Source organism: Phycisphaeraceae bacterium, assembly GCA_019636675.1.
In the GTDB taxonomy this organism is placed as follows: domain Bacteria; phylum Planctomycetota; class Phycisphaerae; order Phycisphaerales; family UBA1924; genus JAHBXC01.
In genome coordinates this window covers 1-84,082 of sequence record JAHBXC010000007.1, presented here as the reverse complement: position 1 = coordinate 84,082, position 84,082 = coordinate 1, and the positions used below count along the sequence as shown (strand labels likewise).

At 68.8% G+C, this 84,082-nt stretch carries 74 protein-coding genes and 3 tRNA genes; 45 read left to right on the top strand and 32 right to left on the bottom strand.

What is annotated here, in order from left to right:
• Nucleotides 1-161 precede the first annotated feature (161 nt).
• Nucleotides 162-905 (bottom strand): leucyl/phenylalanyl-tRNA--protein transferase, encoded by a 744-nt coding sequence (aat, locus tag KF684_14100; protein MBX3354056.1) that lies wholly within the window; start codon nt 903-905, stop codon nt 162-164.
• A gap of 198 nt (nt 906-1,103) precedes the next feature.
• Here aat and KF684_14095 point away from each other — a divergent pair.
• The 12 genes from KF684_14095 to rplI all read left to right on the top strand — a co-directional run bounded on the left by KF684_14095 (nt 1,104) and on the right by rplI (nt 12,408).
• Nucleotides 1,104-1,175: transfer RNA gene (locus tag KF684_14095), tRNA-Lys, on the top strand.
• 56 nt (nt 1,176-1,231) lie between these two features.
• Entirely contained in the window at nt 1,232-4,537 is a 3,306-nt protein-coding gene (locus tag KF684_14090; protein MBX3354055.1) for a DEAD/DEAH box helicase, read from the top strand.
• A gap of 20 nt (nt 4,538-4,557) precedes the next feature.
• A complete protein-coding gene (locus tag KF684_14085; GenBank protein MBX3354054.1) occupies nt 4,558-5,559 on the top strand; it encodes a hypothetical protein in 1,002 nt (333 codons plus the stop codon).
• Between the two features lie 97 nt (nt 5,560-5,656).
• Nucleotides 5,657-6,850 (top strand): ATP-binding protein, encoded by a 1,194-nt coding sequence (locus KF684_14080; protein MBX3354053.1) that lies wholly within the window; start codon nt 5,657-5,659, stop codon nt 6,848-6,850.
• A 355-nt stretch (nt 6,851-7,205) separates the two neighbouring features.
• Nucleotides 7,206-7,276: transfer RNA gene (locus tag KF684_14075), tRNA-Gln, on the top strand.
• A gap of 52 nt (nt 7,277-7,328) precedes the next feature.
• Entirely contained in the window at nt 7,329-8,141 is an 813-nt protein-coding gene (locus KF684_14070) for an NTP transferase domain-containing protein (GenBank protein ID MBX3354052.1), read from the top strand.
• Entirely contained in the window at nt 8,138-9,121 is a 984-nt protein-coding gene (locus KF684_14065; GenBank protein ID MBX3354051.1) for a ribose-phosphate pyrophosphokinase, read from the top strand. Before KF684_14070 ends, KF684_14065 begins: the two co-directional genes overlap by 4 nt.
• 54 nt (nt 9,122-9,175) lie before the next feature.
• Nucleotides 9,176-9,835, top strand: a complete 660-nt coding sequence (locus tag KF684_14060; GenBank protein MBX3354050.1) for a 50S ribosomal protein L25 — start codon at nt 9,176-9,178, stop codon at nt 9,833-9,835.
• Nucleotides 9,832-10,497, top strand: a complete 666-nt coding sequence (pth, locus tag KF684_14055) for an aminoacyl-tRNA hydrolase (protein MBX3354049.1) — start codon at nt 9,832-9,834, stop codon at nt 10,495-10,497. The genes KF684_14060 and pth overlap by 4 nt, the downstream gene beginning before the upstream one ends.
• Before the next feature lie 105 nt (nt 10,498-10,602).
• Nucleotides 10,603-11,058 (top strand): 30S ribosomal protein S6, encoded by a 456-nt coding sequence (gene rpsF, locus KF684_14050; GenBank protein ID MBX3354048.1) that lies wholly within the window; start codon nt 10,603-10,605, stop codon nt 11,056-11,058.
• A gap of 129 nt (nt 11,059-11,187) precedes the next feature.
• Nucleotides 11,188-11,679 carry a single-stranded DNA-binding protein gene (gene ssb / locus KF684_14045; GenBank protein MBX3354047.1) on the top strand — a complete coding sequence of 164 codons (492 nt, stop codon included), beginning with the start codon at nt 11,188-11,190 and terminating at the stop codon, nt 11,677-11,679.
• 120 nt (nt 11,680-11,799) lie between these two features.
• Nucleotides 11,800-12,408, top strand: coding sequence for a 50S ribosomal protein L9 (gene rplI / locus KF684_14040; GenBank protein ID MBX3354046.1), 609 nt, complete (start codon nt 11,800-11,802; stop codon nt 12,406-12,408).
• Between the two features lie 96 nt (nt 12,409-12,504).
• Here rplI and KF684_14035 read toward each other — a convergent pair whose 3' ends face one another.
• The 11 genes from KF684_14035 to KF684_13985 all read right to left on the bottom strand — a co-directional run bounded on the left by KF684_14035 (nt 12,505) and on the right by KF684_13985 (nt 24,145).
• Complete coding sequence (locus KF684_14035; protein MBX3354045.1) at nt 12,505-14,286, bottom strand: CvpA family protein; 1,782 nt, start codon at nt 14,284-14,286, stop codon at nt 12,505-12,507.
• 78 nt (nt 14,287-14,364) lie between these two features.
• Entirely contained in the window at nt 14,365-16,065 is a 1,701-nt protein-coding gene (gene tadA, locus KF684_14030) for a Flp pilus assembly complex ATPase component TadA (protein MBX3354044.1), read from the bottom strand.
• 127 nt (nt 16,066-16,192) lie between these two features.
• On the bottom strand, nt 16,193-17,380 hold the full coding sequence (locus KF684_14025; GenBank protein ID MBX3354043.1) for a PilT/PilU family type 4a pilus ATPase: 1,188 nt from the start codon (nt 17,378-17,380) through the stop codon (nt 16,193-16,195).
• Nucleotides 17,381-17,595: 215 nt separating this feature from the next.
• Nucleotides 17,596-17,868, bottom strand: a complete 273-nt coding sequence (locus tag KF684_14020) for a DUF3303 family protein (GenBank protein MBX3354042.1) — start codon at nt 17,866-17,868, stop codon at nt 17,596-17,598.
• A gap of 50 nt (nt 17,869-17,918) precedes the next feature.
• Nucleotides 17,919-18,398, bottom strand: a complete 480-nt coding sequence (locus KF684_14015) for a hypothetical protein (protein MBX3354041.1) — start codon at nt 18,396-18,398, stop codon at nt 17,919-17,921.
• A 266-nt stretch (nt 18,399-18,664) separates the two neighbouring features.
• Nucleotides 18,665-19,030 carry an ATP-dependent Clp protease adaptor ClpS gene (locus KF684_14010; protein MBX3354040.1) on the bottom strand — a complete coding sequence of 122 codons (366 nt, stop codon included), beginning with the start codon at nt 19,028-19,030 and terminating at the stop codon, nt 18,665-18,667.
• Between the two features lie 276 nt (nt 19,031-19,306).
• Nucleotides 19,307-21,196, bottom strand: coding sequence for a hypothetical protein (locus tag KF684_14005; GenBank protein MBX3354039.1), 1,890 nt, complete (start codon nt 21,194-21,196; stop codon nt 19,307-19,309).
• Nucleotides 21,197-21,415: 219 nt separating this feature from the next.
• A complete protein-coding gene (locus KF684_14000) occupies nt 21,416-21,802 on the bottom strand; it encodes a hypothetical protein (GenBank protein ID MBX3354038.1) in 387 nt (128 codons plus the stop codon).
• A 52-nt stretch (nt 21,803-21,854) separates the two neighbouring features.
• On the bottom strand, nt 21,855-22,616 hold the full coding sequence (gene trmB, locus KF684_13995) for a tRNA (guanosine(46)-N7)-methyltransferase TrmB (protein MBX3354037.1): 762 nt from the start codon (nt 22,614-22,616) through the stop codon (nt 21,855-21,857).
• Between the two features lie 96 nt (nt 22,617-22,712).
• A complete protein-coding gene (locus tag KF684_13990; protein ID MBX3354036.1) occupies nt 22,713-23,342 on the bottom strand; it encodes a hypothetical protein in 630 nt (209 codons plus the stop codon).
• Between the two features lie 227 nt (nt 23,343-23,569).
• Entirely contained in the window at nt 23,570-24,145 is a 576-nt protein-coding gene (locus KF684_13985; protein ID MBX3354035.1) for an NAD(P)H-dependent oxidoreductase, read from the bottom strand.
• Between the two features lie 261 nt (nt 24,146-24,406).
• Between KF684_13985 and KF684_13980 the strand changes: the two genes are divergently transcribed.
• Nucleotides 24,407-26,545, top strand: coding sequence for a hypothetical protein (locus KF684_13980; GenBank protein ID MBX3354034.1), 2,139 nt, complete (start codon nt 24,407-24,409; stop codon nt 26,543-26,545).
• 94 nt (nt 26,546-26,639) lie between these two features.
• On the opposite strand, the gene KF684_13975 is transcribed toward KF684_13980, so the two are convergent.
• On the bottom strand, nt 26,640-27,911 hold the full coding sequence (locus KF684_13975) for a hypothetical protein (protein ID MBX3354033.1): 1,272 nt from the start codon (nt 27,909-27,911) through the stop codon (nt 26,640-26,642).
• Between the two features lie 66 nt (nt 27,912-27,977).
• On the opposite strand from KF684_13975, the gene KF684_13970 reads away from it, so the two are divergent.
• Complete coding sequence (locus KF684_13970; protein MBX3354032.1) at nt 27,978-28,463, top strand: acyl-CoA thioesterase; 486 nt, start codon at nt 27,978-27,980, stop codon at nt 28,461-28,463.
• Between the two features lie 3 nt (nt 28,464-28,466).
• Here KF684_13970 and KF684_13965 read toward each other — a convergent pair whose 3' ends face one another.
• The 3 genes from KF684_13965 to KF684_13955 all read right to left on the bottom strand — a co-directional run bounded on the left by KF684_13965 (nt 28,467) and on the right by KF684_13955 (nt 30,369).
• Nucleotides 28,467-28,886, bottom strand: coding sequence for a cupin domain-containing protein (locus KF684_13965; GenBank protein ID MBX3354031.1), 420 nt, complete (start codon nt 28,884-28,886; stop codon nt 28,467-28,469).
• Nucleotides 28,887-29,069: 183 nt separating this feature from the next.
• Nucleotides 29,070-29,555 carry a cupin domain-containing protein gene (locus KF684_13960; GenBank protein ID MBX3354030.1) on the bottom strand — a complete coding sequence of 162 codons (486 nt, stop codon included), beginning with the start codon at nt 29,553-29,555 and terminating at the stop codon, nt 29,070-29,072.
• Nucleotides 29,556-29,640: 85 nt separating this feature from the next.
• Nucleotides 29,641-30,369, bottom strand: coding sequence for a nitroreductase family protein (locus KF684_13955; protein ID MBX3354029.1), 729 nt, complete (start codon nt 30,367-30,369; stop codon nt 29,641-29,643).
• A 337-nt stretch (nt 30,370-30,706) separates the two neighbouring features.
• On the opposite strand from KF684_13955, the gene KF684_13950 reads away from it, so the two are divergent.
• Genes KF684_13950 through KF684_13940 form a run of 3 tightly spaced genes read left to right on the top strand, consistent with a single transcriptional unit; the run spans nt 30,707 to nt 32,677 of the window.
• On the top strand, nt 30,707-31,687 hold the full coding sequence (locus KF684_13950) for a hypothetical protein (GenBank protein MBX3354028.1): 981 nt from the start codon (nt 30,707-30,709) through the stop codon (nt 31,685-31,687).
• A complete protein-coding gene (locus tag KF684_13945) occupies nt 31,684-32,265 on the top strand; it encodes an RNA polymerase sigma factor (protein ID MBX3354027.1) in 582 nt (193 codons plus the stop codon). The genes KF684_13950 and KF684_13945 overlap by 4 nt, the downstream gene beginning before the upstream one ends.
• On the top strand, nt 32,258-32,677 hold the full coding sequence (locus KF684_13940; protein MBX3354026.1) for a hypothetical protein: 420 nt from the start codon (nt 32,258-32,260) through the stop codon (nt 32,675-32,677). Before KF684_13945 ends, KF684_13940 begins: the two co-directional genes overlap by 8 nt.
• A 195-nt stretch (nt 32,678-32,872) precedes the next feature.
• Here the strand turns inward: KF684_13940 and KF684_13935 are convergent, their stop codons facing one another.
• Complete coding sequence (locus tag KF684_13935; protein ID MBX3354025.1) at nt 32,873-34,330, bottom strand: sigma 54-interacting transcriptional regulator; 1,458 nt, start codon at nt 34,328-34,330, stop codon at nt 32,873-32,875.
• A gap of 293 nt (nt 34,331-34,623) precedes the next feature.
• Between KF684_13935 and KF684_13930 the strand changes: the two genes are divergently transcribed.
• The 12 genes from KF684_13930 (at nt 34,624) to KF684_13875 (ending at nt 46,305) form a co-directional block, all read left to right on the top strand.
• Nucleotides 34,624-34,926, top strand: coding sequence for a hypothetical protein (locus KF684_13930; protein MBX3354024.1), 303 nt, complete (start codon nt 34,624-34,626; stop codon nt 34,924-34,926).
• Nucleotides 34,927-35,065: 139 nt separating this feature from the next.
• Nucleotides 35,066-35,140: transfer RNA gene (locus KF684_13925), tRNA-Glu, on the top strand.
• 243 nt (nt 35,141-35,383) lie between these two features.
• The gene (locus KF684_13920) at nt 35,384-35,935 is read left to right on the top strand and encodes a hypothetical protein (protein ID MBX3354023.1); all 552 of its coding nucleotides are present in this window, start codon (nt 35,384-35,386) and stop codon (nt 35,933-35,935) included.
• A 22-nt stretch (nt 35,936-35,957) separates the two neighbouring features.
• Nucleotides 35,958-36,134 (top strand): hypothetical protein, encoded by a 177-nt coding sequence (locus tag KF684_13915; protein ID MBX3354022.1) that lies wholly within the window; start codon nt 35,958-35,960, stop codon nt 36,132-36,134.
• A 94-nt stretch (nt 36,135-36,228) separates the two neighbouring features.
• The gene (locus KF684_13910) at nt 36,229-38,829 is read left to right on the top strand and encodes a hypothetical protein (protein ID MBX3354021.1); all 2,601 of its coding nucleotides are present in this window, start codon (nt 36,229-36,231) and stop codon (nt 38,827-38,829) included.
• Between the two features lie 370 nt (nt 38,830-39,199).
• On the top strand, nt 39,200-39,952 hold the full coding sequence (locus KF684_13905; protein ID MBX3354020.1) for a c-type cytochrome: 753 nt from the start codon (nt 39,200-39,202) through the stop codon (nt 39,950-39,952).
• A gap of 37 nt (nt 39,953-39,989) precedes the next feature.
• Complete coding sequence (gene nosZ / locus KF684_13900) at nt 39,990-41,963, top strand: Sec-dependent nitrous-oxide reductase (protein MBX3354019.1); 1,974 nt, start codon at nt 39,990-39,992, stop codon at nt 41,961-41,963.
• On the top strand, nt 41,960-42,715 hold the full coding sequence (locus KF684_13895; protein MBX3354018.1) for a hypothetical protein: 756 nt from the start codon (nt 41,960-41,962) through the stop codon (nt 42,713-42,715). Before nosZ ends, KF684_13895 begins: the two co-directional genes overlap by 4 nt.
• Nucleotides 42,712-44,097, top strand: coding sequence for a nitrous oxide reductase family maturation protein NosD (nosD, locus tag KF684_13890; protein MBX3354017.1), 1,386 nt, complete (start codon nt 42,712-42,714; stop codon nt 44,095-44,097). The genes KF684_13895 and nosD overlap by 4 nt, the downstream gene beginning before the upstream one ends.
• Entirely contained in the window at nt 44,094-44,975 is an 882-nt protein-coding gene (locus tag KF684_13885) for an ABC transporter ATP-binding protein (GenBank protein MBX3354016.1), read from the top strand. The genes nosD and KF684_13885 overlap by 4 nt, the downstream gene beginning before the upstream one ends.
• On the top strand, nt 44,972-45,850 hold the full coding sequence (locus KF684_13880; protein MBX3354015.1) for an ABC transporter permease: 879 nt from the start codon (nt 44,972-44,974) through the stop codon (nt 45,848-45,850). Before KF684_13885 ends, KF684_13880 begins: the two co-directional genes overlap by 4 nt.
• Entirely contained in the window at nt 45,847-46,305 is a 459-nt protein-coding gene (locus tag KF684_13875) for a nitrous oxide reductase accessory protein NosL (GenBank protein MBX3354014.1), read from the top strand. The genes KF684_13880 and KF684_13875 overlap by 4 nt, the downstream gene beginning before the upstream one ends.
• Here the strand turns inward: KF684_13875 and KF684_13870 are convergent.
• Both KF684_13870 and ric read right to left on the bottom strand, forming a co-directional pair.
• Nucleotides 46,294-47,304, bottom strand: a complete 1,011-nt coding sequence (locus tag KF684_13870) for a ketopantoate reductase family protein (GenBank protein ID MBX3354013.1) — start codon at nt 47,302-47,304, stop codon at nt 46,294-46,296. The two genes, KF684_13875 and KF684_13870, sit on opposite strands and share 12 nt — an antisense overlap.
• A 28-nt stretch (nt 47,305-47,332) precedes the next feature.
• Entirely contained in the window at nt 47,333-48,079 is a 747-nt protein-coding gene (gene ric / locus KF684_13865) for an iron-sulfur cluster repair di-iron protein (GenBank protein ID MBX3354012.1), read from the bottom strand.
• A gap of 128 nt (nt 48,080-48,207) precedes the next feature.
• Here ric and KF684_13860 point away from each other — a divergent pair, with 128 nt between their 5' ends.
• Genes KF684_13860 through KF684_13830 form a run of 7 tightly spaced genes read left to right on the top strand, consistent with a single transcriptional unit; the run spans nt 48,208 to nt 55,909 of the window.
• Nucleotides 48,208-48,573 carry a group 1 truncated hemoglobin gene (locus KF684_13860; GenBank protein ID MBX3354011.1) on the top strand — a complete coding sequence of 122 codons (366 nt, stop codon included), beginning with the start codon at nt 48,208-48,210 and terminating at the stop codon, nt 48,571-48,573.
• Between the two features lie 28 nt (nt 48,574-48,601).
• Entirely contained in the window at nt 48,602-49,573 is a 972-nt protein-coding gene (locus KF684_13855) for a 2Fe-2S iron-sulfur cluster binding domain-containing protein (protein MBX3354010.1), read from the top strand.
• 58 nt (nt 49,574-49,631) lie between these two features.
• Nucleotides 49,632-50,111, top strand: a complete 480-nt coding sequence (locus KF684_13850; GenBank protein ID MBX3354009.1) for an Rrf2 family transcriptional regulator — start codon at nt 49,632-49,634, stop codon at nt 50,109-50,111.
• 24 nt (nt 50,112-50,135) lie between these two features.
• Nucleotides 50,136-50,759: a hypothetical protein gene (locus KF684_13845; GenBank protein MBX3354008.1), complete on the top strand. Its 624-nt coding sequence runs from the start codon at nt 50,136-50,138 to the stop codon at nt 50,757-50,759.
• On the top strand, nt 50,759-53,692 hold the full coding sequence (ccsA, locus tag KF684_13840; GenBank protein ID MBX3354007.1) for a cytochrome c biogenesis protein CcsA: 2,934 nt from the start codon (nt 50,759-50,761) through the stop codon (nt 53,690-53,692). Before KF684_13845 ends, ccsA begins: the two co-directional genes overlap by 1 nt.
• Complete coding sequence (gene nrfH / locus KF684_13835) at nt 53,689-54,237, top strand: cytochrome c nitrite reductase small subunit (protein ID MBX3354006.1); 549 nt, start codon at nt 53,689-53,691, stop codon at nt 54,235-54,237. The genes ccsA and nrfH overlap by 4 nt, the downstream gene beginning before the upstream one ends.
• Nucleotides 54,230-55,909 (top strand): ammonia-forming cytochrome c nitrite reductase subunit c552, encoded by a 1,680-nt coding sequence (locus KF684_13830; protein MBX3354005.1) that lies wholly within the window; start codon nt 54,230-54,232, stop codon nt 55,907-55,909. The genes nrfH and KF684_13830 overlap by 8 nt, the downstream gene beginning before the upstream one ends.
• Before the next feature lie 34 nt (nt 55,910-55,943).
• Here KF684_13830 and KF684_13825 read toward each other — a convergent pair whose 3' ends face one another.
• The 4 genes from KF684_13825 to KF684_13810 form a co-directional block, all read right to left on the bottom strand.
• Nucleotides 55,944-59,006, bottom strand: a complete 3,063-nt coding sequence (locus KF684_13825; protein MBX3354004.1) for an efflux RND transporter permease subunit — start codon at nt 59,004-59,006, stop codon at nt 55,944-55,946.
• Nucleotides 59,003-60,127, bottom strand: a complete 1,125-nt coding sequence (locus KF684_13820; GenBank protein MBX3354003.1) for an efflux RND transporter periplasmic adaptor subunit — start codon at nt 60,125-60,127, stop codon at nt 59,003-59,005. The genes KF684_13825 and KF684_13820 overlap by 4 nt, the downstream gene beginning before the upstream one ends.
• A 260-nt stretch (nt 60,128-60,387) precedes the next feature.
• Nucleotides 60,388-61,950 (bottom strand): DEAD/DEAH box helicase, encoded by a 1,563-nt coding sequence (locus KF684_13815; GenBank protein MBX3354002.1) that lies wholly within the window; start codon nt 61,948-61,950, stop codon nt 60,388-60,390.
• Nucleotides 61,951-62,159: 209 nt separating this feature from the next.
• Nucleotides 62,160-62,462: an RNA-binding protein gene (locus KF684_13810; GenBank protein ID MBX3354001.1), complete on the bottom strand. Its 303-nt coding sequence runs from the start codon at nt 62,460-62,462 to the stop codon at nt 62,160-62,162.
• A 271-nt stretch (nt 62,463-62,733) separates the two neighbouring features.
• On the opposite strand from KF684_13810, the gene KF684_13805 reads away from it, so the two are divergent.
• From KF684_13805 to KF684_13775, 7 genes are all read left to right on the top strand, one after another.
• Nucleotides 62,734-63,543: an isoprenylcysteine carboxylmethyltransferase family protein gene (locus KF684_13805; protein MBX3354000.1), complete on the top strand. Its 810-nt coding sequence runs from the start codon at nt 62,734-62,736 to the stop codon at nt 63,541-63,543.
• Between the two features lie 119 nt (nt 63,544-63,662).
• Nucleotides 63,663-64,247, top strand: coding sequence for a sigma-70 family RNA polymerase sigma factor (locus tag KF684_13800; protein MBX3353999.1), 585 nt, complete (start codon nt 63,663-63,665; stop codon nt 64,245-64,247).
• Nucleotides 64,248-64,353: 106 nt separating this feature from the next.
• Complete coding sequence (locus KF684_13795; GenBank protein ID MBX3353998.1) at nt 64,354-65,496, top strand: MlaE family lipid ABC transporter permease subunit; 1,143 nt, start codon at nt 64,354-64,356, stop codon at nt 65,494-65,496.
• 19 nt (nt 65,497-65,515) lie between these two features.
• Entirely contained in the window at nt 65,516-66,319 is an 804-nt protein-coding gene (locus KF684_13790; GenBank protein ID MBX3353997.1) for an ATP-binding cassette domain-containing protein, read from the top strand.
• On the top strand, nt 66,316-67,455 hold the full coding sequence (locus KF684_13785; protein ID MBX3353996.1) for an MCE family protein: 1,140 nt from the start codon (nt 66,316-66,318) through the stop codon (nt 67,453-67,455). Before KF684_13790 ends, KF684_13785 begins: the two co-directional genes overlap by 4 nt.
• Nucleotides 67,452-68,096: a membrane integrity-associated transporter subunit PqiC gene (locus tag KF684_13780; protein ID MBX3353995.1), complete on the top strand. Its 645-nt coding sequence runs from the start codon at nt 67,452-67,454 to the stop codon at nt 68,094-68,096. The genes KF684_13785 and KF684_13780 overlap by 4 nt, the downstream gene beginning before the upstream one ends.
• Nucleotides 68,097-68,192: 96 nt before the next feature.
• Nucleotides 68,193-70,844 carry a serine/threonine protein kinase gene (locus KF684_13775; GenBank protein MBX3353994.1) on the top strand — a complete coding sequence of 884 codons (2,652 nt, stop codon included), beginning with the start codon at nt 68,193-68,195 and terminating at the stop codon, nt 70,842-70,844.
• Here KF684_13775 and murJ read toward each other — a convergent pair whose 3' ends face one another.
• The 3 genes from murJ to KF684_13760 are packed head-to-tail and all read right to left on the bottom strand — an operon-like array spanning nt 70,845 to nt 73,815.
• Nucleotides 70,845-72,473: a murein biosynthesis integral membrane protein MurJ gene (gene murJ, locus KF684_13770; protein MBX3353993.1), complete on the bottom strand. Its 1,629-nt coding sequence runs from the start codon at nt 72,471-72,473 to the stop codon at nt 70,845-70,847.
• A complete protein-coding gene (locus tag KF684_13765; protein ID MBX3353992.1) occupies nt 72,470-72,886 on the bottom strand; it encodes a hypothetical protein in 417 nt (138 codons plus the stop codon). Before KF684_13765 ends, murJ begins: the two co-directional genes overlap by 4 nt.
• Nucleotides 72,883-73,815 carry an AAA family ATPase gene (locus tag KF684_13760; GenBank protein ID MBX3353991.1) on the bottom strand — a complete coding sequence of 311 codons (933 nt, stop codon included), beginning with the start codon at nt 73,813-73,815 and terminating at the stop codon, nt 72,883-72,885. Before KF684_13760 ends, KF684_13765 begins: the two co-directional genes overlap by 4 nt.
• A 50-nt stretch (nt 73,816-73,865) precedes the next feature.
• On the opposite strand from KF684_13760, the gene recO reads away from it, so the two are divergent.
• Both recO and KF684_13750 read left to right on the top strand, forming a co-directional pair.
• Nucleotides 73,866-74,663 (top strand): DNA repair protein RecO, encoded by a 798-nt coding sequence (gene recO / locus KF684_13755; GenBank protein MBX3353990.1) that lies wholly within the window; start codon nt 73,866-73,868, stop codon nt 74,661-74,663.
• Nucleotides 74,664-74,839: 176 nt separating this feature from the next.
• Nucleotides 74,840-76,312 (top strand): GGDEF domain-containing protein, encoded by a 1,473-nt coding sequence (locus tag KF684_13750; protein ID MBX3353989.1) that lies wholly within the window; start codon nt 74,840-74,842, stop codon nt 76,310-76,312.
• Between the two features lie 8 nt (nt 76,313-76,320).
• On the opposite strand, the gene thiE is transcribed toward KF684_13750, so the two are convergent.
• The 6 genes from thiE to atpG form a co-directional block, all read right to left on the bottom strand.
• Complete coding sequence (thiE, locus tag KF684_13745) at nt 76,321-77,478, bottom strand: thiamine phosphate synthase (GenBank protein ID MBX3353988.1); 1,158 nt, start codon at nt 77,476-77,478, stop codon at nt 76,321-76,323.
• Between the two features lie 362 nt (nt 77,479-77,840).
• On the bottom strand, nt 77,841-79,055 hold the full coding sequence (locus tag KF684_13740) for a PLP-dependent transferase (protein ID MBX3353987.1): 1,215 nt from the start codon (nt 79,053-79,055) through the stop codon (nt 77,841-77,843).
• Between the two features lie 140 nt (nt 79,056-79,195).
• Entirely contained in the window at nt 79,196-80,737 is a 1,542-nt protein-coding gene (locus KF684_13735; protein MBX3353986.1) for a pyridoxal-phosphate dependent enzyme, read from the bottom strand.
• A gap of 86 nt (nt 80,738-80,823) precedes the next feature.
• The gene (locus KF684_13730) at nt 80,824-81,516 is read right to left on the bottom strand and encodes a hypothetical protein (protein MBX3353985.1); all 693 of its coding nucleotides are present in this window, start codon (nt 81,514-81,516) and stop codon (nt 80,824-80,826) included.
• 391 nt (nt 81,517-81,907) lie between these two features.
• Nucleotides 81,908-82,669, bottom strand: a complete 762-nt coding sequence (locus KF684_13725) for a type II secretion system protein (protein ID MBX3353984.1) — start codon at nt 82,667-82,669, stop codon at nt 81,908-81,910.
• Between the two features lie 43 nt (nt 82,670-82,712).
• Nucleotides 82,713-83,588 carry an ATP synthase F1 subunit gamma gene (gene atpG / locus KF684_13720; protein ID MBX3353983.1) on the bottom strand — a complete coding sequence of 292 codons (876 nt, stop codon included), beginning with the start codon at nt 83,586-83,588 and terminating at the stop codon, nt 82,713-82,715.
• Nucleotides 83,589-84,082 lie beyond the last annotated feature (494 nt).

Genomic DNA, 84,082 nt, shown 5'->3' with positions numbered 1-84,082 from the left:
GGCGGCGGCGGCGGCGGTGGCCGCAGCGGCGGCGGCGATCGCGGCGGTCGCGGCGAGAAGCGCGAGCGCTACAGCAACGACTGGTAAATCAGTCGTTCTCGCTCACTGATCTGAATCCCAATAGACGCCGGCGAGTCTCTCGCCGGCGTTTTCTTTTTTCCTCACGCCGCGTCGTCTTCGCGCTCGACGCCGGGCAGCGCGCGCCGGGGCGTGATCGCGTCGGAGTCCGAAGGCAGGAACACGCCCCACGAGACCGAGCGATCGGTCACCGCCGGGGTCAGCGCGCGAAGGAAGTCCGGCCGGTCGACCTCGACGCAGCCGAACTGCGCCAGATGCGGCGACCACATCTGGGTGTCGAGCAGGCGATAGCCGCGCCGGCGCAGGTGCGCGACGAGATGGACGAGCGCGACCTTGGACGCGTCGGTTCCGCCGATCGCAGGCAGGGAGAACATCGACTCTCCGAAGAAGGCGGCGCCGATCGCGAGCCCGTAGAGCCCGCCCACGAGGATGAGCTCGCCGGTGTTCTCGTTGCGCCGCCAGACCTCGATGGAGTGGGCGAAGCCGGCGTCGTGGAGGAGTCGGTACGCGCCCACGATGGTCTCGTCGATCCATGCGCCGGGCCGGTCGGGGTTGGCGCAGGAGACGATGGTCTGGGTGAAGGCCCTGTCGGCGGTGACGACGAACTTTCCTGAGCGGACCTTCTGGCGGAGCGTTTTGGGGATCGTGAAGGTCGAGTTTGGGGCGAGGGGGTCGTCTGCGTGGAGGGGGATGACGCCCCGTCGCTCCGGGCTGCACCAGAAGAGTTCTCCGGCGCGGATGTCGGCCATGGGGAAGTAGCCGCGCCGGTAGGCGCTGACGATCTGTCGGACGAGGGAGTCGGCGATGGTGGCGTGACGGGGGGGCATGTCGTGAGACAAACGATACGGGCGCGACGCCGGGGGTGATGCGTGGGCGGCGCGAGAGGAGATTGCGTGGCCGGCGACCGAGCACGCGAAAGTGGCTGGGCGCCCCTCTAGACTTTCGGCCCGACGCAGTTCGGGCTTGTGCGCGTGGAGGGCGGAACCTCGCGCGCACCCCCTGTCGGAGCGCCGATCGCGAACGAGGGGGGCGTAGCTCAGCGGTAGAGCAGCGGACTTTTAATCCGTTGGTCGTGGGTTCGAATCCCACCGCCCCCATTCCCCTGACTGATCCCTGCCGCGATCGCGGCGTCCACGGACGGAGAGCGAGCGAGTTGATGCTGATCGTGCTGCACGCGAACTGGTCGGGCGGTCGGCTCTGGCTGTGGAGCGAGCGCGAGGTCGCGCCGCCGCCCGTTGCGTCGGATCAAGGGCCCGGGGCGGAGGGCGCCGACGCGCGCGAGCACCCGATGGCGTCGCCGACCGATGTGGTGCGCGAGGCGCTCTCGCTGGCTGGAGCCGCGGGCGTGGCGCAGGGCGCGCAGGCCGGGTCGCTGACGCTGTTCCTGCCCACGGTCGAGGGCGCGCCGGTGATGAGCCCGCGCCTGGCGCACGCGATGGGGCGCCGGGCCGAGGTGGACGGGCTGACCGAGCACGGCGCGATGCTGTCGCGCTGGCGCGTGCCGGCGCTGGGCATCGACGCGATCGACGCCGAAGAGGCGCTGAGCGCGCTGGAGATGCTCGAGGAAAACCAGCAGGGCTCGCTCGCGAGCGACGAGGGCGAGGGCGACGCCATGCGTGTCGTCATCGGCCCCGGCGCGCGCTGGTTCTCGGCGGCGGCGGGCTTCGCACGACTGGTCGTCGCGCAGCAGCGCTATGTCCCCACGGTCATCCAGGAAGCCGACGGCGTGCTGCGCGGCAGCTGGCAGCCCTGGCTGGTCGACGAGCCGATCGCCCAGACCACCGCGGCGCTGGTGCGCGCGATGCCCCCCAGCGCGCGCGCCGTCGAGGACGATCTGGGCCACGAGGCATGGCCCATCCTCGAAGACTTCCTGTGGGCGGTCGTGGACGCGCACACGCGCGCCGCGTTCGCCGCCGAGACGCTCGAGGACGCGATCGACGGTCGCGACCCGAGCGATGACCCGCACGTGTCGTGGCTCTCCGGCCTGCTGCGAACCGACGAACGCGCCTCGCCCGGCGACGCCGAGCGGCGAACCGAGGTGCTGCGCAGCGTGCGCCGATGGCTGGGCGGGCTCGACGATCGCGGCGAGGCGAGCGAGTGGCGCCTGCTGCTCGAGCTGCGCGAGCCGAGCGGGGCCGAGCGCCTCGCCGACCTTCGCGCGCCGGGCGACGACGTGCGATGGACGCTGGGCTTCGCGCTCCAGAACGCGTCGGACGACCGCCTGGTGATCGGCAGCGACGAGATCTGGTCGGCCAGCGGCGGAGAGATCGCGATCGTGCGAGGAAAGCGCGCCGAGTCGCCGCAGGAATTGCTTCTGGCCGAACTCTCTCGCGCCGCGAGGATCTATCGCAAGCTCGAGAAGGCGCTGAACGATCAGGAGCCGACGGGCCTGACGCTCAAGACGGTCGAGGCCTACGAGTTCCTGCGCGAGGTGCGCCCGCTCTTGCAGGAGCAGGGCTTCGGGGTGCGTTCGCCCGACTGGTGGGAGTCGCCGCACGGGCGCCTTGGCGCGAGACTGGTGATCGAGAGCGAGCCGATCGACGAGGAGCTCGAGGGGCTCGGTCGCTCGGAGAGCAGCGCCGCCGGGTCGCGCATCGGGCTGCGTGCGCTGGTGAATTACTCGTGGCAGATCGCGGTCGGCGACGCGACGCTGACGCTCAAGGAGTTCGAGTCGCTGGCGCAGGAGCGCTCGCCGCTGGTGCGCGTGAACGGGCTGTGGGTCGAGGTGCGCCCGGAGGATGTCGACGCCGCGATGCGGTTCATCCGCGAGAACCCGGGCGGGCAGATGACGGCGGCGGAGGCGCTGCGCATCGCGTACGGCGCCGACGAGGAGGCGCGCAAGGGCGCGCCCATCCTGGGCATGCGCGCCACCGGCTGGATGAGCGCGATCTTCGGCGACGAGGCCGAGGAGCAGAAGCTCCCGATGATCGAGCAGCCCGCGGGCTTCCACGGCGAGTTGCGTCCCTACCAGAAGCGAGGCCTCTCGTGGCTCGCGTTCCTCGACCGCTTCGGCCTGGGCGGCTGTCTGGCCGACGACATGGGTCTGGGCAAGACCATCCAGCTCCTGGCGCTGCTGGCGCTGGAGCGCGAGGAGATGACGCGGGTCGGGCGCGACCCGCTGAGCGTCAAGCCTACGCTGCTGGTCGCGCCGACCTCGGTCGTACGCAACTGGATGCGCGAGGCCTCGCGCTTCGCGCCGTCGCTGCGCGTCGTGGCGCACCACGGCATCGAGCGCAAGATCGGGGAGGCGTTCGCGCACCAGGCCGGCGAGCACGACCTGATCATCACCACCTACGCGCTCGCCCACCGCGACCGCGAGTCGCTCGAGCTGGTGGAGTGGGGGCGCGTCGCGCTCGACGAGGCGCAGAACATCAAGAACCCGGTCGCGAAGCAGGCGCAGTCGGTGCGCGGGCTCAAGGCCGAGCGGCGAGTGGCGCTCACCGGCACGCCGGTCGAGAACCGCCTGACCGAGCTGTGGTCGGTGATGGACTTCTGCAACCCCGGGTACCTGGGATCGCAGCACGAGTTCCGGCGCAACTTCGCGATCCCCATCGAGCGCCGTCACAGCAAGAACCGGCGTCGCCAGCTGCGCGGGCTCGTCCAGCCGTTCATCCTGCGCCGGCTCAAGACCGACCCCAACGTCGTGAGCGACCTGCCCGCCAAGCTCGAGAGCAAGGAGATGTGCCAGCTCACCAGCGAGCAGGCGACGATGTACGAGCAGGCGGTCAAGCGCATGCTCACCGAGGTCGACAAGGCCGAGGGCATGCAGCGGCGCGGCATCGTGCTCTCGACGCTCATCAAGCTCAAGCAGATCTGCAACCACCCGGCCCAGGCCATCAAGGAAGGCGACGAGGACGAGGGCGCCGACGACTCGCTGCCCGTCGGGCTCGTGCAGCCATCGCGTTCGGGCAAGTGCGCGCGCCTCCTCGAGTTGCTCGACGAGGTCCTCGCCGAGGGCGATCAGGCGCTCGTGTTCACCCAGTTCCGACGCATGGGCAAGATGCTCACCGCCATGCTGCGCCACGAACTCGACCGGGAGGTGCTCTTCCTCCACGGCGGCACGCCGCAGCACACCCGCCAGGAGATGGTCGACCGTTTCCAGAAGGCCGACGGGACCTCGCCCATCTTCGTGCTCTCGCTCAAGGCCGGCGGCGTCGGCCTCAACCTCACCGCGGCCAGCCACGTGTTCCACTTCGACCGCTGGTGGAACCCGGCGGTCGAGAACCAGGCCACCGACCGCGCGCACCGCATCGGGCAGACGCGCACCGTGCACGTGCACAAGTTCGTCGTGGGCGGCACGCTCGAAGAGAAGATCGACGAGATGATTGAAGCGAAGACCGAGCTCGCCGAGCAGATCATCGGCTCGGGCGAGCAGTGGCTCACCGAGATGACCACCGACCAGCTCCGCGAGATCCTCACCCTCCGCCCCGAGGCGGTCATCGACGACGAGCGCATCTGACGCCAAGGATCAAGGCACGCATGACCCAGCAAGGCGCCCAGGCCGGAAACACCTACAACGCGGCGAACAACACGCCGGGCGGTCCTCCGCAGAGGCCCCTGCCCACGGTCCCTCGCACGGTTCGCGGCGGGGTGAAGCTGCACGGCAAGGAGGCGCCGCGGGTCGATCACTGGGCAGGGCGGCGCGTGCTCGGGTTCATGCACGCCAGCGCCGAGTCGGAGACGACGATCAAGGCGCTCGCCTGGGCGATCCGGGGTCAGACGCGCTCGCTGACCTTCGAAGCGGGAGAGATCGTCGCGAGCATCCAGGGTCTGGAGGTCCGTCCCCATCGCGTGTCGATCCCCCTGACGCGGTTCACGCCCGAGCAGTGGGAGCGCATCGTCTCGGCGGTCAACGACTCGGCGACGCACTCGGCGCGCCTGATGGCGCGCGAGATGCCCGAAGAGATCGAAGAGGTGTTCGGGCAGGTCGGCGTGTCGCTGTTCCCGAAGACGAGCGAGGACTTCTCGCCGCGCTGCTCGTGCAAGGACCCGGCCTCGTCGGCGACGGGGTGGTGCATCCATTCCTGCGTGGCGGGGTTCATCGCGGCCGAGCGCCTGAGCGAGGACCCGTTCCTGATCTTCACGCTGCGCGGGCTGCCCTCGGGCGAGTTCATCGAGCGCCTGCGCCAGCGCCGGGCGGCGACGCGCGCGGCCCGCGGGTTCGCGCCGGCGTACGCCCCTCGCACGCCCCCGGGCGTCCCGGCCAACGCGCCGTCGCTCGATTCGGACCTCGACCAGTTCTGGGCCGAGCCCGACGGGCTCGACGAGATCGACATGACCCCTCGCAAGGCCGAGGTGACCCACCCGCTGCTGCGCCGCCTTGGCCCGACCCCCTTCGCGAAGGGGAAGTTCCCTCTGGTGGGGCTGCTGGCGACCTGCTACGACATCGCGTCGGAGGCGGCGGTGCGGGAGGGAGACCCCGTGCTGCCGGATCATTGTCTCGATTCCGATGACGATGACGCGACGAGCGATGGGGCCTAAGCGGCCCTGTCGCGTCCGATAACTTCCGGCGAGTTAGGCAAAGTTTCGCAAACTTATGGCGTATTGCTAAATCTCCTAAGGTCGCCATAATAGATCGATGGATCCCATCCTCAATCCCTATGCCCCAGGGGCTGGTTCGCCTCCACCCGAGCTTGCCGGGCGTGACGACCTCCTGCGTGAGATGTCCACGGCGCTTCAGCGGGTCCAGGCCCGCCGGCAGACGAAGAGCGTGCTGCTGATCGGTCTCAGGGGCGTGGGCAAGACGGTGTTGCTGGATCGGATCCGGAGAACGGCAGAAGGGTTACGGCTCCAGACCATCTGGATCGAGGCTCCGGAAAGCAGATCGCTGCCTGCGATCCTTGCGCCACAACTGCGGCTTGCGCTCCTGCAACTTTCAAGGAATGAACACGCGAAAGAGCTCGCGGTTCGGGCGCTGAGAGCGTTGGCGGGCTTTGCTCGCGCCCTGAAGGTGAAGTACGGCGATATCGAGGTAGGGATCGATTTCGAGCCGGAGCTCGGTCTCGCGGATAATGGAGATCTCGAACTCGACCTGCAGGCGCTGCTCGAGGTTGTTGGACAGGCCGCGAGCAAGGCCGGCACTGCGCTCGCGATCTTTATCGACGAGTTGCAGTACGTGGAAGAGGACGAGCTGGCCGCGCTCATTACGGCCCTGCACCGTGTCGCGCAGCGTCAACTGCCCATAGTGCTCGTCGGGGCCGGTTTGCCGCAGCTGCGAGGGAGGATGGGTCGAGCCAAGTCATACGCCGAGCGCCTCTTCAACTTTCCTGAGATTGGTCCGCTCCCACCAGACGCGGCGCGGGAAGCAATCGAGAAGCCGGCGGCGCAACACGATGTTCGATTCGAGCGAGAGGCCCTCGCACGAATTATCCGCGAGACCCATGGTTACCCGTACTTTCTGCAGGAGTGGGGCAAGCATGTCTGGGACACGGCGCCCAGGTCGCCCATCACCGACCGCGACGTGACAACGGCGTCCGCGTTTGCGATAGCCGCCCTCGACGAGAGTTTCTTCCGCGTGCGCTTCGATCGCCTGACTCCCTCGGAGAAGCGGTATCTCCGCGCGATGGCGGAGCTCGGACCCGGACCGCATCGGTCCGGTGAGATCGCGGAAGCAGTGAAGAGAGATGTCACTTCGCTTGCGCCGACCCGCAGTAAGCTCATCGAGAAGGGCATGGTGTGGAGCCCGAGCCACGGCGACACCGCGTTTACCGTACCGCTGTTCGACGAGTTCATGAAACGGATCATGCCGGGAGAGGACTGGAAGAACGAGTGATCCCAAGGGTCGCCCGGCTTCCCCCGTGCCCCGTTGACTCCCCCATCCCCCCCTCTACACTCCCCGGCCTTCCCACGAAAGGAAGCCGCCCGCGACGACTTGAGGCGCGGGCACGGGCCACACACCCCCAGCGGCAGCGAGGGTGGTCCGGCTTCGGGACAGGCGGCCGCGGCCCGATTGGGCGGGGATGGTCTTCGGACCCACTCGTTCGACGCTCGCCGCGCGACTGACGCCGATGGCTGGCACGCAAGTGCCTGTCCTGAAGCGAGTTGAGTGGTCCTGCGTCGGACGGCGTCCTCGCTCGGAGCGAAGGGCAACGGCCGGCCAACAGCGAGAGGAGTCCTCCCGCACGCTTTGGCCCGTGGTGTAACGGTAGCACATCGGGTTTTGGTCCTGACAGTCTAGGTTCGAATCCTAGCGGGCCAGTTTCTTCGCCTTCGCTCACGCAGCGAGGGCGACGCGTGCGGGCGTCCGAACGATGCCCAGCCCCTCTTCGACATCCGGTCCGTCCTCCCCCGGCGCTCGCGTGCGAGGCCCGGTCGCCGTCGTCCTCGCCGCCGGCAAGGGCACGCGCATGAAGTCCGACCTGCCCAAGGTCGTGCACCCGGTCGCGTCGCGCCCGATGGTCGCCTGGGTGGTCGACGCCTGCCGCGACGCTGGCTTCACGCGCGTCGTGCTGGTCGTGGGGCACAAGCAGGAGGTCGTGCGCGAGGTCTTCGAGGGCCAGGACGACATCCTGTATTCCGAACAACTCGAGCAGCACGGCACGGGCCACGCTGTTCAGTGCGCGCTCGACCATCTGCGCCTGGTCGACGGCGAGGTCGTCGTCCTCGCCGGGGACGGCCCGCTGGTGCGCGCCTCGACGCTCGCCAAGGTGCTCGAGAAGCACCGCGCGACGCGCGCCGCCGCCACCATCGCCACCAGCGTCGTCGAGGACCCGGCCGGCTACGGGCGCATCGTTCGCGACGCGAGCGGTCGGTTCGCGGCGATCGTCGAGGACAAGGACGCGACGGACGCGCAGCGCGCGATCCGCGAGATCAACCCGAGCATCTACTGCTTCGACGCGCACCTGCTGGTCGCGTCGCTGCCGCGCCTGCGCAACGACAACGCGAAGGGCGAGTACTACCTGACCGACATCCCCGGGATGCTGCGCGACGAGGGGCGCGTCGTCGAGGTCGTCGACGCGATGCCCCCCCAGGACGTGCTGAGCATCAACACCCCCGAGCAGCTGGCGGAGGTCGACGCGATCCTCCGCACGCGACTCGCGAAGCCGGAGGGCGCACGCGCGTGAGCAAGAGCGACGCCAACAGTCTCAAGATCTTCGCCGGGCGCAACAGCAAAGAACTCGCGCAGCGCGTGTGCGAGGCGATCGACCTGCCCCTCGGGCACGCGTCGACCGAGGCGTTCCCCGACGGCGAGCTGATCGTGCGCGTCGAGGAGGACGTGCGAGGGCGCGACTGCTTCGTCGTGCTCAGCACCTGCGCGCCGGTCAACGAGAACCTCGTCGAACTGCTCATCTTCATGGACTCGCTGAAGCGCGCCAGCGCGTCGCGCATCACCGCGGTCATCCCGTACTTCGGCTACGCGCGCCAGGACCGCAAGGACGAGGGGCGCACGCCCATCACCGCCAAGCTCGTCGCCAACCTCATCACCAAGGCCGGCGCCGACCGCGTTCTCGCGATCGAGCTGCACGCGGCCCAGATCCAGGGCTTCTTCGACCTGCCCGTCGACCACCTCTCCGCGTCGCCCGTCTTCGTCGAGTACTTCGACTCGGTGCGCGAGGAGCTGGGCGACCTCGTGCTCGTCAGCCCCGACGTCGGCAATGTCAAGGTCGCCAATACCTACGCGAACCTGCTCAACGGCGACCTCGCCATCGTCGACAAGCGGCGGACCAGCGGGTCGACCGTCTCGATCAAGAACCTCATCGGCAGCGTCGAGGGCAAGACCGTCCTGATGATGGACGACATGATCTCCACCGGCGGGACCGTCTGCGAGGCGGCGCGTCTCGTGCGCGAGCGCGGCGCCGCCAAGGTCTGGGTCGGCGCGACGCACGGCGTGCTCGCCGGCCTCGCGACGCAGCGCCTCGCCGAAGCGCCGATCGATCGCGTCATCGTCAGCAACACCATCCCCGGCGCCGCCCGGCTCGACCCCATCCGTCCCAAGCTCGTCGAGCTCTGCGTCGGCAAGCTGCTGGGCGAAGCCATACACCGCATCCACCACAACATGTCCGTCAGCGCCCTGTTCCGACGCAGCGGCGGCACGAAGCGCTGACCCGACGCCCACGAACACACCGCACCCAAGAACCACCCCGAGAGGATCATCACCATGCAGAAGTCATACACGCTCGACGCGAAGCGTCGCGAGAAGGTCGGATCGAAGTACGCCCAGCGCGTGCGCAGCGCCGGCGGCCTGCCCGTCGTCGTCTACGGGCACGGGCACGAGCCCCTCGCGCTCTACGTCGACGCCAAGGAGACCATCAAGCACCTCGAGAAGGGCGAGAAGGTCTTCGGCATCAACATCGAGGGCGAGAAGGGCGAGCAGACCGTGCTCGTGCGCGACCTGCAGTTCGACTACCTCGGCACGCGCATCATCCACGCCGACTTCGCGCTGGTCGACCTCAACGAGCAGGTCGAGGTCTCGGTCCATGTCCGCCTCGTGGGCGACGCGGTCGGCCTCAGCCGCGGCAACGCGGTCCTGCTGCACCCCCACACCGAGGTCGAGGTCCGCTGCACGGTCGCGACGCTGCCCGACGAGCTCCGCCTCGATGTGTCGTCGCTGGACGTTGGCCACTCGCTCCACGCCGGCGACATCGCGCTGCCCTCGGGCGTCGAGCTGCTGAGCGACAAGGACATGGTCCTCGCGACGATCCACGAGACCAAGGAAGAGGAAGTCGCCGTCGGCGAGGCGGCCGGCGCCGGCGCCGGCGAGGCCGGCGCGCCCGAGCGCATCGGCGAGAAGAAGGGCGAGGAGGCGGACAAGGCGTGAAACTGATCGTGGGCCTGGGCAACCCGGGTCGGGAGTACGAGCAGACGCGCCACAACGCGGGCTGGCTCGCTCTCGACCGGCTGATCACGAGGCACGCGCCGGCGACGACGATGAAGGCGCGGTTCCAGGCCATGACCTGGGACGCGCAGGTGTCGGGCGAGAAGGCGCTGCTCATGAAGCCCACGACCTACATGAACCTGTCGGGCCAGTCCGTCGCGGAAGCGGTTCGCTTCTTCAAGATGGACCCGTGGAGCGACGTGTTCGTGCTCACCGACGACGTCGCGATCCCGTGCGGGACGATCCGCATCCGGGCGTCGGGCTCGGCGGGCGGGCACAACGGGCTCGCGGACATCGAGCGACGCCTGGGCGGGAACGCCTACGCGAGATGCCGCATCGGGATCGATCCGGCCCCCGCGTTCATCGCGCAGCACGACTGGGTGCTGGGCAGGTTCACGCCGGAGCAGCTCGCGACGCTGGCCCCGGCGCTCGAGCAGGCGGCCGACTCCGCGGAGCTGTGGGCCAGGGAAGGCCCAGTCGCGGCGATGAACAGGTTCAACGGCAAAGCGGGCGAGAAAGCCCGCGAGAAGCCGGACAGGAAGAAGGGCCCCGGCGCGAACGCCGGGGCGGAGAGCGAGGCCCGCGACGAGACGCGCGGGTCGTGAACGAGACAGATCCACGCGGCGAGGGCGTCTCCCTCGCGACGCGTTCGACGAACGAGCAGACCACCACACATCGCGCACCACGCGCGAGAAGATCGAGGTAGAGCCATGACGCAGATCAAGCGCCACTACGAGGGAATGTTCCTCATCAGCCAGCAGGTCGCGGCGAACTTCGCCGAGGCCGTCCAGCACATCCGCGAGACGATGGAGAACGCCGGCGCGACCATCATCGCGATGAAGAAGTGGGACGAGCGCCGTCTCGCCTACGAGATCGACAAGCAGAAGCGCGGCGTGTACATCCTCGCCTACTTCGAGGCGCCGACCTCCGCCCTCATCAAGATCGAGAACACCTGCAACCTCTCCGAGCAGATCCTCCGCGCCATGTTCCTGCGCGCCGATCACCTCACCCTCGAAGAGATGCAGAGCGCCGACGAGCGACAGGCCCTCGCCGACGAGGCGCGCCTGCGCGCCACCCGCGCCGCCCAGATCGACGAGGACGAGGACGAGGACGACACCGTCCCGGCCGGCGTCGCGGACGACGAGGACTTCGACGAGGAAGATTGACCCCGGGGCGACCCCTCGTCATCCCCCCTCCGGCCCCCGACGCCCTGTTCGGGCAATGGTCGGATTTGTCGTGTAGACTTGCGCGGCACGAACTGTCACACGCGCACCCTTTAGTCGGAGCCCTGCGCCATGGCCGGGAATTTCAACAAGGTCCTCCTGATGGGCAACCTCACGCGAGACGTGGAGGTCCGCCAGCTCCCCGGAGGGGGGTCGGTCGCCAACATCGGGCTCGCCGTCAACCGACGCTTCAAGACCCAGGACGGGCAGCAGCGCGAAGAAGTCACCTTCGTCGACTGCGAGGCGTGGGGGCGCACCGCCGAGGTGATGGCCCAGTACCTCGCCAAGGGGCGTCCCGTGTTCATCGAGGGGCGCCTTCGCCTCGACCAGTGGCAGGACAAGGACGGCGGGAACCGCTCCAAGCTCAAGGTCATCATCGAGAACTTCCAGTTCGTCGACTCCCGAGGGGGAGACGAGGGCGGCGGGGGAGGCACGGGAGGGGGCCAGGTCTACTCCCGCTCGGGCGGCGGGCGCGCCCCGGCGTCGGGCCAAGGCGGCGGTGGCGGCCACTCCGGGTCGTCGGGCGGCTACGAGCCCATCGACGAGGACGACATCCCCTTCTGACGCGCCAAAGATCACGCTCGCCCCGCTCGGGGCACGACTCAGACATCCCGGGGGTTCACACGCTGGGGCGCGACCGTCGCGCTCCTCACTTTCCTGACTGACGAAAGGACAACGGGTCACATGGCCAAAGACATCCAGCTCCTCCTGACCGAATCGGTCGACAACCTCGGCATCGTGGGCGACGTCGTGAAGGTCCGCGCCGGGTACGCGCGCAACTATCTCCTTCCGATGGGCCTGGCCACCGAGCCCAGCGACGACAAGGTGAAGGCCCTCGCCGCCAAGCGCGCCGACGCCGAGCGCATGCAGCGCGAGATGCGCCTGCAGCGCGAGCAGACGATCGAGAAGCTCGAGGGCATCGAGGTCGAGCTCAAGCGCTCCTGCAACGACCAGGGCCTGCTGTACGGCTCGGTCACGCAGCAGGACATCGCCGAGGCGCTCGTCGCCAAGGGCTTCGCGGTCAAGGCGCGCGACATCCGCCTCTCGCAGACCATCAAGCGCATCGAGTCGCACCACGTCCTGGTCAAGCTCGACCGCGACCTCGAGGCCGAGGTCATCGTCAAGGTCGTCGCCGACCGCGACATCGCCGTCGACGACAAGGTTGAGGTCGAGGTCGACGACGAGGGCAACATGATCATGCCCGGCGAGCAGGGTCGTCGCGGTCGCGGCGGTCGTGGGCGTCGCGAGGATCGCGCCCCCGCCGGCGCCGAGGCGGCGCCCGCCGCCGAGTGATCGGTCGGCCGGTCGCGTCACGCAGAACTGAAACGCCCCCGCGAGGACATCCTCGCGGGGGCGTTGTCGTTGGCGACGTCTATGCCAGCGGGCGGATCAGCGGCCGACGGTGATCGGGGGATCGAAGTCGCCGATGATCTTGCTGCCCAGCGCGAAGTGTCGGATCTCGGCGTTGGAGTTCACGCGGAAGATGAGCATGAGGCGCTGGTCGGTGCGCGCGCGGCTGAGGGTGGGGATCTCGCTCACGCCGCGGACGGGGTTGCCGGGCGTGAAGCGGATGTCGACGTTGCTGCCGTCGTCGAAGACCCAGCCGATCGCGGTGTACTGACGCCCGAGGGAGTCGACGAGCATGGGGGGCACGACGCCGGTCGCGGTCTGGAAAGCGCGCCCGAGCACGCTCAGGCGGCTCTGCAGGCCGACATCGACCTGCACGATGCGCGAGTCGGGCGTGCGCGCGAAGGAGTCGACGCGCAGGTTCTCGAGCAGGCCGACCTCGAAGAAGCTGCTCTTGGGGATGGTGGCGCGCCCGTCGAAGATGCGGTTGCGATCGTCGACGTCCAGCCCGCCTCGCAGGGAGCGGTTGAACTGCCCGTTGAAGGGCAGCAGCTCGCGCACCGCGACGCCGCCGGCCCCGCCTCGACCCTCTTCGACCAACACGCGCACGACTTCTTCGTCGCGCTCGAGTTCGACGCCTCGGACATTGACCCCGACCGCGTCGAGAAGGGCGAAGGTGCGCAGGCCCTGGTCGCGGGCCGCCGGGTTGGCGAACGCGAGGGCCGGGTTCTGGCGCGGCGTGACCTGGAGGCCCGCGAGCGGCGCGCGCAGGTTGCGGAACTGCAGGTCAACAGGCGTGTGGTTGGGGGGAAGCACGAACTCGAACCCGAAGACGGCTTCGGCGGCGGCGCCGGCGGAAACGGCGTAGACGCCCTCGCCGTCGAAACGCCAGCGCTTGTAGTCCAGCGTGCGCGGGTCGCTCTGGTTGATGAAGGCGACCGGGACGAGCGGCTTCACCTCGCCGCCGGGGCCTCGCGCGAGCAGGCGGATCTGGCCGGGGCCGACGATGAACTGCCCCTGCTTCTCCTTGGCGCCGGCGTTGAAACGCAGCATGTACCCGACGATCGTCGAGCCCGCCGGGAAGGGGTTGCCGTCGAGATCGGCGACGCGCTGCGGCAGGGTGTTGCCCTGCGCGTCGACCGAGAAGGAATCGGTGAGCAGTTCCGACAGGTTGGCGCCGGCGACCTCGTACTGGCCCAGGACCTCGAAATCGGACGGGCTGGCGGTCGTGCGCCCGGAGCCCTCGAAGGTCGAGCGGACGAGGCCCGCCTGCGTGGCGACATCGGGCGCGCGCTGCGCCATGGGCGTGGAGGTGGCGAGCGCCCCGGTGCTCGTCATGCCGTAGAAGCTCGCGACGAGCCGGTCGGTGGGCGCCCACAGCGACGCGCCGCGCACGAGCTGGCCGGGGGCGTCCTTGCTGTAGACGACCGGGGCGTAGCCCATGAAGTTGGGCGGCACGCGCAGGAAGCCGATGCTGAGCACGAGGATGCCGGTGGCGATCGCGCCCGACGCGGCGCCGAAGACGAGCCCGCCGACGAAGTTGGTCGCGTCGTCGAACTGCAGGTTGGTCTTGATGGCCTTATCGACGATGAGGCGCAGCGCGACCAGCGACGCCGCGAAGGGCAGGGCCAGGCCGACGCCCCACGCGATGTCGTCGCGCACGCCAAGGAGCACGCCATAGACCAGCGGCTCCCATATCGCGAAGGCGATCGCCCCGGCGACGATCGTGCAGACGAGGTGGAGGAAGGCAGAGAACACGCCGCGCGACGCCCAGATGTACGCGGTGAGGCCGATGATGGCGATGACGAGGATGTTGACGATCATGATGGGGAATCCTCGGGAACCGGCGGAGGCGTCGAGCGCTCCGTGCGCGGCGGTGGAGTCGATGAAGAACGGGGCTGGTCAGGCGGGCTGGCGCTTGGGGGCGGCGGTCTGCTGCTGGTCGGACGAGATGACGCGCACGACCTCGTCGATCGAGGTGACGCCCTCGACGACCTTGCGCATCGCGGCTTCCTGGATGCTGGGGAGGCGCTTCTCGCGCAGCGAGGCCTTGAGCGCCGCGAGGTCGCCCTTGGAGATGAGCGAGCGCTGGCTGGCGTCGATGGGGTAGATCTCAAGCACCGCTTCCTGCCCGATATAGCCGACGCCCTGGCACATGGGGCAGATCTCGGGCTTGTCCTTGACGAGCACCTGCCCGCCCTTGCGGAAGAGCTGCTTGACGGTGGGGGGCAGGCCCAGCTTCTTCAGCACATCGGGGGAGGGCTGGAAGGGCGCCTTGCAGTTGGGGCACAGCCGGCGCACGAGGCGCTGGCCGACGGCGCCGTGGAGCGACTCGCCGGCGAGCTGGTTGTCGCCAACGGCCTTCATGTAGAGCTGGATCGCCTGGAGCGCGCCGGTCGCCTTGAGCGACAGGTAGCAGCGCGTGCGCCCGTGGTCGGCCTTGGCGAGTTCCTTGCAGGTCGCGGCGTCGGTCTCGGCGCAGGCGAAGACATCGGGGTCGCGCCGCAGGATGGAGCGGGCGGTGGTGCTGAACTCGGCGCCGTCGACCGAAGGATCGAACACGTTCTGGCGCACGCCCTCGATGACCGCTTCGGCCTCGAGCTCGAGCGTCTGCACGTTGAGGGTGTAGGCGTCGTGGCTCTTGACGAAGGCGTACATGGTGCTGGTGCGTCCCTGGCCCGAGGGCGCGGCCAGCAGGACAACGCCCTTGTGCTCCCCGACGAGCGCGTCGAAGGCGGGCTTCTGGGCCTCGAGGACGCCGAGCTCCTCGGGCTTGCGCGCGACCTGCTTGGTCGCGTCGAGCACGCCTGTCAGGCGCAGGCCCGACGAGCCGCCCATCGTGATGAGCTTGAGCTTGCGCGGCGCGCCGACCTGCTCGATCGTGATCTCTTTGGACTGCTTGCGCCGACGGTCGGCGACGTCGAGCCCGGCGGCGCCCTTCCAGAAATCGATGATCGCGACCGCCTTGGCGGCCGGGATGGCCTCGGGCTGGCTGCGCACGCCGTCGACGATGAAGGAATAGGCGAACGCGTCGGGCGAGGCCTGGATGAGCTCGAACCGAGAGGCGCGTGCGTCGCTGGCGCGCACGACGATGTCCTCGGCGGCGGCGCGGATCTCGTACTCGGGCGTCTCCTTCTCCGGGGCGGGCAGCGCCCCGGCGGGCCCGATGATCTTGAGCGTGACGCCCTGCTGGCGCTTGGCCAGCTCCTTGTCCTCGCCAGAGCCCTTGCGCGACGCGAGGATCTTCTTGAGGTCCCACTTGGCCGGCTCGGGGACGCGCTCGTCGGCGTTGCGCTTGGTGTAGTAGATGGCGAGGTCGGCGAAGAGGATCACGACCATGACCGGCAGCCCGATCCAGAAGATCGGGATGAGCAGCCCCGCCGCCAGCGCCGCGACGCCGAAGGCCAGATGGACGATGTTCCAGGTCTTCTGCCCGAGGTAGAAGCGCTTGGCGTCCTTGTCGTAGATCGCCGAGACGACCCAGCCCCACCCGACGAGGGGGAGCAGCAGGATGACCGCCTTCCACCAGGAGACCAGCCACATGGGCTGGGCCTCGACGGCGAGGAGGGCGAGCGAGGTGTCGGAGAGCGTGCTGGTCAGCATGAAGGCGACTTCTCTCGAAGACGCCCCGGCCTTCTGCGCGGGGCGCAGGTGTCGCGGCCCGCGGGCCGATGAAAGTCTGCAGCTCGGATGGACGACGCGCTGGGGCGGTGGCCCCGCCCCCGACAGCTCAGCCGATGCCCTTCAGGCGCATCTTGAGCTCGTCGGCGTTGGGGGTCGCCTCCATCGCGGTGCGAACATGAATGTATTCCTGCTCGACCAACTTCACAAGCGACCCGTTGAAGTCGATCATGCCGGCCTTCTGGGCCTCGATCGACTTGATCACCTCGTGGAGCTCGCCCTCGCGACCCTCGAGGATGTACTTGCGCGCGACCGCGTTGTTGATCAGGATCTCGAGCGCCGGGATGCGATGGATGTTCTCGTGGAGCGTCGGGAGCAGCTTCTGGTACACGATCGCGCGCATCTGGTACGCCAGGATCTTGCGGACCTGCTCGCGCTCCTCGGCCGGGAACAGGTCGTAGATGCGGCTGAAGGTTTCCGAGGCCGACGACGCGTGGATCGTCCCGAACACCAGGTGGCCCGTCTCCGCCGCGTGCAGCGCCGCCTCGAAAGTCTCCGAGTCGCGCATCTCGCCGACGAGCACGATGTCGGGGTTCTCTCGCACCAGGGCGCGCAGGGCGATCTTGAAGTCCGACACGTCGATGCCGATCTCACGCTGGTGGATCGTGGCCTTTTTGTCGGTGAAAATGTACTCGATCGGGTCTTCGATCGTGATGATGTGCACGGGCTTGCGCTCGTTCACGTAGTCGAGCATCGACGCGATCGTCGTCGACTTGCCGGACCCCGTCACGCCCGCCAGCAGCACGATGCCCTGGGGCTGCATCGCGATGTCCGACATGACCGCCGGCAGGTGCAGCTTCTCGAAGGGAAGGATCTTGCTCGTGATCAGACGAGCCGCCATGCTCAGGCGCCCGCGCGACTGGAACAGGTTCACGCGGAAACGGTTCTGCTCGTCGTAGTCGTACGCCAGGTCCACCGAGCCGGTCTTCTTCAGCGTTTCGATCTGCTCCTCGTTGAGCATGTTGAACGCGATCTGCTCGTACTCCTCGGGCGTCACCGGGTCGGTGTCGAGGGGCTGCAGCTTGCCGCGAAGCCGGATCACCGGGGGCCGGCCGGTCTTCACGAGAAGGTCGGAACCGCCGAACTTGATGCACGCCTGGAGGAACTTGCCCAGCCGCGTCGCGTGGGGGTCGGTCTTGCGTTTCTGGGCGATCGAAAACTGGCTCGAACGGTCGCCAGACCCTCCGGTGTTGTCCTGAGGGGTGGACGCGGCGTGTCGGGTGTCCATGGTCGTCATGGGGAAGGGGGCTCCGGGGACGGTTCGGACAGCGGGCGGCGTCTGGCCGCGAATCAATGAGGGAACGGCGAAAAAACAACATCGCCGGCGCGGGCCGCGATCCGGACGACGATTCGTCGCAGGGGGGAGCTCGGTTCCGCTCGGGCGATGCTAGGCGAAGTGGCCGACTCCCAGCCCCCTGCCCCCCCGGCCCCCTTGGCACTCGCATGCGCTCATCAGCCCCCGGCCGAGGCCCAGAACTCCTGCGAGGGGATCACCGGCCAGACCTCGAACTCGACGAGGTCCTGCCAGTGCGCGATCCACCCGTCGAGGGCTTCCTTGCTCCCGGCTTCCATCAGCTGACAGCAGCCCGAGCCGTCGGCGAACATCCAGCTTGTGACGAAGGTCGCCCCGGAACCCTCGGGGATCATGCGCCCTCGGGCGCGGAACCGCTCGCCCACCTCGTCGGCCCTTCCCGACCGGAATCGCTCGATGACCATGAACAGCATCCGACGGGTACTCGCCGCCCGAGGCGCCGGTTCATCGCCGCTCGACGCGCTCACGCCGCCGGGATGAACGGGGAGGACCACGATTCGGCCGACTGACCCGTCATGGGGTAGTGCTTCTGCAATGCCTCGGCGAGGGCGTTCTGATCGCACAGCATGAACGACGCCGGGCGCTCGAGACGCCGGTACACGAACCGAAGCGCACGCGGCAGGTTGTCCTGCGTGGTGCACACCACCAGCTCGCGACCCTCGATCCGCAGGGGCAACAAGGAGAACTGCCACGCCTGGCGACGCGAGACGAGCGAGATCGCCGCCTGCTCCACCGGCTCGGTCCGGGGGTCGATGCGCGTGGCGCCGGCGGCGTACTGCTCCGCCCACACGCGTTCCACGTCCTGGGGGTGCAGGTCGTACATCTCCTCCGCCAGCTCACCGAAGGGGCGCCCGGTGCTCGTCTGCACCTCCAGGACGCGCTCGACCTGTCGCTCCGAGAGCAGCCCGCGGCGGACCATCAGTTCACCGAGTCGAAGGATCATGCGTTCCGGCTCCCGACGCGTCCGACCCGCCCCCACGAGGGGCGATGCATCAGCGCGACACCGGATGAATCGGCGTTCATCGCCCTCGCCCCAAGCCCATGCTCCGAATGGGCTTGCGCGCGCGTCGCCCGGCGACGGTCCGGGGGGGCGGGGAAAGATCAACGCCCGTCGCGTCTCGTCCGGACGCGCCGGCGCCTTCCAACAAAAAACCCCTCGCTGGCTTGCAAGGGGTCCTGAGGGACAACAAAGGGGCTTGTGAGCCGGGGTCAGCCGCCGGCTTCGATCGAGACCACAAGGTTCTTGGACTGGAACTGCTCTCGATACAGCTCGGCGCGCTCCTTGTGGGTCGTGAGCAGCAGCGACACGCCGTGGGAGTGTGCTTCGAGCATCCGCTGGATCGCGGCGTCCTTGCGCAGCGGGGTCAGTTCGACGATGGTCTGGACCACGTCGAGCATGTCGTTGACCTCGTCGTTATGCAGCAGAACCTTGAACGGGGGGAGTTCGTCGATCTTCGGCGGGGCGGGCGACGGCTTCGTGGCCGTGGCAGTGCGGGTTCGCGACTTCTCCTCCGGGCTGGTCGGGGCCTGAGCCCCTCCCTCACCGGCGAGCTCATGCGTCTCCTTCTCAGGCATGGTTCGCGGTCCTTTCTCTGAAGAGTCCTGGCCCGTTCCGTGGGCCCGCTCCAATGTACGGGGAAATTGTCCGGTCGGCTGCGACCCTCGCAAAGACCCGATGAAATCCCGCCTCGCGTACGGATTCGTCCGGCACGATCCGGTGGATTGAACGCATGGTTCGGAAAGCAAAGACGGCGCCCGCCCGCGAGACGCGTTACGCGTCGCACAGGCGGGGCCGGTTGGTGTCTCGGGGTCTCGCTCGATCCGGGTTCGGGACCGGGTCGGGTCGAACGCTTACCAGTCGTCGCCCATGCGCCAGGTCTCCTCGGCGACGACGCGCCGGTCGATCTGCAGCGGCGGCACGACCACCGGCACGAAGCCCTTCTCCACGATCCGGAAGATCTCGTCGCGGATGCCGTCGTCGTGCGGCGAGCCGAGCCGGTCCACGCGGATCAGGCCCCAGGTCTCGTGCCCGGGGACGAGGTAATCCGCGAGGAAGAAGCGGGTGTCGACGCCCGTGGAGGGGCTGGACGAGGGGGCGTTGGCGACGAGCATCGCCGGCGCGAGCGTGTGGATCAGGTCGCCGCAGGCAGGCGAGGTGATGTAGGTCACGCCCGGGTTCGCCTGCCGAAGCTCGCGCAGCCAGCCATAGGCCTGCCATGCCGGCAGCTTGTTGAAGTCGTTGAGCCCGACCATCTCAGCGCCGAGCCCGGTCGCGCGAGTGGCTTCGCGCAGCGCGTCCTCGCGATCACGCGCCGAGTCGAGGTTGAGGCGCGGGCCGCGGCGCGACCCTTCCGCCTTCAGGGGGTCGCCCCACCAGACGCCCAGGTCGCGCGCCCGGTTGTTGAAGCGGGGCAGCTCGGTGAACGCGTCGCGCAGGCGCTCGTTCGAGTCGAGCGACGACACGAAGTCGAACATGCCGCAACCGGTGTTCTTCACGCTGCGCGTGCCGCTGTAGGGGAGCCCGCTCGGACGCCAGATCATGACGCGGTCCCACCCAAGCTCGGCGCGATCGCGCAGCTCGCTCAGCCACGGGCCGAAGCCGTGGACATCGGGACGCAGATCGTTGAACAGGAACCCGCGCGGGTTGTCGGGGGTCTGCTCGCCCGGGCTCGCCATGACGGCGGCGTGCACGGGGCGCGGGTCGCGCACATAGCTCGTGTCGCCGTACGCGCTCGTGAAGTACTCGCGATACGGCTGCAGCGTGTCGGTCCAGCGCGCGGAGTTCCGCGGCTGCGCGCGCAGCGAGACGACGTACTGGCGCGTCTCGCCCGGCTTGATCTCGCCGTCCTTCGAGTAGCCCACGCCGCCCTGCGCCGGGTTGAACTCGATGAACATCCGGTAGAACGACCCGGAAGGCGCCATCCCGAACTTCACCTCGTGCTTGTACTCGAGCACCGGGTACTGCAGCGAGACACCCAGCGTGTACACCTCGTCGTGCGCGACGAACACCGGCGAGTACCACCCGCTCGGGTAGGTCACGCCCGATCGCATCGCGCCGGCGCCCTCGTCCGAGAGCGCGATCTCGGCGCCCGCGCCGCGGAAGTCACGCGCCGTCACCGCCTGGCCCAGACGGAACCCGTCGAGGACCACGCTGCCCACGCGCTGGGGGCGGCGCGTCGTGTTGGTCACGCGCACCACCAGATCGAAGCCGTTGCTCGCCTGAACAACGCTCACCTGGCCGGGCGCGCCGTTCTGGGGGTGCGGCATATACACCGGCCCGGTGTGCGACAGGATCTCGCGCTGTCCCTGCGCGAAACGCAGCGAGTTCGATGCGAACTCGGTGCGATATTCTCCCGTCGGGGCGGGCGCCGCGCCGCCCGCTTTGGAATCGCCCGCCGGCGGCGCGCTCGAGGGGGGCGCCGGGGCGGCAGGGGGCGCAGGGGGAGTCGGGGTCGAGGACAGGCGCATGCCCATCACGCTCATGAAGAGCTTGGTGTCGATGTCGTCGATGCGCCCGTTGCCGTCGATGTCCGCGCGTCGATCTCTCGCCGCGAAGGCAGTGAGGAAGGTGTTGAGATCCTGCCAGTCGATCTGCCCGTCGGCGTTCATATCGGCCCGCGCCAGGTGCGCCGTGTTCGCGCTCTGCGCGATGCCCGCCGAGGAGGCCAGCAGCGTCGACGCGAGAAGGGCCGCGGCTCCGGTGGTTGTCGTCCGAGTTCGTTCGATGCGGTTGCGACGCATGGCGTGTCCTCCCGTAGGGCGTGACGGCACTCCGCCGCCGATGTCTGCGAAGGGCCGACATCGTCCATCCCGCCTCCCCGGTGCGCCGTTCACCCGGTTCCGCAGTCGCGCGTCAACGCCTCACGCCGGTCGCGAAAGACTTCTCGCGCACGACGGACCGAACCGCGCGAAAATCCCGCGAGACCCTTGCACGACGCCCGACTGTTTCGTAGACGCCCCTCAGCCCCCGGCGTCGGACCGCTTCTCGGGCCTTCGCCACGCGTGCCCGGGGTCCTTCTCGATCGCCTGCGACGCGAGTCTCGCGCAGCGCCGGCAGAGCCACGCGTCCTCGAACATGGGGGAGACCCACATCGGCTCGCGCTCGCTCCGATATTCCAGGCACAGCGCGCACTTCGGACCGTGCGGGTCTTCACCGTGGTATTCGGGCGTCGGCTCCTCGTCCAGCACGACCGAGGTGTAGGCGAGCCGCAGACAGTTGCCGCACACGATCGAGCCCTGGTGCCCCTCGACCATCGGGACCGAGTCGTCGACCCAGGGCCGGTGGCAGTAGTCACACCAGAAGTCCGCCTGCGTCAGGTTGTTCTCGTCGGCGTTGGGGTTGCGCATGGTCTGAAGAAGGGAGCAGGGAGTGGGGAGTGGGCAGCAGGAAGAAGATGTGTCAGGAGACTGTACCGCGAACTCGACTCAGCCCCGCTGCCTGCTCCCCGCTCCCTATTCCCTTCTTCCTCAATACCCCCGCGTTGAACGGCCTGCCCTCGACGCGGTACTTGCGCTCGAAGTTCGTGCCCACGATCTCGCCCTCGCGCGCCGACGCCGGGCGCTCGAACGCCAGTCGCGTGAAACGCTTCGACGCGTCGGGCGCGCCCGGGGTGTCGGCCCAGCGCGCGAAGTGCTCCTCCATCCACGCCCAGTAGTCCGCGTGGTCGGTCACGACGCGCAGCTCGCCCCCTTCGACGAGGACGCGATGCGCCTGCTCGAGGAACGCGTCCTGGATCATGCGCCGCCTGTTGTGCTTCGCTTTGGGCCACGGGTCGGGGAAGTACAGGTGGATCACGCGCACGATCGCGTCGGGCATGCGCCAGCGCACGAACTCGCCGGCGTCCGCGTTGAGGAGCTTCACGTTCGTCAGCCCGCTGCGCCGGAGACGGTCCGCCGCGTACAGCCAGAACTCGTGCGCCCACTCGATGCCCAGATAGTTCGTCCCACGGTCCTGCTCGGCCTGCTGCACGAGGAAGGTGCCCTTGCCCGAGCCGATCTCGAGCTCGAAGGGCAGCGAGGGGGCGGCGAACCACTCGCGCGGGTCGAGCCACGCGCCGCGCGGGTTGGTCAGCAGGTCGTCGGGGAGCGGGGGCAGCTCCTCCCCTCGCAGGCCGACCTCGCCCTTGTCCAGTTCCTTGCCGCGTGAGAGTCCGAAACTCATGGGGCGGACTGTAGCCGCCGCAGGCGAGCGTGCGCGCAAAAAAGGCCCCGCTCGCGCGGGGCCCGAGTGCGCTCCTCCGTGTCGGACCGGGTCCGGTCAGCGACGACGGCGCGTCGCGAAGAGCCCGAACACGCCCATCGCCGCGGCGGCGCCGGGGGCGGGCACCGGGGTGTACAGGAAGTTCGGCCCGAACCGCCCGATGCCCGTCGAGGTGGAGGTCGGGAACACGAAGCCCAGATCACCCGCCAGCGGCGAACGCCCGTTGATCCAGTTGACATCGGCGCTGGTCGTGAAGTTCGTCACGCCGCCCGAGATGTAGCTGTCGCCGTCGGTCGCGGTGTACATCGCGCCGATGACATACTGCTGCCCGGTCAGGAGCGTGATGTTCGGCAACGCGCGATAGGTGAAGTCGCCCACCACCATGTCGCCCGGGTTCACGGTCGTCGAGCCGAGCAGCGTCTGCGTCGTCGCGTTCCAGATGCCCACCTGGTGAGGCGAGCTCAGGCCCTCCATCCCGATCTGCGTGTCGCGGTTCCACACGCCAAGGTGCGTCGCGAAGATGTCCTGATTCACCGAGAAGGTCCAGCCCACGACATCCCCGGTGCTGGCGCCGAAGAAGATGCCGAACTGACTCCCTCCCGTGAAACCGGTCACCGCCTGGCCGGACGCCATCGTCGCGAGCGCAACCATCGCGCCTGCGCCAAGCACAGATGCACACTTGTTCATTGGATTCTTCCTCCCAATCGTGTTTCTGCGCGGCAACCCGACGCAACACATGCGGCGGGCGCCGCATCGACATGTTTCCCGAGAGCAATCTACCGGAATTCCCCCTCGATTCGGAGGGAAATCCCGGGTCTGCGCGGCCTGGCTGCGCAAGATCCGAGCACGGAGGAATTTACTTATGAAAGTTTTTTTCGTGCGAACATGAAAGACGGGACTTGCGCACGCTCACTTCAGCCGGCGACGCGCCCCAGCGCCGTCGCCTCGACGAGCCAGCGCTCTCGCTTCCGGGGCGACGATGATCGCACCGGGCCGAAGGCCTTGTGTCGCACGGGCCTGAACCCGCAGTACCGCAGCACCGCCCGCTTCACGACGCGCCGCCCACCGTAGAACAGCCCGTCGTACAGCGCCGGCGCGTCCATCGTCACCAGAAGCCGCGCCGAACGCCCCTTCAGCAGCCGGTCCCACCAGCGCGAGCCCTCGCGATACTTGAACGCGAACCCCGGCAGCAGCGCGCGATCGAAGAACCCCTTCAGCAGCGCCGGGGGCATGCCCCACCAGGTGGGGTACGCGATCACCAGATGCTCGCACCACGCCAGGTCCTGCTGCGCCGCGACAAGGTCCGGTTCGAGCTCCTGTCGCTCCCGATACCCCTCGTGAAGCACGGGGTCGAACGACATCTCGCGCAGCGCGCGCCGTCGCGTCTCGTGCCCGCCGGCCGTCGCCCCCGCCGCGTACGCGTCGGCGAGCGCCCCGACCAGCGTGCCGTCCGCCGGGTGCGCATCGATGATCAGCACTCGTCGTCCCATGCGCGAAGCGTACCAGCCGCGCAGCGGGTGCGCTTTCCCGGCTTCACCACTCCGCATCACCCTCACCGGGGGCGAACCCGCGTCATTTTGGTCCGTAAAGACTCTCAGGCGGCATACACGCGGCGGCCGATATCGAAGGGTTCGATGTCAGCGTCGCGTGGTCGATCCCCTTCCCGGGACGACCGGCGCCGCCACGATCCCGGCGTTCGCCCCCCGGCGCGCCAACGCGCCGGCGGCGTTGCGCCAAGGAGGCCGACCGCCATGGACGAGCGCCACGCCCCGACCAGCCCCACAGACCACGACGCCGCCAGCGCGCGCCCCTCCGGCAACGCCGCCGACGCGCTCGCGTCGCTCATCGAGCGCCGCCTCGACCGCCAGCGATTCGAGGAACTCCACTGGGAGGGGACCTTCTGGGACTACCTCGCGCTCGTCTCCGAACGCCCGCACCTCGCGCGCAACGCCTGGCAACGCGTCCACGACATGATCCTGTCCTACGGGCAGGAACGCTACACCGAGTTCAAGCAGCCACGCGTGCGCTACCACTTCTTCTCCGACCCCATCGGCCAGGGCGCCGACGCGATCTTCGGCCTCGACGGCTCGCTCATGCAGCTCGTCGATGTCTTCCGCTCCGCCGCCGAGGGCTACGGCACCGACAAGCGCATCCTGCTCCTCCACGGGCCCGTCGGCTCGTCCAAGTCCACCATCGCGCGACTCCTCAAGAAAGGCCTCGAGCACTACTCGCGCACCGACGAGGGCGCGCTCTATTCCTTCTCCTGGCTCCTCGACGAGCACGCCGGCCCCACCGCCAAGGACACCGAGTTCCCCTGCCCGATGCACGAGGAACCGCTCCTCCTCATCCCGCGCGAGGCCCGCGCCGATGTCCTCGCGTCCCTCAACCATCGATACGCCGAACTCAAGGGATCGGGCAAGATCCGGCTCGAGGGCGAGCTCGACCCCTTCTGCCGCAAGGTCATGGCCGACCTCATGAAGCACTACAGCGGCGACTGGCGCCAGGCCATGAGCCACATCAGGGTCCGGCGCATCGTCCTCTCCGAGAAGGACCGCGTGGGCGTGGGAACCTTCCAGCCCAAGGACGAGAAAAACCAGGACTCCACCGAGCTCACCGGCGACATCAACTACCGCAAGATCGCCCTCTACGGCAGCGACTCCGACCCGCGCGCCTTCAACTTCGACGGCGAGCTCAACATCGGCAACCGCGGCATCTGCGAGTTCATCGAGGTGCTCAAGCTCGATGTCGCCTTCCTCTACGACCTGCTCGGCGCGTCGCAGGAGCACACGATCAAGCCCAAGAAGTTCGCGCAGACCTACATCGACGAGGTCATCATCGGGCACACCAACGAGCCCGAATACAAGAAGCTCCAGAACAACGAACTCATGGAGGCGTTCCGCGACCGCACCATCAAGATCGATGTGCCCTACAACATCCGCCTCGACGACGAGATCCGCATCTACCGCAAGGACTTCGGCCCCGAGAAGGTCGGGCGCATGCACGTCGCGCCCCACACGCTCGAGGTGGCCGCCATGTGGGCGGTGCTCACGCGCCTGGCGGAGCCCAAGAAGGCCGGGCTCTCGCTCGTGCAGAAGATGAAACTCTACAACGGGAAGGCGATCCCCGGCTTCACCGAGGACTCGATCAAGGAACTGCGCGAAGAGGCGCCCCGCGAGGGCATGACCGGCATCTCGCCCCGGTACGTGCAGGACAAGATCTCCAACGCGCTCGTCTCGCACCAGGCGATCGAGGAGCAGTCGGTCAACCCCTTCATGGTGATGAACGAGCTCGAGCAGGGGCTGTTCCACCACTCGCTGATCTCCGACGAGGAAACGAAGAAGCGCTACCGCGAGATGCTGGCGGTGGTGAAGGACGAGTACGAGGACCTGATCAAGGCCGAGGTCCAGCGCGCCATCAGCGCCGACGAGGACGCGATCAAACGCCTCTGCGCCAACTACATCGAGAGCGTGCGCGCCTACACCCAGAAAGAGCGCGTGCACAACCGCTACACCGGGCGCGAGGAAGAGCCCGACGAGCGCCTCATGCGCTCGATCGAGGAGAAGATCGACATCCCCGAGAGCCGCAAGGATGACTTCCGCCAGGAGATCATGAACTACATCGGCGCCCTCGCCCTCGACGGGAAGAAGTTCGAGTACAACACCAACGCCCGGCTCTACAAGGCCCTCGAACTCAAGCTCTTCGAGGACCAGCGCGACACCATCAAACTCAAGAACCTCGTCTCCAGCGTCGTCGACGACGAGACGCAGGCCAAGATCGATGTGGTGAAGCAGCGCATGATCAAGCAGTTCGGCTACAACGAGCGCAGCGCGACCGATGTGCTGAACTATGTCGCGTCCATCTTCGCCCGCGGCGACGCGAAGCCGAGGTAAGAGTTCACGCGGAGGGCACGGAGTGGGAAAGGTGGGGTGGTGTGGTACGGCGCAGCCGTGCCACGACCGGGGGCCGCGCCCACGCGCGTCGTCGTTATCTCCTCGTTCTCGCCTCGTCCTCCGCCAGCGAATCGTGGAAGGTCCGGTCGGGCACGCAGTGGAACGCGATGCCCCCGGGCGCCGCGTCCCTCGCCGTGTGCACCGACGCCGGGTACAGCGTGTTGCGCCCGTGCTTCGTGTTGATCAGGTGCATCGCGTGCGTCAGGTCCGATCCCTTCCGCTCTTCCTCGAAAAGCGGGCGCGTCGCGCTCGACAGCGCCACCAGGTCGCTCAGCGTCACGCTCACCTGCTTCGGTGTGCCCGGGTCGCGCGTCGCCCACAGCGCCGTCGCCGCCGTCACCGCGTTGACCAGGTCCGCGCTCGCGTCGCCCAGGGGCGTCCACGCCGACCACCGGCGCACGGGCATGTCGTACGCGCCCTCGTAGCGCACGCCGATGGTCAGCCGGCTCGGCGCGTACCCCTGGTGGCGCGCGCGCAGCATCGCCTTGGTGAGCATGCGCAGCACGACGGCGCGCGCTCCCTCGTCGCTGCGCAGCGCCGGGGGCAGCACATGCTGGTGCCCGATCGTGCGATGCACGACGCCGGGCAGTTCCACCTCGCGCCCTCGCAGCCACATCCACATCCGGCGACCGACGATCCCGCCCCAGTGCGCCGACATCTGCGCCTCGCTCTGCGCGTACAGCGCCTCCATCGTGCCCACGCCCCTCGCGCGCAGTCGCGGCCCCATGCGCGGGCCGATCCCCGGGATGTCCTCGATCGGCAGGTGCAGGATCTTCGAGGGAAGGTCCGCCAGCGTGAGCACCGTCAGCCCGTCGGGCTTCTGCATGTCCGCCGCCAGTTTCGCCAGCAGCCCGTTGGGCGCCACGCCCACCGAACTCTTCATGCACTCGCCCACGCGCGCCAGCACCTCGCGCTTCACGAGGCGACCCAGTTCTTCGACGCGCTCGGGCGTGCGCATGCTCAGGGGCAGGTCGCACGCCACTTCATCGATCGAGCACACCCGGCGCACACGCACGCACTCGCCCACCGCATCAAGCACGCGATGGTGATACTCCAGATACACCCTCGGGCGCGCGCACACGAGGCGGATCCCCGGGCACAGCCGTCGCGCGTCGTGCACGCTCGTGCCCGTTTTCACGCCGAATGCCCTGGCCTCGTAACTCGCCGCGATGCAGCTGGTGCCCTCCGCCTCCACCGGGATCACGCCCACCGGGCGCCCTCGCAGTTCCGGTCGCTCCTGCTGCTCGACCGAGGCGAAAAACGAGTTGAGGTCGAGGAACAGCGTGGTCAGCCCGTACCCATCCATAAACCTAACATATATGCGCCCCCGGCCCGAGACAAGCCGGCCGGCCCTCGCCCGTACGATCAGCCCGTGCCCGACCCCACCAGCAGCTCCCCAACACCCCCGGCGCCCTCCGCACGCCCTCTCCTCGAGGGCGCGGTCCGCGTGCGCGCCCGCTACAGCGAGTGCGACCCCATGGGCTTCGTCCACCACGCGGTGTACCCCGTGTGGCTGGAGATGGCGCGCACCGAACTCCTGCGCGCCAGCGGCGTTACCTACCGCGACCTCGAAGACGCCGACATCCTCCTCGTCATCGTGAAACTCGAGTGCCGCTACCGAAGACCCGCGCGCTACGACGACGAACTGCTCGTCAGCGCCAAAGTCATCGGCGGCGGGCGCGCGAAACTCGTCCACGCCTACGAGGTCCGGCGCGTCGCGCAGGACGGCGTCTCGCCCGGCGAACTCCTCATCGAAGCGGAAACCACGCTCGGCTGCATCGACCGCGAGGGTCGCCCGCGCGCGCTGCCCGACTGGCTCATGTGGGGCGGCTCGGGCAAAGGCGCGATCCGCGCGTGAGCGTCAGAACACGAAGCGAAGCCCGAACTTCTCGTTCGCGGCGCGCATCCGTTCCAGATCCTCGTCGGTGATCTGCGTATCGATCGTGGAACCCGGCAGCACCTGACGACCCGCTTCGGGAAGGATCTTGTCCAGCACGCCGGGCGTCGTCAGGACGAGCATCTTCGCCTCGCGATCAGTGCGGTTCATGTAGGCGTGGGGCACGCCTCGCGGCGCGAACACGAAGTCGCCGGGCTTCGTCAGCCGACGGTCGCTCCCCAGCAGGAAATCGATCTCGCCCTGCACGACGAAGTAGTACTGGTCCTCGTGGTCGTGGATGTGCGCCGGCGGGCCCATGTCCGGCGGGACCGTGAGCATCCCGGCGCTCAGGCGCCCGGCGCACTCATCGCCGCGAAGCAGCAGGGCGCACGCGACGCCCGTCACAACGAAAGTCTGCGAATCCGCAGAGTTGCGAACCAACGGAGCAGACGCCATAAGGGTTGACCATGCGCCGAAGAGGCCGGTTGGGGCGGGGCGCGCCGTCAAACAATGACGAGCGGCTCGCGGCTTTCGACTCCGTCATCATACCAGAGATCGATCGTCAACGCGTCCAATCGCCCGCTGGGCTCACATCAGCAACCGGATCCCGTGCGGCTCGCACGCCCCGATCAGACGGGCGATCGCCTGGTCGTCGGGCCTGCCCGACTCGCGCGTGCCGGGCGGGACCTCGATCCCCCCGTCGCGCGCGAACGCGTCGAAGTTGCCGGGGGTGCTCATCACCAGCATCCGCGCCCGCGCCGTTCCCTCGTTGCAGAAGCGATGGGGCAGGTTCCGCGGCGCGAAGACAGCCGTCCCCTCGCGCGCCGTGATGCGCCGGTCGCCCACATAAAAAGTCACCTCGCCCTCGAGCACGAAGAACTGCTCGTCCTCGCGCGTGTGCACATGGGGGGGCGGGCCGATCCCGGGGGCGATCGTGACTTCCGTCAGGCACATCTGCCCGCCCGTCTCGGCGCCGCTGAGCAGCACCGCCGTCGGATGGCCGCCAAGGTTGTAGTTCTTGGCTTCGTCCGTGTGGCGCACCACCGGCGCGAGAGTTGTGTTCGTCGTTGTCATGGTCGCTCGTCTCCCTGACCTGCGCGCGCCCCCTTGCAGGGCGCGTCGCGAGGGAGCGTATCCGTGGGAAACGGGGCGTCCAGTTTCACCCCCCGGCGCGGTTCACCACCATCACCCGCTCCAGCGCCTTGCGCGAGATGTCGGGCACCACGCAGTCGTCCGACGCGTATCCGACCGGGATCAGCAGGAAGGGGCGCTCGTGCGCCGGGCGCCCCAGCACCTCGGCGAGGAACTTCATCGGGCTGGGCGTGTGCGTGAGCGTCGCGAGCCCCGCGTGGTGGCACGCCGCCAGGAAGAACCCCGTCGCGATGCCGACCGATTCGTCCGTGTAATAGGTCTGCCCCTCGTCGTCATCCTTCACGAGTTTGAACACGACCACCAGCCACGGCGCGATTTCGAGGAACCGCTTATCGTCGTCTGTGCCGAAGGGGTGCAGGTCGCGCAACCAGCGCTCGCTCGCTCGCCGCTCGTAGAACTCGCGCTCCTCATCTTCCGCCGCCAGACGGATCTCGCGCTTCAGCGCCGGGTCGTTCACGCACACGAACCGCCACGGCTGCTTGTTCGCGCCCGAGGGCGCCGTGCCCGCGGCACGCACGCACCACTCGATCGTCTCGCGCGAGACGGGCCGGTCGGAGAACATCCGCACCGTGCGCCGTTTCTTCATGACCTCGTAGAACCGGCGCGCGACGACTTCCGCCGGCTCGCCGGGCCGGTGCGGGTCCAGTTTCACGAAGCGGGGCGCGGGAAGGTCCGCCGTCACCGCCTTATGGCGCGGCAGGGGAGTGGGCTCGCTCGATCGTTCGGGTGTCGTCATCGTCGAACCAATGTACGCGACGCCGCGGATGTTCCCGGGAAGAGATTCACCGCAGAGGACGCAGAGGGCGCAGAGAGGGGAAGGGTGGAGAGACAAGGGGGGTGGCGTGGTACGGCGCAGCCGTGCCACGAGGGACCACCGCCCATGCCCGTGGCACGGCTGCGCCGTACCACGCCACCCTGCACATCTTCTTCACCCCTCTCCCATCTCTGCGCCCTCTGCGTCCTCTGCGGTAAAACTCTTCCAAGAGCGCCACACAACCCCGGACCCGCGGCGACCTCTCCCCGGACGCCCCGCCGTGGGGCGAGAAAGCACCCCTCTCCGAAGGGCACGAACCATGCGGACCCTCCTCACACGCACCCTCGCCGGACTGGCCCTGAGCGTCACCCTCGCGTCGGCGGCCCTCGCGGTCGATTCCAAGGACAACGCGGCGCTGCGCTATTGGCGCGCGTTCGCGCTGGTGACCCCTGCGCATGTGGAAGTCATCTCGGGCGTTGACCGCAATCGGATCGGAGACGCCGACTTCGCAATCCGCGATGAAGCGGTGCTGAACATCCTGCGTGACGACTCGCTCATCAGCCGGCTGGTCGAAGCCGCGGCCAAGCCTGACTGCGACTTCGCGATCGAGTACGACAAGGGCCTTGACGCGCTGCTGCCCCACCTCGGACCGATGCGCACGAGCGCGGTGATCCTCCTGCTCCGGGCGCGTATGGATCTGGCCGAGGGAGACGCCGCGCACGCCTCCCAGGCGCTCGAAGCGGTGCTCCGCTCCTCCGAGCACCTCGTCAGCGACGACACGCTCATCAGTTCGCTGGTCAGTCTCGCGATGTTCGCGCTCGCGCAGCCGGTGATCGAGCTGGGCGTTTCGCAGAAGGCATTCGACGCGAACCAGATCGTGACGCTCCGCGACGCGCTCGACCGCTTTGCAGAGAAAGACCCGTTCGGCGTTCTCGCCAGCATACGGCGCGAGAAAGAGGTCATCGCCGGATGGGCCGCCTCGACCCTCCGGGGCGAGGCCGGCGCCGAGTGGCTCCGCGTTCTCCCCGACGAAGGCGCCGCGGGCCGTCTCGCGCAATACCTGGCGCAGGGGGGCGACATCATTTCGCAGATTTCGCTCTACGAACTCTACATGGAGCGCGCCATCCTCGCGCTTGAGCGGCGCGATGGCGCGACGCTCGCGTCGCTGAGCGAGGCCGCGGACGCCGGCGCGTTCGGAGACCTCACCGGCACGCTCGCCCCGAGCTTCAGCAATCTCCTGCGCTCGCTCGAGCGCGGCGACACGCTGCTCGCCTCGCTCCGAGAGTCTCTCGCGCGATGAGCACCGAAGGCGGCGACACCAACCTCACCGCCCTCCTCCGGCGAACCCGCCGGGGCGACGAGGCCGCGGCACGCGAACTCCTCGCGCGTCTCGGCCCGTCGCTGCGTCTCTACGCGCGCTCCATCCTCCGCGACGCACAACTCGCCGAGGACGCCGCCCAGGCCGCCCTCGTCTCCCTCTTCGATACCCCCGTTCGCGAGGTCGACAGCGTCCGCGACGCGCAGGCGTGGCTGCTGACGCTGACCAGGCGGCGCGCGGTCTCGATGCTGCGCACGCGTGCGCGCGGCGCGAGGCGCGACGCGTCACACCGCTCGGCGTCGCTCACGCTCGTCGGGGCCGACGCCGACCACGATCTGGCCGCGCTGCGCGGCGCGATCGTCTCGCTCCCTCGCAAGATGCGCGAAGCGGTCGCCCTCACCCACGCCTGCGGCCTCAGCATCGACCGCGCCGCCGAGGCCATGGGCGCCAGCCGCAACAGCGTCGCGTGGTGGCGACGCGAGGCCCACGCCCGGCTCCGCGCCGCCCTCGACCCGGATACAACCCCGCCCCGCGCTCTGGAGCACACCGATCATGCCTGACGAACGACTCGACACCCTGCTCCACGCGTGGGCCGAGGACGAACGCGCCGCGCCGCTCGCGGGCGATGCATTCCTGTCGCGCGTGCGAGCCGAGCGATCGCGACGGCGCGCCGTCGTGCTCGGCACAGTCGGCGCGGGCTTCGCGCTGGCCGCGTCGCTGGCGATCGTCGCGTGGCTCGGTTTCAGCGCGCCCGCTGCGTCTCCTCCGTCGGATCACCAACGCGCCGACGCGCCGCTCTCTCCGTCGGAGCCCGCGCAGCCCGTCGTCGTCGCCGCGTCCTGGATCGAGCCCTCCGAGTCGACGATGGCCAACCTCTGGCGACTCAACGAATCCCGCGGCCTCGACGACCTCATCCTCCCCCGCGCCGACAGCGTCGCCTGGACACGCACCGTCAGCCCCCTCGGTAACTGAACGCAACACCATCCGGGCGCCACTGTCGGCTTGCCGACAGTGCTCTCTCTTCTACTCCACCTCTGCTTTCAGATCGAGCATTGGAGAAGCGGTAGCACTGTCGGCAAGCCGACAGCGGCACCCAGAAAACCCTCTCTTCAACTCTCTCCCCCTCCGCGCCCTCCGCGTCCTCTGCGGTGAATCTCTTCTCTCCGCTCAGCGAGCGTACATCGACCCGCCCAGTTTGCTCAGCCGGTTGTTCACATACAGGAACTCCAGCGCGAGTTCCCCCGCGCACGCCAGGTCCTGCTCGTTGGACGGGTCCATGCCGGCCTTCTTCGCGATCGTCTTCGCCGCCGAGAGCAGGCCCTCGACATGCTCCATCGACGCGATCGCGTCCGACGCCGAGATGTCGTCGCCCAGTTGCAGGCGCATGCCCTTCGTGAACCCCTCGGTGATCGTGTCCACCTCGCTCAGCGGCATCAGGCGCGAGACCACGCGCTTCACCGCCTCGCCCAGCAGCGCCTCGATCAGACGGTCCTCCGTCGACTTCCCGTCGCCCGACGCGCCGTCTTCCGACAACATCAGTTCGATCTTGCCGCGGCACGCCGCCGGCAGATACCCCGTGTCGCAGATCCGCGGCACGACCTCGCCCTCGCCGGTCGAGAGCGCCCGGCGCTCCGCCGCCGAGATCAGCGACTCCAGCAGCGCGATCGACGCGCGCACCGACACGCCCGACGCCTGGTTGATGTGCGACGACTTCCTCGCCTGCGACACCGTCTCTTCCAGGATCTCGTGCATCACCGCCGGCACGCGCACCCGCGCGCCCTCACGCTCCACGAACGCGTTCTCGCGCGTGATCCGCATCGCCTCCTTCGTATCGCTCGGGTAGTGCGTGCGCACCACCGACCCGATGCGGTCCTTCAGCGGCGTCACGATCCTTCCGCGGTTCGTGTAGTCCTCCGGGTTCGCCGAGAACATCAGGCACACATCCAGATTCAGACGCACCGGGTACCCGCGGATCTGGATGTCGCGCTCCTCCAGCACATTGAACAGCGCCACCTGGATCCGCGGCGCCAGGTCGGGCAACTCGTTGATCACGAAGATCCCCCGGTTCGCGCGCGGGATCAGCCCGAAGTGCATCGAACGCTCATCCGCCAGCGTGTAGCCCTGCGCGTGCTTGATGATGTCGATGTCGCCGATCAGGTCCGCGACCGTCACATCCGGCGTCGCGAGTTTCTCGAGGTACCGCTCCGAGCGGTGCAGCCAGCGCACCGGCGTCGAATCGCCCAGCGCCGCGACGGCGTCGCGACCGGTCAGCGTCACCGGCGCGACGGGGTCGTCGGGCAGTTCGCAGCCCTCGGCGGCGATGATCGGGACCCACTCGTCGAGCAGGTTCACCATCGCGCGCAGGATGCGCGTCTTGGCCTGCCCTCGCAGCCCCAGCAGCAGCGTGTCGTGCTGCGCGAGGATCGCGTCGATCACCGCCGGCACGACGGTGCGCTCGTAGCCCACGATCCCCGGGAAGATTGATCGCTTCTCGCGCAGGGCCGCGATGGTGTTCTCGCGCAGTTCCGCTTTCACCGAGCGGGGGCGATACCCCGACGCCCGGAGTTCCCCCAGTGTGCTGATCGGCGGGGATGACGCGTCGGGATGCTCGGGAGGGGGCGTCATGGCTGCCTTTGGCTCGGTGGGGGATGGGCCGGAGAACGCACGCAGACGCCGCGGGACGCCTGATAACCTGACGGTAGGGGTCGGTTCCGGGGTCGGTAAAGCCAGACATGCGGCGGGGCTTGGCCGCTTCTCTCCGGACCAGCGCCACCCGCGCGAAACCCTGATGGACGCGCCGGGCGCAGGGGCGATACACTTGTTCCGGTGGCGTCAAGCCCGGTTCGGACCTCGCGAATCGGTCGATGATGGATGGATGCACGCTTCGCCTGCGCCCCGGCGCAGGGAGGAGGCCGACGATGGGACTCGACTTCGCGATCGACGAACTGACGGCGACCGGCTGGTCGGCGATGGACACCACCGGGTGCCAGCACACCGCCGAGGGTCGCGTCTATCCCGGGCTGCTGCGCGTCCAGCGAGAGTTCGCCGCGGCGGGCTTCGAACTGTCCATCCGCTTCGTGCAGCTCTTCGATTGCTATCGCGCCGAATGGCGCGACGCGCAGGGCGCCCCGGCGGGCGCCGTCGTGGGCGGCAGCGAGTCCGAGGCCGCGGTCTACGCGCTGGCCCAACTCCGTCGCCTGTCGACCGGCGTGAAGGCCTGAGCGGGACGCCCGCGGCACGACGCCCGCCGGCGCCCCCGGGGGCCGAGGGATTGACCACCGGCGTGGTCGGTCGTACCGTTGCCTCTCCCGGAAATGAGACCGGGAGCGGCGGCCATCCAGCCGCCGGACCGACAAGCCCGGCCCCATCGTCTAGCCTGGTCTAGGACGCCAGGTTCTCATCCTGGAAACCGGGGTTCGAATCCCCGTGGGGTCATTACGGCCGAGACACGCGAGCCAATAACGGCGGCCCGCAGGAGCGATCCTGGGGGCCGCGTGTCGTTTTGGGGTGACGCACCGTATCTCGCGGCGCATGACGCGCGAACGGACTCTGGTACGATCCGGCGCTCGGGACATGGGTCACGACGGAGAGTATCAACAACCCGTACGGCTCGAAGGGGACACCGTATCATCAGCGGAAAGTTGACGAACTGGAAGCGAGCGAAGGACGAGTAGCTGCATGCCTGAAATCGAGTTCGTTCTCACGGAAACTCAGCAGTACGGCATGATTGAGTTCATCCTTCAGATGGGAGGACGGTTTCTCGTTGTGCCGTACGGCCACACTGTCCCGCAGTTCCCAGTGCTGACAAGCGCCGACGAAGTGCTTTCCTATCGCGGCAGAGCCATTGGGCCATTTAATGTTCTGTCTGATTTGTATACAATAACAAATCCGGTTACTTATCTTGTAAATAATATTCATTTCGGGCCAATGTACTCCGCCGCGTCTCGGTCGTGGGGGCCGGTTATTGAGATAAGTCTTTCGCAAGGTGTGGCGACGGCCGCGCAGCGGACTGTCGGCTTCGCGTCCTACTATCCGACCTACTTTATCAACGATGTGGAAGAGCGTCCGCCGTTGAGTCTGAGAAAGTTTTATTCTCAGATTAGAAGCTGGGTAGTAGCCCGATCCTTTCCTGTTCGGGAGCGAAGTTGTGGCAGGAAGATGTTTATTGACAACGAGTATTCTAGGGTTGTGCTTGATGATTTAATTGGGTGGGGCAGCTGGGTGAGATAGAGGAGAATCGTGTTAGGCTCTTGTGTCGGAACACGACAGCCTGCCCGACGGCGCGTTCACGCAGGACGAGCGGGCCGCGCTGGCCGCGGCCCAGAGCGACCCCACGGTTGCGCTGGTCCAGCAACGCCTCGACGCCAACCTCGCGGGTGTTCAGGCGGCATGGCTCCAGTTCATGCAGCAGCACGCCGCGGCGGAGTGAGCGTTCTCTCCTTCTTCCGGGCGCGCCCCGCCCCGATGTCGCCCCTCTTCCCGTGGGGTCCCACTCCGGGACCCCCATGGAAAGGAGCAGGGCGATGCAACGCACCTCATCTCACGGTGTCGGGTCTTTCCTCAAAGTCGTTGGCGCGGCGGCGGTTGTCGCGTTCGCGAGCGGCGGCGTCTGCTCGGCGCAGACCACATGGACCGCCGGCAGCACGGTCACCCTCACCGCGACCTTCACGGTTACGGACACGCTCATCATCGAGCCGGGCGTCACGGTGCGCATGGGCACGGACGCCGCGTTCGTCGTCGGGCCCACGGGCACGCTGCTGGTCAACGGCACGCCGGGGACGCCGGTGCGCTTCCAGCCCCAAGGGAGCTCCTGGGTCGGCCTGCGTTTCGAGCCTGGGTCCGACGGCGAGATCACCGGCGCGCTCATCGAGCGTTTCCGCGAGAACGGCATCGAGATCATCGACGCGTCGCCCGTGATCCAGAACAGCACGATCCGCCAGCTCGGCCCGCTCTTCCAGGTCGTCTCCAGCCCGAGCGGGATCCGCGTGCGCGGCGGCGACGCCAGCCCGATCATCCTTGGCTGCACGATCGAGAGCATCGTTGGGTCTCCGGGCTCGATGGGCTCGACGGGTTCGTTCGGCACGGCCGGCAGCCCGGGCGCAGACGGAGAACTCTTCTCACCCCACGGCTCCATGGGCGGGAGCGGTTCACCTGGCGGCGGTGGCGGGACTGGCGGCGAGGGCCGCGCCGCGTACGGCATCCTCGTGTCCCAGGGCGCGCGCGCGACCATCGGCTACAACACCATCCGCAACATCCGGGGCGGCGTCGGCGGGACCGGCGGCGTCGGCGGCACGGGCGGGGGCGGCGGGCGTGGCGGCCATGGCCTGAACGGTCTCACCAGCGGTGGCAACGGCGGGACCGGCGGAGCTCCCGGCTTCGGCGGGCCGGGAGGCATCGGCGGCGTCGGCGGCCGGGCGGAAGCGATCAGGATCGAGTCCGCGACCGACGATCTCTACGCCTTCCAGAATCTCATCTACAACATCGAAGCGGGCGCCGGTGGAACCGGCGGCAGGAAGGGCAACGGCGGGCGGGGCGGCGACGGCGGCAGAGGCGGGAACTGCACGGGCCTCTTCTGCACAGCCGGCAACGGCGGGTCGGCGCGCAACGGAGGAAGCGCAGGCAACCTGGGCGGAACCGGCGGCGCCGGCGGGCAGGTCGCGGCGCTCGGCGCGTTCAACAACAGCCAGATCGTCTCGTTCGTGAACAACACCGTCGCCGACATGCTGCCGGGCGCAGGCGGCAGCGGCGGCCAGGGCGGCAGCGGCGGCCCGGGCGGCTTCGGCGGCGCAGGGGGGACCGCGCCCTCGGGCGGAACCAACGGATCGAGCGGGAGCAATGGGTCAACCGGTTCGAACTCATCCCCGGCTGGTCCCGGCGCAGGCAGCCTGAGGACCGGCGTCCTCGCAAACGGAAACGGCGCTCATGTTGAAGCGTTCAACAACATCTTCGCGCTGGGCGCCTCCGGCAGCGGCATCGTGTTCCGGTCGGAGTCCGGCGCGCTGATCACCATCGACTACAACAACTACTCCAGCACCCCGCTCTCCAGCGGTTCCGTGGTCATCGGGTCGAGCAATCGCTTCGGTAACCCGCAGTTCATCGATCAATCGGCAGGGAACTTCCGGCTCACCACCGCCAGCCCCGGCGTCGACGCCGGGAGCAACGCGCTGGTCCCGCCCGACTTCCTCGATCTCAACGGCAACGCCGACACGACCGAGCCGATCCCCTTCGATCTCGACGGCAACCCGCGCATCGCGCCGAGCGCGCCCGGGGGCGTCGCGACCGTGGACATGGGCGCGTACGAAGGCGTCTTCACCACGCAGATCTATCGAAGGGAAGCCGCCGCGTGGATGGCCGCCGCGCCGTCCGAGGCGTACGCCTTCGACGAGTTCTTCCCCGGCTTCGCCGACGCAGGCGGCTGCCTGGTGGGCGACCCTTCGGGTCCCGTCGTGATCGCGCTCGACGGCGGCACGCTGACAGTGTCGTCGTTCCAGGGGACGAACCCCGTGTGCGCGATCACCGACGCTTCGGGCGCCCCGGCGGTGTCCGATGCGAATCTCGACAATTCCGCCGGCAACGGGCTCGTGGTGTTCGAGTTCGACCCGCCGGTGACGGGGTTCTACACCTACTTCGGCTCGCTCGCGAGCGGAGCGATCGCCACGATGGACCTCTTCATCGACGAGGGCCCCGAACTCGCGTTCCTGCAGTCGATCACGACGCTGCCGAGCACCAACGCCATCCTGGCCGGCGGTCTGGGCTTCAGGTCCGCGATCCCTGTCCGGCGCGTCGAAGTCACGACCACCGAGTTCGGCGCCGTGGCGATCGGCGCGTTCGTCGGGCTCGTGGGCAGTGAGACCTCGCTCGGGACCGTCGAGATCGACGGGTACAGCGGGCCGAGCGGTTCGATCGTGCAGTACGACTTCGCGTGCGCCTTCGTCCCGCGCGCGTCGTGCGCGCCGGATGTGACCGGCGACGGCCAGGTGAACTTCGCCGACCTCAACGCGGTGCTCACCGCGTTCGGGCAGACTGGCGACGACCTCCCGGCCGACACGAACGACGACGGCGTGGTGAATTTCACCGACCTGAACGCCGTCCTCGGCGCGTTCGGGACCGACTGCCCGTCCTGAGCGCATCGGAGCGTCGAAACTCGTACACCAAAGTGACGCCGGGGTCGCGATCTGCGACCCCGGCGTTGTGCGTTCAGGGCCCGACGCCGCGGCCCGTACAAAATCCAAAATCACCAAGGCCGGGCGGCGCCCCGATCTCCCGCTCGTGCGCCTTGACACTGCGACAAACCCTGATAGAGTATTTGTAGGTATAAATGCACGAATACTAAGAAATGGCCGATGATGAGCCCGTGAATGGGGATCAGCCATGCGTGACCTTCGCCAGAACGACAATCGTGACGCTCGCCGGGCCGCGAGAGGGGCGGCGTCGGGTTTGGGCACTGGGGTCGGATCCGACCCGTTCCGGGGTCGCGCGCTGGGGATGGGCGTGATGCTCACGCTGACACTCCCGGCGATTCTGACCCTGATGGTGTCGGTGACGCCCGAGCCGCCTCGCGACCCGACGCTGGTCTGGGCGAAGTCGCTGGGCGTTGCGCCGGCGACGCTTCTGGAGGGTCGCACGGTCTACGCGAGTTCGTGCGCCGTCTGCCACGGCGCCGACGCGCAGGGCGTGGCGCGTCTGGGCAAGCCGCTGCGCAACAGCTCGTTCGTGCAGGAGCATTCCGACGACGACCTGCTGGGCGTCATCGCCGACGGTCGCCTGCCCGATGATCCGCTGAACACGACGGGCGCCGTGATGCCGGCGCGCGGGGCGCGTGGCCTCAGCGACGCGCAGATGCGCAGCGTGGTGGCCTACCTGCGCACGCTGCAGGAGCCGGGTGCGCCGACGGTGTCGCTCGAGCAGTGGATCGTCGCGACAGGCGGGAGCGCCGAAGCGACCGGCGTCGGTCGCGCCGGCGGCGTCGGTCACGACGCGTTCCTCGCGTCGTGTTCCGCGTGCCACGGGCCGCGCGGCGAGGGGCTCGACGGGCTGGGCAAAGCGCTCGTCGGGAGCGACTTCATCGGGACCAGATCCGATCCCGAACTCATCGCGTTCATCAAGACGGGGCGCCCCATCTGGGACCCGGACAACACGAGCGGGCTCGACATGCCCCCCAAGGGCGGGAACCCGGCGATCACCGACGAGCAGCTCGAATCGATCGTGAAATACATCCGCACGCTGCACGCCGAGTCGGGTCGCTGACCCGCGCGGCGGCGGCACGCCGAAAGGAAGGCGCGCCATGAGACTGGACGGAAAGACGAGGAACGGTTGGATCGTCGCGGCGGTCGTCGCCGCGGGTCTGGCGTCGGGAGTGTCGGCGCAGTCGATGAACGATGTGCAGCGCGTGGCGCGCGAGCGCGGGCTGTCGACGACGGACCTGCTCGCCGCCGCGAAGACCTACACACCCAGCGGGATGAAGGACCCGTTCGTCATCTTCGCGTCGGGAGGCCACAGCGGGCAGGTGCATGTCATCGGCGCGCCCTCGATGCGCCTGCTGCGCACGATCGCGGTCTTCACGCCCGAGCCCTGGCAGGGGTGGGGCTACGGCGTGGGCAACGACGTGCTCGCCGGCGGCGACGTGCTCGGGAAGCCCAACCTGTGGGGCGACACGCACCACCCGGCGCTCTCCGAGACCAACGGCGACTACGACGGGCAATGGCTTTTCATCAACGACAAGATCAACGCGCGCGTCGCGGTGATCGACCTGCGCGACTTCGAGACCAAGCAGATCCTCAAAAACCCGCTCACGGTCAGCAACCACGGGCTCTGCGTCACCCCCAACACCGAGTACGTGATCGAGAGCTCGCAGTACGGCGCGCCGATGGGCTTCGAATACGCCCCGATCGCGTCCTACAAGGACACGCACCGCGGGTCGGTGATCTTCTGGAAGTTCGATCGCCGCAAGGGGCGCATCGATCCGGACCAGTCCTTCGCCCTCGAGCTGCCCCCGTACTGGCAGGACCTCGTCGACGCCGGCAAACTCGCCAGCGACGGGTACCTGTTCCTCAACTCGCTGAACACAGAACTCGCGACGGGCGGCATCCAGGACAAGAAACCGCCCTTCGAGGCGGGCGTGAGCCGCAACGCGACGGACTACATGCACATCGTCGACTGGAAGAAAGCCGAGGCCGCGTTCAAGGCAGGCAAGGCCGAGCCGATGGGCGGCTTCCCCGTGCTGTCGCTGCGCACCGCGATGGAGCAGGGCATCCTCTACCTGACGCCCGAGCCGCGCAGCCCGCACGGCGTGGATGTCGCGCCCAGGGGCGACTTCATCGTCGTCTCGGGCAAGCTCGATCCGCACGTCACCGTCTATTCCTTCGAGAAGATCAAACGCGCCATCGAGACGAAGAAGTTCTCGGGGTCTGACGCGTACGGCATCCCGATCCTCGACTTCGACTCGGTGGTTGAAGCCCGCATCGAGCTTGGCCTCGGGCCCTTGCACACGCAGTTCGGCAATGACGGATACGCGTACACCTCGCTCTTCCTCGATTCGGCCGTCGCCCGCTGGTCGATGGGCGGCGAATACGGCAAGGCCACGCCCGAGCCGGACTGGACGCTCGTGCACAAGACGCCGGTCCACTACAACGTCGGCCACATCGGCGCGGTGCACGGCGACACCGTGAACCCGCTCGGCGGCTACCTGGTCGCGTTCAACAAGTGGTCGGTCGACCGCTTCCTGCACCCCGGCCCGCTGCTCGCGCAGAACTTCCAGCTGATCGACATCTCGGCGAAGGGCGCGGCCATGCCCGTCATCTACGACATGCCCGTCGGCTTCGGCGAGCCGCACTACGCGCAGATCATCAAGGCCGATCTTCTGAAACCATGGAGCGTCTACCCGGAGGTCGGCTGGAACCCGCACACGCAGTCGCTCGACCCGATGGCGCCGAAGAAGGGCCAGGAGCGTGTCGTGCGCACCGGCGACACGGTCGAGGTCCATATGACCGCGGTGCGCAGCCACTTCAACCCCGAGCACATCACCGTGAAGCAGGGCGACAAGGTCGTCTGGCGCATCACGAACCTCGAGCGCGCCGTCGACGCGACGCACGGCTTCGCGGTGCCGGCGTACAACATCTCGGTCAGTCTCGAGCCGGGCGAGACCGTGAGACTCGAGTTCATCGCCGACACGCCGGGAACCTTCCCGTTCTACTGCTCTGAGTTCTGCTCCGCGCTCCATCTGGAGATGATGGGGTACTTCATGGTCGAACCCAGGTGAATCCCTTCGCCGCGCCCGGCGTGGACACGCGCCGGGGCGGATTCCGCGCCGACGAACGCGCCGCGCGCATCCACGAACCGAAAGGCGCCGCCGTGAAACCGACGCTCCTCGACCGCATCCTGGGCCCCCGTGTCGACCCCGCGGAGCGGTCCGCCCATTCCCTGCGGTACGGCGCTCCAGGGTTCCTGCTGCTGACGGCGCGGGTGCTGCTGCTCGTGTCGCTCTTTCTGCCGTACTGGCACATGGAGCTGCACGCCCCGCAGTACCCCGAGAATCTGCGTCTGATCGCGTACCTGAATCACCTCTCGGGCGATGTCGTGGAGATCGACGGGCTGAACCACTACATCGGCATGCGCTCGCTCGAAGAGGCCGCGCAGTTCGAGCGCAGCGTCGGCGTGTACGCGATGATCGCGATGGTCGTGATGCTCGAACTGAGCGCGTACCTCCACACGAGATGGGCCGCGGCGCTGGCAGTCCCGGTCATTCTCTTCCCGGGCGTGTTCCTGCTCGACCTGCACCTCTGGATGCGCCACTTCGGGACCAACCTCGACCCGCACGCGCCGCTTTCGTCGGCGATCCAGCCCTTCGTGCCCCCGATCCTCGGCACGGGCCTCGTCGGCCAGTTCAAGACGGTCGCGTGGCCCGGTGGGGGTCTGCTCCTGGCGGCGGCGGCGTCCGTCACCATCGTCGTCGCGCTGTTCTTCCATCGGCGCGCCTACCTCCCGCTCGTCAAGGCCATGAGGGACGCATGAAACCCGCGCTCGTCATCCTGGCGATCGCGCTGCTCGCGTCGCCTTCCAGCGCGCAAACCGCCCGGCCGACCAGCGACATCGCGGCCCTGATCGCTGACGCGGCGCCGGGCGACCGCGTGCTCGTCCCCGCCGGTCTCTACGCCGGCACGCTCGTCGTCGACCGGCCGATCGTGCTCGACGGGGCAGGCCGGGTCGAGATCGACGGGCTGGGCGCCGACGCCGTGGTCGTGCTCAATTCCGAAGGCGTCACCTTCCGCGGATTCACGGTGCGGAACACCGCGTCGGGCATCGATCGCGAGCCGGCCGCCATCCGCGCCGAGACCGGACCCGTCGTGATCGAGGACAACATCGTCGAGGACGCGCTCTTCGGCATCGATCTGCGCACCGCGCCGGGGTCCGTCGTCCGACGCAACCGTGTGTCGGGCAAGCCGCTCGGCCCCGAGCGCAGAGGCGACGCGATCCGCCTGTGGTGGAGCGCCGACAGCGTGGTCGAGGACAACGACGTCTCCGACAGCCGCGACGTGGTCTTCTGGTACTCCGAGGGCATGAGCGTCGCGCGCAACCGCGTGCGCGGCAGCAGGTACGGGCTGCACTTCATGTACAGCCACGACACCACGCTCCGCGACAACACGCTGACGGCCAACTCCGTCGGCGTGTACCTGATGTACAGCAAGGGCATCACGCTCGAAGGCAACACCATCGTCAACAACCGCGGCGCCAGCGGCTACGGCATCGGGCTCAAGGACTGCGACGCCATCGTCATCGAACACAACGCGCTGCTGGCCAACCGCGTCGGGCTGTACATCGACAACAGCCCGTCGTCGATCGATTCGACAGGGTCCGTGCGGGGCAATCTCATCGCCTACAACCAGACGGGCGTCGTGGCGACCCCGAACACCCACGACAACGTGTTCACCGGCAACGTCTTCCTCGACAACGAGGAGCAGGTGTCGGTTCACGGGCGCGGCTCGCTGACCCTCAACCGCTTCTCGGAGGGCGGCGTGGGCAACTTCTGGTCGGACTACGCCGGCTTCGACGCCGACAACGACGGCGTGGGCGACCTTGCGTACGAGCCGCGGAGTCTCTTCGAATCGCTCCTCGCGCGCGAGCCGAATCTCCGCATCCTGCAGCACAGCCCGGCGCAGCAGACCGTCGAGTTCACGGCGCGGATGCTGCCCGAAGTCCGACCCGAGCCCAAACTCATCGACGAGCACCCGCTCGCGCGCCCGCCGCAGCTCGAATTCGGTGATCCCGAAGACCCGCGTGCGCGAGGCCCGATGTTCGCGCTCGGCGTCTCGCTCTTCGCGATCGCGTGCGGCGTGGCGCTCTGGCTCGCTCGCGACAACGCGGCGCTCGGAACACAGGGGAGGGTCAGCGCATGATCGTCGCACACCATGTCACCAAGCGGTTCCGACGCGCTGTCGCGGTCGACGACGCCTCGTTCGAGCTGGAGGCCGGACGGGCCCTGGCGCTGTGGGGCAGCAACGGCGCCGGCAAGACCACGCTGATCCGATGCATCCTCGGCGTGTTCCGGTTCCACGGGAGCATCTCGATCGCCGGCGTCGATGTGCGCCGACGCGGCCGCGCCGCTCGCGCGCTCGTCGGGTATGTCCCGCAGGAACTCTCTTTCCACGACGACACCCGCCTCGGGAGCGCGATCGCGTTCTTCGCGCAACTCCGGGGCGTCAGCGTGGACCGGGCGGTCGAAGCCCTCGGGGCCGTCAATCTGCAGGGCCATCAGCGCAAACGCGTCCGCGACCTCTCGGGCGGAATGAAGCAGCGCCTCGCGCTCGCTGTGGCGCTCGTCTCCGACCCGCCGGTCATCGTGCTCGACGAACCGACCTCCAACCTCGACGCCTCGGGGCGCGACGATGTGATGGAAGCACTCCGGGGTCTGAAGTCGCGAGGCAAGACGATCGTGTTCGCCTCGCACCGTCCAGAAGAGGTCGCGTCGCTGGCCGATCGCGTGCTGGTCATGGAGAAGGGGCGCATCGCCGCCGACCGCGGCCCGCGCGACATGTGGGGCGAGCACGGGCACACCCGACGCATCCGCCTGCGTGTGTCGTCGGACTCGCTGGACGTCGCCTACGCGACGCTGCGACACGCCGGCGTCGACGCCCATCTCAACGGGAACGGCCTGTGCGTCACGACGTCGAGCGACCGCAAGGCGACCCCGATCCAGGTGCTCGCTCGCGCCTCGATCGAGGTGCGTGACTTCGAGTTCCTCGACGACCACGACGCGAAGGAGGCTGGATCATGAGCACCCTCGCCCCTGCGCCCACGCCGCTGACCGAGCGTTCTCGTCACCCGCTCGCCTGCACCGCGCTGCTGGCCCGCCGGGAGTTCCGCGACGCGCTCTCGAGCCGCTGGTTCATTCTGTACGCGTTCGCGTTCGCGGCGCTGTCGGTCGCGGTCTCGTTCCTCTCGCTCGCCGGGACGGGCTCCTTCGGCTTCGCCGGGTTCGGAAAGACCGCCGCCGGGCTGCTGAACCTCATCATGCTGGTCGTGCCCCTGATGGCGCTGACAGCGGGGGCGGGCACGATCGCCGGGGAGCGCGAGCGCGGGACGCTGCTGTACCTGGTTGCGCAGCCCGTGTCGCGCACGGAGATCTTTCTCGGCAAGTTCATCGGGCTCGCGCTGGCGCTGTGGTGCGCGCTGCTCTTCGGCTTCGGGCTCAGCGCGATCGCGCTCGCGATCCGGACGGGCGCCGTCGGCATCGGCGCATTCGCGACGCTCGTGGGCGTCACCTGCGCGCTCGCGTGCTCCATGCTCGCCGTCGGGATGCTCGTCTCGGCGCTCTCGCGCCGTTCCGGCGTCGCGACGGGCGTCTCGCTGTTCGCGTGGCTCGTGCTCGTGTTCGTGAGCGATCTGGGCCTCATGGCGAGCTCGCTCATCTTCCGGTTGAGGGTGCAGGAGGTCTTCGCCCTCGCGATCGTCAACCCGCTCCAGGCGTTCAAGATGAGCGTCGTCATCGCGATGAACGGCTCGCTCGATGTGCTCGGCCCCGTGGGCGTGTATTCGACCCAGGCCTTCGGGCACGCGCTCCCCTGGATGCTCGCCGGCGTGCTCGCCGCGTGGACCGTGCTCCCGCTCATGCTCGCGACCGTCGTCTTCTCACGGAGATCCGCGCCATGAACTGTCTGAGAATGACCGCCGCGCTCCTGGCGCTCGGCGCGCTCGCCGGGTGTCGTCAGGCAGATCCCAACGCGCCGCCGGCCATCGTCTACGGCGAGTCGACCTGCGTCGAATGCGGCATGATCATCAGCGACGACCGGTTCGGCGTGGCGACCGTCATCGCTGGCGACAGGGGCAACGAGACGCTCCTGTTCGACGACTTCAACTGCCAGTTCAATCTGGAGAACAGCCGGGGGAACCTCGTCGTGGTCCGACGCTGGGCGCGCGATCACGGCACGCGCGCGTGGATCGACGCCGACTCGGCGCGGTTCGTCCTCGCGCGGTCCCTACGCACACCGATGGGATCACACCTCGCCGCGTTCAAGGACGGCGCAGACGCGGCGGCCTTTGCAAGGCAGCACGACGGCGAGGTGATCGATCTCGAGCACGCGCGTGCGGCGGTCTCAGGGCGGTGACGACGCCCCCCGCGCCGTCGACGCCGCATCGCCGCGCCGGAATACGCGCCAATCGAACGCGTCGATAAGCGCCGTCACCACGCGGTGCGTCGGTGTCGCGACGCCGACGCGCTCGGCGTGCGCTGTCACCTGCCGGTTGAGCTGGCCGACCTCGCTCGGGCGCCCCTCGCGGATGTCCTCGACCATGCTGGGCGTGTGCGCCCGCGCGGACTCGATCATCGCCCACAGACGGTCCCGCGCGTCATCGCCCAGGTCGATGCCCTCGGCCTGCGCCACGCCCAGCCCCTCGTCCAGCAACGACTCGACCACACTGCGCGCCGGCGAGTCGAGCGTCTCGCCCACCGAGTTGTCCGTGAGCGCCGCGACCGGGTTCACCGAGGCGTTGATCAGGCCCTTCGTCCACACGAACGGCTCGATATTGTCCACGTCCTGGGCGTCGAGCCCGCCGGCGCTCATCCGGGCCGCCAGCGCGCGGCAGGCCGGGGCGTGCGCCGGGTCGAGACGACCGATGCGGTGGGGGGGACGCGTCATCGTGACCTCGACCGCGCCGTCGGGCGCGATGCGCGCGCCGTAGTTCAGCACCATCCTCAGCACTCGCGGATCGCCCAGGTGCTCCATGAGTTGCCGCCCGCTCTCGATCCCGTTCTGGAAACTCACCACGAACGGCGTGGCGCCCTCGGGCCCGAGCCGGTGCAGCACGGGGCGCAGCTCGCCCGCGACCTGCGCGATCGCGCTGGTCTTGGTCGCCACGAACACCGCGTGCACCGGGCCGCAATCCGCGAGCCGGGCGATCGAGGGAACGATGTCCGGGTCCGCGTGCGCGCTGCCCAGCCCACGCACCGTGGCGCCCTGTCTTCGGATGCGATCGGCGAGGGCCGGGTCGCGGCAGACGAGCGTGACCGGCCCTGACGCGCCGAGGGCTGCGGCAAGACTCAGGCCCATCGCGCCTGCGCCGATCACGCCGACGCGTCCGTGCTTCAGATTCGGTTGTTCGTCCAACGCCGGGGTCTCCGTCGGCACAAAGTCATCAGCGCGCCGGGGCCCCCGGCGCGACCGGATCACGCCGTTGCTTCTCGAGCGCGAGCGCGCGGGGAAAGAGCACATTGTTTTCTTTGTGGACATGCTCGTGCATGTCGCGCTCGAACGCGCCCAGCGAGTCTAGCAGCACCCTCCAGGTGGTGCAGGCCCGCTCGGGCGGGGTGAACCCGTCTGTCGCGGCGCGAAGGAACGCGAGCGCGTTCCCGGCGTGCGTGTGCTCGGACTCCAGATGCTCCAGCGTCTCTCGCAACGACACGGGCGCAGCGCCGGTCGCGACGCCCGTCTCGAGATCGCGAACCATCGGGAACAGCACGCGCTCCTCCGTCATCATGTGACGCTCGAGCTCGTCTCGCATCGCGACGAAGACCCGGCGGACCTCGGCGAGGCGAGGGTCGCGGTCCCCGTGCGACCGGAGGACTTTCTCGGTCAGGCGGTCGAGACGCGGGAGCTCGGCGCGAAGGTGCGCGTGATGCGTCTGCTCGATGTCGGCTATGAGTTCCGCGAGGGGCATCCCCGACGGATCGCGTCTACGGGCGCCGGGCCTGGCGTCCTCCTCGGCGAGGAGCGCGACGGCGTGTTCAAGCTCGACGCCGCGCGCGGCGCACGCGTCGGCCAGAGTCCGCTTGCCGCCGCAGCAGTAGTCGATGCCCAGGCGCTCGAGCGCCCTGGCGCGCGAAGGGTTCTGGACGACGAGGGTTCCAACTGGGGTCGCGCCGAGCGGTTCGTGTCCTGACATGGCTGGCTCCCAACAGGAAAGGCGAATTAAGATAATCAGTCTATCGATGCATTCTTGACATGTATCTACCCGATATCTAGTGTCTCGCCCACGCGCCCTCGAGCCGGGCGCGTCCAGGAGATGCACCTATGTCCAGTCTGTACCAGCAGTTGGGTGGTTCCGCGGCGATCGACCAGGCGGTCGACATCTTCTATAGGAAGATGCTGTCCGATGACCGGGTCGCCGGTTTCTTTGACGACGTCGACATGGAGCGTCAGGCCGCCAAGCAGAAGGGCTTCCTCACGATGGTGCTCGGCGGGCCGCACGCGTACACCGGCAAGAGCATGCGCGAGGGCCACCGGCACCTGATCGCGCGCGGGTTGAACGACTCGCACGTGGACATCGTGCTCGAGCATCTGGGGCAGACGCTTCGCGAGCTCGGGGCTCGCGAGGACCAGATCGCCGAGGTCGCCGCGCTCGCGAATTCGGTCCGAGACGACGTGCTCGACCGCTGACGAGCGCGTGAGCGCCGAGAGACGCACCATGCCGACCATTACCTATGAGGGGCGCGCCATCGAGGCCTCGCCGGGCGAGCCGGTGCTCGAGGCGATGCTCCGCGCCGGGGAGCCCGTCGCCTCTTCGTGCAAATCGGGTGTCTGCCGGTGCTGCATGATGCGCGCGATCGACGGGACGCCCGACGGCGCGTCGCAGGCCGGGCTGCCTCAGGCGCTGCGCGAGAAGGGGTTCTTTCTGCCCTGCGTCTGCCGCGCGACGGGCGATATGACCGTCGCGAAGCCGACGGACGCGATCGCGTCCGCGCATGCGCGGATTGAGCGCGTCGAGTCGGCGGGGCGCGATGTCGTCCGCGTGTTTGTGCGCACCGATGCGCCCTTCGAGTACAGGCCCGGGCAGTTCGTGAACCTCGTCCGCGCCGACGGCCTGACGCGCAGCTACTCGGTCGCGAGCACGCCCTCCGACGACGGCGCGCTCGAGTTTCATGTCCGTCGCATCCCCGGCGGGCGCATGAGCTCGTGGCTCTTCGACGGCGCTCGCGCGGGAGACCCGGTCGAGGTCCGCGGCCCGTACGGGGATTGTCACTACCAGTCGCCCGACCCGGCGGAGGAGATCGTCCTGGTCGGCGTCGGCACGGGGCTCGCCCCGCTCCTGGGGGTGATGCGCGACGCGATCCTTCGCGGCCATCGGGGGCCCATCACCCTCTTCCACGGCGCCAGGGACGCCGGCGGGCTCTACTTCGTCGACGAACTGCGCGACATCGAGCGCACGCGCCCGGGCGTGGCCTATCACCCGTGCGTGCTCTCGGGCCAGCCGGCGCCCGGGCTCCATATCGGCCCGGTCGACACGATCGTCCTCGCTCGCTTCCCATCGCTCGCGGATCGGCGGGTGTTCGTGTGCGGCGACCCGGAGTTCGTGCGAGTGATCCGCAAGGCCGCGTTCCTCGCCGGCGCATCGATGCGGGCGATCCACAGCGACGCGTTCGTCGCCTCGGCGTCCTGAGCCCCGGGCGCGGGTTGTGTATGCTTGATCGTCCCGTTTAGAAGGAGTCTCCCCAAGCGTGCGACTGCTCTCCGACGCATCCGAATACGGGCTCCGCGCAGTCGTCTGGCTCGCCCAGCGACCCGGCTCGACCCAGAAGGTGCGTGAAATCGCCGAAGCGACGCGCGCCTCGCCGGGGTATCTCGTCAAAGTGCTCCAGTCGCTCGCGAAGGTCGGCATTCTGTCGGCCCAGCGCGGCGCGCACGGCGGGTTCACGCTCGAGCGCGATCCCAGGACGCTCTCCGTCCTCGATGTCATCAACGCGATCGACCCCATCGAACGCATCCGAACCTGCCCGCTCGGCATCGAGTCCCACGGCGCGGTGCTCTGCCCGATGCACAGGCGGATCGACGACGCGATGGCGCAGATCGAATGCGGCTTCGCGCAATCGACCATTCACGAGCTGATGACCGAGCCGTCGGCTTCCAAGCCGCTCTGCACGGCGCTGACGGTCGGGAAACTCGTCCCCGCTCCGTCGTCCAAAGACACGAATCAGTGACCCGGCTGTCGACATGAGGTACTGATGAGCAGATTCGAGCACCAGAGCCGGGGCGTGCGCGCGTTGATCGCGGCGTCGTGTCTCTGCGCGATGTCGTGCGATCGCGACCCGGGCATCGCCGAGCGACGCGCGCCCAAGGGCGTTGAGATCATCGTGGGTCCGGAGGTCGGCGCGTCCGGGCCGGCGGCCGGTCGTGCGCCGGCGCACACGCACGACCACGCAGCGCGGTGGACGCTCCCGGATGGGTGGCGCGAGGTCGCGACCGGCTCCCCGGCGCGCCTCGCGGTCTTCGAGTTCGACGACGAGTCGGGCGTCGTGTCGGTCGTGCTCACGCGCTTCCCCGGCGATGTCGGGGGAGTGCTCGCAAATGTGAACCGCTGGCGGACGCAGCTCGGGCTTGCGCCCGTCGCCGAGGGGGATCTGCCGGGCATCGTCGAGCGGTTCGAACCGCTCGGCTTCCGCGCGTACGCGGTCACGCTGGTGAACGAGGATCGTGCGACCGTGGCCGTGGGGCTCGAAGAGCCGGCGCGGTCTCGCACGTGGTTCGTGAAGGCGGATGTGCACAGCGAAGCGATCGAGCGCGTGCGAGCCCGGGTGCTGGCGTTTGCGCGCTCCTTCGTCGCGTCCGATCCGGTGGGGGAGCGATGATGCGAACCGCGTTGAAGGCCATGGCGTCGCTCCGACTGACGGTCGTCCTGCTCGCGGCGGCGATGGTCCTGATCTTCGTGGGGACGCTCGCGCAGACCCGTCTGGGCGTCTGGCAGGTCGTTGACGGGTACTTCCGCAGCGCCGTGGCCTGGGTCGACCCCGGGCTGGTCATCCCCGGCGTCGAGGCCGGCGCGGCGCCGCTGGTCCCGTTGCCGGGCGGGTCGCTCATCGCCGGGCTGATGATCGTGAACCTGCTCGCGGCGCACGCGATGCGCTTCCGCATGGCGTGGAAGCGCTTCGGCGTGATCATGCTGCACGCCGGGCTGATCGTGCTGCTGGTCGGCGAGTTCGTCACGGGCTGGTTCGCGACCGAAGGGCTGATGCGCATCGATCAGGGTTCGAGCGCGCGGTTCGTCGAGGATGTGCGCGAGGCCGAGCTCGTCGTCGTCGACCCCAGCGACCCGTCCTTCGACCGCGTCGTGAGCGTGCCGCACACCCAGGTGGCGCTCGCGGCGCGCGCGGGCGAGCCGATCGCCGATCCACGCCTGCCATTCGAGATCGTCGTCGATCGCTGGATGCCCAACTCGGAGGTTGCGCCCTCCCCGAGGGGTCCGCACACCACGCACGGGCTCGGACGCGAACTCGTCGCCGTCGAGATGGCGCAGGCGGCGGGCGTCGACGGCGGGCAGGTCGATCTGCCCGCCGCGTACATCACGCTCCGTCGCGAGGGCGAGACGCTCGGGACGTGGCTCGTCGGCGCCGCCATTCTGGTGAACCAGCCGGTGGAGATCGACGGGACGACCTTCGGCGTGTCGCTGCGGTTCACGCGCACCTACAAGCCCTACGAGATCCACCTGCACGAGTTCCGGCACGACAAGTTCGTGGGAACCCAGATACCGCGCAACTTCTCGAGCCGGGTGCGCATCGTCGATCCCGAGCGGGGCGTCGATCGCGAGGCGCTGATCTGGATGAACAACCCGCTGCGCTACCGCGGCGAGACTTTCTACCAGGCGTCGTACAAGCCCGACGGCTCGGGCACGGTGCTGCAGGTCGTCCGGAATCCGGGCTGGCTGCTGCCCTACGCCGCGTGCATTCTCGTTGGGTCCGGGATGACGCTGCACTTCACGCGCTCGCTCGTGTCGTACCTGCGCCGGCGCGGGGCGAAGGCCGCGCGCGAGCCGTGGGCTGGCGGCGTCGACGCGCGTGGCGCGGCGCTGCGCATGGCGGCCCTGGCGATCGGCCTGGGCGTGGCGCTGAGCGCGCTGCTCGCCCCGGAGCCGCGCTCGGGCGTGGATGTCCGCGACTTCGCGTCGCTGCCGGTCTCGGCCGGAGGGCGCGTGATGCCGATGGACAGCGCGGCGAGGAATCTTCTGATGGTCGCCGGCGGGCGCCGGTCGGTCGAGACCGGCGACGCCGGGCGCGTCGGCGCAGTGGAGTTCCTGCTCGAGCTGGTCGCCCGGGCCGAGGTCGTCGCGGATCTGCCGGTGGTACGGGTGGATCATCCCGGCGTGCACGCGCTGCTGGATCGTTCGCCGGAAGACGGCTCGCGAGTGAGTCTGCGCGAGATCGAGCCGCACTGGCGCGAGGTGCTGGAGCAGGCGACGCGCGCCGATGAGACACCGGCTCGCGCTCGAGACGCCTTCCAGCGCGAAGTCCTCGCGCTCTACCGGAAGGTGACGGAGCTGCTGGAGCATCAGGGGATGCACCAGCCGTATGTCGTCCCGCCGCTGCGCCCCGGCGAGGAATGGCGCGGGTTCCGCGAGGCGTTCGAGTCGGGGTTCGGGCGCGAGCCGCACCCCGCGGTGGCGCACTACGCCGCCATGCTCGGCGCGCAGCACGAGGGCGACCGGGCCGGTTTCGAGCGCGCCGCCGGGGCGTACGCCGACCTGCTGCGCCGGGACATCCCCGGCGTGATGCGCCGCATGGACCTCGAGGTGTGGTTCAACCGCGCGTCCATGTTCACCGGCGCTGCGGCGGTGTACGTGCTCGCGTCGCTCGCGCTGGTGGCGTCCTTCCTCTTCCGCGCGCGGGCCGACGACGCCGGACTTCGATGGGCGGAACGCCTGCGCGTCTCGGCGGTGTGGATGATCGTCGCGGCGGTGATCGTGCACACGGTCGCGATCGTGATGCGCATGCACCTCCAGGGGCGTCCGCCAGTGACGAACCTCTATTCGTCCGCTGTGTTCGTCGGGTGGGCGTCGGTGCTCGTCGGCTTGCTGCTGGAGCGCCTGCACACGCTGGGTGTCTCGGCGCTCGCGTCGGCCGCGGTCGGGTTCGGCACGCTCGTCGTGGCCCACAACCTCGGCAACGACGGCGACACGATGCAGATGATGCAGGCGGTCCTCGACACCAACTTCTGGCTCGCCACCCACGTTGTGACCATCACGCTGGGTTACTCGGCAACCTTCCTGGCGGGGGCGCTCGGCGCGGTGTACCTCATCGCCCGCTGCGCGACGGGGTGGCTCACGAAGGAACGCGCCCAGGCCCTGTCGCGCATGATCTACGGGACGGTGTGCTTCGCGCTGCTGCTGAGCTTTGTCGGCACGGTTCTGGGCGGGATCTGGGCGGACCAGTCCTGGGGTCGCTTCTGGGGCTGGGACCCGAAAGAGAACGGCGCGGCGCTGGTCGTGCTGCTCAACGCGATCGTGCTGCACGCCAGATGGGGCGGGATGGTCCGCGAGCGAGGCATCGCTGCCCTCGCGGTCGGGGGCAACGTCGTGACGGCGTGGAGCTGGTTCGGCACCAACATGCTTGGTGTAGGGCTGCACTCCTACGGCTTCATGGACTCCGCGGCGAGGTGGATGTGGATCTTCGTCGCCAGCCAGGCCTTCATCGCGTCGCTGGCGCTCCTCCCCGCGCGACGGGCAGGATCTGTTACAGTGCGGGCTTCAGGCAGCGAAGGGAACGCCGCAACGAGTGATGAGCAGCGATGAAGCGATCCGTTCGAAGCATCCTGAGCCGTGCGTTCGTCGGGCCGTTCCGCGGCAAGCGCCGATGGCTCGCGGTGCTGCCGATGCTGACCGCCGCGATGCTGGGCATGCTGGGGGGGCTCGGCGCGTTCACCTTCGGCTACGGCGAGGGGACCGCGTACCTCACGAACGACCCGGCGTCCTGCGCCAACTGCCATGTGATGCAGGGGCACTACGACGCGTGGCTCAGGTCGAGCCACGCCGCCGTCGCGACCTGCAACGACTGCCACCTGCCGCACGACTTCGTGGGCAAGTGGGTGACCAAGGGCGACAACGGGTTTTTCCACTCGCTCGCCTTCACGACGAACAACTTCCACGAACCGATCCGCATCAAGCCGCGGAACCGTCGCGTCACGCAGAACGCGTGCCTGCACTGCCACTCTGATTTCGTGAACCACATGCTCCCCGCGACCCGCGGCGCCGACATGCTGCTGTGCGTGCAATGCCACGCCGATGTCGGGCACTCGCAGCGTCCGAAGGGTCTGACCCTGGAGGCCGGCCATGACTGATCCGTCCCGCTCGTTCACGCGGCTCGTTCCCGGCCTCTCGAGGCGGGGGAACGCGATGCTGCTGGTGCTGGTCTTCCTCGTCGCCGCCGTCGGCGCCGCCGTCGTGACATGGGTGCTGATCGTGATGTTCGGCCACAAGCAGGCCGCGCGTCTGCCCTTCGTGCGCGTCGCCGAGGTGACCGAAATCTCGACCGACCCCGAGCCGTGGGGCCGCAACTGGCCGCAGCAGTTCGACGGGTGGAAGTCGACCGCGGGAGACGAGTTTTATGGCGGCAGCAGCGCGCTGCCCGAGAGCAAACTCGAGTCGAACCCGTGGCTCAAGCGTCTCTACGCCGGGTACGCGTTCAGCATCGATTACCGCGAGGCGCGGGGCCACGCGTACATGCTCTACGACCAGACCGTCACCGAGCGCGTGACGCAGCGCCCGCAGGCCGGGGCGTGTCTGCACTGCCACGCGTCGACGACCGTGCTCTATCGGCGCACCGGCCTCGAGGCGATGGGCCTGCCGACGGACGACGAGGCGCTGGCTCGAGACTTCAACATGCCGGCGGTGATCCGCGGCTTCGAGGAACTCAGCCGCAAGCCGTACCACGAGGTGCTCGCGATGCTCTACGCCTCGCCCGACGGCACGCCCGACGAGAACACCCCGGTCTTCCCCGCCGGCCCCTACGGCGGGTTCGACGGCACGATCGCCGGCCAGCCCGTCCCCGAGGGCCACGCGCTGCTCGGCGAGGCGCACCCCGTCACCTGCATCGACTGCCACGACCCCAAAACGATGGCGGTGCGCATCACGCGCCCGGGCTTCATGCTCGGCATGGCGGCGCTCGCCGAGTCCGATTCGGCCGTACCCCACATGCCCAGCGTCGAGAAGTGGCGTCGCGGCGATCGCAAGCAGCCCTACGACCCGAATGTCCTCGCCAGCCGGCAGGAGATGCGCTCGTTCGTCTGCGGTCAGTGCCACGTCGAGTACTACTGCGCAAACAAGGCGACGCTGACCTTCCCCTGGGGTAACGGCCTGCGCATGGAGGACATGGAGCAGTTCTGGGAGGACTTCACCTTCGCGGACGGCTCGGAGTTCCACGACTACATCCACGGCGAGACCGGCGCGAAGATCTTCAAGGTCCAGCACCCGGAGTTCGAGCTGTGGAGCCAGGGCATCCACGCGCGCAGCGGCGTGAGCTGCACCGACTGCCACATGCCTTACGAGCGCGTCGGCGCCATGAAGGTCACCAACCATCATGTGCGCAGCCCGATGGAGAACATCAACAGCGCCTGCCAGCAGTGCCACAACGTGAGCGAGGGCGACCTGCGCGAGCGCGTCGCGACGATTCAGAACCGCACCGTCGCGCTGATGGAGCGGGCCGCGGAAGCGATGACCGAGATGCTCGACGCGATCCTCGAGGCGAAGGCGTCCGGCGTGCCCGACGAGAGTCTGGCCGAGGTCTTCGCGATGCAGCGCAAGGCGATGTGGCGTCTTGACTTCATCAGCAGCGAGAACTCGAAGGGCTTCCACGCCGACCAGGAGGCCGCGCGCATTCTCGGCGAGTCGATCGATTACAGCCGTCGCGCCCAGGCCATGGCGCTGCGGCTGCGTGCGCCGGAGGCGCCGAGCACCGAGGACATGCCGGTGCGGCCCGTGAAGGGGATCACGCCGACAGAACGCCCGCGCTGAAACGCGGAGCGCATGAGGTGATCCGCCGGAGTGCTTACGCGATGTTCGGTCGGGGCGCCTCGCCCGGCTTGATGTTGTAGAAGATCGCGTACAGCACCGGCACGACGACGAGCGTGAGCACGGTCGCGAAGGTCAGGCCGGCCATGATGGTCACCGCCATCGCGACGAAGAACGCGTCGCCGAGCAGGGGGATCATGCCGAGCACGGTCGTGAACGCCGCGAGCCCGACAGGGCGGAGGCGGCTCACGCCCGCCTCGCGGACGGCGTCGAAACGGCTGGGCGTGTTCGCCAGGCGCACCTGCGTCTCGTCGAGCAGCACGATCGCGTTCTTGATGAGCATGCCCGACAGACTCATGAAGCCCAGCAGCGCCATGAAGCCGAAGGGCTGGTTGGTCATCAGCAGCCCGGCGGTGACGCCCACGATGCTCAGTGGCACGATCAGGAACGCGATCAGGGGCGGTCGCAGCGCGTTGAACAGCGCGATGACCGTGAGGGCCATGAGCAGCATCACGGGCGGGAAGTTGCCGAAGATCGCGCTCTGGGCGCGCGCGGAGTTCTCGTATTCCCCGCCCCACTCGATGCTGTAGCCGGCGGGCAGGGGGATCTCGGCGATGCGCGGCATGAGCCGGTCGACGGCGGCGCTGGCGTTGTCGCTGGCGGCGTCGGCCTGGATGGTGAGCGTGGGCAGGCGGTCGCGGCGCTGGATCATCGTGAACTCGGAGTCGACCGCGAAGTCGCCCACGACCTGGCGCATCGGGATGCGCTGGCGCGCCACCGGGCTCCAGATCTGCGCGTCGCGCACGTCGATGATCGCGGCTCGCTCGGACGCCGGGGGGCGTGCGACGATGGGCAGGAGGGTGTCGCCCTCGCGATAGACGCCCACCGGCACGCCGTCGGTCTGGAAGCGCATGGCCGTGGCGATGTCGCGCCGGGTGAGCCCGGCGTCGCGGGCCTGCATCTCCTGCACGTTGGGGCGCACGAGTGGGACGCGCTCGCGCCAGTCGTCGCGGATGTCGACGACGTCGTAGTCGGCCGTGAGCTCGGCGAGGACCTGCTCGCGGATGGTCTGGATGACGTCGGCCTCGGCGCCGCGGATGCGGATGTGGATCTTCTGCAGGTCGGCCGGGCCGAGCGCGAAACGGCGCACGAGCGCGAAGGTGTCGGCGTGGTTCTCGGCGACATACGACTCGATCTGTTCGCGCAGCCCGTCGATGTACGAAGCGTCCTCGACCGAGATGAGGAGCATGGAGTAGGCCGGGTTGGATTTCTCGGGCGAGTACGTCAGGAGGAAGCGGGGCGATCCGGCGCCGACGAACGACGCGACGCCGGTCACGCCCTCGAGGGTGCGCACGTGCTCGTCGATCGCGAGCGCGACGCGTTCGGTGCTTTCGATGTGCGACCCCTGGGGCTGCCAGAAGTGCACCATGAACTGCGGGCGCGTGGAGGGCGGGAAGAAGCTGCGCGTGACGTAGCCGAACCCCCAGATCGAGAGCACGAGCGACACGAGCAGGACCGCCATCGTGGTGAAGCGGAAGCGCATGCACAGCCCGACGAACCCCCGGTAGCCGGTGAAGACGCGTCCGGAGTACTCGTCGTCGCTGCCGCCGTCCTTGGGCGTGGGCAGCAGCCAGTAGCACAGGACGGGCGTGACGGTGATCGCGAGCACCCAGCTCAGCCCGAGGGAGTAGAGGAGGACGAGGAAGAGCGAGCGGGTGTACTCGCCTGTGCGGTCCTGCGAGAGACCGATCGCCGCGAACGCGAGCACGGCGATGACCGTCGCGCCGAGCAGGGGCATCATGGTCTGCTTGACGATCTTGTTGGCGGCCTCGACGCGGTCCATGCCCTTGCGGATGTAGACGAGCATGCCGTCGACGATGACGATGGCGTTATCGGTGAGCATGCCCAGCGCGATGATGAGGGCGCCGAGACTGACGCGCTCGATCATCACCCCTGTGAGCTTCATGAGCAGGAAGGTGCCGAACATCGTCAGGGCGATCACGAGCCCGATGATGACGCCGCTGCGAAGCCCCATGGCGAGCATGAGCACGATGACGACGATCGCGACCGCCTGGAAGAGACTGACGACGAACCCGGCGACGGCGGTGTTGACCTCGTCGGCCTGGTGCGCGATGAGCCCGATCTCGATGCCGATGGGCGTCTGCTCTTCGAGCTCGCGCATGCGCACGGCGATCGCTTCGCCCATGCGCACGACGTTGCCCCCGGCGACGGTGGAGATCGCCAGCCCGACGGCGGGGCGCCCGTTGTACTTCATGAGCATCCGCGCGGGGTCCGTGTACCCACGCGTGACGGTCGCGATGTCTCGGAGGTAGAGGCGCGACCCGGGCTGGGCCGGGTTGATGATCAGCAGGTTCTCGATGTCCTCGACGCTGGTGAACTGCCCGGTGGGCTCGAGCCGGATGTGCCGGTCGCCCGAACGGATCCGCCCGGCGGGCGTCGCGAGGTTCTGGCCCTCGAGCGCGGCGAAGAGCAGGTCGGGCGAGAGCCCGAGACTGGCGATGCGCTCGCGCGAGAACTCGACGTACACGACCTCTTCCTGCACGCCGGCGAGGTCGATCTTGCCCACGTCGGGGATCAGCAGGAGCTCGCGTCGGAGCGTCTTGGCGTGGTCTTCGAGCTGGGCGTAGTCGAAGCCGTCGCCGTAGATCGCGTAGAACACGCCGAAAACATCGCCGTAGTCGTCGAAGACGATGGAGGTCTGCGCCCCGGGCGGGAGGAACCGCTGCACATCGTTGATGCGACGGCGCAGCTCGTCCCAGACCTGCGGCAGGTCGGCGCTGGTGTACTCGTCGCGGATCACGACGGTGACGGTCGAGCGCCCGGGCTCGGACTGGCTCGTCACGCGATCGAGCTGGCCCATCTGCTGGACCGCGGTCTCGATCTCGTCGGTGACCTCTTCGGCGACCTCGAGCGCCGACGCGCCGGGATACGTCGTGACGACGAGCGCCTCTTTGATCGCGAACTCGGGGTCTTCGAGGCGCCCCATGGTCTTGTACGACCAGACGCCGGCGAGCACCGCCGTGAGCACGCACACGGTCACGAACAGCCGGTACCTGATGGAGATGGCGGCGATGTTCATCGCGTCGTCGCCTCGCGATCGCGGCGCATCGGGCGGACGCGCTGGCCCTCGGCGAGGTGCTGAACACCGGCGGCGGCGACGCGATCTCCGGGCCTGACGCCATCGAGGATCATGATCGAGTCACCGACGATTTCGCCGACCTTCACATCGACGCGCGAGACCGTGGCCTCGCCCCCGGCGGTTTCCTGCACGCGCCAGACGAAGCGGGCGCCGTGGCCGTCGGTCCCGACGACATCGATGGGGAGGTACTCGTGCCCGAGCGCGAGGTCGGGGTCGTCCAGCGCGATCTCGACGATGGTCGCGGTCATGCCGGGGAGGATGGTCGCCCCCTCGGGAGAAACGACCTCGAAGATCGCCTTGAAAGTCTGCGTGGCGCGATCGGCCTCGGTGGTGTACTCGACGAGCGTGGCGTCGAACTGCTGGCCGGGAAGGAAATCGAACCTCGCGGCGTGGCGGTAGCGGTTCTCGAAGCGACGCGCGAACGCGACGCGTCCCTCGTGGACGTTGATCTCGACGCGCACCGTGGTGTTGTCCTGAAGGCGCAGCACCTCTCGATGGGGAGAGATGCTCTGGAACGCGTCGACGAAGACATCCGCGACGAGCGCGTCGAAGGGCGCGTAGAGCGTCGCGTCTTCCAGTGATTTCTCCGCGATCTCGCGCTGCGCGAGCGCCAGGTCGCGGGCGGCGCCGAAGCGGGAGACCTCGATCTGCGTGGCTGCGCCGCGCTCCAGGGCCATCGACGCGCCGCGGAACTCGGCCTGGGACAGGTTGTACTGGGCGGTGGCCGCGTCGAGCCGGCTCTGAAAGTCGCGCAGGTTGAGCTGCGCGACCATGTCGCCCTTGGCGACGCGCTGCCCTCGCACGACGGGCAGCTCGCGCAGCACGCCGGCGACTTCGAACGCGAGCGTGACCTCCTGGAGCGATCGGACCCGCGCCGGGTAGCTCTGCGCGACGGCGGCGCGGTCGCCCACCACCAGCGTCATCAGCGGACGCACCGGAGTCTCCACCTCGGGGGGCTCACGCGTCCAGTCGATCAGGAACACCGACGCCACGACGCCGGCGAGCAACGCTGCGCCGACGATGAACCCGATGAGACGACCGATCGGGCGATTGGCAGCCATGCAAGCACTCCCTCGTCACGCGCGGCGACGATGATGGACGATCCGATGTCCTGATGTCCCCTCGCGACGGAGCGCATCGGGCATTGAAGATGTACAGGCGCAGCGTACTCAACCCGGCCGGATAGGCAAACGCGTCCACTGCGCCCGCGAGCGCACCCGGGAGATATCCCAGAGGGGATGATCATTCCGGATGCGATGCTCCGGGTCTGCGACAGACGGAGCGTGTTGGGTTGTTGACGCGTGGGCGCTTCGCCCGCGTGTCAGGCCTGGCGCGTGCGCCCGGGGCCGCTGAACTTCTTGACGCCCTGGCCCGGGCGCTGCTTGGCCTTCGGGTGCGCGCCTGCCTTCGAAGGTGCGCCGGACGAAGCCGACGCGCCGCGAGACTTGCCCTTGGCGCCCGGCGCTGCGGTCCGACGATCCGAGGGCTTGGCGCCGGGCTTCGCGCCCGGCTTGGGGAGCGGGTGGGCGGCGTGGGCCGCGCCGCTGTGATGCTTGGCGCGCGGCTTGGCGGGTGCGCCGGCAGAGTCGGGCCTGGGCCCGGGCTTCGGGCCCGAGGGCTTGGCGTGGGGGCGGGAGTCGCGCGCCTGGGTCTGAGGCGCAGGGCGACGATCGGCGCGCTGCTCCGCTCTGGGCGCCTGAACCTCCGGCGTCGCGGGGCGCGGCGCGGGGGCTCCGGAGGCGTTGCTGCGAGGGGGCAGCTCGGCGATGGGCACACGCGCGCCGATCTCGGCCTCGACGGCGCGGAGCAGCTTGCGCTCCGCCGGGTCGCAGAAGGCGATCGCGATGCCCTTGGCGCCGGCGCGCCCGGTGCGCCCGATGCGGTGCACATACGACTCGGCGTCGTCGGGCAGCTCGTAGTTGAAGACGTGGGTCACGCCGTCGACATCGAGCCCGCGGGCGGCGACGTCGGTCGCGACGAGGATGGTGCAGTCACCGTGGCGGAAGGCGTCGAGCGCGCGCTCGCGCTGGCGCTGCGTCTTGTTGCCGTGGATCGCGGTGCAGTCGAAGCCGGCCGCCTCGAGGTTCTTGCTCAGGCGCTCGGCGCCGTGCTTCGTGCGCGTGAAGACGATCGCGCGGTCGACGCCGGGCTGGATGAGCAGGTGATGCAGCAGCGACTGCTTGCGCGGCTTGTCGATCTGGTAGACCATCTGCTCGATCAGGCGAGCGGTCTCGACCTTCTTCTCGACGGTCACGCGCACCGGGTCGTTGAGCAGCGAGCGGGCGAGCTCGGCGATGGCGCGGGGCATCGTCGCCGAGAACATCAGCGTCTGTCGCGACTGGGGGATCGCCGACGCGATCTGCCGGATGGGCTGGATGAAGCCCATGTCGAGCATGCGGTCGGCCTCGTCGAGGACGAAGACGTCGATCGAGCCCAGATCGACGATGCGCTGGTTCATGAGGTCCTGCAGGCGACCGGGGGTCGCGACGAGCAAGTCGCAGCCACGGGCGAGGGCTCGCTCCTGACGGTGCTGGCTCACGCCGCCCACGACCGTGGTCTCTTTCAGGTGCGTGTGACGGGCGTAGGTCGCGAAGCTGTCGGCGATCTGCGACGCGAGCTCACGCGTGGGGGACAGCACGAGCGCGCGAGGCGTCGCGATGCCCTGGTGCCTGAAGGCGCGAGGGGTCTCGAGCAGCCGGTGGATGATGGGGAGCAGGAACGCGGCGGTCTTGCCGGTGCCTGTCTGGGCGCAGGCGAGCACATCGCGGTCCGCCATGGCGGGGGCGATCGACTCGGCCTGAACGGGGGTGGGGTGGGTGTACCCTTCCTGCTCGAGCGAGCGGAGGATGGGCGCGGCGAGGCCGAAGGCTTCGAAGGTCTGCAAGCGTGAAACTCCGTGCGTATCGCATGGAATCGTGTGCCTGCGAGACGCTGTTTGCAATGAAAGATGTGTTGTCGACGCCCGCTCGCGCGATGGCCGATCGGTGATCGGTCCGACGAGGGGTCGTCCGGGAAAGCAGATCGGAGCGCCGGGTGAGCCGGCGCCCCGATCCGTGGGTATTTCAGGGGTGATGCCGAGGCGAGTGGCCTGGCTTAGCGACGGAAGCCGCCGCGAGGGCCGCCACGCCCGCCGCCGCCGCCACCGCCGCCGGCGGTGCGCTCGCGGGCCTCATTGATGTTGAGGGCGCGGCCGTTGTAATCGCGCCCGTTGAGGGCGGCGATCGCGGCGTTGGCCTGCGAGGAGTCGGGCATCTCGACGAAGCCGAAGCCGCGCGGACGACCGGTCTCGCGATCGTTGATCATCGTGACCTCGCCGACCTGGCCGTGCTCTGCGAAGAGAGCCTCGACATCGGACTGCGTGGCGGTAAAGGGGAGGTTTCCAACATAGATCTTCATGGGATTCTCTCGGACCAAAGGGGGTGATTCCGAGAAAGACCGCGAATGCTGATCGATGTCGGAAGCGTGCTCCAGTCGCCTGCGTTCAGGCGTGATTGCGCCGGAGCGTGAAAGGGAGGATAGGCGACCGGAACAGGCCGGGCGCGATTCCGGCGGATTAAAACCTCGATCGCGTCATGCCGGGCGGTTGGTTTCCGCTTCTCCGGGGAGCCCCTGCGCCCCGGGATGGTCCCGGGGTTTGCCCGGGGCGTCTGATGACCGAGACACCTCCATGACCATCCACACCATCGCCCCGGCGGTCCGTCGGGAGTTCGAGCCGGGCTCGCGCTCGTTCCCGGCGCGTGCCGCGATCCTCGTGTACGGGCTCGTCGCCTACGCGCTGTTTTTCGGCGCGTTCCTGTATCTCATCGCCTTCGTGGGGGGGCTGTGGGTTCCGCGCCATCTGGCGTCGGGGGCCGCGTCGCCGCTGTCCGTCGCGATCCCGGTGAATCTCGCGCTGATCGCGCTGTTCGGCGCGCAGCACGCGGTGATGGCTCGGCGCGGGTTCAAGTCGTGGATCACGCGTTTCATTCCGCAGGCGATGGAGCGTTCGACCTTCGTCCTGGCGACGGTCGCGTGTCTGGCGGCGATGTTCACGCTGTGGAGGCCCATGCCGCAGGTTGCGTGGGAGGCCGGCCCGGGCTGGGCGCGGGTCGCGCTGTGGGTGGTGTTCGCGAGCGGGTGGGGGATGGTGCTGTTCTCGTCGTTCATCATCTCGCACTTCGACCTGTTCGGCGTGCGCCAGGTCGCGCTGGAGTTCCTGCGCCGGCGCTACGAGCAGGTCGGCTTCCGCGTGGTGGGGCCCTACAAGCTGGTCCGTCACCCGCTGATGCTGGGGTTCCTGCTGGCGTTCTGGTCGACGCCCACGATGACAGCGGGGGGGCTGCTCTTCGCGGCCGGGATGTCGCTCTACATCCTGATCGGCGTCACCATGGAGGAACGCGACCTGCTGAGGGCCTTCGGGGAGCACTATCGCCAGTACCGGCGCTCCGTCCCGGCTGTGATCCCGAGCCCGTTCCGGCGCTGGAAGGGGCAGGCGTGATGCTCGCCCTTTCACCCCCTCGCGCCGATTGCGGACCCCGCGATCCTCATGGTACTGTGTCGTCCCCGGGGCCGGCCCGGATCTCCGACGCCGGTCTCCGGGCGCGCGAGGTTCGCCCGATGACCAGCGGCCACGATATCACGGTGCTTCTGGGTCGCGCGCCGTCGGATTCCCGCGCACAGCAGGACCTGCTCACGCTTGTCTACGACCAGCTCCGAGCGATGGCGCAGGCCAAGATGCGCTCCGAACGCAAGGGCCACACCCTCGACGCCACCGGGCTGGTTCACGAGGCGTACCTGCGCCTCCTCTCGGGCGAGAAGTGCGACTGGAACGACCGGGCGCACTTCTTCAGGACAGCGTCGGAGTGCATGCGCCGGATTCTCGTCGACCACGCGAGGGCGCGCAAGGCCGACAAACGCGGCGGCGGCGCGCCGGTCATGCCGCTGTCGGTCGTTGATCTGGCCAGCGAGGACGACCCGGACCGGGTGCTCGCGCTGGACGAGGCCCTGACAACGCTGGCGTCGGAGGACGCCCGGGCGGCCGAGATCGTCAAACTGCGGTTCTTCGGGGGGCTGAGCGCCGAGGAGACCGCGAAGCTGCTCGACCTCTCCGAGCGCACCGTGATGCGCGACTGGGCCTTCGCGCGAGCGCGCCTTTTCGCGCTCATGGAGGGCGACGACGCCGGGGCGCCGCCGCAGGGTTGACCGGCCCTCGGATTCTGGACTTCGGCGTCGCGATCGTCTCGGGCGCACGAAGCGCGCGGTTGTGGGCCGTCGCCGGACCAGATATCGTCGCCGGCGAAGCCGACACGTGACGAGCAGGCCGAACCAACCCGGCGTCCCACCCAGCGCATCCGCGACGTCGAGCGTCGAGAACGGGTCGGCAACGCTCACGCTCCGAGGGAGGCTCGATACGAACACGCTCGGGGGTGTCTGGGACGACGCGGTCCGTCCGCTGCGCGACGCCGGCGCGCGATCGCTGGCGGTGGATGTCTCGGGCGTGGAGTACTGCGACGGCGCCGGGCTGGCGCTGCTCGTCGAGCTCGACCGGCTGGCGCGCGTCGCTGGCGGGACGGTGGAGTTCCGCGGCATCTCCGACGACCTGCGAGGCCTGTTCGATCGCGCGCGATCGTCCGGCGAGCCGCGCGCGACCCCGGCCAGAGAGGGGTTCGTTACCCAGGTTGGGCGCGCGACCGGCGCCCTTATCGCCGACTTCCGAGTGCTCACGACCTTTCTGGGGGAACTGACCGCGGCGCTGGCGTGGGCGGCCATGCACCCCACGAAGATCCGCTACCGGGAGATGTTCCTGATCTGCGAGAAGGCGGGCGCTCGCGCGACCCCGGTGGTGTGCCTGCTCGGGTTCCTGATGGGGCTGATCATCTCGTTCCAGTCCGCGGCGCCGCTGCGCGCGCTTGGGGTGGAGTCCACGATCCCCATGCTGCTCGCGATCGCGATGGTGCGCGAGCTCGGCCCGCTGGTGACGGCGATCATCCTCGCGGGTCGCTCGGGCTCGGCGTTCGCGGCGGAGCTGGGGACGATGAAGGTGACCGAAGAGATCAACGCGTTGACCACGATGGGCATCGAGCCCGCGCGGTTCCTTGTCGTGCCCCGATTGCTGGCGGCGATGCTGATGACGCCGCTGCTCTCGCTGTTCGCCACGCTCTGCGGCCTCGTGGGGGGGTATGTGATCATGCTGACGCTTGGGTTCTCCTTCCCGTTCTACGTGCGCGAGGTGCAGGGCGCGGTCGACGGCGTGGACCTGATGGGGGGGCTCGCGAAATCGGTCGTGTTCGCGTTCCTGGTCGCGGCGGTGGGGTGCGCGAGGGGGCTGCAGACCCGGGGCGGTCCCGGGGCGGTTGGCAACAGCACGACCAACGCGGTGGTGACGGGCATCGTGCTGATCGTCGCCGCCAACGCGGTGCTGGGCGTCATGTTCTACTTCCTCGGGATCTGAGCGAGCGCAGCGAAGAACCATGAAGCAAGCGACGACGAGCCCGAGCGAGGAACCGATCATCAAGGTCGAGGGCTTCAGCGCCGCGTTCGGGAAGAACGTCGTGCTGCGCGACGTGGATTTCGAGATCGCGCGGGGCGAGATCGTGGTGATCGGGGGGGGCTCTGGCTGCGGCAAGAGCACGGTCATGAAGCACATGATCGGGCTGCACAAGCCGGCGGCCGGGCGGATCCTGATCTTCGGCAAGGACATCGCGCAGCAGGCCGGCGACGAGCGCCGTGCGATGCTGCGCGAGTTCGGCGTGATGTATCAGTCGGGCGCGCTCTTCGGCTCGATGACGCTCCGCGAGAACCTGCGACTGGTGCTCGAAGAGTTCACGGACCTGCCCTCGGACGCGATGGACGCCGTCGCGCTCTCGAAACTCAAGCTGGTCGGGCTCGAAGGCGCGGCGGACAAGCTGCCCTCGGAGATCTCGGGAGGCATGAAGAAGCGGGCGGCGATCGCGCGCGCGATGGCGCTCGACCCGGGCATCCTGTTCCTCGACGAGCCGTCGGCCGGGCTCGATCCGATCATGAGCGCCGATCTCGATCAACTGATCCTGGACCTGCGCCGGCTGATGCGCATGACCTTCGTGGTGATCACGCACGAGCTGTCGAGTATCTTCACGATCGCCGACCGGGTGGTCGTGCTGGACGCGGCGAGGAAGACCAAGGTGGCGGAGGACACGCCGGTGAACCTTCGAGACAAGAGCGACGATCCCTGGGTCAGGCAGTTTTTCAGTCGTGAGAGCACCGCGCAGGCGGCCGAAAGGGCGGGCACACCGTGAGCGAGCAGGCAAACGCTTTCAGACTGGGTCTCTTCGTGATCGTCGCGTCGCTCCTGCTGGTGGGGGGGCTGGCGTTCCTCGGCGCGTGGTCCTTCACGCGGAACACGGTGCGGGTCGAGACGTATTTCGAGGACTCCATCGAGGGGCTCGAGGTCGGAGCGCCGGTGAAGCATCGGGGCGTCACGGTTGGGCGTGTGTCGCAGATCGGGTTCGTGTTCCAGCGGTACGACACCGACTCCGACGAGTCAATCGAGGGCGCGCTGCTTGGGCGCATGGTGTTCGTGGTGATGGATCTCACGATCGCGCGCGGCGACGAGGGGGCGCTGCGTCGGAACCTCGCCGCGTCGGTGGATCTCGGCCTTCGCGCACGGCTGGAGTCCAGCGGGCTGCTCGGTGCGACCTTCTTGGAGCTGGCGATGGTCGAACCGGCGCGCAACCCGGCGTTTGTGCCCGACTGGGAGCCGAAAGAGATCTTCGTGCCCTCGAGCCGCAGCGTTCGCGCGCAGCTCTCGAGGGCGATCGAACAGATCGCGTATCAGTTCGAGCGCGCGGATTTCGGGAAGGTGCTCTCCAGCGTGGAGAAACTCGCCGACTCGGTGGGCGCGGTCCTGGGCGAGACGGACCTCTCCGGTCTGGGCAAGAACGCGTCGGCGCTGCTGGCGGAGCTGCGTGAATCGAACGCGCGACTGCGCGAGATCCTCAACGACGATCGCATCGGGCCGATGATCGGGGACGCCGCCGACTCGGCCGCCTCGCTCCGGCGGATCCTGACGGGCTCCGAAGAGGAAGCCCTGGCTGTCGTCGGGGACATCCGATCGCTCGTCGAGCGAGCGTCGAGCACGATGGCCAAGCTCGACGAGCTCGTCTCGAGCGACCGTCTGACGAAGACGCTCGACGACCTCTCGCGTGTTTCGGACGAGGCGGCCCCCGCCGCCGCCGAGGCACGCCTGCTGATCAAGAGTCTGAACGCCCTGGTCGCCGAGCAGCGACAGGATCTGGAGGCGATCATGGTGAACCTGAGACGAGTGCTGAGCAACGCGGCCGTGATCACCGAGGACGCCAAGCAGAACCCGGCGCGCCTGCTGTTCGGCGAGCCGCCTGCGCCGGTCAATCCCAGCGAGAGGGGGTCGAGATGATGCGTGCGGAATCCATTCGCGCGAGGGCGCTGGTCGGCGTCGTCGCGTTCTCGTCGCTCGCGCTGGCGGGCGGGTGCGTCAATCTCTCGCAGGCCCACCAGCCCAAGGCGCACTTCGCGATCGAGGCGCCGGCGCCGGCGGCGAGGGCCCCGTCCTCGGAGCGCTCCGGCGCGGTGCGGGTCATGCGTGTGCGCGTCGCGCCGCCCTCGGACGGGCGCATGTTCGTGTACCGCGTGGGCGAGCACGAGTACACGCTCGACTACTTCAACATCTTCGTCGCCGACCCCGACCAGATGCTGACGGCGGCGGTCGTCGAAGCGATGACCGCGTCGGGCCCCTTCGTGACGGTGGTCGGCCCGGGCGGCGGCGCCGACGCCACCATGCGCCTCGAGACCACGGTCCTGGCGATGCATGCCGACCTGCGAGACTCGTCGCGACCCAGCGCCTTCGTTCGGGCGCGGTTCGTCCTGCTCGCTGATGGAAACGGCGCGACCCGCGTGCTGGGCCAGTGGACGCACGAGCACGCGGAGCCCGTTGGCTCGCCCGCCCCGGGCGATCTCGCCGGGGGCTGGGGCAGGGCGTGGGGCCAGGTGCTCTCGCGGGTTTCGGCCGACGCGTCGGGGGCCATGGGGCTGCGCTGAACGGGCCAGAGGGGCTTCCGGATCACGCGATCCTGAAGTACACTGCCCTCGCGGCGCGGCGGTCGCGTTCGCAATCGGGGGAGCGAGGTGGGTCCCGTGGCGAGCAGCTCGGCCAAGGACATCTTTCTCGACGCGCTCGAGCTGCCTCCGGCGGAGCGCGAGGGGTTCGTCCGAGGGGCGTGCGATGGGGACGCTGCGCTGCTCGAAGCGGTTGAGCGTCTGGTGCGGGCGCACGAGGCGGCGAACCGGGTGTTCCTGGGCGCCCCGACGGTGGATGTGTCGCGTGTGATGCGTGAATCAGCGACCGATGATGCGCTGGTCGAGCAGCCCGGCGCGCGCCTGGGCGCGTATGTGATCCGGGAGAAGATCGGCGAGGGCGGCTTCGCGATCGTGTACCGCGCCGAGCAGGAGGCCCCGGTGCGCCGCGAGGTCGCGCTCAAGGTGCTGAAGGCCGGCATGGATTCCGCCGCCGTCATCCGGCGATTCGAGTCCGAGCGCCAGACTCTCGCGCGGATGAGCCACCCCGGGATCGCGCGGATCCTCGACGCCGGCACGACCGGCGCAGGTCGCCCGTGGTTCGCGATGGAGCTGGTGGACGGGCTGCCGATCACCGAGTACTGCGATCTCCACCGGCTGACCGTGCGTGAGCGCCTCCGGCTGTTTCATCGCGTGTGCCTCGCGGTGCAGCACGCGCATCAGAAGGGCGTGATCCACCGGGACATCAAGCCCGGGAACGTGCTGATCGTGGGCGTCGACGGCGCGCCCGAGGCGCGGGTGATCGACTTCGGCATCGCGAAGGCGCTGGCGCAGGACGACGGCGGAGGGGTGACGGCGACGGGCCAGTTCGTCGGCACGCCCCTCTACATGGCGCCCGAGCAGGCGAGCGGGGGCGTGATCGACACGCGGACCGACGTGTACGCGCTGGGGGTCGTGCTGTACGAGTTGCTGGCCGGCGCGACGCCCTTCGACACCACGCGGCTGGAATCGGCGCCGCTGATCGAGGTGCTGCGCGTGATCCGGGACGAGGACGCGCCGCGCCCCTCGACCAAGATCGCGTCGCTGGGCGACGCCGCCGATACGCTGGCGGTCTCGCGTCGCACCGACCCACACCGGCTATGGCGTGAGTTGCGAGGCGACCTCGACAACCTCGTGGCGCGCGCGATCGAGAAGGACCCAGCGCGCCGGTACCCGGGCGTCACGGCGCTGGCGGACGACGTGCAGCGCTATCTCGATGGGATGCCTCTGGAGGCCGGGCCCCCGACGGTGCGATACCGCGCCTCCAAGGCGCTGCGCAGGCACAAGGTCGGCTTCGCCGCCGCTGGGGTGATGGGGCTTGCAGTCGTGGCGCTCGCGTCGGGCGCGGTCGTGTTCGGCCTGCGCCAGCGAGAGAACGCGGAGCGTCTCGAGGCGCAGCGCGCGCGGTCCGACACGGCGGCGGAGTTCGCGCGAGGGATCCTGACGGGCGTCGACCCGGCGCGCGCCCGCGGCGCCGACACGACGCTGCTGCGCGAGATCCTGGCGGACGCGACGACGCGCGTCGAATCGGAACTCCGCGACGCCCACCCCGAGGCGGCGTTCGACATGCGCACCACGCTCGGCGTCGTCTACTCGCGCATCGGCGACCTGGACGCGGCCCTGCGCCTGTTCACGCTCGCGTCGGTCGACGCGGCGGAGCGGTTCGGGCCCGGAGATGTCCGCACGCTCGAGGTCACCTCGCGCCGGGCGACGACCCTCACCGAGATGGGGCGCTACGACGAGGCGATCGCGCTGATGACGCCCGTGCTCGAGCAGCACCGGCGCGCGCGCGGCGACGCGCACCCGGAGACGCAGTCCGCCCTGCTCAACCTCGCGACGATGAAGGGGCGCGCGGGGCGGTCCGAGGAGGCGCGCCCGCTGCTTGAAGAGGTCTACGCGCTGCGCCTGCGAACCCTCGGCGCCGATCATGAAAGCACGCAGACCGCGGCGAACAACCTCGCTGTCACACTCTCCGACCTCGGCGACGACGAGGGCGCGGCGGGGTTGCTGCGATCTGTCCTCGACGCGCAGATCCGGACCCTGGGCGAGGAGCACCCCCGACCGCTGACCACGGCGCACAACCTGGCCGGGGCGCTCGTCGACGCCGGGCGCGAGGACGAAGCGACGGCGCTGATGGAACGCACGTTTGAGATCAAGAAGCGCGTTCTGGGCGAGGGTCACCCGAGCACGATGGTCACCGCCGGGTCGCTCGGCTCGGTCTACTCACGCACCGGGCGCGCGGCGGAGGCGGAGGCGCTGTTCCGACGCGCCATCGAGGTCGCGGAAACATCGCTCTCGCCCGACGACCCGCGCCGTGTCTCGCTGCTCAACGGGCTCGGAGGCCTGATGCTGCGCGAAGATCGTCCGGAGGAGGCGGAGCCGCTGCTGGCGCGCGCCGGCGAGATCATGGCCCGCGTCGCTGGCGAGGATCACCCACAGACCCTCAGGGTGCGCGCGAACCACGCGAACGCGCTGCTTCGCCTCCGGCGCTACGACGAAACGCGTGACACGGCGGAGCGCGCTCGCGAGGCGGCGAAGCATCGTCTCGGCCCGGCGCACCCGATCACGGTCGACCTGACGCGCACGCTCGCGTTCGCGCTCGACGGGAGCGGGGAGCGCGACGCCGCGGTCGGCCTGCTGCGCGAGGCGCGCGCCGAGTGCGCCGACAACGCGCAGGCGGAGCGTATCGACGAGGCGCTCGCCCGGGTCGCCGGGGCGGGCGCAGGGGGCTGATCACCTCGCGGAGCGCTGGAGCAGCCAGCGAAGCTCGGGCGCCTTGAGCGCGACGGACATGGCGAGGTACGCGACGCCGCCGACGCCGACCGCGCTCGCGAGGCGCGCGATCGAGAGCGGGTGGGTCAGGTCGCCCTCGCCGACCGGGGGCGCAGGGAAGAGCCAGAGCGTCGCGCCGACCCCGGCGCTCATCGCGACGGTCAGCGCGAGGGAACGCGCGACGCTGCGCCGGGTGTCGGCGTCGAGCAGCGGCGCGTCGGGCAGCAGTTTCGAGCGGGTGAGGCGCGCGAGCACGACCATCTGGAGCGTCGCGCTGATCGCCGTGGACCACGCCAGCGCGCCCTCGCGAAGCCCGGGGACCCAGATGAGCGTGAGGTTGAGCGCGAGGTTCACGAGCATCGCGCCCAGCGCGACCTTGACGGGCGTGACGGTGTCGCCCCTCGCGTAGAACGCGCGGACGAAGAGCTGGTTGGCGCTGTAGGCCCAGACGGCGAGGGAGTAGCCCATGAGGACGCTCGCGGCCCGGGTGGCGCCCTCGAGCGAGAAGTTCTCGCCGCGCAGCAGGACGAAGGTCAGGTCGTCTCGCACGAGAAAGAGCCCCGCGCTGGCTGGGAGGCCTATGTACAGCGAGAGTCGCAGCCCCCTGCGCAGGGTGTCGGCGAACTCGGCGGGCCTGTCTGCGGCGCGCGAGAGCAGGGGGAAGACCGCGGTTGCGACGGCGATGCCGAAGACCCCGAGGGGGAACTGGTAGAGGCGCTGCGTGTAGGTGAGGATCGCGTTGGACGCTTCGTCGAGCGGGTAGGCGATGCCGAGGATCGTCGGGCCGACGAGGAGGGGCCAGGCGGCGATCACGCCGTCGAGCAGCGTGTTGAGCTGGAGCGTCCCGAGGCCGAGCAGCGCGGGCCCGAACCGCCGCGCCATGCGCCGCGCCGGCTCGCGGACCGACGCGAATCCCCTGCGCCACGCGATGTAGCGGCGCACGCTGAACAGCGTCCACGCGAGCTGGAGCACGCCCGAGCACACGACCGCGATCGCGACGATGAACGCGGTCGATGTGGCGTTGATCCGGAAGACCGCGTAGGCGAGCAGGGCGGCGCCGATCGTGATCGCGTTGAGCAGCAGGGGGGCGGCGGCCATGGGCGCGAAGCGCCCGTGCACCTGCAGGATCGCGCCCGTGACCGCGACGGCGCAGATGAGGGGCATGTAGGGGAGCATCACCATCGCGAGGGTGAGCATGTACGCGCGGTCGGGGTTCTCGGGCGAGAGCTCGCGGATGAGGAAAAGCACCGCGATGCCGACCACGGTGATCACGCCGGTCAGGAGAAAGAGCAACGAGAACGCGAGGGTCGCGAACCGGTTCGAGAGCTCGGGGTCTTTCTCGACGAGCGAGGCGTACTCGGGGAGGAAGGCGGCGGTGAGGGCGCCCTCGCCGAAGAGGCGCCGGAAGAGGTTGGGGATGAGGAATGCGAAGGCGAAGGCGGAGCCGACGACGGTGTCGCCGAGCACGCGCGCCATGACGACGTCGCGGATGAGCCCCAGGAAGCGAGAGAGCAGCGTGAAGACCGCGACGACGCGGACGGCGCCGAAGAAGGAGGGGGCGGGCTGGGGGCGGGTCTCGGGCTCGGTCACGACGCAGATTCATCGACGCGCCGGGCGGCGCCGCGTTGACGAATGCGCGCGATCAGCAGCATGAACAGCGCCGCTCCGGCCACGCCCCCGAGGTTGGCGAGCAGGTCGTAGGCGCTCACATGGCGGTTCACCCCGGGGAGGCCCTGCGTCAGCTCGTCGAGGGGTGCGTAGACCGCGCCGATCACTGTGCAGACCGTGATGTTGCGGGTCGACAGCACCGGCCCGAAGAACGAAGCGGAGATGAGCAGCAGCGTCCAGAGCCCGAACGCGCCGAAGTGGGCGACCAGATCCGGTCGCTTGATGACTTCGATATCGAGCTCGAGATTCGGCCAGTGCGTGAGCGTCACGAGCACGAGCGCGAACACGACGAACGACGCGCGGGCTGCGATGGTCAGGCGCCGCGCGCGCTTCACGCCGGTGCGCCGGATGGGTCACGAGACGCGATCACGATCTCGGGGGCGGGTTGGCCGGATCGGCGCGCGAGCAGCGTGTCCCACTCGGCGACGATCTTCTTCGCGAGCTCCTCGTAGTCGCGAGCGCCCGGCGCGTCGGGGGCGTATTCGAACACCGTCTGCCCGAACGAGGGCGACTCGGCGAGCTTGATGTTGCGCCGGATCGGCGGGCGGTACACGCGCGCCGAGCGCCACGGCACGTCCTGCTCGCGCGCCTGCTCGAAGAAGGCGTCGAGATCCGCGACGACCTCCTTGCTGTGACGCGTGACCTCTTCGTGCATGCACAGGACGACGCCGCTGATGCGCAGGCGGTTGTTGAGTTGCTGCGAGACGAGCCTGACGGTCTCGAGGAGCTTGCCCACGCCCTGGAGTGCGAGGAAGTGCGCCTGCATCGGGATCATCACCTCGCGGGCGGCGGTGAGCGCGTTGAGCGTCAGCAGGCCCAGCGAGGGCGGGCAGTCCATGAGGATGAAGTCGTAGGCCTTCGTCGGGTCGCTCTGCAGGCGCGCGATGGCTTGGGTGAGGCGCTGCTGGCGGTCGGGGGCGCCCGCGAGTTCGGACTCCGCCGCGGCGAGGTCGGTCTCGGCCGGCAGCACGTCGAGGTTGTCGCGCGCGTGCGCGATCGCGTCGACGACGCGCGCCGGGTCGTGCAGCGCGTCATACACCGTGGCCCCGGTCGAGCCGGGCTCAACCCCCAGGTGCAGCGACGCGTGCGCCTGGGGGTCCAGGTCGATCAGCAGCGTGCGCCGGCCCTGCCGGGCGATGCCGGCGGCGAGGGTGACGGCGGTGGTCGTCTTGCCCACGCCGCCCTTCTGGTTCATGAAGGCGATCACGCGCGCCGGGCGCGGCGTCGGCGAGGGGTTGGCTGGCGAAGGGGTCGGGTCGGGCATCGTGGCAAGTCTACCGCGCGTCGGCGCGAGGATGGGATGTACCATGGGGCGTGGCCGCGATGGCGCACGAGGACGCGGTGGTGCTCCGGCTGTGGGACTTCTCCGAGACGTCTCAGACCGCGGCGCTGTTCACGCGCGGGCGCGGCATCGTGCGCTGTCTCGCGAAGGGCAGCAAGCGCCCTCGCGCCAAGTTCAGCGGGGGCCTCGAGCTCGTGACCCGCGGCGAGGCGGTTCTGATCGTCAAGCCGGGCGCCGAGCTGGCCCAGCTCATCGAGTGGGATCTGGGCGAGAGCTACTTCGGGCTGCGGCGCAGCGTCGACGCGCACCTGGCCGGGGCGTATGCCGCCGATCTGGTCTTCCGATGCGTGACCGACCACGACCCTCACGAGCGCCTTTTCGAGGCGCTGCTGGACGCCCTCCGCCGGGTGGACGAGGGGGCGCTCGACCGAGCGGCGATACTGGATTCGGTCATCCGTTTTCAGTGGGCGATGCTTCGAGAGACCGGGTACACGCCGTCGCTCGGGGTGGATGTCCGCACCGGCGGCGCGCTCGAGCCCCGGGCGAGTTACGGGTTTGACCCTCGCCTGGGAGGCCTGACGCGCGATCCGGGGGCCGGGGGAGAGATCTGGCGGGTCCGTTCTGAGACCGTGGAAGCCCTTCGGACGCTTGCCGTTGAAGCCCCCCAGAGTGACGCCCGGACGGGCGAAGGGCCGTCGGGCCCGGGGGATGTGCTGGGGAATGACGCCGCGTCGCGCGGCGTGCGTCTTCTGGCGGCGTGGATCGCGGCCGCGTTCGGGGAGGCGCCGCCGTCTCAACAGGCGTTCCTGGATCGGCTTGCGCGTAATTAACGACGTCGGTCACCGCTTTGGAGGGTCAAGTATCGGCTCGTGTCAGCCGATCGAAATTACACGCACACACTGGGTCGCGGCGACGCCCCCGGACTCTCCCGAAAGCGGTGATCAGCTTGGATAGCCAGGTGCTCGATCGTGTCCTGAGTTCAACGCGGCTTCCGACGCTTCCCGCTGTGGCGCTTCGCGTGATCGAGCTCTCCAGCCGTCCGGACGTGGCGCTGCGCGATGTCGCCGAGACCATCCAGAACGACCAGGCGCTCGCGGCGCGTGTTCTGAAGACCGTCAACTCGTCGTACTACGGGCTGAGCAAGCGCTGTTCGACGATCAGCCAGGCGATGGTGGCGCTGGGGCTGAAAACCGTGAAGACCATCGCGCTGGGGTTCAGTCTGATCCACGCGATCGGCGGCGACGAGGACGACGGGTTCGATTACATGACGTATTGGAAGCGCGGGCTGCTGGGCGCGACGGGCGCGAGCGCCGCCGCGGACGCCGTGGGAGGACTCGACGCCGAGGAAGCGTTTCTTGCCGGGTTGCTGCAGGACGTGGGTGCGCTGGCGTTGCACCGCGCTCTGGGGCAGGACTACGAGGGCGTGGAGCGCGTCGCCGGGGATGACCACCGCCTGCTGTCCGGCGCCGAGAGGGGCGCGCTGGGGATCGACCACGGCGAGGTGGGCGCGCGCCTGGCCGATTCGTGGAAGCTGCCGGACTCGCTCGTCGAGCCGATCCGTTTCCACGAAAGCCCCGACGATGCGCCCGCTGAGTATTCCCTCGCGACCAGGTGCGTCGCGCTGGGCGCGCTGGGCGCAGGCGTGCTGATGAACCCGCTCGACGCGGCGCGACTCTCGCACTTTCGCGAGCGGGCCGAGTCGTGGCTCGGGCTCGAGCGTGCGCAGGCCGACGAGCTGCTCGCAACGATCGAGCGCGAGGCGCGCGTGCAGGCGTCGCTCTTTCGCATCGAGGTCGGCGAGCTCCCCAAGGCGCAGGACCTGATCTCACGGGCTCAGGAGCGCCTCGCCGATATGGCGCTCGACGCGCAGATGCAGGTCGACCGGCTCGCGGTGCAGAACAAGTCGCTGCAGCGACAGTCGACGACCGACGCGCTGACCGGCGTCAGCAATAAGCGAGCGTTCCAGACGCGCGCGGCGCAGGTCTTCAACGAGGCGCGCGCCTCCGGCGAATCCCTCGCTGTTCTCTTCCTCGATCTCGACTTCTTCAAGCAGGTCAACGACACGCTGGGCCACCTCGCCGGCGATGTCGTGCTCAAGGAGGCGGCGCGTCGCCTCAAGCAGACGATCGGCGCGCGCGGCGAGCTCTTCCGCTTCGGCGGCGAGGAGTTCGCGGCCCTGCTGCCGGGTGTCTCGCTCAAAAAGGCCGAGGCGGTCGCCGAGATGCTGCGCGTCATCATCTCCTCGCAGCCCGTCGACCTGCGCGAGGCGAAGACCGAGAAGCCGAGCGTCAAGATCACCGTCAGCGTGGGCGTCGCGGCGCTCGACGACGAATCGCGAGAGATCTTCACCGATGTGGAGCGCCTCGTGAACGCGGCCGATCAGGGCGTGTATGCCGCCAAGAAGGGCGGGCGCGACTGCGTGCGATCCTTCCGGTTCGGCCAGTCCAAGGGACAGGGCCACACGATACGCGCCGCCTGAGGCGCGACTCACCCCTCGATCGGAGACGCGCCGGGCCCGGCATCGCGGGTCCGCGTCATCGCGCCCAGCAGGCGGCGCACCACGTCGCCGGGGTGCATCGACTCGCACACGGCGCTCGACACCGCCACGCCCGTCGCGCCGGTCTTCGCCACGAGATCGATATTGCCCGGCGCGATCCCGCCGATCGCGAGGTGGGGCGGCAGGCGCGGCTCGTACTCGAGGTACTTCTTGAGGTACTCGAGCCCGGCGATCGTGTCCTTGTGCTTGGTCGTGGACGGGAACATCGGGCCCACGCCGCAGTAGTCCGCGCCCTCGCGAAGCGCGCGCGTTGCGTGCAGGATGTTCGCGGTCGAGACGCCCACGAGCAGGCGCGCGCCCGAGAGGCGGCGCACATCGGCGACCGACATGTCTTCCTGGCCCAGGTGCACGCCGTCGGCGCCCGCCAGCAGCGCGATGTCGGGCCGGTCGTTGATGACCGCGGCCACGCGCGACCCGCCGGTGTGGCACAGCTCGACGAGCACGCGCGCCCGCGCGAGCAGTTCGGCGTCGGAGATGTCCTTCTCGCGCAGTTGGATGCAGTCCGCGCCCGCCTCGATCGCCTCGTTGGCGACATCGAGCCACGAGTGGTGGCGGCAGAGGTCCTTGGTGACGATGACGCAGAGTTTCCATGTCGCGCGCCGGGGCGAGCCCAGCGCGAGCACGGTCCGCATCTCGGCGTCGTAGGCGCGATAACGCAGGCGCTCGAAGGCGCGCCACGCCGGCTCGTCGGGCTGCGCCGCGGCACGGGGCTCGGCGTCGTTCATCCCGCCCCGAGCCGGGGCGCGGATCGCGCCGGGCAGGGCCTTGGCGATCTCTTCGATCGAGCGCAGCGCCTCGGTCAGGCGCTTGCCCGCGGCTGAAGCGACCGAGCGCAGCGATTCGCGCTCGCCCTCGGCCTGGGTCTTGATGTCCTTGCCCACATCGTGCACCGCGTCGCGGGCGGCGATGAGTTCGAGGTCGTCGATGCCCAGCAGCGCCGCGGCGTCGCGCAGCGCGTGACGCATGGATTTCAGTTCGCCGGACAACTCTCGGTCGTCCAGCGCGAAGCGCGCGATGTCTTCGAGCACGCGCAGGGCCTCGCGCGCGCGGTTCAGGTTGGCGTCAAGGATTCGGGCGGCGGAATGCATGGGGAAGAGTAGGGAGTGGGGAGCAGGCAGCAGGGAAGAGTCGGGGGTGATCTGGCCCCCTCCGAGGGGAGAGGGCCGGGGTGAGGGGTTTGGATCTGTCAGTGACGATCGTGGGCGCGGTCTTCCCGTGTGCCTCGTGCCTCGTTACTCGTGTCTTCCGACAAACACCTCATCTGGATCGCAGCCCTGCGGGCTGCTCACTGTCCTCTCCCCGCGTGCGGGGCGAGGAGGCGTTGCCGCGGCATCACACTCGCTGCGCTCGTGTGATGGCACCGTCAGCGCTCGTGGCACGGCTGCGCCGCACCGCGCCACCCAGTCTTCCCTCCGCGTCCTCTGCGCCCTCCGCGGTGAATCTCTTCCTTTTACGCCGACGCGAACTTCTTGCTCTTGTCCAGCGCGTTCTCGAGGTCGGCGATCAGGTCGTCGACATCCTCGATGCCCACGCTGAGGCGCACGAGCGAGTCGGAGATGCCGAGTTGCGCGCGCATCTCGGGGGGCACGCTCGCGTGGGTCATGATCGCGGGGTGTTCGATCAGCGACTCGACGCCGCCGAGGGATTCGGCGAGGGTGAAGAGCCGGGTGTGCTCGAGGAACTCGCGGGCGCGATCGAGGCCGCCGTTGGGGAACATGGTGATCATGCCGCCGAAGCCGGACATCTGCTTCTTGGCGATCGCGTGCTGGGGGTGGCTGGGGAGGCCGGGGAAGATGACCTTCTCGATGTCGTCGCGCGCTTCGAGCCACTGGGCGATCTTCATCGCGCTCTGGTTGTGGCGGTCCATGCGCACCGCGAGGGTCTTGATGCCGCGGAGCGTGAGGTAGGCGTCGAAGGGGCCCATGACGGCGCCGATGGAGTTCTGCACGAAGCGGATCTTCTCGGCGAGCGCCGGGGTGTTGACGACGAGGATGCCGCCCACGACATCGCTGTGCCCGCCCAGGTACTTCGTCGACGAGTGCATCACGATGTCGCAGCCCAGTTCCAGCGGGCGCTGGTTGATGGGCGTGGCGAAGGTGTTGTCGCACGCGACGAGGATATTGGGGTTCTTCTTCTTCACCAGGTCGCTGATGGCGCGCAGGTCGGCGAGTTTCAGCGTGGGGTTGGTGGGCGTCTCGATCCAGACGAGTTTCGTCTTGTCGGTGATCGCGTTCGCGACGCGCTGCGCGTCGGAGAGGTCGACGAAGGAGAACTTGAGCCCGGCGGAGCGCTCGCGCACGCGCCGGAAGAGGCGGTTCGTGCCGCCGTAGAGGTCGTCCATCGCGACGACATGGTCGCCCGAGTCGAGCGTGTCGAGGAGCGTGGCGATCGCGGCCATGCCCGACGCGAAGGCGAACCCGCCGCAGGACGGGTCGGCGGACTCGGGCACGCCCGATCCTTCGAGCCCTGCGATCATGCGCTCCAGCGCGTAGCGCGTGGGGTTGTGCGAGCGCGAGTACTCGAAGCCGGCGTGCTTGCCGGGCGACTCCTGCGCGTAGGTGGACGACACGGAGATCGGGGGCATCACGGCGCCGGTGACCGGGTCGGGTCGCTGGTTCGCATGGATGCACTTGGTGGCGATCTTGACGCGCGAGGGGTCGAGCATTCGAGAGACTCACTGGGTGGCGTGGTGCGGCGAAGCCGTGCCACGGTTGGGCGATCGGGGAACGAGAAGAAGGAGAGGAAGGAGCCGGAGCCCGGGTCAGTGCTGCGCACATGCCCCGGGGCACCGTTCAATCAAAAGAATCACGCGAGCTGCGCTCGCAGGTAGTTGATCAGGTCGATCTTGGTGATGAGCCCGTAGTACACGCCCTCGGCGTCGCTGACAATCGCGACGCGGTCGGCGCGGAAGATGGGCATGAGGTCCTTGACATCTGCGGTGGGTGGCACCGTCTCGAGGCGCGAGGTCATGAACTCGCGCACCGGGCGCTCCAGCAGTTTCGCGTCGCCCCCGGCGCGATCGAGCGCGAGCAGGATGTCGCTGTCGTCGATCACGCCGACCACGGTGTCGCGGTCCTTGTGGGTGCGCGAGGGCTCGACGACCGCCATCTGCGACACGCCGTAGAGCATCATGTTCTTGTGCGCCTGGCGGACGGGGTCCATGGGCGACACGGTGTAGTCCTCGCGGAACGCGTGGCGGCGCGCGATCAGGTCGCGCAGGTCGCCGGTCTTCTCGCGCTCCAGGAAGCCCTGGTCCATCATCCAGAAGTCGTTGAACATCTTGCTCAGGTACTTCGCGCCCGAGTCGCAGATGAAGGTCACCACCGTCCTGGGCTCGGTCTGCCTGCGGCACCACACCATGGCCGCGTGCAGCAAGGCGCCGGCGGACGAGCCCGCCAGGATGCCCTCCCTGCGCAGCAGCTCGCGCCCGGCCAGGAACGCGTCCCTGTCGGTGACGGCGATCGCCTCGTCCGCCAGGTCGAGGTGGCACACCGGGGGCACGAAGTCCTCGCCCATGCCCTCGATCATCCACGAGCCGGCGGCGACCTCTCTGCCCTCGTTCACGAGCGGCGCGATGATCGAGCCGACCGGGTCGCCCACGACGACCTTGATGTTCGGGTTCTTCTCTTTGAGGTACTTGGCGACGCCGGTGAGCGTGCCGCCGCTGCCCACGCCCACGACGACGGCGTCGACCTTGCCCTCGCACTGGTCCCAGACCTCGGGGCCGGTGGTCTCGTAGTGGGCGCGCCAGTTGTGGTCGTTGGCGAACTGGTTGATGTAGAACGCGTTGGGGATCTCTTTGGCGAGGCGCTCGGCGACATCCTGGTAGTACTCGGGGTGGCCCTTGTGGACATCGGAGCGGGCCATCACGACCTCGGCGCCCATGGCGCGCAGGTTCATGATCTTCTCCTGGCTCATCTTGTCGGGCACGACCACGAGCAGGCGGTACCCCCGCTGCACGCACATCAGGGCGAGGGCCAGCCCGGTGTTGCCGGCGGTTCCCTCCACGATGGTGGGGCGCGGGTTGGCCTTGGGGTCGATCTTGCCCTCGCGCTCGGCCGCCTCGACCATCCACAGCCCGATGCGGTCCTTGATGGACATCGCCGGGTTGAGGTTCTCCATCTTGACCAGCAGGCGGCAGGGGCCGACATCCAGCCGGGTCAGCTCGAGCATGGGGGTATTGCCCACCATGTCGAGGACAGAGGTGTAGAGGGGCGCGAGGGGCTTGTGCACGCGCGCGGGGATGGCGCCGCCCCCGGAAGCACCCCCGGGGGCGCCCCCTGCGGGGCCCGAAGAGGCCTTCCCGGTGACATGAGCGGCGGCGGTGGCTGAGGTCTGCGTCGGCATCGGGAGAGTCTATCGCGCGGGGGCGTGGAAAACGAAAACGCCCCGCTGGGCGGGGCCAAGGTGGGGAGCCGAGCTTAGAGATTGGCCTAGAAATAGAAAGCAGGGGGCATTTGCCCGCCGGTGACGCGAAGGTGGTCTGGGAGCCAGACTTGGCGTTCCGGCCACCAGACATAGATGTAGGTGATCACAAACTCGTCACCGCCACGAGTAATGACGGGGATCTCGACCGCAGCGACCGGCTTGCCTTCTGCATTGAGATCTTTGGTTGATCTGGGGAACCGGTAGCGAGACGGAACAACCATCCCGCCGCCTTGCTTGCTTACGAAGGTGCGAGCAGAATTCGGCGAATCGCCCAAAACATCGACCGTCGTTCTTGCGCTGTCAAAGTAGACGATAGACAGATCGTTGTCCGAGTCGTACCAGCACGATCGTTGCTGCTCATACGCCCTCTGGGTCGCCGGCGAAGGATCGCTGGAATCGTACACGAACCGTCCACCCCAACTCTCGATCAAGGCGTCGTAGGCCTTGATGTCGCCTTTGTGCCACACGCGAGCGATCTCTGCCGCCTGAACTCCGAGCTGTCTCGCGGCGATGGGTTCGATATCTACTCCGAGCGCATGCGCTTCGACGGCAACAAGCAACGCAGACGCATTCTCGTTACCGATGTCGCTCGCCGGTTTCGACGAAGCATCTTCGGCTGGAGTGGGTGAGTTGTCGCGCTGGCATCCCATGTGAAGGGGGACTGCCAGCAGCAGCAGCCAAATCATGGAATTGGTCATGTGTTGCTCCGTGTGGTTGACCTCGAATTAAGGGAGTTCGCCCGGACCGTCGGGGTCAAGATCTCCCGGATGCGAAGGGCAGCTCTGGCAAGTGGTAGACATCTGCGCGGCCGGAAGCACGAGGACCGAATGGCAGCAGAGCCCATTCGTGCAACACGCAAACCTGGCGTGGTCCAGAAGTCCGAGTTCATCGTAGAGGGCACCGTAGCAACAAAAGGTGCCCGAGGGGCAGGAAAACGCGTAGGGATTTCCCACCTCGTCAGGAAAGTCACGATCTGGAATCCAGCAGCGGCCAGAAACTCCAACATTCGGCGGAGACCAGCCAACCACGACAGAACTCATGGAGGCGAGCAGGGCGCACGCTGCGAGAACCTTTTTCATGGAATGCCTTTCATCGAAAATCTCTCCCGGAAAGACCTTCCCGGGTAGTCAGCATGGGAATGGCGGCGTCGCGAAAGAAACGGTTGGGCACGGGTGGTAGCGCGTCTGACAGATGCGCGAGTCGGCCGTGGCCGTCCACGCACGCGACAGCAAGGCGTGGAGCGATGTTTCTGTCGCGCGTCCCGGCGACGCTGGCTCGCTCAACCACGAGGGCCTTGGACGAGGCGTACGACGCTTCGGAGAGTCTCACCCGGCGCCACATGCTCCGGTGTTGGGCCGCCGGATCTCGCCAGTGCTCCGGTCCTGCAAGGACCGAATGCGTCAAGTCGAAGTCGGTTTCGTAGAGGCGTTCCGGGTCGGTTCGCCGTGATGGACTTAACCAGACCTGAGAAGGCTCGTAGCCGATCGCGAGCAGGAGGGCGGGCCAGATCGATGCCTGGGCGAAATAGTCGGTGCCGATGACCATGGAGCGGGGTATTTCGATCTCGACCGCCATCCCCTCTGCGCTCATGCCGAAACGGGCGCGGGTAAGACTGGTTGGGATCGAATCGGCGTGATTGGCTGCACTGCCGATGAGCAGCGCCCCACACTCGCGAGCACGGGTAAGCGCTTGATTCTCTTGGGCTTTCATCCGCACCAGCCGCAGAGTCGGCAGCATGATCGCGAGGATCGTGCCGATGATCGCGATCACCACCAATGCTTCGATAAGGGTGAAAGCGGTTCGGCGGTCGATTCGAGTATGGCGAAACCCCGGATCGCTCATGCGCAGCAAGATAAATCAGGGGAAGGGGGCTGTCAACCCCCTTTTTTCGGATTTATTCCAGCGCCGCGGCGCCCGAGATGATCTCGGTCAGTTCCGTGGTGATCTGGGCCTGGCGGGCGCGGTTGAACTTGCGCGTCAGGGCCTTGCCCATCTTGCCGGCGTTGTCGGTGGCGGCCTTCATCGCGACCATGCGCGCGATGTGCTCGCTCACCAGCGCGTCGTTCACGCTCTGGAAGAGCGTGGTCTTGACCGCCTGGGGCAGGAGTTCCGCGAGCAGTTCCTCGGCGGAGGGGGTGAACTCGTACTGGGCCGCCGGGCCCGACTTGGCCTCGGTCCCGGCCGGGCTCTTGAGGGGCAGGAGCTGCAGCACCTCGGGGGTCTGCTTGCCGGCGGAGATGTATCGCATGTACGCGATGCGCACGGCGGAGAACTCTCCGGCGGCGAAGCGGTCCATGTAGTCCTCGGCGATGCGCTCGATGACCTCGAAGGTCGGCTTGTCGCCCACGGTGTGGGACTTGGCGACATCGACGCCGTTGTACTTGAGGAAGGCCAGCCCCTTCTTGCCGATGAGCTCGATCTCGGGGGTCTTGCCGGCGACGCGGGTCTCGCGGATGTGGCGCATCGCGGTGCGGAGGATGTTGCCGTTGTAGGCGCCGCAGAGCCCGCGGTCGGAGGTGATGACGAGGAGCAGCTCGGGCTTGGAGGCCGAGCCGGGGGCGCCGTCGATGAGTGGGCTGGAGATGTTGCCGGCGGTGGCGCCCAGTTCCTGGACGAGCTCGAAGACGCCCTCGGTGTAGGGCTTGGTGGCGGTGGCGCGCTGCAGGGCGGCGGCGAACTTCGCCGTCGCGATCATCTGCATCGTCTTGGTGATGCGGCGGATGTTGCCGACCGCCTTGATCCGCAGTTTGATTTCGCGCGTTTTAGCCATAGGGCGGGGAGTGTAGGCGGGGGGCAGGCAAGAGGCACGGGGGGGAAGGGAGTAGGGAATGGGGAATAGGGAGCAGGGGGAGAAGACAGGGGAGGGGGGTGGCGTGGTACGGCCGCAGGCCGTGCCACGGGGGGGGGGGGGGGGGGGGGGGGGGGGGGGGGGGGGGGGCGCCCGGCGCTTTGCGCCGGGACACCTGCGATGCTCGGGTGCAGGGGCTCGTCGCCGACTCGCTGCGATCGCTTCGCTCACTGCGCTCAAACAGGGGCGACGAAGTCAGAGATACGAAGCGCGCTGCGCGCGCGCCCCTCCGTCCTGCGCTTCTCGCCGCCCCCAACGCCCCCCACCCGACCGCCGGCCCCCCGGGCCTCGCCGTTGCCAACATCAGCCGAGCATGCGAAGAGAAAAGGGGCGGCGGTTGTTCTAGTGGGGGTTTGAGTGACGGTGCAGGTGCTCATGGCGGCCTTCGCCATCGACCTCACGCACGGAAAGCGCGT

Excerpts from the sequence above, each read along its gene's own strand:
- aat (MBX3354056.1), bottom strand. The coding sequence starts at position 905 with ATGCCCCCCCGTCACGCCACCATCGCCGACTCCCTCGTCCGACAGATC.
- KF684_14085 (MBX3354054.1), top strand. The coding sequence starts at position 4,558 with ATGACCCAGCAAGGCGCCCAGGCCGGAAACACCTACAACGCGGCGAAC.
- KF684_14080 (MBX3354053.1), top strand. The coding sequence starts at position 5,657 with ATGGATCCCATCCTCAATCCCTATGCCCCAGGGGCTGGTTCGCCTCCA.
- KF684_14070 (MBX3354052.1), top strand. The coding sequence starts at position 7,329 with ATGCCCAGCCCCTCTTCGACATCCGGTCCGTCCTCCCCCGGCGCTCGC.
- KF684_14060 (MBX3354050.1), top strand. The coding sequence starts at position 9,176 with ATGCAGAAGTCATACACGCTCGACGCGAAGCGTCGCGAGAAGGTCGGA.
- rpsF (MBX3354048.1), top strand. The coding sequence starts at position 10,603 with ATGACGCAGATCAAGCGCCACTACGAGGGAATGTTCCTCATCAGCCAG.
- ssb (MBX3354047.1), top strand. The coding sequence starts at position 11,188 with ATGGCCGGGAATTTCAACAAGGTCCTCCTGATGGGCAACCTCACGCGA.
- rplI (MBX3354046.1), top strand. The coding sequence starts at position 11,800 with ATGGCCAAAGACATCCAGCTCCTCCTGACCGAATCGGTCGACAACCTC.
- KF684_14035 (MBX3354045.1), bottom strand. The coding sequence starts at position 14,286 with ATGATCGTCAACATCCTCGTCATCGCCATCATCGGCCTCACCGCGTAC.
- tadA (MBX3354044.1), bottom strand. The coding sequence starts at position 16,065 with ATGCTGACCAGCACGCTCTCCGACACCTCGCTCGCCCTCCTCGCCGTC.
- KF684_14025 (MBX3354043.1), bottom strand. The coding sequence starts at position 17,380 with ATGACGACCATGGACACCCGACACGCCGCGTCCACCCCTCAGGACAAC.
- KF684_14020 (MBX3354042.1), bottom strand. The coding sequence starts at position 17,868 with ATGCTGTTCATGGTCATCGAGCGATTCCGGTCGGGAAGGGCCGACGAG.
- KF684_14015 (MBX3354041.1), bottom strand. The coding sequence starts at position 18,398 with ATGATCCTTCGACTCGGTGAACTGATGGTCCGCCGCGGGCTGCTCTCG.
- KF684_14010 (MBX3354040.1), bottom strand. The coding sequence starts at position 19,030 with ATGCCTGAGAAGGAGACGCATGAGCTCGCCGGTGAGGGAGGGGCTCAG.
- KF684_14005 (MBX3354039.1), bottom strand. The coding sequence starts at position 21,196 with ATGCGTCGCAACCGCATCGAACGAACTCGGACGACAACCACCGGAGCC.
- KF684_14000 (MBX3354038.1), bottom strand. The coding sequence starts at position 21,802 with ATGCGCAACCCCAACGCCGACGAGAACAACCTGACGCAGGCGGACTTC.
- trmB (MBX3354037.1), bottom strand. The coding sequence starts at position 22,616 with ATGAGTTTCGGACTCTCACGCGGCAAGGAACTGGACAAGGGCGAGGTC.
- KF684_13990 (MBX3354036.1), bottom strand. The coding sequence starts at position 23,342 with ATGAACAAGTGTGCATCTGTGCTTGGCGCAGGCGCGATGGTTGCGCTC.
- KF684_13985 (MBX3354035.1), bottom strand. The coding sequence starts at position 24,145 with ATGGGACGACGAGTGCTGATCATCGATGCGCACCCGGCGGACGGCACG.
- KF684_13980 (MBX3354034.1), top strand. The coding sequence starts at position 24,407 with ATGGACGAGCGCCACGCCCCGACCAGCCCCACAGACCACGACGCCGCC.
- KF684_13975 (MBX3354033.1), bottom strand. The coding sequence starts at position 27,911 with ATGGATGGGTACGGGCTGACCACGCTGTTCCTCGACCTCAACTCGTTT.
- KF684_13960 (MBX3354030.1), bottom strand. The coding sequence starts at position 29,555 with ATGACAACGACGAACACAACTCTCGCGCCGGTGGTGCGCCACACGGAC.
- KF684_13955 (MBX3354029.1), bottom strand. The coding sequence starts at position 30,369 with ATGACGACACCCGAACGATCGAGCGAGCCCACTCCCCTGCCGCGCCAT.
- KF684_13950 (MBX3354028.1), top strand. The coding sequence starts at position 30,707 with ATGCGGACCCTCCTCACACGCACCCTCGCCGGACTGGCCCTGAGCGTC.
- KF684_13945 (MBX3354027.1), top strand. The coding sequence starts at position 31,684 with ATGAGCACCGAAGGCGGCGACACCAACCTCACCGCCCTCCTCCGGCGA.
- KF684_13940 (MBX3354026.1), top strand. The coding sequence starts at position 32,258 with ATGCCTGACGAACGACTCGACACCCTGCTCCACGCGTGGGCCGAGGAC.
- KF684_13935 (MBX3354025.1), bottom strand. The coding sequence starts at position 34,330 with ATGACGCCCCCTCCCGAGCATCCCGACGCGTCATCCCCGCCGATCAGC.
- KF684_13930 (MBX3354024.1), top strand. The coding sequence starts at position 34,624 with ATGGGACTCGACTTCGCGATCGACGAACTGACGGCGACCGGCTGGTCG.
- KF684_13920 (MBX3354023.1), top strand. The coding sequence starts at position 35,384 with ATGCCTGAAATCGAGTTCGTTCTCACGGAAACTCAGCAGTACGGCATG.
- KF684_13910 (MBX3354021.1), top strand. The coding sequence starts at position 36,229 with ATGCAACGCACCTCATCTCACGGTGTCGGGTCTTTCCTCAAAGTCGTT.
- KF684_13905 (MBX3354020.1), top strand. The coding sequence starts at position 39,200 with ATGCTCACGCTGACACTCCCGGCGATTCTGACCCTGATGGTGTCGGTG.
- nosZ (MBX3354019.1), top strand. The coding sequence starts at position 39,990 with ATGAGACTGGACGGAAAGACGAGGAACGGTTGGATCGTCGCGGCGGTC.
- nosD (MBX3354017.1), top strand. The coding sequence starts at position 42,712 with ATGAAACCCGCGCTCGTCATCCTGGCGATCGCGCTGCTCGCGTCGCCT.
- KF684_13885 (MBX3354016.1), top strand. The coding sequence starts at position 44,094 with ATGATCGTCGCACACCATGTCACCAAGCGGTTCCGACGCGCTGTCGCG.
- KF684_13880 (MBX3354015.1), top strand. The coding sequence starts at position 44,972 with ATGAGCACCCTCGCCCCTGCGCCCACGCCGCTGACCGAGCGTTCTCGT.
- KF684_13875 (MBX3354014.1), top strand. The coding sequence starts at position 45,847 with ATGAACTGTCTGAGAATGACCGCCGCGCTCCTGGCGCTCGGCGCGCTC.
- ric (MBX3354012.1), bottom strand. The coding sequence starts at position 48,079 with ATGTCAGGACACGAACCGCTCGGCGCGACCCCAGTTGGAACCCTCGTC.
- KF684_13860 (MBX3354011.1), top strand. The coding sequence starts at position 48,208 with ATGTCCAGTCTGTACCAGCAGTTGGGTGGTTCCGCGGCGATCGACCAG.
- KF684_13855 (MBX3354010.1), top strand. The coding sequence starts at position 48,602 with ATGCCGACCATTACCTATGAGGGGCGCGCCATCGAGGCCTCGCCGGGC.
- KF684_13845 (MBX3354008.1), top strand. The coding sequence starts at position 50,136 with ATGAGCAGATTCGAGCACCAGAGCCGGGGCGTGCGCGCGTTGATCGCG.
- ccsA (MBX3354007.1), top strand. The coding sequence starts at position 50,759 with ATGCGAACCGCGTTGAAGGCCATGGCGTCGCTCCGACTGACGGTCGTC.
- nrfH (MBX3354006.1), top strand. The coding sequence starts at position 53,689 with ATGAAGCGATCCGTTCGAAGCATCCTGAGCCGTGCGTTCGTCGGGCCG.
- KF684_13830 (MBX3354005.1), top strand. The coding sequence starts at position 54,230 with ATGACTGATCCGTCCCGCTCGTTCACGCGGCTCGTTCCCGGCCTCTCG.
- KF684_13825 (MBX3354004.1), bottom strand. The coding sequence starts at position 59,006 with ATGAACATCGCCGCCATCTCCATCAGGTACCGGCTGTTCGTGACCGTG.
- KF684_13820 (MBX3354003.1), bottom strand. The coding sequence starts at position 60,127 with ATGGCTGCCAATCGCCCGATCGGTCGTCTCATCGGGTTCATCGTCGGC.
- KF684_13810 (MBX3354001.1), bottom strand. The coding sequence starts at position 62,462 with ATGAAGATCTATGTTGGAAACCTCCCCTTTACCGCCACGCAGTCCGAT.
- KF684_13805 (MBX3354000.1), top strand. The coding sequence starts at position 62,734 with ATGACCATCCACACCATCGCCCCGGCGGTCCGTCGGGAGTTCGAGCCG.
- KF684_13800 (MBX3353999.1), top strand. The coding sequence starts at position 63,663 with ATGACCAGCGGCCACGATATCACGGTGCTTCTGGGTCGCGCGCCGTCG.
- KF684_13790 (MBX3353997.1), top strand. The coding sequence starts at position 65,516 with ATGAAGCAAGCGACGACGAGCCCGAGCGAGGAACCGATCATCAAGGTC.
- KF684_13780 (MBX3353995.1), top strand. The coding sequence starts at position 67,452 with ATGATGCGTGCGGAATCCATTCGCGCGAGGGCGCTGGTCGGCGTCGTC.
- KF684_13760 (MBX3353991.1), bottom strand. The coding sequence starts at position 73,815 with ATGCCCGACCCGACCCCTTCGCCAGCCAACCCCTCGCCGACGCCGCGC.
- thiE (MBX3353988.1), bottom strand. The coding sequence starts at position 77,478 with ATGCATTCCGCCGCCCGAATCCTTGACGCCAACCTGAACCGCGCGCGC.
- KF684_13740 (MBX3353987.1), bottom strand. The coding sequence starts at position 79,055 with ATGCTCGACCCCTCGCGCGTCAAGATCGCCACCAAGTGCATCCATGCG.
- KF684_13735 (MBX3353986.1), bottom strand. The coding sequence starts at position 80,737 with ATGCCGACGCAGACCTCAGCCACCGCCGCCGCTCATGTCACCGGGAAG.
- KF684_13730 (MBX3353985.1), bottom strand. The coding sequence starts at position 81,516 with ATGACCAATTCCATGATTTGGCTGCTGCTGCTGGCAGTCCCCCTTCAC.
- atpG (MBX3353983.1), bottom strand. The coding sequence starts at position 83,588 with ATGGCTAAAACGCGCGAAATCAAACTGCGGATCAAGGCGGTCGGCAAC.